86 protein-coding genes, 1 tRNA gene and 2 pseudogenes are annotated in these 105646 nt (G+C 34.5%); 42 read left to right on the top strand and 47 right to left on the bottom strand.

Features of this window, described 5'->3' with window-relative positions; all coding sequences use genetic code 11:
• Window positions 1-94: 94 nt before the first annotated feature.
• The 5 genes from lgt (at window position 95) to PL77_RS02635 (ending at window position 7165) form a co-directional block, all read left to right on the top strand.
• On the top strand, window positions 95-964 hold the full coding sequence (gene lgt, locus PL77_RS02615; protein ID WP_044201357.1) for a prolipoprotein diacylglyceryl transferase: 870 nt from the start codon (window positions 95-97) through the stop codon (window positions 962-964).
• Window positions 965-1226: 262 nt separating this feature from the next.
• Entirely contained in the window at window positions 1227-2564 is a 1338-nt protein-coding gene (locus PL77_RS30140; protein WP_156152221.1) for a hypothetical protein, read from the top strand.
• A gap of 198 nt (window positions 2565-2762) precedes the next feature.
• The gene (locus PL77_RS02625) at window positions 2763-3098 is read left to right on the top strand and encodes a hypothetical protein (RefSeq protein WP_044201360.1); all 336 of its coding nucleotides are present in this window, start codon (window positions 2763-2765) and stop codon (window positions 3096-3098) included.
• 347 nt (window positions 3099-3445) lie between these two features.
• A complete protein-coding gene (locus tag PL77_RS02630; protein ID WP_044201362.1) occupies window positions 3446-5737 on the top strand; it encodes a TonB-dependent receptor in 2292 nt (763 codons plus the stop codon).
• A complete protein-coding gene (locus tag PL77_RS02635; RefSeq protein ID WP_044201365.1) occupies window positions 5738-7165 on the top strand; it encodes a PepSY domain-containing protein in 1428 nt (475 codons plus the stop codon). It begins immediately after the preceding gene.
• 225 nt (window positions 7166-7390) lie between these two features.
• On the opposite strand, the gene PL77_RS30145 is transcribed toward PL77_RS02635, so the two are convergent.
• The 3 genes from PL77_RS30145 to PL77_RS30150 all read right to left on the bottom strand — a co-directional run bounded on the left by PL77_RS30145 (window position 7391) and on the right by PL77_RS30150 (window position 9861).
• Complete coding sequence (locus tag PL77_RS30145; protein WP_052444117.1) at window positions 7391-7972, bottom strand: outer membrane beta-barrel protein; 582 nt, start codon at window positions 7970-7972, stop codon at window positions 7391-7393.
• A 91-nt stretch (window positions 7973-8063) separates the two neighbouring features.
• Window positions 8064-8819: a LytTR family DNA-binding domain-containing protein gene (locus tag PL77_RS02645; protein WP_044201367.1), complete on the bottom strand. Its 756-nt coding sequence runs from the start codon at window positions 8817-8819 to the stop codon at window positions 8064-8066.
• Window positions 8800-9861 carry a sensor histidine kinase gene (locus PL77_RS30150; RefSeq protein WP_052444118.1) on the bottom strand — a complete coding sequence of 354 codons (1062 nt, stop codon included), beginning with the start codon at window positions 9859-9861 and terminating at the stop codon, window positions 8800-8802. Before PL77_RS30150 ends, PL77_RS02645 begins: the two co-directional genes overlap by 20 nt.
• A gap of 203 nt (window positions 9862-10064) precedes the next feature.
• Between PL77_RS30150 and PL77_RS02655 the strand changes: the two genes are divergently transcribed.
• The 3 genes from PL77_RS02655 (at window position 10065) to PL77_RS02665 (ending at window position 11739) form a co-directional block, all read left to right on the top strand.
• Window positions 10065-10553 carry a hypothetical protein gene (locus tag PL77_RS02655; RefSeq protein ID WP_044201371.1) on the top strand — a complete coding sequence of 163 codons (489 nt, stop codon included), beginning with the start codon at window positions 10065-10067 and terminating at the stop codon, window positions 10551-10553.
• A gap of 4 nt (window positions 10554-10557) precedes the next feature.
• Window positions 10558-11319 (top strand): hypothetical protein, encoded by a 762-nt coding sequence (locus tag PL77_RS02660; protein ID WP_044201373.1) that lies wholly within the window; start codon window positions 10558-10560, stop codon window positions 11317-11319.
• Window positions 11320-11511: 192 nt separating this feature from the next.
• Window positions 11512-11739 (top strand): hypothetical protein, encoded by a 228-nt coding sequence (locus tag PL77_RS02665; RefSeq protein WP_044201375.1) that lies wholly within the window; start codon window positions 11512-11514, stop codon window positions 11737-11739.
• A 4-nt stretch (window positions 11740-11743) separates the two neighbouring features.
• Here PL77_RS02665 and PL77_RS02670 read toward each other — a convergent pair whose 3' ends face one another.
• The 9 genes from PL77_RS02670 to PL77_RS02710 form a co-directional block, all read right to left on the bottom strand.
• Window positions 11744-12913: a hypothetical protein gene (locus PL77_RS02670; protein ID WP_052444119.1), complete on the bottom strand. Its 1170-nt coding sequence runs from the start codon at window positions 12911-12913 to the stop codon at window positions 11744-11746.
• 116 nt (window positions 12914-13029) lie between these two features.
• On the bottom strand, window positions 13030-13704 hold the full coding sequence (locus PL77_RS02675) for an ABC transporter ATP-binding protein (RefSeq protein WP_044201612.1): 675 nt from the start codon (window positions 13702-13704) through the stop codon (window positions 13030-13032).
• A gap of 33 nt (window positions 13705-13737) precedes the next feature.
• Entirely contained in the window at window positions 13738-14949 is a 1212-nt protein-coding gene (locus tag PL77_RS02680) for an FtsX-like permease family protein (protein WP_044201377.1), read from the bottom strand.
• A 12-nt stretch (window positions 14950-14961) separates the two neighbouring features.
• Window positions 14962-16179 (bottom strand): ABC transporter permease, encoded by a 1218-nt coding sequence (locus PL77_RS02685; RefSeq protein WP_082026365.1) that lies wholly within the window; start codon window positions 16177-16179, stop codon window positions 14962-14964.
• 12 nt (window positions 16180-16191) lie between these two features.
• Window positions 16192-16953 carry an outer membrane lipoprotein-sorting protein gene (locus PL77_RS02690; protein WP_044201381.1) on the bottom strand — a complete coding sequence of 254 codons (762 nt, stop codon included), beginning with the start codon at window positions 16951-16953 and terminating at the stop codon, window positions 16192-16194.
• Between the two features lie 2 nt (window positions 16954-16955).
• Entirely contained in the window at window positions 16956-17546 is a 591-nt protein-coding gene (locus tag PL77_RS02695; RefSeq protein ID WP_044201383.1) for a TetR/AcrR family transcriptional regulator, read from the bottom strand.
• A 211-nt stretch (window positions 17547-17757) separates the two neighbouring features.
• The gene (locus PL77_RS02700) at window positions 17758-18891 is read right to left on the bottom strand and encodes a hypothetical protein (protein ID WP_044201384.1); all 1134 of its coding nucleotides are present in this window, start codon (window positions 18889-18891) and stop codon (window positions 17758-17760) included.
• A 60-nt stretch (window positions 18892-18951) separates the two neighbouring features.
• Window positions 18952-20163 (bottom strand): hypothetical protein, encoded by a 1212-nt coding sequence (locus PL77_RS02705; protein WP_044201386.1) that lies wholly within the window; start codon window positions 20161-20163, stop codon window positions 18952-18954.
• Window positions 20164-20480: 317 nt separating this feature from the next.
• The gene (locus tag PL77_RS02710; RefSeq protein WP_253273955.1) at window positions 20481-21344 is read right to left on the bottom strand and encodes a 1-acyl-sn-glycerol-3-phosphate acyltransferase; all 864 of its coding nucleotides are present in this window, start codon (window positions 21342-21344) and stop codon (window positions 20481-20483) included.
• 398 nt (window positions 21345-21742) lie between these two features.
• Between PL77_RS02710 and rplU the strand changes: the two genes are divergently transcribed.
• The 10 genes and pseudogenes from rplU (at window position 21743) to PL77_RS02755 (ending at window position 32766) form a co-directional block, all read left to right on the top strand.
• Window positions 21743-22054, top strand: coding sequence for a 50S ribosomal protein L21 (gene rplU, locus PL77_RS02715; RefSeq protein WP_044201388.1), 312 nt, complete (start codon window positions 21743-21745; stop codon window positions 22052-22054).
• Between the two features lie 37 nt (window positions 22055-22091).
• Complete coding sequence (rpmA, locus tag PL77_RS02720) at window positions 22092-22352, top strand: 50S ribosomal protein L27 (RefSeq protein WP_044201390.1); 261 nt, start codon at window positions 22092-22094, stop codon at window positions 22350-22352.
• Between the two features lie 378 nt (window positions 22353-22730).
• Window positions 22731-22919: pseudogene (locus PL77_RS31690) on the top strand (DnaA N-terminal domain-containing protein); the annotation flags it as partial.
• Between the two features lie 717 nt (window positions 22920-23636).
• Window positions 23637-24767 (top strand): annotated as a pseudogene (gene dnaA, locus PL77_RS31445) (chromosomal replication initiator protein DnaA); the annotation flags it as partial.
• 47 nt (window positions 24768-24814) lie between these two features.
• The gene (locus PL77_RS02730; protein WP_044201392.1) at window positions 24815-27610 is read left to right on the top strand and encodes a hypothetical protein; all 2796 of its coding nucleotides are present in this window, start codon (window positions 24815-24817) and stop codon (window positions 27608-27610) included.
• Between the two features lie 96 nt (window positions 27611-27706).
• Window positions 27707-28255: an LPS export ABC transporter periplasmic protein LptC gene (gene lptC / locus PL77_RS02735; RefSeq protein ID WP_044201394.1), complete on the top strand. Its 549-nt coding sequence runs from the start codon at window positions 27707-27709 to the stop codon at window positions 28253-28255.
• A 14-nt stretch (window positions 28256-28269) separates the two neighbouring features.
• On the top strand, window positions 28270-28497 hold the full coding sequence (locus PL77_RS02740; RefSeq protein WP_044201396.1) for a hypothetical protein: 228 nt from the start codon (window positions 28270-28272) through the stop codon (window positions 28495-28497).
• Window positions 28498-28531: 34 nt separating this feature from the next.
• Window positions 28532-28723: a hypothetical protein gene (locus PL77_RS02745; protein ID WP_044201398.1), complete on the top strand. Its 192-nt coding sequence runs from the start codon at window positions 28532-28534 to the stop codon at window positions 28721-28723.
• A 144-nt stretch (window positions 28724-28867) separates the two neighbouring features.
• Window positions 28868-30967: a vWA domain-containing protein gene (locus tag PL77_RS02750; protein WP_044201400.1), complete on the top strand. Its 2100-nt coding sequence runs from the start codon at window positions 28868-28870 to the stop codon at window positions 30965-30967.
• 290 nt (window positions 30968-31257) lie between these two features.
• Entirely contained in the window at window positions 31258-32766 is a 1509-nt protein-coding gene (locus PL77_RS02755; RefSeq protein ID WP_044201403.1) for a hypothetical protein, read from the top strand.
• Between the two features lie 46 nt (window positions 32767-32812).
• On the opposite strand, the gene PL77_RS02760 is transcribed toward PL77_RS02755, so the two are convergent.
• The 3 genes from PL77_RS02760 to PL77_RS02770 form a co-directional block, all read right to left on the bottom strand.
• A complete protein-coding gene (locus tag PL77_RS02760) occupies window positions 32813-33874 on the bottom strand; it encodes a hypothetical protein (RefSeq protein WP_044201405.1) in 1062 nt (353 codons plus the stop codon).
• A gap of 25 nt (window positions 33875-33899) precedes the next feature.
• Window positions 33900-36323 carry a DUF3696 domain-containing protein gene (locus PL77_RS02765; RefSeq protein ID WP_044201406.1) on the bottom strand — a complete coding sequence of 808 codons (2424 nt, stop codon included), beginning with the start codon at window positions 36321-36323 and terminating at the stop codon, window positions 33900-33902.
• 211 nt (window positions 36324-36534) lie between these two features.
• Entirely contained in the window at window positions 36535-36939 is a 405-nt protein-coding gene (locus tag PL77_RS02770; protein ID WP_044201408.1) for a (4Fe-4S)-binding protein, read from the bottom strand.
• A 308-nt stretch (window positions 36940-37247) separates the two neighbouring features.
• On the opposite strand from PL77_RS02770, the gene PL77_RS02775 reads away from it, so the two are divergent.
• Window positions 37248-38699 (top strand): DUF389 domain-containing protein, encoded by a 1452-nt coding sequence (locus PL77_RS02775; protein WP_052444120.1) that lies wholly within the window; start codon window positions 37248-37250, stop codon window positions 38697-38699.
• Here the strand turns inward: PL77_RS02775 and PL77_RS02780 are convergent.
• The 4 genes from PL77_RS02780 to PL77_RS02795 all read right to left on the bottom strand — a co-directional run bounded on the left by PL77_RS02780 (window position 38688) and on the right by PL77_RS02795 (window position 43334).
• Window positions 38688-39224, bottom strand: a complete 537-nt coding sequence (locus PL77_RS02780; RefSeq protein ID WP_044201410.1) for a hypothetical protein — start codon at window positions 39222-39224, stop codon at window positions 38688-38690. The genes PL77_RS02775 and PL77_RS02780 overlap by 12 nt on opposite strands.
• A gap of 232 nt (window positions 39225-39456) precedes the next feature.
• On the bottom strand, window positions 39457-40680 hold the full coding sequence (locus tag PL77_RS02785; protein WP_044201412.1) for a uracil-xanthine permease family protein: 1224 nt from the start codon (window positions 40678-40680) through the stop codon (window positions 39457-39459).
• Between the two features lie 227 nt (window positions 40681-40907).
• Window positions 40908-42185: a metallophosphoesterase gene (locus PL77_RS02790; RefSeq protein WP_044201414.1), complete on the bottom strand. Its 1278-nt coding sequence runs from the start codon at window positions 42183-42185 to the stop codon at window positions 40908-40910.
• A gap of 129 nt (window positions 42186-42314) precedes the next feature.
• Window positions 42315-43334, bottom strand: a complete 1020-nt coding sequence (locus PL77_RS02795; RefSeq protein WP_044201416.1) for a metal-dependent hydrolase — start codon at window positions 43332-43334, stop codon at window positions 42315-42317.
• Window positions 43335-43507: 173 nt separating this feature from the next.
• Here PL77_RS02795 and PL77_RS02800 point away from each other — a divergent pair, with 173 nt between their 5' ends.
• Window positions 43508-43753 carry a hypothetical protein gene (locus PL77_RS02800; RefSeq protein ID WP_044201418.1) on the top strand — a complete coding sequence of 82 codons (246 nt, stop codon included), beginning with the start codon at window positions 43508-43510 and terminating at the stop codon, window positions 43751-43753.
• An 84-nt stretch (window positions 43754-43837) separates the two neighbouring features.
• On the opposite strand, the gene hemN is transcribed toward PL77_RS02800, so the two are convergent.
• Window positions 43838-45202 (bottom strand): oxygen-independent coproporphyrinogen III oxidase, encoded by a 1365-nt coding sequence (gene hemN / locus PL77_RS02805; RefSeq protein WP_044201419.1) that lies wholly within the window; start codon window positions 45200-45202, stop codon window positions 43838-43840.
• A 388-nt stretch (window positions 45203-45590) separates the two neighbouring features.
• On the opposite strand from hemN, the gene PL77_RS02810 reads away from it, so the two are divergent.
• The 4 genes from PL77_RS02810 (at window position 45591) to PL77_RS02825 (ending at window position 47578) form a co-directional block, all read left to right on the top strand.
• Complete coding sequence (locus tag PL77_RS02810) at window positions 45591-45965, top strand: nuclear transport factor 2 family protein (RefSeq protein ID WP_044201421.1); 375 nt, start codon at window positions 45591-45593, stop codon at window positions 45963-45965.
• A gap of 26 nt (window positions 45966-45991) precedes the next feature.
• Window positions 45992-46354 carry a DUF2200 domain-containing protein gene (locus tag PL77_RS02815; RefSeq protein ID WP_044201423.1) on the top strand — a complete coding sequence of 121 codons (363 nt, stop codon included), beginning with the start codon at window positions 45992-45994 and terminating at the stop codon, window positions 46352-46354.
• A gap of 6 nt (window positions 46355-46360) precedes the next feature.
• A complete protein-coding gene (locus PL77_RS02820) occupies window positions 46361-46933 on the top strand; it encodes a Crp/Fnr family transcriptional regulator (RefSeq protein WP_044201426.1) in 573 nt (190 codons plus the stop codon).
• A 72-nt stretch (window positions 46934-47005) separates the two neighbouring features.
• Window positions 47006-47578 (top strand): NAD(P)H-dependent oxidoreductase, encoded by a 573-nt coding sequence (locus tag PL77_RS02825; RefSeq protein WP_044201428.1) that lies wholly within the window; start codon window positions 47006-47008, stop codon window positions 47576-47578.
• 81 nt (window positions 47579-47659) lie between these two features.
• Here PL77_RS02825 and PL77_RS02830 read toward each other — a convergent pair whose 3' ends face one another.
• The 4 genes from PL77_RS02830 to PL77_RS02850 form a co-directional block, all read right to left on the bottom strand.
• The gene (locus PL77_RS02830) at window positions 47660-48757 is read right to left on the bottom strand and encodes a helix-turn-helix domain-containing protein (protein ID WP_044201430.1); all 1098 of its coding nucleotides are present in this window, start codon (window positions 48755-48757) and stop codon (window positions 47660-47662) included.
• A 238-nt stretch (window positions 48758-48995) separates the two neighbouring features.
• Window positions 48996-50612: a RagB/SusD family nutrient uptake outer membrane protein gene (locus PL77_RS02835; RefSeq protein WP_044201433.1), complete on the bottom strand. Its 1617-nt coding sequence runs from the start codon at window positions 50610-50612 to the stop codon at window positions 48996-48998.
• A gap of 30 nt (window positions 50613-50642) precedes the next feature.
• Complete coding sequence (locus tag PL77_RS02840) at window positions 50643-53684, bottom strand: TonB-dependent receptor (protein ID WP_044201436.1); 3042 nt, start codon at window positions 53682-53684, stop codon at window positions 50643-50645.
• Between the two features lie 331 nt (window positions 53685-54015).
• Window positions 54016-54804 carry a PhzF family phenazine biosynthesis protein gene (locus PL77_RS02850; protein ID WP_044201440.1) on the bottom strand — a complete coding sequence of 263 codons (789 nt, stop codon included), beginning with the start codon at window positions 54802-54804 and terminating at the stop codon, window positions 54016-54018.
• Window positions 54805-54927: 123 nt separating this feature from the next.
• Here PL77_RS02850 and PL77_RS02855 point away from each other — a divergent pair, with 123 nt between their 5' ends.
• Complete coding sequence (locus PL77_RS02855; RefSeq protein WP_052444121.1) at window positions 54928-55362, top strand: DM13 domain-containing protein; 435 nt, start codon at window positions 54928-54930, stop codon at window positions 55360-55362.
• Window positions 55363-55441: 79 nt separating this feature from the next.
• Here the strand turns inward: PL77_RS02855 and feoB are convergent, their stop codons facing one another.
• Both feoB and PL77_RS02865 read right to left on the bottom strand, forming a co-directional pair.
• Complete coding sequence (gene feoB / locus PL77_RS02860; RefSeq protein ID WP_044201442.1) at window positions 55442-57565, bottom strand: ferrous iron transport protein B; 2124 nt, start codon at window positions 57563-57565, stop codon at window positions 55442-55444.
• Between the two features lie 3 nt (window positions 57566-57568).
• Complete coding sequence (locus tag PL77_RS02865) at window positions 57569-57799, bottom strand: FeoA family protein (RefSeq protein ID WP_172665791.1); 231 nt, start codon at window positions 57797-57799, stop codon at window positions 57569-57571.
• A gap of 189 nt (window positions 57800-57988) precedes the next feature.
• Here PL77_RS02865 and PL77_RS02870 point away from each other — a divergent pair, with 189 nt between their 5' ends.
• The gene (locus PL77_RS02870) at window positions 57989-58924 is read left to right on the top strand and encodes an alpha/beta fold hydrolase (RefSeq protein WP_044201447.1); all 936 of its coding nucleotides are present in this window, start codon (window positions 57989-57991) and stop codon (window positions 58922-58924) included.
• Window positions 58925-58964: 40 nt separating this feature from the next.
• On the opposite strand, the gene PL77_RS02875 is transcribed toward PL77_RS02870, so the two are convergent.
• From PL77_RS02875 to PL77_RS02895, 5 genes are all read right to left on the bottom strand, one after another.
• A tRNA-His gene (locus PL77_RS02875) sits at window positions 58965-59038 on the bottom strand.
• A gap of 172 nt (window positions 59039-59210) precedes the next feature.
• The gene (locus PL77_RS02880; RefSeq protein ID WP_044201449.1) at window positions 59211-61361 is read right to left on the bottom strand and encodes a glutamine synthetase III; all 2151 of its coding nucleotides are present in this window, start codon (window positions 61359-61361) and stop codon (window positions 59211-59213) included.
• A gap of 434 nt (window positions 61362-61795) precedes the next feature.
• The gene (locus tag PL77_RS02885) at window positions 61796-62875 is read right to left on the bottom strand and encodes an outer membrane beta-barrel protein (protein WP_044201451.1); all 1080 of its coding nucleotides are present in this window, start codon (window positions 62873-62875) and stop codon (window positions 61796-61798) included.
• Between the two features lie 216 nt (window positions 62876-63091).
• Window positions 63092-64381, bottom strand: a complete 1290-nt coding sequence (locus PL77_RS02890; protein ID WP_044201454.1) for an ammonium transporter — start codon at window positions 64379-64381, stop codon at window positions 63092-63094.
• Between the two features lie 330 nt (window positions 64382-64711).
• A complete protein-coding gene (locus PL77_RS02895; protein WP_044201455.1) occupies window positions 64712-67099 on the bottom strand; it encodes a type IA DNA topoisomerase in 2388 nt (795 codons plus the stop codon).
• Window positions 67100-67367: 268 nt separating this feature from the next.
• Here PL77_RS02895 and PL77_RS02900 point away from each other — a divergent pair, with 268 nt between their 5' ends.
• Together PL77_RS02900 and PL77_RS02905 are read left to right on the top strand one after the other, a co-directional pair.
• Window positions 67368-68174, top strand: coding sequence for a hypothetical protein (locus PL77_RS02900; protein ID WP_044201457.1), 807 nt, complete (start codon window positions 67368-67370; stop codon window positions 68172-68174).
• A 118-nt stretch (window positions 68175-68292) separates the two neighbouring features.
• Entirely contained in the window at window positions 68293-69096 is an 804-nt protein-coding gene (locus tag PL77_RS02905) for a hypothetical protein (RefSeq protein WP_156152222.1), read from the top strand.
• 79 nt (window positions 69097-69175) lie between these two features.
• Here PL77_RS02905 and PL77_RS02910 read toward each other — a convergent pair whose 3' ends face one another.
• Window positions 69176-69412, bottom strand: a complete 237-nt coding sequence (locus PL77_RS02910; RefSeq protein WP_044201461.1) for a hypothetical protein — start codon at window positions 69410-69412, stop codon at window positions 69176-69178.
• A 257-nt stretch (window positions 69413-69669) separates the two neighbouring features.
• Here PL77_RS02910 and PL77_RS02915 point away from each other — a divergent pair, with 257 nt between their 5' ends.
• The 3 genes from PL77_RS02915 to PL77_RS02925 all read left to right on the top strand — a co-directional run bounded on the left by PL77_RS02915 (window position 69670) and on the right by PL77_RS02925 (window position 74412).
• Complete coding sequence (locus PL77_RS02915; RefSeq protein ID WP_044201463.1) at window positions 69670-70362, top strand: ABC transporter ATP-binding protein; 693 nt, start codon at window positions 69670-69672, stop codon at window positions 70360-70362.
• A gap of 2 nt (window positions 70363-70364) precedes the next feature.
• Window positions 70365-72797, top strand: coding sequence for an ABC transporter permease (locus PL77_RS02920; protein ID WP_156152223.1), 2433 nt, complete (start codon window positions 70365-70367; stop codon window positions 72795-72797).
• 139 nt (window positions 72798-72936) lie between these two features.
• The gene (locus PL77_RS02925; RefSeq protein WP_044201468.1) at window positions 72937-74412 is read left to right on the top strand and encodes a hypothetical protein; all 1476 of its coding nucleotides are present in this window, start codon (window positions 72937-72939) and stop codon (window positions 74410-74412) included.
• A 55-nt stretch (window positions 74413-74467) separates the two neighbouring features.
• Here PL77_RS02925 and PL77_RS02930 read toward each other — a convergent pair whose 3' ends face one another.
• Window positions 74468-75796 (bottom strand): lipopolysaccharide assembly protein LapB, encoded by a 1329-nt coding sequence (locus PL77_RS02930; RefSeq protein ID WP_044201471.1) that lies wholly within the window; start codon window positions 75794-75796, stop codon window positions 74468-74470.
• 187 nt (window positions 75797-75983) lie between these two features.
• Here PL77_RS02930 and PL77_RS02935 point away from each other — a divergent pair, with 187 nt between their 5' ends.
• The 4 genes from PL77_RS02935 to PL77_RS02950 all read left to right on the top strand — a co-directional run bounded on the left by PL77_RS02935 (window position 75984) and on the right by PL77_RS02950 (window position 79425).
• A complete protein-coding gene (locus tag PL77_RS02935) occupies window positions 75984-76418 on the top strand; it encodes a hypothetical protein (RefSeq protein WP_044201475.1) in 435 nt (144 codons plus the stop codon).
• Window positions 76419-76523: 105 nt separating this feature from the next.
• On the top strand, window positions 76524-78017 hold the full coding sequence (gene accC / locus PL77_RS02940; RefSeq protein ID WP_044201477.1) for an acetyl-CoA carboxylase biotin carboxylase subunit: 1494 nt from the start codon (window positions 76524-76526) through the stop codon (window positions 78015-78017).
• Window positions 78018-78024: 7 nt separating this feature from the next.
• Window positions 78025-78402 (top strand): hypothetical protein, encoded by a 378-nt coding sequence (locus PL77_RS02945; protein WP_052444122.1) that lies wholly within the window; start codon window positions 78025-78027, stop codon window positions 78400-78402.
• A gap of 354 nt (window positions 78403-78756) precedes the next feature.
• Window positions 78757-79425 (top strand): helix-turn-helix domain-containing protein, encoded by a 669-nt coding sequence (locus tag PL77_RS02950; protein WP_044201479.1) that lies wholly within the window; start codon window positions 78757-78759, stop codon window positions 79423-79425.
• 82 nt (window positions 79426-79507) lie between these two features.
• Here the strand turns inward: PL77_RS02950 and PL77_RS02955 are convergent, their stop codons facing one another.
• From PL77_RS02955 to cysS, 5 genes are all read right to left on the bottom strand, one after another.
• A complete protein-coding gene (locus PL77_RS02955; protein ID WP_044201481.1) occupies window positions 79508-80635 on the bottom strand; it encodes a T9SS type A sorting domain-containing protein in 1128 nt (375 codons plus the stop codon).
• Window positions 80636-80897: 262 nt separating this feature from the next.
• Window positions 80898-82025 carry a T9SS type A sorting domain-containing protein gene (locus PL77_RS02960; RefSeq protein ID WP_044201483.1) on the bottom strand — a complete coding sequence of 376 codons (1128 nt, stop codon included), beginning with the start codon at window positions 82023-82025 and terminating at the stop codon, window positions 80898-80900.
• Window positions 82026-82370: 345 nt separating this feature from the next.
• On the bottom strand, window positions 82371-83594 hold the full coding sequence (locus PL77_RS30155; RefSeq protein ID WP_082026370.1) for a T9SS type A sorting domain-containing protein: 1224 nt from the start codon (window positions 83592-83594) through the stop codon (window positions 82371-82373).
• 373 nt (window positions 83595-83967) lie between these two features.
• Entirely contained in the window at window positions 83968-85068 is a 1101-nt protein-coding gene (locus PL77_RS30160; protein ID WP_172665792.1) for a T9SS type A sorting domain-containing protein, read from the bottom strand.
• 356 nt (window positions 85069-85424) lie between these two features.
• Window positions 85425-86930 (bottom strand): cysteine--tRNA ligase, encoded by a 1506-nt coding sequence (gene cysS / locus PL77_RS02975; RefSeq protein WP_044201486.1) that lies wholly within the window; start codon window positions 86928-86930, stop codon window positions 85425-85427.
• Window positions 86931-87209: 279 nt separating this feature from the next.
• Here cysS and PL77_RS02980 point away from each other — a divergent pair, with 279 nt between their 5' ends.
• The 3 genes from PL77_RS02980 (at window position 87210) to PL77_RS02990 (ending at window position 91264) form a co-directional block, all read left to right on the top strand.
• On the top strand, window positions 87210-87905 hold the full coding sequence (locus PL77_RS02980) for a diphthine--ammonia ligase (RefSeq protein ID WP_044201489.1): 696 nt from the start codon (window positions 87210-87212) through the stop codon (window positions 87903-87905).
• A 107-nt stretch (window positions 87906-88012) separates the two neighbouring features.
• On the top strand, window positions 88013-88591 hold the full coding sequence (locus tag PL77_RS02985) for a hypothetical protein (RefSeq protein ID WP_156152224.1): 579 nt from the start codon (window positions 88013-88015) through the stop codon (window positions 88589-88591).
• Between the two features lie 3 nt (window positions 88592-88594).
• A complete protein-coding gene (locus PL77_RS02990) occupies window positions 88595-91264 on the top strand; it encodes a DEAD/DEAH box helicase family protein (RefSeq protein WP_044201494.1) in 2670 nt (889 codons plus the stop codon).
• Between the two features lies 1 nt (window position 91265).
• Here the strand turns inward: PL77_RS02990 and PL77_RS02995 are convergent, their stop codons facing one another.
• Window positions 91266-92132: an NmrA family NAD(P)-binding protein gene (locus PL77_RS02995; RefSeq protein WP_044201496.1), complete on the bottom strand. Its 867-nt coding sequence runs from the start codon at window positions 92130-92132 to the stop codon at window positions 91266-91268.
• 202 nt (window positions 92133-92334) lie between these two features.
• A complete protein-coding gene (locus PL77_RS03000) occupies window positions 92335-95268 on the bottom strand; it encodes an FAD-binding and (Fe-S)-binding domain-containing protein (protein ID WP_044201498.1) in 2934 nt (977 codons plus the stop codon).
• A 366-nt stretch (window positions 95269-95634) separates the two neighbouring features.
• Here PL77_RS03000 and PL77_RS03005 point away from each other — a divergent pair, with 366 nt between their 5' ends.
• On the top strand, window positions 95635-96189 hold the full coding sequence (locus tag PL77_RS03005; RefSeq protein WP_044201500.1) for a hypothetical protein: 555 nt from the start codon (window positions 95635-95637) through the stop codon (window positions 96187-96189).
• 46 nt (window positions 96190-96235) lie between these two features.
• Here PL77_RS03005 and PL77_RS03010 read toward each other — a convergent pair whose 3' ends face one another.
• Window positions 96236-97180, bottom strand: a complete 945-nt coding sequence (locus PL77_RS03010) for a hydrogen peroxide-inducible genes activator (protein ID WP_044201502.1) — start codon at window positions 97178-97180, stop codon at window positions 96236-96238.
• A 298-nt stretch (window positions 97181-97478) separates the two neighbouring features.
• On the opposite strand from PL77_RS03010, the gene PL77_RS03015 reads away from it, so the two are divergent.
• From PL77_RS03015 to PL77_RS03025, 3 genes are all read left to right on the top strand, one after another.
• The gene (locus PL77_RS03015; RefSeq protein WP_044201505.1) at window positions 97479-97889 is read left to right on the top strand and encodes a 6-carboxytetrahydropterin synthase; all 411 of its coding nucleotides are present in this window, start codon (window positions 97479-97481) and stop codon (window positions 97887-97889) included.
• Window positions 97849-98565 carry a GTP cyclohydrolase I FolE gene (folE, locus tag PL77_RS03020; protein WP_044201507.1) on the top strand — a complete coding sequence of 239 codons (717 nt, stop codon included), beginning with the start codon at window positions 97849-97851 and terminating at the stop codon, window positions 98563-98565. The genes PL77_RS03015 and folE overlap by 41 nt, the downstream gene beginning before the upstream one ends.
• 218 nt (window positions 98566-98783) lie before the next feature.
• Window positions 98784-99326, top strand: coding sequence for a hypothetical protein (locus tag PL77_RS03025; RefSeq protein ID WP_044201510.1), 543 nt, complete (start codon window positions 98784-98786; stop codon window positions 99324-99326).
• Between the two features lie 84 nt (window positions 99327-99410).
• Here PL77_RS03025 and PL77_RS03030 read toward each other — a convergent pair whose 3' ends face one another.
• From PL77_RS03030 to PL77_RS03055, 6 genes are all read right to left on the bottom strand, one after another.
• Window positions 99411-99773, bottom strand: coding sequence for a T9SS type A sorting domain-containing protein (locus tag PL77_RS03030; RefSeq protein ID WP_044201512.1), 363 nt, complete (start codon window positions 99771-99773; stop codon window positions 99411-99413).
• Between the two features lie 102 nt (window positions 99774-99875).
• On the bottom strand, window positions 99876-101189 hold the full coding sequence (locus PL77_RS03035) for a T9SS type A sorting domain-containing protein (RefSeq protein ID WP_044201514.1): 1314 nt from the start codon (window positions 101187-101189) through the stop codon (window positions 99876-99878).
• 335 nt (window positions 101190-101524) lie between these two features.
• Window positions 101525-102220 carry a DNA repair protein RadC gene (gene radC, locus PL77_RS03040; protein WP_044201517.1) on the bottom strand — a complete coding sequence of 232 codons (696 nt, stop codon included), beginning with the start codon at window positions 102218-102220 and terminating at the stop codon, window positions 101525-101527.
• A gap of 147 nt (window positions 102221-102367) precedes the next feature.
• Window positions 102368-102982 (bottom strand): hypothetical protein, encoded by a 615-nt coding sequence (locus PL77_RS03045; protein ID WP_044201519.1) that lies wholly within the window; start codon window positions 102980-102982, stop codon window positions 102368-102370.
• A 579-nt stretch (window positions 102983-103561) separates the two neighbouring features.
• A complete protein-coding gene (locus PL77_RS03050; protein WP_052444125.1) occupies window positions 103562-104119 on the bottom strand; it encodes a YdcF family protein in 558 nt (185 codons plus the stop codon).
• 281 nt (window positions 104120-104400) lie between these two features.
• On the bottom strand, window positions 104401-105015 hold the full coding sequence (locus PL77_RS03055; protein WP_044201521.1) for a hypothetical protein: 615 nt from the start codon (window positions 105013-105015) through the stop codon (window positions 104401-104403).
• Between the last annotated feature and the right edge of the window lie 631 nt (window positions 105016-105646).

Genomic DNA, 105646 nt, shown 5'->3' on the forward strand with positions numbered 1-105646 from the left:
CATCAAAAACTTGAATTTAACGTAGCAAAGCAGCGGTCTAGTTTTTATATTCGCAACAACTTAAACTCAATTATCATCAGACTACAAACAACTTATGCTAAACTATATATACTGGAACCCTGATCCAGAAATCATTAATATTAATGGATTTCCATTGAGGTATTATGGACTTTTGTTCGTTACAGGAGTATTGGTGAGTTCTTATTTCTTAGGTAAGATTTTTAAAAAGGAGGGATTACCGCAGTCGAACCATGATAGATTATTGATCTATGCTGTTTTAGGAATCTTTATTGGTGCTCGTTTAGGACATTGTTTGCTTTATGAACCAGTTTATTTTCTTTCCAATCCATTAGAAATGATTTTCCCCATTCGTTTCTTAAATGATGGTTCTATTGAGTTTATTGGTTATAGCGGACTTGCAAGTCATGGAGGAGGTATTGGTTTGACCATTGCATTAATTTTATACTCCAAAAAGACTAAACATCACTTTGTTGATGTGGTAGATCTATTGGCAGTTGTTGTGGGAATAGGCTGTGCATTTATTCGTATAGGTAATCTGATGAATTCAGAAATTATAGGTACGCCAACTGACCTTCCTTGGGCTTTTGTGTTTGAAAGGATTGATTTTATACCAAGACATCCATCTCAACTTTATGAAGCCATTTGTTATTTGATCATTTTTGGAACTATGATGTTCCTCTACTATAAACATAGAACTTCATTAAAAAATGGATTCTTCTCAGGAACTGTTATCCTATTGATTTTTACTTCAAGGTTTTTTATTGAATTTCTTAAAGAGAATCAGGTTTCATTTGAAGAAGGGCTATCCTTTAATATGGGACAAATGCTGAGTGTGCCTTACGTTTTAATTGGCTTTTGTTTAATTATTTATTCTAAAAGAAAAGCTTTGCCTGAGGCTGAAGAAAAAGTGAGACAGAAGGAAAAGCAATCAGAGATTTTTTAGTTTGTTATAAAAAATATTTCAGAAATCAGAGAGTTGTTTTCTTGAATTTACATTTTATAGGAGTGGTTTTATTATATTTTAACCAATCAATTCTTAATGCAGTAAACTTACTCCTTAATTGATGACGTTTATATTAATGTGATGTTGTATTAAAAGCAACCTTCAAAAAATAATCTGACATTATTTTACTATCTAATTTATCAATGCACATCACTTAATCAGCTAAAAACAAATATCATTCAACGAATTAAACTACTGCATCATGAATTTAACCAAATTAAAAATATTGATACTTTCACTGTTCTTGAGTATTCCTTTTATGGTAAAAGCTCAAGACGTGACTACAGTTACTGCTACTGATGATGAGATAAGTCAAAACTTAGATTTAGAAGTAGTTGCTGCCATTTTTGGTGAATCTAAAGATTTAGAAGATTTCGAGAAAAAACTCAATGATCCAGAACAACAAATTTCCAATTTAGATTTGAATGGAGACGGTGAAGTGGATTACCTTAGAGTGGTTGACACTTCAAAGAAAAATACTCACGTTGTTACTATTCAAGCGGTAATTGGAAAAGATCAGTACCAAGATGTTGCTGTGATTGATGTTGTAAAAGACGAGAAAGGAGAAACTCAGGTACAAGTGGTGGGAGATGTATATATGTATGGTTCAAACTATATTGTTGAACCTGTATACGTACACCGCCCAACAATATATGTGTGGTTTTGGGGACCTTATTACCATCCATGGAGATCTCCGTATTATTGGGGTTATTACCCTCCTTATTATAGACCTTGGAGACCATACCCGGTACCTTATTACAGAAGTAATGTAAGGGTAAATGTCAATATTCATCATAAACATACTTACCGTCATACAACCGTAAGAAGAAGTAAGCATGGTGCAAAGATGCAGAAGCAGGCAAGAAGAAGAGATTATGCCAAACAGTATCCTAACAAGTCTTTTGATAAAAGACATAAGGGTATCTCAAATGCGAGTCAATTGAAACAAAGACCTGCTACTTCTGATGTGAAATCTAAACCTCAGACTAAGCCTGCAACAAAACCAGAGGCAAAGCCAGCTGTAAAGCCTGAGCAAGGAGTTTCTAAAGATAAAAGACCTTCTAACTCAAAGGAAAATGCGTCAAAACCATCAAATGATAAATCTTTAAAACCTGCTCAACCGAGTTTAAAGGATAAACAAACAGGTCAGGTTTCTACAGGTCAGAAGGTGAATAAGAATTGGAAAACATCATCGGATCGTTCAGGGAATAAATCGAAGGTGAAAAATAATAAGGTGTCGGTTCCAACTCAGCGTCCTTCAAATAATAAGAGTAATACAAAGCAGAATACTTCTAATAAATCGAATTATAATAAACAAAATAAGACAAGAGAGAATAAGTCTTACAATAAGTCTAATTCGAATACAAAACAGAATAAAATGAGACCAACGACTTCTCCTAATAATAATATGAACAAGTCGTATAACAGGCCTCAGACAAGACCGGCAACAACCAGACCTGCGACAAGGCCAAGTAATTACAACAATTCTATGCGACCTTCGCCATCAAGGTCTGCTGCACCCAGTAGATCAAGAAGGTAAGTTGATCAAAGGAGATTCGAAAAGGATCTCCTTTTTTATTTGATAAGCCCGATAACAAACAGCATCATAAAATAGTTTCAAAAATTCTATTGAATTTCGATTCGGTTTGTATATTTGCACTGCTCTTTAAAATAGCACACCCTAATGATGAACAAACTGAACATATCAGTTACATTTTTTCTCGCAACACTCGTATTTATGCAGACGATCTATGGGCCATTGGTCATGATGGACTATCAACTTCGTCAGGATTTTTATGCGAATGTTTTGTGCGTGAACAAAAACCGAACAGACCTTCCACAGGTTTGTGGGGGGCGCTGTCAGCTAAAATCCAAATTAGCGAATCAGGCTACTTCAGAGTCAAGTAGCAATGAAAACAATCTCAAAGAAGTGGTAGCAGAGCCACTTTCAATCTCTATCTTTTTGTTTTCATTAAAGGGTAATAAGAGAATCATTAATCAGTTACCTGATTTAGTGGACGAAAAGGTAGACGGAGACTACATTTCTTCGATATTCCATCCTCCTATCGCATAATTGCACTTCATTTAACGACTCTTTGGACATCAACTTTTTGATGGTAGTATTGTAGTGTCTCAACTTTTGAGGACATCTTCAATACTATCAGAATGTGATTTTATTGGTAAGTATAGCAGTATTTATGGTAGTTCAGTGGACGTTTTATTTAAACGTTCCTACAGTTCTACAATTAGTCTAGGTTTAGATCAATTGCTATTCAATTTTGAGCCTTATAAAATCTCTTCAAGTCGTTACACCCAATTTTTTTTACAGATTTCATAACAACCTAATTCTAGGCTATTGATCGTTATTTTTTAATAGCGTTCAAAAGTGATAGTGGTTCGTTATGTCCAAATTAAAATATAATGAAAAAGCAATTACTAGGTGCTCTACTTTTGATTTTGAGCATCACTTCTCTTCACGCCCAAAATTTAGAGATTTCGGGTACTATTACAGATCAATTATCGAAAAATCCTTTGGTAGGAGCGGTTATCGTTAATCTTAATACCAACAATTATACAGTCTCAGACGCTAGTGGTAACTATGAGTTTACAGCGGATGCCTCTGATCAAATTGAATTCAGAATGTTGGGGTATACGACTTATTCTAGCATTGCAAGTGCGTTGAAATCACAAATTGCTTTAGCTCAAGATGACTATGTATTGAATCAAGTAGTGGTTTCGGCAAGTAGAGATGCTCAGCAAAGAGAAGAGGCTCCAATGGCCATTACTTCTATTGGTACCACAATGTTGGAAGAAACAAAACCTCAGTCTTTGGAACAAGTCATCAATAAGGTTCCTGGTGTTATGATGGCAGACCTTGGAAGTGAACAGCACATGATGGCTATTCGTCAGCCGATCTCTACCAAAAGTTTGTTTTTATATATGGAAGATGGTTTACCAATTCGCCCTACAGGTGTTTTTAATCACAATGCCTTAAATGAAATCAATATGACGATGGCTCAAAACATTGAGGTCATCAGAGGTCCTGCTTCTGCATTGTATGGTTCTGAAGCCATTGGTGGAGCGATCAATTTTATCACAAAAACACCTTCATTGGTTCCTACGGCTAAAGTACAACTGAGGGGAGATTCTTATGGTTATAAAAGAGTAGACGCCGTAGTGGAAGGAACAACAGAAAACGGAAAGTTAGGCGTAAGTGTAGGAGGTTACTCCGCAATGAGAGAAAACGGTTATTTAGATCATAGTGATTTTAACAAATCAATTATTACAGCAGTACTTACTTATCAAGTGAATGAAAGTTTGAAATTGACTTCTAATACAACCTATATGAAGTATCAATCAGATATGGGTTCATCTTTAGATAGTACTTCTTTTTACGATAAAGACTTTACTTCATTGCATAACTTCACAAAGAGAGAAATTGAATTATGGCGATCAACTTTTACGGTGGATAAAAAGTGGAGTGAAAACAGTAAAACAGTAGCTAAAGCATTTTTCCGTACAAACACATTAGGCCAAATTCCAAGTTATAGAATCAGAAATGATTGGACGAACCCAAGTGTAGCGAAAGGCGAAGTCAATGAAAGCTCGCTTCAGAGTTATGGTGCAGTGATTCAACACAATCAAAATATTCCTTCATTAAGAACAACTTTGAGAGTGGGAGCAAGTGTGGATTATAGCCCGACTGCTTTTTGGGCTAATTACATTGATGTGGAAAGAGATGAGAATGGCCGATATGTAGGGTATACATCTACAGATTCTGTATTGACAGATTATGAAACCAACTTATTGAATACTGGTCTTTATGCACAAGTAGAAGTAAACCCTATAGATAGGTTATTCATCACAGCGGGTATTCGTTCAGATCACTTTAAATATGATTATAAAAACAATTTGGGTGAGGATGCTTTCTCAGGAGCACCAAATTCAGTAGACTATTTTAGCGCCATCACTCCACGAGTAGGGGCCACTTATACAATGTTGAACGGTTTAGGTTTTTATGCAAACTACAGTGTAGGTTTTATGCCTCCTCAAGTATCAGAGTTATATAGAGGAACAAAAGTACCAAGTTTAGAGCCATCAAGATACAATAACTTTGAGGTAGGTTCATGGTACTCTTTACCAAAAGGTTTAGGTTATTTAGAATTGGCTTATTACAACATGAAAGGTGAAAATGAAATCGTTTCAGTTTTACAAGACGATGGCTCTTATAACAATGAAAATGCAGGTTCAACCAATCATGAGGGAGTAGAAATGGCATTGCATTTTAAGCCTATTTCTCAAGTATTTGTAAGAATTGGAGGTACTTATGCAAGCCATACTTTTGATCAATTCAATACAGGAAGTGAGGATTTCTCAGGAAATACAATGGCCAATGCTCCCAATTGGGTTTCAAATATGGAATTGACTTATAAGCCTAAATTCTTGAAAGGTTTTAGAACATCATTGGAATTCCAAAAAGTTGGAGATTACTACATGGATAATCAAAATACAAAGAAGTATGAAGGCTACCATGTGTTTAACCTTCGTTTTGGTTATCAGTTTAAAGGATTTGATACTTGGTTAAACATCATGAACTTAACAGATGAGCTTTATGCTACTAGAGTATCTAGGTCTTCATGGGGAGAAAACTATAATCTAGGTGCCCCTCGCACCATTCAATTAGGTATCGGATATACAATCAGTAAAAAATAAATGAATATCTATAAAATTCATAGGCAGCTTAGTCTAATAGCTTTATTGCCTGTATTGGCTTGGACACTGAGTGGTGTGATGCACCCTTTGATGTCAAACTTTAAACCAAAAGTTAATCAAAGACTTTCAGTCAATAAAGAAGTAAAGTCAACAAGCCAATTTGATTTATCGGTCGATTCAATTTTGAAAATGAACCACTGGGAAGACATAAAGTCTTTCCGGTTGGTGACCATTGATTCTTCCATTTATTACCAATTCAAAAGAGAAGAAGGCAATATTTATATTAATGCCAAAACGGGCGATAAACTTAAGGGCGGAGATATTGAATATGCAACTTACTTGGCAGGGTTGTATTCGGGAGAGCAAAGTCAGAAAATAAGTGATATTTCAGTTCAAAATGAATTCTCTAATGAGTATGTGAAGATTGCAAGAATACTTCCTGTTTATAAGGTGCAGTACGAAAGAATGGATGGTTTAAGGGTATTTATAGATGTGAATACGGACAGGATGACCTATGCAACAAATACCATTAGAAGTACTTTTCAACGTGTTTTCCTTTGGGCACACAGTTGGACATTCTTAGATTTCAATACTACCTTCCGTTTACTTGTACTTGGATTCTTTATTACTATTTCGTTTTTAGCAGGAGTGACGGGTATTTTGGTTTATACGAAGTACAGAAAAACCTATCAACGTCAGCAGCAATCAAAAGTGCCATGGCAAAGAAGGTTGCATAGAACCTTAGGAATTGGACTTTCATTTACATTATTACTTTTCGCTTTGAGTGCTTTTATGCATATGTTGCCAAAGTATACAGCTTTGGATAAAACGAGTTATGCATCTTCTTATTCCTTCTCTCAAGAAGATATGATTTTTGATTTAGATACCATGAGGGGTGATTGGATAAATTACCAACCTGTAATAATTGATGGTATAAACTATTATCAATTTCACTTTAAAGAGGGTAGAAGTGTCACAAAACGATATTTTCATACAGTTTCCGGAGAAGAATTGATCAAAGGAGATAGTATTTATGCTGTTCAATTAGCCAAGCAATACAGTGGTTTATCTTCCGTTAAAAACATTACAGAAGTGAATAAATTTGCCAATGAATATGGTTTTATCAATAAATTACTGCCTGTTCAGAAAGTACAGTTTGAAGGTGAGGGGAACCCTAGGTGGTACATTGATACAGCCACAACCTATGTAGGAGCGATCATTGAAGATAAAGCAGCTTTTTCAGGTTTTATCTTTGCTTATTTCCATAAGTATCATATGTTTGATTTCTTAGGTAAAGAAGCACGAGATACCATCATGTCTTTATTTGCTTTAGGCAATTTCTTAGTGAGTTTTTTAGGTCTGTTGATGTACATCAATCAGAAAAAAGCAGTGAAGAAGAGAAAGAAAACGAAGGAATTAGTGTATTAAGTAAATTGAATATTTACGGTCTTTAGAAATCAGGAGATTTCTGATGATTTATAGGACACGAATGACGCTTTCGCTTAACATTCGCGCCAATGGGTTATAATCAGAAACTGAAAAATGAGATGTCTTCCCAAAAGCCCATAATTTCAATTATGGGTCTACGAATAAAAAAGCCACATTAAACAATCGTTTAGTGTGGCTAATATATTTAGACTATATGTGGATTTTTTACCAAATGAAATACCCAAGACTAACCATAAACTGTTGTGATTTTAAAGACACATCATTGTTGGAAACGAGGTTAGCACTTTGTTGGTATTTGGCATCAATCGTAAATTTTTTGATGTCAACACCCACACCGATTTGCCATCCTAAACCGAATTTCTCAGGGTCCAAGTTCGGGTCTAAATCACTGAAGTTGTCAATCACTACTTGTTGAGCAACTACACCACCAAAGGCTCTAGCATTGATACCGCCGATTCCTAATTTACCTCCAAGCAAAACAGGAAGTTCTACACGATTAAGCACAAGATCTTGTGATTGCTCACCCCTCTCAAAAGTACCTCCTGTATTGGTGTAATTTAGTTCAGTTTGAAGGTAAAGTGGAACTACAGGAAGATTGGCTCTCAACATCATACCACCTTCCCAAGATTGTCTAGTATCATCAGAGTATCCCGAAAGATTGTGTGAGAAGCCTGACATACCTGCAGTGGCTTTTACGCCGAAGTTGAATGTTTTGTCTTGAGCGAATACTGTTGCGGATGTCATTACAAATAAATTGATAATGATAAATAAAATTGATTTTTTCATGATTATATGAAAGTATGATAATAATTAAATATGTATAAAAATATATAATACCCCTCTGTTTTTGAAGGTGAAATGTATTACAATTAATAGTTTATTGATCCAGCCAATCTTTAAAGTCTTTTACTCGGTCCCTACTCACAATGAGGTCCTCTAAAGGAGCAGGTACGGTTTCTATTTGAAGTCTAGAATTAAACCAAGTATTAATTTTAGAAATGGCCTCTACATTGATAATGTATTTTCTATTGACTCTAAAAAACTGACTAGGATCTAGTTGAGATTCTAGTAGTGAAATGCTTTTATCGGTAGGGTACTTTTTCTCATCATATAGATGTAGAAAAGTTAGTCCTTCATCAAAACGAATAAATGCGATTTCGTGGGCTTGAATCGTTTTGAATTGTTCACCAATAGAAACTAAAAAGCGTTTTTTGATTCTTTTTTCACTACTATCCTTCACTTCTTTCATGGATGATTCGGATGATGTGATAAAGAGATCTCCATAAAGTGCAAACTTGTCCAGTACTCTTTTGATATCATCAAAATCATAAGGTTTGACGATGTAGTCGATACTGTTGAGCTGGAATGAATCCAAAGCATATTCACTAAAAGCGGTGGTAAAAATCAATGGAGATTTTACTTTTACACTTTTATAAATATCAAAGCAATTTCCATCACTCAGGGCTATATCTTGAAAGATTAAATCTGGTGGATTATTCTCTGCAAACCATTCAATACTGTCTTCCACCGATGATAAAATATCAACGATTTCAAATGCGGGGTTGTACTTCTGAATGAGTTTCGCTAAATAATTAGCAGTAGGAAGTTCGTCTTCAATGATTAAAATTCTCATGATCAATAGTAGATAAAGCAGGTAAACTTACTTTGAAAGTGTCTTGATTTTTTTCGATGATTATATTTTTACCAGCAATGAGTTGATATCTTTTATTGATATTAGAAAGTCCCATCCCGGTAGAAATTTCTTCCGCTTCTTTTTTATCATAATTGTTGGTGACAATGATAAGGTTTTCTTTTAAGGCAATGGTAATACAGAGTGGCTTTTTCTGAGAAAGTTTATTGTGCTTTACAGCGTTCTCCACTAATACTTGAATACTTGCCGGAGGAATCATAATTGTTTCAATAACGTTTGGATCTATATCATTTTGAAGTTGAATTGCTTCCCCAAAACGTGTTTTCAACAGAAAGAAATAGTCTTCCACTACTTTTAGCTCTTCTTCCAAAGAAACCAAGACTCTTTTATTTTGCTCTATAATATAGCGTAATGTTTTTGATAGTTTGATAATAAATTCAGAGGCTAAATTCTGATCAGTATGTACAATACTAGAAAGCACACTAAGGCTATTAAATAAGAAGTGAGGCTCAATTTGTGCTTTTAGTGCTATATACTGAGACTTGAACATTTCCTTTTCTAGTTGCTCTACATTCACCTCTTTTTCTTTTAATTGAAAGATCTTCTGAACGTAGGCATAAACTGTAAAAATTAATAAATAGATGATACAAAGTGCTACGGAAAGCTCGGGATTGTAAAATGGAATCTCTTCCCATAAATCCCCATTTTGAAAGAGGTAAGTATCTCCAAGCATATAAATTACTGTAGAGGAAAGGCCACAGTAAATACCGATCAGAACGTTGATTGTTACAATTGAGATGGTATTGAGATGACTAATTTTCTTTTGAATATATTCAGAGGCATACCAAATCGTAAGCCAGTAGGTGACAAAGGTAAATGTGAAAATCATTCCTCTAAATGTCAGTGGAAATACTCCACCAAAGCTATAATCAAAAGCTTTGATAAATAATTGCAATAAATAAACGACAATGAGTCGCAGTGCAAAACTGAATTTGGTGGATGAATTTGTATACGTTTTTGACATAAGAATTTCAATTTTTATACTACAAATATACGTCAATGTAAAACTTAACTGTCCATTACTTCTTGTGAGTTGTCATATTATTGATTGAACCGTAGAGGAGGAGAGTTAAGTTGTATTAGCTTCTTTTTCAGACGTTTCAAGCATGCTTGAACTATATCAAGTAACTATTCTCTTTTTTAATCACGCTCTTAGCAAACTAAATTATGTATCGTTATTTATTAATGGTCGTGTTAGCCATTACATTAAAATCATGTATCCGGTTTGTCAATGAACCGACCGAAGATGACTATGAACCAGTTGTGATGTCCCGAACAGATTTTGAGCAAGAGGTGGGAATATCCGACCCTCAACCACTTGAAAACCCTGGGAAAATCTATGTTTATGGGAAGTTTCTTTTTGTCAATGAAAAGAATAAAGGCTTTCATATTTATGATAATCGCTATCCTAATTCTCCTCAAAAAGTAAAGTTTTTAAAAGCCGTTGGAGCAACAGACATAGCCATCAAAGGAGAGTACTTTTATGTCAATCAGGCAACTGATTTAATTACTTTTCATTACATCGAAAGTCTGAATTCCTACACGTTGACCAAAAGGGTCAGAAATGTATTTCCTCAAAAACAATCTCCAGGAGGATTTAGTAAAAGTGTAGAGGAGAATCAAATTATTGTGAATTGGTTAAAAGTAACAGATTAAGAAAATGAAACGAATTAATATAATCGTACAAATTATTGTATTATCCCTTCTCATGATATCGTGTGGAGAAAATATGGATGGTAGCAGCGATGCGAATTCTACCGTAGGAGTAGGGCAAGGAGGTTCATTGGCTACATTCGCTATCAAAGGCGATTATCTATATACGGTAGACTATGAACAATTGAAAGTTTTTTCGCTTCAGAACCCTGATAAACCAGTATTGATCAATAATAAATGGGTTGGTTTTGAAATCGAGACGCTTTTCAGCTATAAAGAGTTCTTATATATTGGATCAAGAAGTGGCATGTTTATTTTCAGTGTTGAAGACCCAGAAAATCCTAGAAACAGATCTTCTGTACAGCATTTTACAGCTTGTGACCCTGTAGTTGCCAATGATACTTTGGCATTTGTTACTTTACATTCCAACTCATGGTGCGGTAACAATATTAATCAGCTAGAAGTTTATGATATTAAAGATGCTGACAATCCAGTGTTGCTGAATACAAGAGGTTTATCTCAACCCAAAGGATTGGGTTTATATGACAACTACCTGATTGTTTGTGATGATGAAATTAAAATCTTTGATATTAATTCTTCAGAAAATGGAGGAGTAACTTTTGTAACGTCACTTGATAAAGAAGCTTTTGATGTCATTATCCAAAATGATCTATTAATAGCAGTAGGAGAAGATGGCGTGTATCAGTATTCTCTTTCTGCTTCTGATGATACTTTTACAGTAGGATACTTAAGCACCATTGATTTTTAAAGTATAATAAGAGACATCTAAAACTTATAACAAAGGTCATTAGTATGTAAATGCATATTAATGACCTTTGTGTTTTGAAGAATTACCCGCACACACATCATTCATGTCCATTTTATTATTAGACTAATTTTACAGCAAACCAATTATTGCTGATTAATTAGACCATTGGTATCTTAAATAATCAGTTTAGCGATGAAAAAATTTAAATTCTTCTTTATTAAAGGTGTTGTTTCAAGAAAGGGTGAATTATTTAATGTTGTTTTTGGTACTGACCATGAATTACAAATAAAGGACTTATATAATTCTTTATATGATTTACATATTAACATTGATACCGTAAAAGGTATTGATTTTGATGATCTTATTCATTTCAATGATCACGTAATTACCACTGACTTGGAGTCCTTAAAATATTTTTAACTGTTTAGAAACTCCATTTTAATCGCCAATTAAGTTGAGATCCTCCTTGTCCGTATTGTGAGTTTTCTTCACCAAAAAAGAACAAACCAAATACAAGAATTTCAAAATTATCACTCAATGATGTGGTAGCGTTTCCTCCTATATAGTAGGAGCCATCGTTTGTGTTGATGATATTATTGATTCCTAGTCTTGTCAATGGAGTAAGTTGGTATTGTAATTCATTAAACAAGGCAAATCGACCTAATGAAAGTGTTTTGGGAGTTAATTGAAAGTTGGGGTCTATGGGTCCAATTGGGCTTGTAGCTCCTGCACTGTTGAAAATAGTTTCAATGTGTAGATACAGCGAATTTTTGAAAGTATAATCCAATGAAATATCCATCACCAAAGAAGGGTCTTCTCCTTTATAATCAGGATAGAAATAGGTGCCTTCTCCTTTAAAACCTGCTCCACCAATTTGTCCTTCCCAACCTAATCCAAGATTATAATTCTCTCTGACATAACCGGCCAATACTTGAAAATCATATTGCCATAAGTTGGTTTTATATAAGGCTGCAAAATTATAATAATCAAATTGATTGGAGGGCGAAAAGACAACTTCTATAGAGCTTACAGGACCTAAGTAATTACGAATCAATACAGCATCAGCACCGGGACGTTCTTCATAATCAAAATCAAAAAACGAATAGGTATTAAAAAGGTCCATTGGATTCCAAACCATAGCCACACCCCAGTTAATTCTTTGTCGACCAATTCTAACTTGCCAATCACCTGAAGAATAATCAAAGTAAGCCCTGTCAATCTCAGAGTTTAAAACATAAGAGGTTCCTGTTGCCCAATCATAGGACATGTTGAATGCATATTGGTTTTGATTTCCAAACTCATTGGCATAACCCGGAATATTTTTAGGGCTATCACCATAAATAAGTCTGTTTCTTCCCTCCAATGCAAAAGTGATTTTATCAGAAGCGTAGTATTTAAAATTTAAGCGGTTGTGAAACAAATTGTCAATATACCATTCATCATCAAGGTCTTTGGGAAGGTTTACCGTTTGCATAAATTTGAGGTAACCGCTTGCCACAAAGTTTTCTTTGAACTTGCTGCTTTTTTGCTCTTCCTCTTGAGCGAATACAATAATTGGAATTAAAAATAGGAAGGTGAGTAAGCTTTTTTTCATTGCACTTTAAAAAGGAGTAGAAGAAAAAATAGGAGTAAGCAAGATGAGGAGCGAAGGAAGAAGGGAGATTTAATGTGAAAGATCTCTTCCTTTTTCCCTCATACCTGTTCCCTCACTTATATTTTAGTATCAATTATTTTCCCGTCATCAAATTGAATCACACGTTTTGCTCGGTCCATTACACGTTGATCATGTGTGGCAATGACAAAAGTGATATTTTCCTTTTCATTTAATTGACGCATGATGTCGAGTAAATCTGAAGTAGATTTAGAATCTAAATTGGCGGTAGGCTCATCGGCAAGAATTAGTTTTGGTTTTGACGCTAAAGCTCTTGCTACGGCTACTCTTTGCTGTTGACCACCCGAAAGTTTGGTTGGAAACTGCTTTCCTTTATCACCTATTCCTACGGCAGCTAAAAGTTCTTTAGAGCGAGCAGCTCTTTCTGCTTTTGGTCTACCTTGTAGTTCCATGATAAACTCCACATTTTCTTCTGCTGTCAAGACGGGCATAAGAGAGTAATCTTGAAAAACAAAACCAATATGATCCCTTCTGTAGGTAATCATATCTGCTGAAGAACGGTTGTGTAAATCGGTGCCGTCAATCAGTATTGTTCCATCAGTGGGCGTATCTAAACCTCCTAGAATATTGAGAAAAGTGGTTTTACCACAACCTGAAGGACCAACTACGGCTGTAAATTCTCCTTCTTCAATTTTTAAATCAACATGATCCAAAGCCTTTACCGGAATTGTATCAGCATTATATGTTTTGACTAAGTTTTTTATTTCAATCATCTTAGTATTCATTTTTAGTTTGAAAAATAGTACTTACCCTTTGTATCGAACTGCTTCAGCCGGCTTTAATCTAATTGCTCTTAAAGCAGGTGGAAGTGCAGAAATAATAGCGGTAAGAAGTATCATTAAGAATAATGGAATAAAGGATTCAGGCATGATGGGATAGACCACATTATTGAAGCCTGCTAAGCTCATTTCAGCATATTGAATTCCGTGTTCACCATAATAGGTAATTAATACAATAGAGAGAATTGCTCCTACTATACCCCCAATCATGGAAATGTAAATTGTTTCCAAAACAATCATCAGAAACACTTTAGAGCGTTCAAGCCCTACAGCCATTAATACACCCAATTCTCTAGATCTTTCCCAAATTGCCATGGTCATAGAGTTTAAAATCCCAAAACCAAGAGCAAATAGAATAATCCCTAAAATGATATAACTATTGGTGTTACCAGTTTCAGCCAAAGCACTCAATTCCGGTACAATTTCTCTCCACGTTTGAATATTCAAAGAGCCATTCGTAATACTTTCTTTTAAGTGATCCCTTAACCCTTCCGGTTTAGAACCACCTTCAATAGAGGTAATGGCTATCTCATGAATAAATATTTGTCCTGTATTTCTCCAAATGTCTTTGGATTGTGTAAATGCGACAGATTTATCAAAATCAGGTGAGCTTGTAGCAAAAATACCTGCCACTCTATAGGCTGTATTAATCATTTCATTATTGGGGCCCATATAGGCAATGACCACCTTTGATCTAATTTTCACCTTTAATTTTTTAGCAAGACTGGAACCAATTACAATTTGATTTTTTCGTTTTCCATTAAAGAAATCACCTTCAATTAAAAACGATTCTATTTCAGTTACCCCTCTTTCTTTTTGAGCATCAATTCCAAGTATTTTTATTCCTTGACTGTCATTTGCAGAAGAAGCCATTCCATTAATTACTATTCTCGGTGAACAACCTTTCGTTAATGAATCCGTTTCAACGGTTTTGACAACTTTTTCATAATTGGGAATAGAGTCTCTAAAATTATTATTGATTTCAAACCCTTTTTTATGGATCTGTACGTGTGCCATTTCTGTAATGAGTGATTCCTGAACTTTGGACTCCATCATTCCATTGAGTAAAGCCATAGTGAATATTCCTCCCAATAATCCAATGGCAATTGAGGCCATGAGAATACCACTTCTCACTTTGTTTCTCCAAACATTCCTCCAAGATATTTTTGTGATCATCATTGTGTAAAGGATTTAAGAGTGAATAGCTTCAACAGTTTTGATACGAGCAACATGTATGATCGGGTAAATAGTACAAACAATCATAATCAAAGCCATCAGCAGTGCTTGTGGCCAAATGATATCGATACTTGCCGTGAATCTAAGAATAGGCTCCATACCCATTTTTGCCATTGCTTCTCCTTTTGCTCCTTCAATTAGAATAGGGTGATTTTCCATATAGAGTAGGACCGGGAAACCAACTAAGATGGAGGTGACAACGCCAATCAAACCAATAAACAATGCTTCTTGTAAAAGCATGCTGTATATCTTTCTTCTCACCATTCCCACCGCTGTCAAGATTCCGAACTCTCTTTCTCGTTCAATAGTCATCATCAAAATGGTACTGAAAATGCCAAAAGCAATCACAACGTAAAGGATATAAATCATGATTTTACCACCCTCACGGTCTGTATTAATCAGTGTGACCATTTCAGGAGATAATTCTGACCAACTCATCACTTCATAATTATCAAGATCCAATTTTCCTTTGAGTTCAGAGACAGTTTGATCCACCTTTCTGTTATCATGTACATCTAATATGTAGGCATTGATCATATTGGGAGCTGTAACAAAATATTGTACAGTGGGCAATGCCATGTAGATCACCTGATTGTTCATTTGAGGGTTAGGGTGCTTTAAGACTCCTTGAATTCGATAAAGTTCTGCGGCACTAGCACCATGATAACCTTGTCCCAACAATGCCAATGTATCATTGACTGTTATTCCTAAATAATTGGCTAACCCTTCACCGATAATAATATCTTTACTATCAGAAGTGAGGTATTGTCCTTTTGTAACCTTTTGAGAAAGGTGACTTAATTGATCTTCCCCTTCGGGTTCAGTGCCCACTATCATGACACCTTTAGTCAGAGTATCAGTAGCAGCCATAGCGTAAGTTTCTAACCTGCCAAATGCTCCTTTAATATTTTTATCGGAGAGAATTTTATTTCTGGTTTCTTGTGAATCGGTCATCAAGTTATTGATCGATTTGTCTTCCCAAAAACCTTTTTGATGTACTTGTGCATATCCCATATAGAATCGAGCAGCAGTATCAATCATCTGTCCATATGATCCTTCTTGGAGAGAACGCATTAATATGGCTAAGATAACGGCGAAGAATATAGAAGAAATACTTGTGATAGTTCTCCGTTTATTTCTCCATAAATTTCGCCAAGCTATTTTTGTAATCATGATTTAAGGGGGTTATCGAACTCTTTTCATGTTCTGTTGCGTAAAGAAACTGTCAGCAATTTTCTGATTGAATTTTGCTTCATTGTAAATCATCACCGTTTTCTTCCCTTCTTCATCCGCTGGAACCATTTCCATTCTTGAGGGTAGTTTTCGTCCTCCAAGATCTTTCACGTCATAACAGTTCAAGGTATTGACCAAATACATATCTTCATCATAGTTTTCCACTTTGATTTGATTGTAAACTCTATCAGTTGTCACCCAAACGATCACTTTTCCCCAAACAACGGCAGCGTCTTCATGGGGTATCATTTCTATTTTGTAGCATTCATACCCGTTGACTTCTTCTTTACCCAATAATTGATGACTGTAATCTTTCACCACGGAAGCCCCTTTCATTAAATCATCATTGGTAAAGTCAGAGCCCATCCAAGATTGAGACATCATAGAAGGTGAAATCTTAATGGTTCTTTCAATGCTTGGCGTCCAAGACCACATCTCTTTATACCTTTTCAAAGAGGCAGAACCTTTGTCCTTGGCAGGTGCAGTTAATAAAACTAGAAAGAAATCATCCGTTCCTTTTGACCAGGATTTCATCTGCATTGTTCTGGTCCAGTCTGGTCGAATGACTTTCATAGTCATGTTGATATAGCTACTTTTTCCTCTTTGTTGTTCTTGCATTTTGGCAATAATATCTGAAGCAGATTCTTGTGCCATAAGTGAAGTGGAGAGAAGGATACTCCCCAGGAGAAATAATAATGTGTTAATCTTTTTCATTTTTAGATTGCAATTGAATTATATATTTGATTTAAAAGGTCTTCAAGTTCTTGTTTTGGGTTGTTCAATACACAAGAAATAGTATAAAGGCCATGTCCCTCGGCAGCTGTTAATATTAAAAGGGCTGACGTTTCTGCCGGAATGTCTTTTTTGAGTACACCTCTTTCTTGGTCATTTTTGATGCATCCTATCAGTTTATCTTTAAAAGCATTGAAATACTTTTTAGGAATGGGTATCAATTCAGGTTCTTTTCTCACATAAAAAAGCATGGCAATATAAAGTTCAAAGATGTTGTCATTCTTCTGTTTTCCCTCTTCAATGATCTCAGCGGATTTTAATTGAAGAAAAGCTAAAACATCTTTCAGTGGCATATTTTCAATAGGAGCATTAATTACTTCAGTAGTCATCTTCTCCCAGAATGAGATGACGCATTCTTTTATCAATTCTTTTTTACTTGGGAAATAATGATATACCGCTCCTTTTGATAACCCTGAGGCTTTGATGACTTGGTTTAAGGAAACATCATTCATACTGTGTTCTCCAAAAAGTTCTAATGCAACTTCTATTATTTGTGCTTTACTATCTTTCTCCATTTGATTATTTTTCTTTACAAACCAACCGGTCGGTTTAAAGGTAGTGAAAAAAATTGAAAACCAATAATCAACAATAAAAAAGAGTTAAAAATAAAAAAACAGACCTAGCTCAAAAGCTAGGTCTGTTTGTATATTAATAGTTACCATTATCGGTATTTGTTTGTGTCTTTATTGCAATAAATTAGTCACATAACAATAGTATGAGAAGTAATTACTTGTGGATAAAAGCAGGAGATTCTTTAAATGTATCTATGTGGAATTTTTTCACCACCTTTTTGTCTTTTGTAATAGTAATGTACTTGTTTTCTGAATTTACATTGTATTTGTGATGCTCCATTATTACTAAGGAATCATTTTCATCGACCTCTTCTACTTTGTAGCCAGTTTTCGTTTTGAACTCTGTTAAAAGTATGTTTTGGTAATAAATTCCCATCCATTTTTTATTGTGGGGTTTTAAAAGGATGTCATGATGAACGTGGTAAGTCTTCAATTTAAGTTTATCACTATTCAACATTTGGAAATATTCTTTGTCGATATCAATCATGTACTCACCATCGAAAGCGATATCTTTTCCAGATTTTTTATCTTTCAAGTGTAGCCATGAATAATAGTTGTTTTCAATCGTGTAACCTTCTTCGATTGATTTAGCTTCTTTTGCAATAGAACTAGGAAGGTCTGCTTTTAGGCGAATTTCTTCATGATCTTCCACTTTATGGATGTAGTGGTTGCCTAAAAGGAATTGTTCCATTTCAGAAAGATCAGAAGGAACTTCCTCAACGACAACAACAACCTCTTCTTTTTCTTCCTCTTTTTCAGCAATTTTTTTCTTGCCTTCAACGTCAATTACCTCAAACTCTTGTTTTTCATCACCAATAACAACGATGTCTTGAGGACTATAAGCAATAGAATCAACTTTTTTCTCTACAGCGGGGTACTCTGTAGGGGATCCTTTTTCTAGGCTTCCCATTTTAGCTGTAACATTTTCAACTCTATTATTAAAATAGCGATAATCAATGAATTGAATGTGTCTTAGTCTTACCGAAGAAACTACTTGTTTGTTTTTTCTTACGGCAACATATCCATAGTCAGAAGGGTTACTTTTAAATGTGACTACCTTATTCTTTCTAGTTATTGGATATTCTTTTTCAACATCATTGATCATTGTAAGTAGTGAAAGATGGTTGGCATCGTTGATATTGTCAACAAACGCATGATATTCACCATCTTTTTCTGAAATGAGCAAAACTCCATTCCAAGTATTATTATTAGCGAAAGCACTGAGTAAAAATATTCCTGTCGTGAGTAATAATAATCGAAAAGAGTTTAGCAAGGGCGAAATTCTCATAATTTTAGATTAAAGAAATACATTTATATTTATTAAAGTAATAGTTGCAAAAATAAGGGATTATTCTCGGTAGTAAAAATGTTCTTCTTGATGAAATATAGCTTTGTTGATTTTAAGTATAACTTTTTTCTTATTTTTTATCTCTAAAAGCTCTTTCTCGTTGCGAATTGAATAGTTTTGGGAACCGGTCGTTATCACTAACGTATTGTCATCTAACATTTTGAGTCGATACTCTTTGTCCGATTTTATGGCGGAAAGCTCATTTTTTTCATAGAAAATTCCAAGTAGTTTCTTATTGTAGGGCTTAATGAAAAGGTGATGTTGAAGAAGAAAGTTTTTGATTTTTTCTTTATTTTCATATTGTATATTGAAGTATTTATCATCGACTTCAAATATAGCTTCTCCGTCGAAAGCAAACCTTTCGTCTGTGGTTTTGTGGCTTAAGTAAAGCCAAGAGTGATAATCAGTAATGATTTCATATTCATCATCGAATTTTCTAGCATCATTTTTCACTTCAGTACTTACCTTAGCTGTTTTGGGAGCATAGGTAGGGTATCTTGATTCATGGATGTATTTTTCAAATAACATATAGTTGGTAAAGAATATTTCTTCTTTTTTAACCTTTTTTTCTGTTACTTGATCTTGTCCTGAATATTGGATGTCCTCATCAAGGATAATTGTACTGGAAGCATAAACATACTTCTGTGATGTGTCAATGACGGCATTTATTTTGTCAGGGTCACGTTCTTCTACCAAAGTAAAACCTGTATTTAACTTTTCAGCTGGTAAAATATCACGAGGCTGTTCATTTCCATCATCATCAGAATCGTCAATAGTAGCATATCTTCTAGGAGTAAACTCATAACCAAGCCTTTTGTCAGTATTTTTCATAACAGACATTCTGGCATTGAGGTAATACTCTTTCGAAGGCATTGCTTCTGAAAGCCTAACCGATGACACGACAAAACCTAATTTTTTGACTAAGATAAAGCCTTCGGGTTCGTTTTTGGGCGATATAGCTATTCTCACGAGACGGCCATATTTCTTTACCTTGTGCGTAACTTTCTTTCCATCAATATTTGCAATAATTACTAAATCGTCAATGCTTTCGGTTTTGTCAATGAAAGCAGTGATTTCTTTATCCGTTTTGTGTGTTAATAACACCCCATCCCAGAATGGAGCGAGACTATCAGCATTTAAAGGTAAAGTGACAGCAAGTAGTAATAGTATTGATAGTAATGTAATATAACTTTTAGCGTATAAGATCATCATTTTTTTCCAATAATTAGGAGAGTTACCTATTTAACGGACAATCCATAACTATTATTTTAATGAAAACTTTTAAAATCAAATATAATTATATTTATGTGATATTGTTCATTTTGAAATAATACTTTTGGGGTAAGACTGTCAATAATTCTGTTAAATTATTGTAAGTAAAACCTAATGAAATTGTACACTATATTATATATAATAACCTAAAATACACATTTATAACCGAGATTAGAAGCTTACGTAAGAAATTAGGGCGATACTCTTTTTCAAGAGTATCGCCCTAATTTCTTTTTCTAACCTATTGAAAGTGAGAGTTATGCTTCTTTTTCTTCGTTTTTAAAGACTGGCTTGTCATCTGGATTCTGTCCAATAGCATTTGTAATTGTTTTTACAATTTCATCTACTGAAGCATCATTTGAGAACTGAATAGGATCTTTAATTTCTACTTTCAGTTTAGTACCTCTTTTTTTGAAGAAAAGTCCTTTTTTGTCAAAAGCTCTTCTAAAACCGTCAATAACAATAGGAACTACAACAGGATTGTAGCTTTTAATGATGTTACCTGTTCCTTTTCTTACCGGAGCGTACGGGCTAGTTGTGCCTTGTGGAAAAGTAACTAACCAACCTTGATCTAATGCTTTCTTGATTTTCAATGGAGCATTAATGTCTGCACCTCTTTTTACATCCTTTCCTTGTGCTCTCCAAGATCTCTTTACAGTCACAGCGCCAGCCAATGAGAAAATCTTTGGTATGATACCACTTTGTTTCATTGTTTCTTCCGCTGCTACATAATAAGTGTTTACTCGCGGATTTAACATATAAATAGGCAAGGCTGCAACTCCTTTTTTAAAACCCCATTTTGCACTGGCAAAAATGTGATAGAAAGAAATTACGTCAGTGTAATAAGTTTGATGATTCGATACAAACAATACATTGTTTTTTGGGAGATCGTTCAACTTTTCCATACCCTTTACCTGCAAATTATTATGCAGTTTGAGGCGTGGGTAAGTAAAAGCTGCCAATGTACCTATGATCATCCTTTTTAAGAAAAGAATATTACCAAAGTTATCTCTTCTTATAAGTTGAAACTTCTTTTTATTAGGATTTATATCTTTTGCTTCATTAAAAACATCTGTAATTTTTGTTCCCATCTCGTTACTCCCTTTATTCTTATCTTTCATGTTATATAAAATAATGACGTTTTACAGCTCAATTATGTAAATTAGTGCTAGTGATAATGTATGCAAGCATACTAAAATGTATCCTTCGAAAACTAGGTTTTATACAATTATACGAAATTATTAATGTTAAAACCGATGTTTTTTCATGACATTTACCAACCTTCATGATGAATGTTGATTCTGACTTAAATTAAAGAACAAATCATTCATTTATTTCTTAAAAAAAAACTTAAGGAATGTTTATAGAAGACAAAAATAAGAAAAAAATAGCTGCAAGAAGCTTGTTTAAACTCTTTAAGGATTCTTATTCAATGTTTTAGTAGGTAAAAGCTTGTCTGTTATAAAAAATAGAGTTACATTTGCAGGCATTTCGAGGAAAAAACAATATCGAAGAGACAATGTACGCAATTGTAGAAATAGCAGGACAGCAATTCAAAGTAGAAGAAAATAAATATATCTATACTCATAAGTTAGACTCTGAAGAGGGTGCAGCTGTTGAGTTTGATAAAGTTCTTCTTGTTGATAACGCTGACAACGTATCAGTAGGTGCACCAACTGTAGAAGGTGCTAAAGTGACAGGTAAAGTACTTGGTCACGTGAAAGGCGAAAAAGTTATCGTCTTCAAAAAGAAGAGAAGAAAAGGATACAGAGTGAAGAACGGTCATAGACAACACTTCACAAAGGTTCTTATCGAAGGTATCTCTAACTAATTGATTTTAGAAATCGAATCCATAACGATAAAAAAACATGGCACACAAAAAAGGAGCGGGTAGCTCAAGAAACGGTAGAGAGTCGGAAAGTAAACGACTTGGTGTGAAAATTTTCGGTGGATCAGCAGCTAAAGCTGGTAATATCCTTGTTAGACAACGTGGAACTACACACCACCCAGGTCAAAACGTAGGAATGGGAAAAGATCACACTTTATTTGCACTAGTTGACGGAACTGTAGAGTTCAAAAAGAAGAGACTAGGAAGATCTTTCATCTCAGTAATCCCAACTGCTGAATAGTAAGTAGGTTTATTGCAGATTTAGAGGTTCAAACCTAATAGCATTAGGTTTGGACCTTTTTTTGTCAAAGTTCTTGAGGTAAAAGCAGTGAAATGAATTATTTTTCAATCATTTCAGTTTTTTTGCTACTCAAAAACTCTTTGATAAAAACGATTAGTACATTTTAAATAAAAAGTACCTTAAAGAAAGAGTAAGCAGGACTCTTCTCTAGGGTATCAATTGATTTTGCGTTATTAAAGTGAGCTTCTCAAGCATTTTTTTCTAATTAATGTTACTGTACTATTTTAATAAGTAACATTTGATTTATTTTAGCGCAAATATTTCAGTATCTTTATAAGACCTATTAATATCTCAATCAGATAAAAGGGGAAAGTTTGAATGATTAATGATTGTGTAACAGTTTGGCGTGAATGCTTAAACATCATCAAAAATGAAATCTCTACGCAGAGTTTTCACACGTGGTTTATGCCTATTAAACCCGTTAAACTGGAAAATAATGTTCTTACGATCGCTGTTCCAAGCCCTTTTTTCTATGAGTGGTTAGAAGAATACTATGTGCATGTATTGAAGAAAGCGATTGATGCTGTATTAGGACCCAATGGTAAATTAGAGTATTCAATTATGGTCTCAAGAAGACCTAAAAATGCACCTTTCACTGTTCAAAGAAGACAACAACCTGCCCCAAACAACGGAGGAGGATATGACCCATATGGTAATAATTACAACCCATCGTATGGTCAACAAAATCCGCCGTCTTCTACTCCTTCTCAAGGACAGCAACAGTATAACAATACAGGAGGATACCCTCCTCAACAACCTTCTACTCCTTCATCAACGCCTCAGTACCCTAATTCACCTGTGAATCAAGAGTCACCAAGTACTCCTCCCTCACAGCAAGGAAATAATAATTCTATACCTCCATATACCAATCCACCTTCGGAACAGCAAGACGCTCCTTATGGTAGAAATAATGAAGGTAGAGGTGGAAGAGAAAACCCTGAGAATCAAAATCCGTTTGGGAATGATGCTTTCGGAGCAAATTCTCCAATAGATACACAACAACAGAACTCTATGAGAGGGAATGATTCGGAGCCATCAATGCCTTCTCAAAGTTGGAGAGAAACATCAAATCAGAATACAGCCTTTCCTAGTGAAAGTCAAAGTGAGAATTTAGGTGGTACGCAAAGTAATCGCTACCAAAATCCTCCACAATACAGAAAGAGTCAATCACAGCAATTGCCTCAATACAGATCTTCATCCACTCCAAAAAGCAATCCTGAGGAACAAGCTCGCCCATATATGAATAATATGGGAGCAGAAAACCCTTCTGGATTTGTTGATCATTTTAGAGTACCAAATGCTCAAGAGAGTTCGTATAGAGATTCTTATTTGAATCCAACTTATACTTTTGAGACATTTATAGAAGGAGATTGTAACCGTTTAGCTAGATCTGCAAGTATTGCAATTGCACGTAGACCTGGCGAAACAGCATTCAACCCACTAGTAGTTTATGGTGGTGTTGGGTTGGGTAAAACCCATCTTGCTCAAGCTGTTGGTAATGAAGTAAAGAGAAACGATCCTAGTAAATTCGTGCTTTATGTAACTTCAGAACAATTTACCACACAGTTTATCGAAGCACTAAGAAATAATAATGTTCAGCAGTTTACCAACTACTATTTACAAGTAGATGTGTTGATTGTGGATGATATTCAGTTCTTAGCGAAAAAAGAAAAAACACAGGAAAATTTCTTCCATATATTCAACCGTCTTCACCAAAACGGTAAGCAGATTATTATGACTACTGACCGTCCGCCAAGAAGTTTGGAAGGGTTGACAGACCGTCTATTATCTCGTTTTAAGTGGGGATTAACTGCAGACATACAAAAGCCTGATTTCGAAACAAGAATTGCTATCGTAAAGCAAAAACTGATGGCAGAAGGGGTGAATGTACCTGATGACGTAGTTGAATATTTATCTTACAATATCGATTCAAACATTAGAGAATTGGAAGGTACGTTAGTCTCTCTATTAGCGAATGCTTCTTTAATGCAAAAAGAAATTGATTTAGACATGGCCAAAAATGCCTTGTTGAATATTGTGAGAAATACAGAAAAGGAAATTACGATTGATTTTATTCAGCAAATCGTATCTGAATATTTTGGTATTTCAGTGGAAGAACTAAAATCAAAAACAAGAAAGAAAGATATCGCTCAAGCCAGACAAATTGCGATGTATTTTTCAAAGGAATATACGAAAGAACCTTTGAAAACGATTGGTAATCAGTTTGGAGGGCGTGATCATAGTACTGTAGTACATGCAAGTAAAGCAGTGACAAAACGAACAGCTTCTGATTCTCTTTACAATAGAATTTTAGAGGAGTTGTTAGATCAAATGAACATCAAAAGTAAAGGGTAACCCTTCTATCTAACCCTATTTTTTAGCATTGATAATCCTATTATTGAGTGAAAGACTTTAGATTATCAGACAATTTCAAGCTAGTTTTAACTCAACTACTAGCGTTAACATTTCTATTAGTAGGATTTTATTTTATTGATCTTACAAGAAAAAAATCATACGAAACCGATATTTGGCATGTCGTAGCAAGTGAGAGTGTCGCACTTGTAGAAATGCAACAACCTGAAGATTTACGGTCTTATTTAGATTCTTCAGCCTTTATTAATGCCTTAAAGGATATTGAAGGTGGACAAAAAGCCTTTAAAACCACCAACAAACTACTGACTCTCTTAGATTCAGCAATTCAAAACCCTTTTCTAGGGGTCAAAAAACAAGTTTACCTTTCTATAAATGCAACCGGGAGTCAATCTTTCTCTCTGTCTGTATACATCCCAATGGATGAAAGAATCTATTTAGATCCTTTTACTCAATTGACATCTTTACAAAACGAGACTTATGTTCGAAAGTATAGAGGTGAGGATGTACATGAATACAAATTGGATGACGAATTATTATCTGTTGCCAAAATCCGTAATTTTCTTGTAGCCTCAACAGATGCTGTATGGATTGAGGAAGCAATCAGGAATAATGGAGAAAGGTTTAATGAAACATACTATTTTGGCTTACTCAATCAAGAATTATCCACTCAAAGTCATGAGGTAAAACTTCCTGATGGATTAAGAATGTGGATCAGACCTTCATCCGTTGAACATTGGTTTGCAAGAATGACGGATTTAGGGACTAAAAATCCATTTAAATCTATTGCTGATTTTTCTAATGGCATGTTAGTGGAAACTATTCAGGAAAAAGATAATGAACTGTCTATTTTAAGTGCTAATCGAACGCATACATCAAGTTATTATCATGAAGTAGGACCTTCATTAACCGACGGTAAAACAGCGGCTTATCAATTTATGGTTGATGATGTTTCGTTTTATGAACAGTGTCATGTAGGAGATTTTACCAACTTTGTGGAATTAGCTTTTCGTCACGATAAAGAACGAAATATTTCTCAATCGAAGACACTTTTAAAGCAATTTGAGAAAGAAGGTTTTGAAGTCTCTGATTTAGCGAAACAAATTAAATCGGATGTTTTTAAAGCTACAATCTTAAGTGTTGACGGGAGTCGATGGCAACATATTCTAGGTTTTGAATTAAAAGATCCCGTTGAATTTGATGTTGTTTTAGATAACCTTAGAAAAGACTATGAAGAGGAAAGTGATAAAAAAGTAAAGCTTATTGGTTTAAAAGGATTTACGATTTATGGTTTTCCTAAAGGAAATTTATCAGGAGCATTAGCAGGTTCAAACTATTTTGATAGTCACTCTAATTCTTATGTATTGAGAGTCAATAATTATATGATTATGGGAGGTGATCTACCTACATTATCAAAGTGGCTTACAGATTGGTTATTAAAAAGAAGATGGACGACCCAAAAGCGTTATAATGCGTTGATTCATAAGCTTCAAAATAATGAGGCGAAATTATCTTATGTCTTAAATACCGAAAGCTCTTGGGTTGGAATTATACATGCACTATCAAAGAGCTATTCAACTTTCATTGACCGTTATCGACAGTTGCTGTTAAGAATGAATTTTCAAGTATGGTCATTAAGAGATCAAAAAATCGAGATAAGTGGTTTATTTAGTGGTCCGATAGGAGATGATCAACCTAAAGCAACAAAGAAAATTCTTTCAAAAGAAATGGGGGTGTCTTTAAGTAAACCTCCCATCGTGGTCAATAATATTTTAGGTGACGAAGAAGGATTTTTACTTATTGATCAAGAAAATATTGTTGAGGGATATAATTTCAAAGGAGATACGATTTTCTATCATGAATTTGACTCTGTTATTAAAGCGACGCCTGAATTAGTGTGGTCCATTAACTCGGATTTACCTTCTTTATTTTTAACTCAAAATAATCAAATTCTACAGATAGACAGATCTGGGAAATACTTAGAAGGATATCCAGTTAATTTACCAATTTATTCTCAAATAGAATTTACGAAATGGTTACCATGGCACCTGAGAGGAAGTACTGAACTGATTCAAGATATTGAAGGTCTAATTTTATCTGTAGATACATTAGGTAACATTTATGGAGTTGATCCAAAAGGTAATTATCAAGGAAATTGGACACCTCAGAAGACATTGGAGCGTTTGGCGTTAACACCACAAGTCTTTCAAGCCAATGGTAAAAATTATGTGGTGACACTCTCCCAAAAAGGAAAGCTGATAATTTTTACTGAAAAAGGAGAGTATGCCAGAGGTTTTCCTATGCTGTTTAAAGAATCAGTTTCGCCTCAATTGTTTGTTACTGAAGATGCAAGTTTAGGACAATCAAAAATTACATTTATCACAAGCATTGGCGATATCATTGAAGTAAATGGTAAGGGTGATGTGTTAAGGCGTGATAAGCTAGGGGACAGAGCACACGGCCGTTCTTTTGACTTATTGAAAGATGAGGCTAGAGGAAGAACATTTATGGTGATGGAGCAAATTTCAGGAACTATTAAATTGAGAGATAGTTCTGGTAAAGTGGTTTTTCACCAACGTTTTGATGAAAGAGGAAAAGCGATAGGTCAGTATTTTGATTTTGGTATTGACGCCGAGCTTATTTCAATTACTTTCCCTCAATCTGGAAAAACCTATCTCTATTATCTAAATGGGAAACGCTTTGTAGAAAAAGCATTTAGTAATGATAGAGCAGTAAGGATGTTTTATGATTCCGATATACAGCAATTTATTTTTATCACTTCACTAAAAAATAGGGTGAATTTATACACAATTGATCGAAGAAATTGATTGAAAAACTAAAATACTGTTAATCTATCCCTAAAGATCAATCATTTGTATATTTTTGTATCGTCGAGTAGTATTGACTCAAAAAAAAGACAAACAATGATTAAGAAGATATTAATTTTAGCTCTTGCTTCTGTGGCGGTTTTTTCTTGCAGCACAAAGAAGACTCGTACAAAAAAGGAAGCAAAGCAAATTGCTATGGGTACAGATGTACCTGATTTTACAGCTTATAATATTGAAACACTTCATTCAGAGGATGCGATACCTAAAAACCGTATGAAGGCTAAAGTCCAAATGCGATATAAAAATGGTAATGAACGCTACCCAGATGGAATTGATATCATTACTTTCTCAAAAGAAGATGGTACTGAGGAATCTCACTTAGTGGCAGACAGTGCAATCTATACCGCTGATAGTACATTATATACAGTATATGGAAATGTAGTATTAGATGATTACAAGAAAGGACAGAAATTAGAAACAGATACTCTTCATTTTAATAAGGAATCTGGAGATATCTTTACAGAAGCAAAAGTGAAGATGACGACAGAATCTGAAATTATTTATGGTAGAGGATTAAAAGCGAATCAGAATAATCCTGAAGAATATGAAATCAGTGATATCGACGGTTATGCTGATGTCGACTAATAATCGATAAAAATATGATAAAAACAATAATGGTAGCACTTGGTGCTGCCTTTTTCATTATAGGGGTACACCAATCCTTTTATTATGGTATCGTTGCAAGTTATTGGCTATTCGCCCTTGCAGGAATTTGCGTTTTGACACTTCAATTTCTTCAGAAGAAAGAAGAAGAAAAACAGAAACAATCTGCTCCCACAAAGAAATCTAAACCTAACAACAAAAAGAAAAGTAGAAAAAGGAAATAGTTGTTCCTCTACTGCTTATTAAATCACAACACTAATGAAGATACTTATCAGAGAACTTAAGTTTTTTGCCTTTTTTGTGATAGGCTACATCCCATTTTTCTATGCTGTAATGTTTGTCATCAAAGAAGAACCTCAATCTTCTTATTTTCTTCAAGGAATGATTGTGGCATTCATCGTAACCTATATTGTGAGATTTATCTTCATGATTATGAAAAATATTAAATAGGCCACTCTGAGTATCAGTTTTGTCTTTTTGAATAAAAGAATACAAAAAATAATCTGACTTTATTTGCTTTCCTACCTCTAAGCTTTTAACTTCTAATAGTGAAATCAGAGAGCTCTGATACCGAATTATGATAGACTGTAATCCATGAATGGACTTTATATAGAATACTCTTGGTGGTGGATGTTTTTTAGTATTCTGCTTTGTGCAGGAGCAACCTATCTCCTTTATACCAAAAAACAAGTATGGACGGTAAACATCAACAGAATATTGATAGTATTACGTTTTTCAGCGTTAATGATTATCATGTTTTTGTTGCTTGACCCTATGTTTAAAAGTATTGAAAGGTACTTTGAGAAACCGATTGTCTCTTTTATCATTGATAATTCAGAATCAATGACTGCCACTATCACTCAAGAAAAGCTCAATGAATCGATTCAATCTATCAAAAATGAAGCAGAGAAGCTTGAGGAAGAAGGGTACAAAACAAAATTCTATACTATTGATGGAAACCAATTGGAGGATGGTGAATCACTCAATGATCTGTCATTTGATCATAAGGTAACCAATATCAGTAAGTCTATTCAACGACTTGAGGAACTCAATGAACATGAAAATTTAGCGGCAATAACTTTAGTATCTGATGGTATATTCAATCAGGGCTTTTCTCCCTTGTATTTACCTTCCGTTGTGCCAATTTATACAGTAGGTATTGGGGATACAATTCCTCAGATTGATCTTCAAGTCAAGGAGGTTTATACCAATAGAGTGGCGTATATGGGGAATAAGTTTCCAATTTTGGCAGAAATTGTCAATGAGGGTTTTGTAGGGAAAGAAGTAGAAGTTGAATTGACAAACAGAGGAAAAATACTTTCTAGAAAAAGATATAGAATTAATAATGAGAAAGGATTTGAACAAGTAGAGTTTATTGTTGATGCTAAGAAAAAAGGTTATCAAAAATTTACCGTGAATGTGAGAACATTGGATGGTGAATTTTCTAAAGAAAATAACTCTAAATCGGTTTATGTTGAAGTGATTGAAGGCAAAGAGAAGATATTATTGATAGCCAATGCTCCTCACCCTGATATTAAAGCAATCCGCTCTGCAGTCGAAAAGAATAAAAATTATGAGTTGCATATTTATATACCTGGCTTAAAAATGAAGGATGGAAAAGGATATGACAACAAAGCAAAATATGATTTAGTCATCTTGCATCAGTTCCCAAATATTAAAAGGAATGCTGCTTTATTACTTGAAAAACTAAAGAAACAAGATATGCCGTTTTGGTATATCATCGGTGATAATACCAATATCAATACCTTTAACCAAATGAACCCTCTCTTAACGATTGAGGGCTACAGAGGACAAAAAGATAAAGTCACTCCATCTTTTACCGATAACTTCACTTATTTCACTTTTCCTAAAGAAAAGAAGGATCTGATTCAGAAAATGTCACCTATTGAAGTACCGTATGGTGAGTATAAGATAAATGCGGGTAAAGTATTAGTTAATCAGCAAATTGGAAGCGTGAAGTCTACAAAACCATTGTTATTGATGGGGGAAGTAGGTGATGTAAAATCTGCAGTTTTTGTAGGAACAGGTTTGTGGAAATGGCGATTGCAGGAAGGCTTATTACAGTCTGATGAAATGGCGGTGGATGACCTGATTGGTAAAGTAATTCAATACCTTTCTACTAAAACGGATAAGAGGCGTTTCAGAGTCAATACAACGACTGCAGAATATTCTGACATTGAGGATGTGATCATTGAAACAGAAGTATACAACGATATTTATGAATCCATTTATGGACAAACTATTGATCTAACAATAACAGATGAAAAGGACGAGAAAATGTCCTATACTTATTTAAACTCTTCACCGTATTTTAAGTACCATATTACTGATTTGGAAGAAGGGTCTTATAAATATGTAGCTTCAACAATATTAGACGGTAAAAAAGAATACTCATCAGGGAGTTTTGTGGTAAGAGCTATGGAACTTGAAGCATTAAACCCAACCGCAAACTTTGCACTTTTACGGGGTGTTTCAGAAAAGACGGGAGGAAGTTTTTATGATAATGTTACTTTGGACCAATTATCGCAGCCCCTACTCAATAATAAAGCACCTCAAAGAATTCATTCTGAAGAGAAATATAAAGAATTGGGTTCTAACTATTGGATAATGAGTTTGTTATTCCTTCTACTAATTTCAGAGTGGGTATTAAGAAAGATGTATGGCGGTTTTTAGAATCTATTTTTAGAATTCTCCAAATCTTATTTTTTGTATTGATATTCATTCAAAAGAAAATTATTTAAAAACATTTGGTGTAAAAAATACATTAATTCAATAAGAAGGGTAGCTTTTCAAAAGTATTCGTTTACTTTTGTATCGTTATAGACATCTTTCATCGAGAAAAGATAAAACGCACTTTAGACATAAATACTAAGAGTAATAAGGCAATTAGAATCAGAACACACTACCTAAAGTTTTGATTGGAATTGTTGGTTTACTTGAGCACTAGAATTCTTTAATTCATTATGCACTTCAACACATTAACAACAAGAGAAAAAGCACTCAAAATAAACCTTGATTCATCGGTTTATGGTTCATTAGCAGAAATTGGAGCAGGACAAGATGTCGCTGCAAACTTCTTCAAAGCCGGTGCTGCATCAGGTACTATTGCCAAAACCATATCGGCCTATGATATGTCGTTCTCTGACGCAATTTACGGACCTGAGCCAGGCGGACGTTACGTTTGCCAAAGTAGAGTTGAAAGAATGTTGAAAAAGGAGTTTCGTTTATTAGGAGAGAGACTTCCAAAACGAAAAGATGAAACAAGGTTCTTCGCTTTTGCTGATACAGTAGAACAACTAAACTTCAACAGAACAAATCAAGGGCACGGCTGGCTAGGAATTCGATTCCAAAACCGTCCTAATACAATTCCAAATGAAGTAGTATTACATGTGGAATTAAAGGATAACGATCCATTACTACAGCAAGAAACAATCGGTATTTTAGGCGTAAACCTGATTTATGCATGTTTTTATAAGACAGATGATGTAGATGAATTCTTAAGTTCATTGATGGATGGTTTGAATATCCATAAGATCATTGTTAATTACGTGAGAGTAAGTGGTCCTGACTTTTTGGATGTTGATAATAGATTATTGAGTTTATTGTTGGTGAAAAACGGACTGGCAAAGACTACAATGTTCGGCCCTGATGGTCAAGTAGCACTTCCTCAGGATTTCCTTTATAAGAAAAACATCTTGGTACTCAGAGGTCGTTTCAGGCCAATTACCAAAGTCAATATTGATATGATGGAACGTTCTTTTGAACATTTTAAGAATGATCCTGAAGTAGATGAAAAAAATATCGTAACGGTTGCCGAGCTGACATTAGAAAACCTCAGAATATCGGAAGATCGTCAGAAGGACGAAAATGATTTCTTGGATAGAGTTGATATGCTTTGTTCATTGGGTTATACCGTAATGATTTCGAAATATCAAGAATATTACCGCTTGACAAACTATCTATCTCGATTCACTAGAGGTAAGAAGATTGGTGTAGCTGTAGGTATGTATAACTTAGAATATATCTTCACTCCAGAATATTATAATCATCTTAAAGGAGGTATTTTGGAAGCATTTGGTTTCTTATTCGGTAGAAATATCAAGCTTTATGTTTATCCTTCTCTTCAACGAGATTCTCTTGAATCAGATAAGTTGATGACAAGTAAATCGATTCATCTGGCCGACGAGCAAAAAGCATTATTCCAAGCCATGGTGGATAATGGTAAGATTGAAGATTTACAGAATTGTAACGTCAAAAACTTAAATATCATTTCGGATAAAGTTTTGGAACTAATTAAATCTGGAAGTGATGAATGGGAAGATATGGTCCCTCAAGTAGTGGTAGAGCATATCAAAGAAGATTGCCTTTTTGACTACCCTTGTAGTGTAGAACAAAAAGAAAAAATCGAGAAAGCAAGACAAGAATCGACTCGATCACGTCAAAGAAAGATTTTTGAAGATTCAGAATCTTAGTTATAAATAAAAATGTCACTTTTCCATTTCGAAAAGTGACATTTTTTTATGCCGTCTTATTTCCCATAATAATAGGGTTTTTTAAATCACCCCCAACACCATGAGCACTTTGACTGGCCGTTTTAATAATATATCTAGCTTCTCTAATACGCTGATGAACGGCTTCCCAAACTGAACTTTTACTTTCTGTAGAAGTTGGTTCATCCTCGTAATAGGATTGAAAATCCTTTTGCTGATAGAAAATAGGGAAAAGCATCAGGTTGGTATTTTTACTTACTTGTTGCCTTCTTAGGTAAGTAAACGAGTGACCTGAGTGCATCCATAAGTAATTAGTGAAAATATTTCTATCATGGTTTTTATTGCTCTCTGTCTTGATGACACAAACTTCAATCTGATAAGGTCTTTTTAATTTTTTATTCAATTCCCACTCTATGTATTTTTTCATAGAAGCAGGTTTATCTCTTAAATCAACTGAGATTAATGTCAATTGGAAAGTCACTTCTAATTCCTCTGGAAGCAAAGCGTCTAGCATTGGAATTAAGTTTTCTTCCATTTCTCCGAGGTCTTTCAAAAGGTAATTGTCAATAATCACCATTGAATTATGAGGGTGGCGGAAACGCTCCAATTGACTCCATTTTTCAAACCTTTTCACTGCTCCTCTGTCCTTTGTGACATTATAAAGAGACCAATTGAACATGAACCCGGCCTTAGATTTAATACGACTTGGATTGAGCGTTATCAAGCCATATTTCTTCTCAAGGTCTTCACATTCTGTATTACTCTTATCTAAAAAGAACATGGTTTGAGGCATTGTTTTTTGACTTATTTCATCTAGTTGGTCAAATGCTTCTTTTTCACAACGAAGTGAAGAACCTCCCGAAGAAGCATTTTTAAGCATTTTCTTAATATATGGATTAGTCTTACTCATCATAGAAAGCTGCGTAGGATCTACGTCTAGCCTTAAGTCAGCTTGTTTGTTGAGGAAAGAGTAAAAATCCATCCACGATTTACTCCAATCCATATCATCCAATTGATCTTCTAATGAAGGTCTTTTTCGGAAGAAATCTGTCAGAGAATTTATATTTGCGTAAGTTGTTATACGTTCCATAGTTTTTTGATTCAGTAGCAGGTTATTAGATTTGTTTTAAGTGGAAAAGCTCAATAGCAATATTATCCGCTTCATCAAAGAATCCTTCCCCAAACTCGTTGTCGAGTTCTCCATCTTTTAAGATGTTGAGTAAAGCCACTTGAGATTTTCCTTCAGGTACCCTTTCAGGGTTATATAGGTAGTATATTTTAGACTGGTAAGGTGTGATTTTTCGCTTGGCGGTCCAGTATTGTAATTTTCTGATTAAATATTCTGAGTGTGTTTCAATTAAGAAATCCGTCTCATAACGTAAAGAAGCATCAATGATCAGGTCAGCTAATTTTGATTGTAATCGAGGGTGAAGGTTGGTTTCAGGTTCCTCAATTAATAGTGAACGGTGGTCATTTAATGCTATTTTAAGAAGAATAGGAAGGAGTTGTGAGATGCCATAACCAAGGTCTGCAAGGTCTAAAGCATGTCCTTTTCTGTTGGTAATAATCACATCAGAAGCAATTCCTTTAACGGAGTTAATCTGAATATCGTGACCAATTTCAAATTCTTGAATCCATTTCTTGACAAACTCCTTTGCTTTTTCGTCTGCATTCTTGCCAAATTCAAAAAGGAGGTCACTCAAGACATTGCCTTCTGTATGCAATAAAATCCTTTTTGTACTACCTCTTTGAGCTTCTAATAGTCCAAAATTGAATAACTTACCACAAGATTTGAAGATGTGTTTAATACCACTGACACCTTCTTCTATCATTTTTAAGAAACCACTCTGAAGTATCTTATCAATATTTACTTCAAACAGTTTAGCATATTGTTCACTTGTTAAAGGTAATTCAGGTAAATAATCCAATTCTTCCAAAGAGTTATAGGCCTCTTTTCGATCAAGAATTTTACGATCATTATGATCTAATAATGGTAAATCTCTTAATAAGAATCCTAATGATGCAACTTTGTACCCTTTACCGTCTTCCTTTCTTTCCGCTAAAAGACGTACAAGATCGTCTTTTTTGAAACTATTTATTTTTTTGACTTTAGGCTGGAATTCAGTCATAAATGAATTCAATCGAGAGCCAAGAAGTACCATTAGTTTTTTATGAGCTACTTCTGCTACAGCATCTAATAAGTTCTCATCAATTTCACCTAAGGCCTTTTTTAATTTATCTTTATTGATCGAAAAGTGCTTTTGAGCCGGAGCTTCTAAGTCCATTCCTGCACCGTATTGATACAAGTTTTGAAGATCAAAAAAGCTGGTAAATACAGGAATTTCTCCATCCGTTTTGAAATAATCACCTCTATGTCCTGCAGCTAATAAGTAGCTGTTCCCATTTTCAGAGCCCACATAATGTAGACTTCCGTTGCTCAATGGAGAGTAGATTAGTTTTTTCTTTCTTGTAAAACGCTCTCTATAGGCTAATTCAATGTGGCAAAGCTTTCCTTCTTTGCTATCATAATGTAATTCTAAAAATAAGCTCTCTGTTGTATTAACGCCTACAGGTTTAAAAGTGTAGATGATTTCTTTGGAGTTGATATTTAAAATATCTCTCACCAACGAAGACATTGGAATGTCCATTTCTAACCAAGAAATCAAAGCTGATCTTAATTCCTCAACATCAGTAATATCATTTTTTTCAATTACTTTTTTCCACCTTTCATTATGTGCTTTTGTTTCCTCAGCATCTCTGAGTGGAGTAACTGTAGCCTCAGTAAGGTGTTTTATTTTTTTGATCCCTCTGAGTTCATGCTCTCTATGTTCCTCATACCAAGCTTTCTTGATTAAGTCTGCAAAGAAGGCCCCAGAAAGGTTTTTCGGAATCTTAAAACTATCCTCAAGAGGAATTTCAAGTTCCTTTAGCATATCATATATCTTAGCCGCTTTTTCAAACAGCTTTTCGATGTTGTCAACCGTAATTCTTTCTTCAAATGCAATATGAAGCAATTGATGAAGTAGATTTTTGATGGTATTTGTACTCTCGATTTCCTTTGATCGTGTCAATTTCTGAATATGACGGATCATGAATTGTGCTCTATTGATTAAAATACCTCTCAAGAAATACATCCAATTTTTCCAGTTGGGAGTTTGGAGTAAATCCTGTAAACTTTCTACGTTTTCAAGGTCAGTATAGGCGATTGAAATGCTTCGTTGTCCTAATTCAAACTTTTTGAAAGGGGCAATTCCAGGTTGTGGAGCAAATTCTAATATAAATTTTATAGGTTTTCCCTCATCTGTATCATGGTTTCTCGCCTTAGAAATATTGCCAAGGTTGTGGTAAGATCCTCGAAAGTCAAGTTCTTCTAATCTATTTTTTATGCCATTATCTTGTAATAATAGTAATGCTTTAAATAGTGAACTTTTACCGCTACTATTTGTTCCAGTAAGAACATTTAGAGGAGAAAAATTGAAGGTTGTACTTTCTTTGAAAACTCTAAAGTTTTCCAATGTTAGGCTTTTGATATTGGCCATGATGAGGTTTATAAATTAGTCTACAAAAAGATTGATTATAATATTTATTCTTTTCTGTCTAAAAACAACAAAATTAAAAGAAATAATGAGGTTTATAGCTGTTAATCAATCTAACAAAAGTAACATATTAAGCTGATTCAAACAAGTGTTAACGAGTTAATATGTTACTTATAACGAATCAACGAGTGTGTAATGTTGTGAGCGGGTTATTTTATGGAGCTTCAAAGTTAATTTTACTATGAGTACCATCACAATACGGCTTATTATTCGATGCACCACATCGGCAAAGTGCAATTTGTTTTTGATCCAATACTTCTTTTTTACCGTCAATTTCAATGCTTATTTTACCTTTGACAAGTACAGGCCCATTTTTTAATACTTGAACCTCAGTCAGTGGAGTATCCTCAACAGTTTCTTCTTTTAATGATAAGGCTTGAGAGGGGCAATTCCGAACAGTTTCAATAATTTTTTCATCCGTTGATTGTTCCAAGTCGATCCAAGGTTTACGTTTTGGATTAAATACCCTTGGTAAGCTTTTGAAACATTTTTCGGAGTGAATACATTTTTCAGGTTCCCATAGTACAGAAATAACTCCTTTGGTATACGTCTTTTTCATAATAGTGAGCTAATGGTGATAGAACATATTTTTTATTAAAATTCACAATTTCAACGTTAAAAAGTAAATCCTTAATTCTCCCTTGTGTTGGTTACAAATACGCTTTTAATGTTCATTTAGAATCTAATAAATTATCAAGGTATTTCGAAATTATAAGACTCAAATTTTAGTGTAAATAAAAAAATACTTAAATTCTTGATTTGTAATTGAATTGTACGCTTTATTTACAGTCAATTAGGGCATGCTATTTTCTAAACCATCAGACTTTATCATGCACTGAGATTATTGCCAAATTAAACTAATGCAGTATGAGTGAGACGAGTACTAGAAACTTTATGTATGCTTTTAGAAAGCTAGCCGTTGAAACTTTAAGTATTCGAGAAGGATCTGACCCTGAAGCAACCATTGAAGGAATCAAAAAGGATATCAGCTTTAAAGGTCATGCGGCCTGGATTTTAATTTTCTCTATACTTATCGCCTCCATTGGTCTAAACGCTAATTCAACAGCCACAGTCATAGGAGCCATGCTTATTTCTCCACTAATGGGACCAATTTTAGGGATTGGCACCGCCATTGGTATCCATGATGTTGATATGATGAAAAGGGCATTAAAAAACATAGGTATTGCTGTTTTTATCAGTTTGGCCACTTCCACATTGTACTTTGCTTTAACGCCATTAAACTTGGAACAGTCAGAACTTTTAGCAAGAACTAAACCCACTATTCTTGATGTGTTTATTGCCTTTTTTGGTGGTTTTTCAGGTATTATTGCTGGTTCAAGAAAAGAGAAAAGTAATGTGATTCCAGGGGTTGCGATCGCTACAGCATTAATGCCTCCATTGTGTACTGCCGGGTATGGATTGGCAACGGGCATGTATAGCTACTTCTTAGGTGCCTTTTATTTATTTTTCATTAATTCCGTTTTCATCAGTCTATCTACTTACATTGTAGTGAAGTTTTTAGGTTTTCCTGTAAAGACTTTTATTGATCGAGCGAGATATAGAAGATATAGATCCATTCTTTTTGCCTTTCTAATTATTGTGGTCAGTCCAAGTGCTGTCATCTTTTTTAATGTAATACAAGAGACACGTTTCAAGATTGCTGTTGATGCTTTTATCAAGGAGAATACGGCTTTCAAAGGAAGCGAACTTTTGACGAACAAAGTCACTTATTCTGATTCTCTCTCCGTAATTGACTTGTACTATATGGGAAAAAAAATTGATGAAGGACAAATTGTCTTTTTAAATGAAATGATTCCAAGGTATGGCCTTTCTGCAAAAGAAGACGAGCTATTCCCGTTTACGAAAAAGACTGAAGTGAGAATACATCAAGAAGATGGACAGGACGTTGATATTGATAAAAAGTTTGCACAATATAGTAATGCACTTCATGTGAATCTGCTGAAAGACATTTATACTAAAAATGATCAGTTGATTAAGGATAAAGATTTAAAAATAAAATTACTGGAAAAGCGGATTTTCAATCTCACCAAAGAACAAGAAGATACTTTACACCTCGATCAACTTTCTAAAGAAATTCATTTCCAATTTCCTCAGGTGAAACGTTTTGCGATTAGCGATATCAAAATACAATCTTGGGAGGGAGACAGCCTTATAAGCGTTAAAAGCCCTGTTTTACTTCTAGAATTGGATGAAGAATTCAAAAAGGAAATAAAACAGAGCGAAGAGTTAACGCAACGTACACAAGAATGGATTCGAATCCGCCTTCAAAATGAAAAGATTAAAGCGTTAGTGCTTTAAAGAAACCTCTTGAAACTTTTCTTTTTTTAATTTCAATTGATCCTCCATGTATTCAATATCATCTTCTGATTTGATGATATGATAAGAGATAGATAACCTGTTTTCATGAGTAGCCAAGGCTTCATGAGGTTTGATTTTAATCGAAGACGGAAAATGCCAAACAGAGTAGTTGAAGGATAAATACTTTATCATTTGTACGTTATCTTTCATCTTATAGAAATGCTCGAAAATCTCAGGTTTATTGAATAAATACGTATACTTTTTCGATAACCAATAATAATAGTCGGCCCAGCTTTCTATGGCATAATACTGATCTTCGGCTTCATAGTATTCATAAACTAAGTTTGAATAAGACAACGAATCACTCTTAATTCCTTTCCCCGTAATATGCGGAGGAGGGGAATTGACAAAGGCTTCATAATCGTCAAATTGATCTACTGTGATCTCTTTGTATGAAGTTCGTTGTGCATGAGCAACTAGGTTTGTAAAATACAATAAAGCGATAATAAGAGTTAGTGATTTCATAGTTAATTGATTAAGCACGAGAAACTAGAGATAATATTGTTATTGAAAATATAGGTAATTATTTACATTTATTTAAATATAACAAAACGTAAACCTCTTAAAATCTGTTATTTAACATTAAAGCCTTCACTATACTGTAGAATATAATGAAGGCTTTGTACTTTATTGATAACTATATGAAATACAGCTCTTGTTGAAACAACTAAAATATCACTTTGTTTTCTTTACTTGCTTAAATGTCTTTAGGGAGGAGTTTGTTGAGCAACACACCCATTAGTGCTGCAATTGTTAACCCTGAAACTGAAATGGTATTGTAAATAGCAACTTCTTTAATTCCAATTCCTAAAACAAAAATCAATGCTGCTATAATAAGGTTTCTAGAATGTCCAAAATCCAATTTTGCAGAAATCAAAGTTCGTACTCCAACTGCGGCAATCATTCCAAATAATATGATAGAAATACCTCCCATTACAGGAACAGGAATTGTCTGTAATACCGCACCTACTTTTCCAATCAAACTTAGTAGTATTGCAAAGACAGCAGCTATTCTAATCACTGCGGGATCATAAACTTTTGTGACTGCCAATACTCCAGTATTTTCACCGTAAGTGGTATTGGCTGGACCTCCAAAGAAACCTGCAATAATTGTTGCTAAGCCATCACCAAGCATTGTTTTGTGGATACCAGGCTTCTTGAAGAAATTTTTACCCACTACAGCACCATTGGTGGTGATGTCTCCAATGTGTTCAATGAATACAACCAAAGCAATTGGAGCGATGGCGAAGAAACCAGAAAGTGAGAAAGTAGGTATTGTAAGAATTTGATCAATGGTTTCGCTCGAAAACCCAATCCAATTGGCCTTTTCAATAGCTGTATAATCTACTACTCCCATTATAGCGGCGAGAGTATAGCCTACTGTTACTGAAATAAGAATTGGCATTAATCTGAAGAAAGAATTTTTCAACATGGAAGAAATGACCATGGTAACAATGACTGACAGTGAAATGAGAAGACTTTGATTGTCAAATTTGCCATCATTATAGCCCGCCATGCTTAACGCTACTGGACTTAATCGTAATCCAATGACCATTATTGTAGGTCCAATAACAATAGGGGGGAAGAAAGATTGTACCCTTTTTACACCAAATTTCTTAATCACAAAAGACATAAGGACATAAATGAGTCCAGCTCCGATGATTCCGGCTTTCACTGAGGCTAGTCCTTCATTTTTTAAGACTAAACTAATGGCGCCAATAAAGGCAAAAGATGAACCTAGAAAAACAGGTACTATTTTATTGGTTACTTGATGGAATATCAATGTCCCAATACCTGCCGTGAATAGTGCTAAAACTGGATTTAAACCAGTCAGAAAAGGGACAAGAACAGTGGCTCCAAACATTGCCAATACATGCTGTATACCTAATAAGTATTTCGTTTTCCCCGAAATTGAATCCATGATTGAATATTTTTGTTGAGTAGCTATTATAACAAACCGCACAAAGGTAAGTTGTATTATTTCTATTTAGGGTGACAATGATTATTACCTTGTTATGGAAAAGATGTCATACGGTTTTATTGACAAATATTAAGCCCTTGTCCAATTTAATATGAACAAGGGCTCAATTGATTATAAATGTTGGCGTGATAATGAATCATCGCCATTTCAATCATGGATTCCTATGATTAGGCTGTCGCTTCTTTTCTAAGTGTAATCTCAGTGATTTCTGGATCCATACCGATTCTTCCAGCATAAGCGTGATAGCCAAAACCACGGTTAACATAAAGCTTTTGCTTGCCTTTTTCGTAAAGACCCGCCCAACGAGGGTATTTATACTGAACAGGACTCCACTTAATCCCTGGAATCTCAATTCCGAACTGCATACCATGAGTGTGACCTGCTAAAGTAAGGTCCATGTCTTTATGATCGAGCACTTGAGCATCCCAGTGTGATGGATCATGAGAAAGTAATATTTTGAAAGGAATATTTTCTAAGCCCTCATTCGCTTTATTGATATCACCAAATTGAGGGAATGGGCGTAACCCCCAGTTTTCAACCCCTAAAATGCCTATTTTTTCGCCGTCGATCTCTAATGTTCTGTTTTCATTTAGTAAAAGATCAAACCCCATGTCTCTGTTTCTTTGTTTCACAAGGTCAAGATTGGCTTTCTTGTCCGCTGGAGAATTCCATTGTACATAATCACCATAGTCATGGTTACCCAAAATAGAGTACATTCCTTTTTTTGCTCTGAGCTGTTTGAAAACTTCTACCCAGCCATCTGTTTCTGAAGCATAGTTATTGACAAGATCCCCTGTAAAGAAAATAACGTCAGGATTACGATCATTGATCATTTTAACTGCTTTGGACACAGAATCATGACCTTTTGGAAAACTACCAATATGAATGTCTGAAATATGAATGACCTTCAACCCATCAAATGCATCAGGGAGGTTGGGGTAGGATAACGACTTTCTAATTACTCTAAAATTGAAACGTCCTTTTGTTAGACCATACGCAAATGCTCCAAGTGGAACTGTCGCCAAGCCAGCACCCAATAAAGTTAAGAATTTAGTTCTTGAAATAGGAGTACCGTTGGAGTTGACACTATCTGAAGAGCCATTACTAAAGAAATGAACCAATCTATTCCCTAAAAAGGCTAGATCATCAGCTCCATGGAAAATATTAAATACTAACTTGGTGGCCAATGACATTAAAATAAAGGCATTAATTGTAAAAATAGTATTGGTAAACGCAGGATCTCTAAACTTATCCATATTGAGTACCATCCAGCCAATAGCCATATAAATACCAAGACTTTCTAACCAAAACAATAGGGTAGATAGTTGTTTGTAGATCGTTTTACTATTTTCTGTTATAAGACGAATTCCTTTGAAGGCGTATAAATCAATCGCTAGTAAGAAGGCGAAAGCTATCCCTAGGAATATTAAAGCTCTACTATTCATTTTGTATAATTTAATTTGACACTTTTACCTGTTTAAACAACTATTATACTAAAAGGTATAAACTGACAAATTGTCCTAATGTTTAGTAAACCTTCTAAACAAATAGTAAGAGTTTTCAAAAATGTAATTTTACTTCTGCCCAAACATTCTACCTATATATGCTTTAATGTATTCATTGGAAGGCTTAAATCTGTAGTTTGTTTCAGTGTACTTTAAGCTTCCGTCCTCTTGAGGTATAATGTGGTATGTAAATACAAATTTACCTTGTTCTTTGCCTCTCCAACCGTCAAAAGTACCGAAACGAAGGTCTTTAATAAGATATTCATTTTCTAGCTTTTCAACGATATAAAAGTCTTTTGTAATGTAGATTAATTTATTTGTTTTATCATTTTCAGGTAACTCTTCTAAAAGTTCATGATGATGAGGGTAGTAGTTGAAATGTACCTTTTTATCTTCATCAAAAACAGAGTAAAAACCAGTGTAATAACCATTTTCTGTTTTGAAGGTAGTGGCCCAAAGCCAGGTATTTAGCGGGGTAGTTTTAGTAATGTAATCTTGATATTCAATCCCTAATTCCTCAATATTCTTTTTGAAAACTTCATTGGCTTGATGTTGAAGAATAAAACCTAAAAGCAAGTAAGAAGTACTGATTCCTAACCCCCAGTAATTCAACTTTCTTCTGATTGAGGAAGTTTTGGGTTTGAAAAGAGCAATAATCAGTAGAATGAGGAATGGTACAGTATAATGCGGATCTACTACAAAAACAGAATAAGTGGCAAATCCATAAGACGTAAATGGATAGAGCAGTTGTGTTCCCCAGGTAGTACAGGTGTCTAAAAGTGCATGGGTCAGGAAACCTAAAAAGTACAGTAGTGTCCAATCTTTTAAGGTATCTTTTTCTTTACCAAAGAACTTGTGGGTGAGATAACCAAAAACCGGAGAGGCAAGAATGAAAAATAGAAATGAATGTGTAATACTTCTATGGTACATCAGCTTTTCAACAGCATCAAACCATGGTGAAGCCAAAACATCTAAATCGGGAATTGTACCTGCAATAGCCCCGAAAATAGCCGCCTTGATTCCTATTTTCTTTCCTAATACCGCTTCACCTACCGATGCGCCAAGTACCACTTGAGTGAGTGAGTCCATGTTTGTTAAATAAATTTAAAAAAAATAGTGAATAAAAAATGCACTTTATGTAACATAGTGTAATCGTTATAGTTGTAAAAATCGGAGAAATAATTGTTATATACCAATATGGATAGGTGATTTTTTGAATTACTTTTTATCCAACTTTTCAATCTAACTTAACTATTATTACTATGAAGATCAAACATCTATTGATTGCAAACATCGTTGCATTTTCGGTGATTGCGTGTGGTCAAGCTGAACAAAACAAAGAAGAAGCGAAAGCAACTGAAGAAGTTGTTGAAGTTGCAAAAGAAGAGGTAAAAGCTGTTGAAGCAGAAGTTGCTGAAGCAGATTCTACTGTCGCTGTTGCGGATTCAACTGTTGCCGAGGAAGTAGTGAAAGCTACTGAAGGCGAGGCTGAAGCAGCTGCTGAGTAAATCAAAGAAAATAATCTTTGAAAAAAAGAGGTAAAAGGATCACTTTTTCCTTTTACCTCTATTTTTCAAACTAGTGTCATCTACTTATATCGTTGATGAGAAAATTCTCGATTGTGGTTTAGCCACAAGCATTCTAGCATCAAGCGTCATACAAATATTTCTAACAAAAGGTCGTCCCTTTTCTGTTACTTCTAATTTATTATCACTCAAAACAACCAATTGATCATTGATCATTTCTTCCAGTTTCTCACCTAATGTTTTGAATAATGGAAGCTGACCTGTTTCTTCATCCCAAGTAGTTTCAAAGTGGCACATTACGTTCAAAATGTGTTTTCTCACCAATAAGTCTTCTTCAGAAAGAATATGCCCTCTGTAAATAGGTAATTTTCCTTCCTCAATCGTAGCTTTGTAGTCTTCTACTTTTTTGATATTCTGAGCAAATGAAGTCCATGAATCAGAAATAGAAGAACATCCTAAACCTACCATCAATTGCGTATAAGTAGGAGCATAGCCCATAAAGTTTCTATGCAATGCCTTTTTATCAGCCGCAATAGCCAATGCATCCGTTGGTAAAGCAAAGTGGTCCATTCCGATTTCTACATACCCCGCTTCTTCAAACATCTCTTTACCTACTTCATACAATGCTCTTTTCTCTTCATTAGAAGGAAGGTCTTCTTCTGAGAAACCTCTTTGTCCTGGAGCGGTCCAAGGTACATGAGCATAGGAATAATAGGCAATACGGTCAGGTCGAAGTGCATTGGATTTTGCAATCGTATCTTTCACGCATTCCAACTTTTGGAAAGGAAGACCGAATACAAGATCAAAATTGACAGAAGTGTAGCCAATTTCTCTTGCTTTATTTGTGACGTGTTCTACTTGTTCATAAGATTGAACACGGTTGATTGCTTTTTGAACCGTAGGATCAAAATCTTGGATTCCTAAGCTCAAACGAGTATACCCAACTTCATAAAGTGCCTCTAAATGAGCATCTGTTGTATTGACAGGATTTGCCTCAAAGCCCAATTCAGCATCTTCACATTTATCAGCGAACTCAAAAATACCGTTCGTTAATTTTTGAAGGTTTTCAGGGCTGAAAAATGTAGGTGTTCCACCACCAAGGTGAATCTCTTTGATCCTTGGACGCTCTTCACCAAAAATTGAAATATACATTTGCCATTCTTTTAGAAGGGCGTCAATATAAGAATCCTCCACAGAGTGATTAATGGTAATTCTTTTGTTGCATCCACAGAAAGTACAAAGTTTCTCACAATATGGAAGGTGTATGTACAGGCTGATACCGTCTTTTGCATTGCTTGCTGAAAAGGCATCTGCGACATGTTGACTCCATTCTTCAATTGTAGGATCTTTATCCCAATAGGGTACCGTAGGATAACTTGTATATCGAGGTCCTGGTACATTGTATTTTCTGACGAGTGTCTTATTTTCCATAATCTTGTTCCTAGAGAAATTGAGCTACAAAGGTAAGCATTACAACGGAGTTTCTTTTTATAGAAAGGTCCATGAGATTTTGTTTTTTATTAACAATATTCAATATGAAATAGCCTTTATTTACTCTTTTTTTAATAGTATGAGGTTGATATTGAGGGGTCTACATTTTGTGTGCTAAGGTGAGGCAACAAAATCCTAGTTTCTATTTTAGAATAGATCTTATTAAGCTAATCAGATTTTGAAGGACGCATCATCAATTATTATTTACTCCAATTTTAAATTAACCTTAACGTACCTTAATTACAGGGGTGTTCAACAAGTAAGAAGTTTAATTTTCATTATCTTTCAGTAACTATACTTAATTATTTGATAAAAGGAGTTTTTAAAAATGAAAAAGGAACATTTAGCTAAAAAATTGTTGAAGTGGAATCAAAGACACTTACTCTCTTCAACACACATCACTAAGTCAGACATTGCTCAATGTTTTGCTCCTGATTTTGTAGTGAAAGTAAATGGCAGAGAATATCAGGTGAACTATGAAAGCTACCTTGAATTCTTAACGCATTTCAAGTCCAACATCCAATCTATCAATTATGAAGTACAAGAGTATGTTTGTGCAGAGGATAGAGTAGTAGCCGTCATGAATGCAATTATTGTCAGAAAAGATCACTCCATCGATAAGTTTGAAACCATGTTGTTGTTGAAATTTGATGACAGCGATTTGATCACTTTATGGCAGGAAGTGTACACCAAGAAAAATTAATATTTTAATCAGTTAGTTCAGAAAATATGGCAGATCAAGCGGTTCAAGATCAAAGAATTGCAGCAATGACTTTTGCTTCAATCTATCCTCATTATGTGACTAAGGTAGAAAAGAAAGGGAGGACTGTAGAAGAATTACATCAAGTAATAGAATGGTTGACAGGCTATGATTCTGCTGCTTTGCAAAGTCATATTGATGAAAAATCTACTTTTGCTACTTTCTTTCAAGACGCCAATCTTCACCCGAATGCAGCTCTGATTAAAGGAGTCATTTGCGGGGTTCGAGTAGAAGAAATTGAAACACCTCTGACAAGGCAAGTAAGATACCTTGATAAATTGGTGGATGAATTGTCCAAGGGAAAGAAAATGGAGAAGATATTAAGATCTTAATAGTAAATGTCTGAAATTCTAAAAAGCTTTGTCTCGTCAATCACTTCTTTTTCAGAGAAAGAAATAGAAGAATTTACCCAAAAGTTAAAACCTATCTCTCTTAAGAAAAACGAACATTTTATAGAACAGGGAGAAGTATGTCAAAAAGTGGGTTTTGTCACAAAAGGAATAGTCCGAAATTATTATTTATCCAGTAAAGAAGAAGAGGTGACGTATTGTTTGACTTTCCCGAATCACTTTGTCAATGCTTTTTCTAGCTATGTCTCTGGACAACCAACAAGAGAGAGTATTCATGCTATCACTGATGTGGAGTTATTGATTCTCTACAAGAGAGACTTTGAGGTATTTATCAAAAAAGATAAGAGATGGCAAGACTTTTATACCCGATTGACTGAAGGGGCGTATATTAAGTTAGAGGAATATATTTTTATGATGAATATGGAATCTGCCGAAAAAAGATATGAAGATTTGGTTAAAAACTATCCAGATTATATCAAACACATTCCATTAAAGTACTTATCCTCTTATCTTGGGATAACCCAACGGCATTTAAGTAGAATTCGGAAAAATATTTTTTAGACATATGTCCTATAAAACAATTGTTGGGTGAAATACTTTTGTATTTGTAGATCAATCAAAAAAATACAAATTATGAAAACAACATTCGTTTTTGCACATCCATGGCACGGGAGTTTCAATAAAGCCATATTAGATACAGCTGTCAAGAAGTTAGAGGAACAAGGTAAAGAATATCAAATTATTGATTTGCATAAAGATAATTTTGATCCTGTGCTTAGAGAAGAAGATTTAGCGTTGTATTCTAAAGGAGAAACAACCGATCCACAAGTGAAGGAATACCAAGAAATATTAAAAAATACAGATGAATTAGTTTTCATTTTTCCAATTTGGTGGTACGATTTACCGGCAATGCTAAAAGGATTTATTGATAAGGTGTTTTTGAAGGATTTCTCTTATATAGAGACCAAAACTGGTTTGAAAGGACTTTTGACTCATATTAAGAAAGCCAGAGTAATTACAACTTCAGAATCACCATCATGGTATTTGGTTTTATTTGGAGGAAACGTCATTAAAAAAGCATTTATCAAGGCGACACTCAAAGGAGTTGGGATTAATGATATACAATGGATCAACTCTTCTTATACAACATCTGGAAGCAATGATAAAAGAACCGCATTCCTGAAGAAAATTCATAGGATATTTTAATGAATCATATTGTTTTTAGAATGAATGGAAGGTCACTTTTTATACTTTTTAGGGGAGTATAAAAAGTGACTTTTTTCAGCATTATGCAAACTGACTTGGTAACTCTCCATATTGTTTCTTAAAACATTTAGTAAAATATTTTGGATCGTTAAACCCTGTCATGTAAGCCACCTCTGAGACCCTATATTTTTTAGTTTTTAATAACCTGCTTGCTTCCTTCATTCTGAAATCTTGCATTACATTTTTAGCTGTTTTACCCGTTAAGAGTTTTACTTTTCGATAAAAGTTAGCATGACTCATTCCCATCTTTTTTTCTAATTGTTCCACTGAGAAGTTGGGGTTGTCAATTTCTGTAAGGATGATTTGATACATTTTATCCAAAAATTCCCGATCACAATTAGAAGTAAGGGAAGGTTCTTTTTGAGGCGTTGGAAAATATGTGCTGGTTTGAATCTTATGGGTACTCCTTTGAGCTCCTTTTTGATTTTTATTGAATACAATAATGCCTATCAATAGCACGGTAAAAAGAACAGGAACTAATGGAGTAAATTGAAATAAATTATTATTTTTTCGTTCTGTTTTTTTGATTGTACCATTAAATAGTAAAGAGCATAAACCTTCGCTGCTTGCCACCCATACTTTTTGACGATCATCTTTATGCAATGAAATTTCATGCACATCTTTTAGAGGGTAATAATGGAAGTGTTGTGTCTGCTTTTTCTTTATTTCGATTAGGTAAATACCGTCAGGAGTTCCAACCCATAAAATTCCATTAGATAATTGGAGTGTATTAATTTTCTTGCAGGACTTCTTTTCACTCAATAGAAAAGGGGTGAAATTATTTTTTCTGGGATGAAATAGGAATAAGCCTCTGTCCGTTCCTAACCATAACCGTTGGAAGTCATCTTCCACCATATTTCTTATTGTTTTGTCTGGTAGATGGTTTTGGGAGTTGATGATTGATAGATTGGTACCATCATATTGATTAAGACCTTCAATATTACCCACCCACATATTGCCTTTGTGGTCTTCTAAAATTGAATACACTACACTATTGGAAAGCTTACTTTTTGGTAAATCATAATCAATGCAGTAAACATTATAGGTTATAAAATTTAAAAAAACGGAAAAGTATATTTTGAGTTTTTGATGAACAGTAGGATAGTTGTTGGTTTTCATAGACAATTCATTTCCTTCAAAAAATAGATTAGAACAAGTAATAATCACATATTAAAGTGATAGTATCTCAAAGAAATTGAGTGTGCCTATTAATTCAAAAACAATAAAACTGAATTTTAAGGAAGTGACTTCAGAGGTTCAAAAAATAAATTTATAGCTACAAAATAGAGCCAATAAAAAAGCACCGCTTATCAGTGGATAAACGATGCTATATAAGGTTTTTGATACCTGAGTATGCTTAATAACCTGGATTTTGTTCCAGTTTGTAAGAAATAACTTCACCTGCTGGGATCGGTAAAACTGGAATATTACCATTAATGCTATGCGATAGCATTCTAGAAGAAACTGTTTGTGGATCGATTGTAGGGCGGTAACCTATATTGGGTTTGCTTAAAGCATCAGCATACTTATTGGTACGTACTAAATCCCACATTCTAGTACATTCACCTGCCAATTCAACTCTTCTTTCGTGTAATATCGCTTGTAACAATTCATCTCCCGTTGCGGTAATATCAGGAAGAACATTGGTGTTGTCTCTAGGTTCATAACCATTCGGATTTTCTTTAGTCCACCCCATAGGGTAAGTCATTTTTCTAGCCCTCTGTCTTACCTCATTCAATTTGGATTGTGCCGTTGTCATGTCACCAGTATGATAGGCCGCCTCAGCATGCATTAATAAAATATCAGCATAACGCATCTTTCTTTGGTTCTGAGGATGATCTGTATTATTATTTCCTCTGATGGCAGGGTCCATGATCAGTTTTCTGATGTAATAACCCGATTGAGCTTCAAAATTAGGTAGTCCTTGTGGTTTACCATAAGCATGATCATTTTCTTTACCAACAGTCCATTCTAGACGGGGATCGCCTGCTTCAAAGGCATCGACTAAATCTTGTGAAGGACAAAGTTGTCCCCATCCCCATCCTTTGTTGGTGCTATTTCCTCTTGGGTTTACGGCTCTTGGACTATTAGTACCCGTGTTGTTTCTCGTAGGGCCCGTGTTTGAAGTTTCGTGTTGTAGTTCAAAAATAGAACCTGGGCCATTTTCTCCTTCTGCTTCCCAAATGGTAGCCAAGTTATCTGCTAGCCAATACTCTCCAGAGTTGATCACTTTATTTGTATAAGTTTGCACATCAGACCACTGACCAATACCTGTTTTGTAGATGCCAATATCGTACATAATCAATCTAGCCAAGTAAGCATTCGCTGCGCCAGATGTTGCCAACCCCATTTGCATTTCAGATTTAGCTCCTAAAAGTGAAGCAGCTTTTTCAAAATCAGATTTAATTTGTGCTGTCATTTCTTCCAATGTCGCTCTCTGAACATTTCCGATTTGATCTACCTTTACAGGTTCAGTAAATAAAGGAACGCCTCCAAATAATCTTAATAAATAGAAGTAAGCATAGCCACGAATAAAATACCCTTCTCCTAATAATCTATCTTTTTCAACACCATCATAAGCATCTGATTGAGCAATACCATTTAATGCAGTATTAGTACGATGGATAGTTTGGAACATTGCATCATAAGGATTAAAGGAAACCTTACTAGTATTAATTGCATTCCATTCTTTTAGGTCTTGCATGTCTAACCCGTCAGAGAAAAACTTATCACCTTTCCAAGCATTATCGGTCATAACTTCACCGTAGTTCCATTCCTGAAAGACTCCTGTTTTACCAGGTTTTTCAACTACTAAAGCATTGTAACAAGCGTTGATGGCCATTCTCGCATTTTCATAATCATTGTAATAAGAAGGAGAGTCTACAGCTTTGCCAAGGGGTTCTCTATTTAAAAATGAGCAACTTGCTACTAAAATGGAGCTCACTAGGAGAACGATATATTTTATTGATTTCATTTTTCTGTTCAATCTTAATTTTTCAAAGTTTTAGAAAGTCATATTAACTCCAGAAGAGAAAATTCTTGAAGTAGGGTAAGTACCCATGTCAACACCTTGCCCCAGTGGGTCCCCTTTTAAGTCGCCAATATTGGCAGGGTCATATCCTTTATACCCTGTAATAGTAAATGCATTGTCTACTGAGGCATAAATTCGGAACTTTTTAATCCCCAATTTATTATTAAGATTATCATTGAAAGTATATCCTAACTGAATATTTTGAAGACGGATATAGCTCCCATCTTCGATGTATTGATCAGAAAAACGCATGTTGTTGTTAGGATCATCTGGTGTCAGTCTATGCATTGTACCATTGGGATTATTTTCAGGATGGAATCTATTGTCGTAATAGTCTTTTGTTTGATTCATGATGATTTTCGAAGAAGCGATATAAAACTTCTGAGCATTGACAATACTAGCCCCATAAGCACCAGTGAAGAAGATATTTAAATCAAAACCTTTGTATTCAGCTCCTAAATTGATAGATCCCGTGAAAGTTGGAATATAATTTCCAAGGTTTGTTCTGTCGTCGTCATTGAGTTCCCCGTCATTATTCAAATCAAGGAACTTAATATCTCCAAGGTTTGCATTAGGTTGAAGTAAATCGCCGTTTGGCCCTACGTGATTGTCAATTTCATCTTGCGTTCTAAAAATCCCTGCAGTTTGGTAGCCATAATAATAGGCCATTGCATGCCCCACCTCTGTTCTTGTGATTCTTCCCAATCCACCAATATTACCTGCATCAATGAAACCTAAACCGCCTAATTCAACCACTGTGTTATTAATTGTAGTCATGTTTAGGCCAATATTCCATTTGAAGTCATGATTAATATTTCTATAACTGGCCGTAAATTCAAAACCTTTATTTTGCATCGAACCAACATTTGCAGCAGGAGGAGAGGCTCCCACATAAACAGGTACAGGCATTGGGACAATCATATCCACAGTATTTTTGATGAAATATTCAGCAGAAACAGTCACTGCATCGTCAAATAAGCCAACATCAAGACCAATGTTTGTCATTTCTGATGTTTCCCATTTTAGGTCCTTATTACTCATTCCTGTTGGGATTCTACCTTCCATAACTTCCCCGTCAATGACGTAGCGTTGATTGTTAGTCATTGCGGCTAAATAATCATTTTCCCCGGCTGAAGATTGATTCCCTACTTGCCCCCAACCTGCTCTTAATTTCAAGGTAGTTATTTTGTCTACAGCTTTTAAGAAGCTTTCTTCTTTGATATTCCAGCCTGCTGAGAAGGACGGAAAGATACCCCATCGGTTGCCTTCAGCAAATCTAGAAGAACCATCCGCTCTTAATGTGGCAGTCAGCATATATTTTGAATCAAAATTGTAATTGATTCTTGTAAAACCAGATGCAATGGTACTGATATTTTGATTGGAAGAAGAGTTGTAGTAAGATCCTTTAGCCGCAGAAAGATACCTTAGGTTTTCATTGTGAGGGATATCAAATCCAGTAGCGGTGACGTTATTGTATTCCCAGTATTGCATTTCACCACCGACCATGGCACCAAATTGATGTTTATTGATTTTCTTGGTGTAATTAAAGTAATTAGACCATACCCAGTTCGTTCTTTGGTTTCTATCTTCATCGAGCTCTGAAACAGGTCTGTTTTCATCTGGATCAATATAGAATTCAGGAGCATATTTTTTCTGTGATGCAATTTGGTAATCTACACCAAAGTTGGAAGTGAAGACAAGGTCTTTCGTGATATTAGCATCTAGTTTTAATGATCCGACAAATCGATTGAGTATTGCTCTTTTGTATTCTTCTTCATCAACAATACGTCTGGGGTTGTTTTTATTGGACCATTCTGTTCTTGCATAATTACCTTCATCATCATAAACTGGAGAGATAGGATCAGCCCATAAAGCAACGACGAAAGGAGATCCGTTATCAAAACTTTTATTGAGTAAAGAACGGTTCGTTCTAGTGTAAGCAATGTTCTGACTTAAATTAATTCGTTTAGAAAGCTTGCTTGTATTATTCAATTTCACAAAAAATCGTTCAAGGTCATTGTGGTCAATAATACCATCATTTTTCACATAGGAAGTGGAGAAATTATACTGATTACTTTCAGATCCACCCGTAAAACCAAAATTGTAGTTTTGGAAAGAACCATTTTTGAGAATTTCGTTTTGCCAATCGGTTCCCTCAACACCTCTATCATAGATATCTTTTAAATACAGATATTCCTCAGATCCTTCAACAAAACCACCACCTTCTAACCTTAATTGAGCGTATTGAGAGGCATTGGTCATTTCAATCGTATTGATTGGGCTTGTCACACCTGCTTGAGCATTGAATGTAAAAATAGGTTTACTTTGAACAGATCCTTTTTTACTTGTGATTAAAATAACACCATTTGCGCCTCTAGATCCATAGATTGCCGTTGCTGAGGCATCTTTTAAGACCTCCATGGAAGCAATATCCGCAGGAGCAAGGTGCGAAATGTCATTCATAGGAAAACCATCAACTACATAAAGTGGGTCTGAGTTATTGATGGTGCCAATTCCTCTAATTCTCACTTTTGTTTGAGCTCCCGGATCAGATGGAGAAGTAATTTGTACACCAGCCACTCTTCCTTGGAGTGCCTTTTCAACATTTTCAGTTGCAACAACTGTCAGTTCATCCGTGTCGACAGAAGCAACAGCACCAGTAATGTCACTTTTTTTCGCTACACCATAACCTACCACTACTACTTCGTCAAGTTGTTCAATGTCTTCTTCTAATTCGATATTGAAGTAGGTTTGCGTACCAATTTCAAGGTTAGTAGTGTTGTAACCTATGAACGAGATGACCAAAGTTGTAGACTGAGAAGGAATAGTAAGTTTGAATTGTCCGTCAAAATCGGTCATTGTTCCCAAGGTTGTTCCTTTTATAGAGACATTCACCCCAGGGAGTTTTTCCTTTGTATTTTTATCTACAATACTCCCAGAAATAATCTTCTCTTGGGCAATCGCTTGCAGAAAGCTAAATAATAAGAAAAAGAGGATAAGTAATTTATTCTTCATACTTGCACTATTAAAAAATTAAATGATGAGTAAATAATTCATTGAGTAGTGCAAATGTAGATTGTACACCAATTGTGTAGGTGTTAGACTTTGTTCATAAAGGAGGTAGTTTTGTCCATTTGAAATTTCAAGATTCTTATGAAAAATGGAGTAATAACCTTTTTAAGTATTTAGTTTTTAGCATTTTGACAGAAATTCCTCCTTTAATTTCTCCCTCATCAGCTCTATTTTATATACTGACGGACTTTGAAGTTGGAATTGTAATGAAATAAAAAACTACAGACTCAATACGATGAACCTGTAGTTAAATTTTCTATTCTTTTTTGAAAGATTAAAGGTATATTTCTCCTTTTAAGTAGGTGACCGCAGTACCTGAAATCAATACCCTATCCTCATTTAATATACAATGAAGTACGCCGCCTCTTTTAGAAACTTGATGAGCAATCATCTCTTTTTTCTGTAGTTTTTCTGCCCAATAAGGAATTAAAACGGTATGTGCAGACCCGGTTACTGGATCTTCATTTATACCAATTCCAGGATGGAAGAAGCGAGAAACAAAATCAACCTCTTGACCTTTAGCAGTGACTATAATTCCTAAATCAGGGCTCTCTTTATTAATGAGATTGAAATCAGGTGTGAGTTTTTTTAATAGTTCTTCAGATTCAATTTCAGCCACTAAAAACATACCTTCAGTTGCACAGTGATTAACCTTACACCCAAGTGCTTTTTCTAAAAAGTCAGGTTTTTGACTTAATGAAGGTTTCTGTGATGGGAAATTTAATTCTAATCCTTTATTATTTTTCTTTACGGCCAATGGACCACTTAAGTGAGAGTGGAAATGTATAAGGTCTCCTTCGTAATTATCGTGCTCGAAAAGGTAATGCGCTGAAGCTAGAGTAGCGTGTCCACAAAGTCTAATTTCAGCTTCAGGAGTAAACCATCGGATGGCATACCTATCATTTTCCTTTACAAAAAATACCGTCTCTGCTAAATTATTCTCCATTGCAATGTTTTGCATTAGTTCATCATCAATCCATTTTTCTAATGGAACAACAGCTGCTGGGTTGCCTTTGAAAATTTTTTCACAAAAAGCATCAATTTGATAGATTGTTAGTGTCATGTTTTAGGAGTGATTACGACCAATTAAAGATTGAGTACAATGTACATTGATCAAAAGTGAAAACAATTTATTCAAGTTTGAATTTTATTTATAGCAAATTAACAACTTAAATTATTACACACTATGAAAAAAGTAACTCTTATTTCTATTATTCTAGGATGTTTAATGATTTTTTCTTGCTCAAAGGATGAGCCAACACCATTGGATCTTACGACTTTGGACGCCAATGTAGATACGACATCTTCAACTCCTATGGATGTAGGGACTCTAATGGGTACCTTTAAAGGAAGTGCTCATCCAACTTCTGGAGGTGTGACAATTGAAGATAATGTTCTCAAAATGCACAGTGATTTTAAATCCGATTCAGGCCCTGATTTATACATTTACTTGGCACAAGAGCTTAATGGAAATGGTTTTATAGACTTAGGTTTAATGCAAAGTACTACAGGAGAGCAATCTTATAATATCCCATCCGGGGTTGATTACACTAAAAACAAATACGTTTTAGTGTGGTGTAAGCAGTATAGCGTATTATTTGGTTATGCCGAGGTGAAATAAAAAAATGAAGCGTGATGAAAAAATAATTTCATCACGCTTCATTTATATTTTAGATAACTGTCTTATAACGTTATTTGAATTAGAATATGTTGTAAGCAATTAATGCCCCGAAATAGGCTAATGCACTCATATAGATAAATTGAATAACAGGCCATTTCCAACCTTTTGTTTCTCTTTTTACTACTGCTAATGTCGCCATACATTGCATTGCAAAAACATAAAATATCATTAGTGAGTAAGCCGTTGCAGTGGTAAACTCCTTTTCACCCGTAACAGGGTTGACCGCATTGGTTAATCGTTGTCTCAATGGAGCAATATCATCTTCGGCAGATCCTACGCTGTAAATTGTAGCCATGGTGCCGACAAATACTTCTCTTGCTGCAAAAGAAGTGACCAAGGCAATACTGATTTTCCAGTCAAATCCTAAAGGTCTAAAAACAGGCTCAATTGCTTTACCTAATATACCAACATAAGAAGCTTCTAATTGTTTGGCCGCAACATAATCAGCAGAAGCCACTTCGTCTAAGTTCATATCTTGTAATTCAACTGTAGCTTTAGCAGCTGCATCTTCAATTGAATTGCCAGGACCGTAAGTTGCTAAAGCCCATAAAATAATCGAAATAACAATAATGACTTTACCGGCTTCAGTGACAAAAGTATTCACTTTTTCACTTACTGTTAATGCTACGTTTTTCCAGTGAGGAACTTTGTAACTTGGTAATTCCATTGCTAAAAATGAAGGTGCATCAGACTTTAAGATAAGCTTAAATACAATTCCAGCCACTAATGTTGCGACAATTCCTAATAAGTATAATCCCATAAAGGCAAGTCCCTGAAGACTGAAGATCCCCAAAACGGTTTCATTCGGTACAGCAAACGCCACTAGAATAGCATAGACAGGAATTCTGGCAGAACAAGAAATCAGAGGAGTCACCATAATCGTGATCATTCTTTCTTTCCAGTTACTAATAGCTCTTGTTGCCATGACGGCAGGGATCGCACATGCTCCTCCTGAAATCAATGATATGATAGATCTACCACTCATCCCAAATTTCATCATTAAGCGATCAAAAAGGTAGACGGCTCTTGACATGTATCCTGATTCTTCCATCAATGAAATCAAAAAGAATAGAATTGTAATTTGTGGTACAAAGACTAAAACACCTCCTAAGCCAGCTAAAACACCGTCTAGGAGTAAGTCAGTAGCCCATCCTTCAGGTAAAATGTCTTTAAAGTATTCTCCCAAATTGGCAATACCGCCATCAATCCAATCCATAGGAGCAGAAGCCCAAGAGAAAATAGATTGAAAGACTAGTAGGAGTAGTGCAAAGAAAATAACAGGACCAAAGAATTTATGTGTTACAATTTTATCGATCTTATCTGTTGCTGATGAAGATTCAAGTTGATGATTTTCTTTGACAATATCTTGTACTAACGGGCTAATAAAATTATAGCGAAGCAAAGTTTCATCAATTTGGAATCGCATATCATTATAATCATGATTTGCTCTGATTTTGTTGATATTTTCCTTCGTACCTGTTTTTAAAAAGGAAAGATCATCTACATGATGTGCCCAAAGTGAAGCTTGATAAGGATTATCAATGTTTTCACTATTTAAAATTTCTTGAATGACATGCTTTTCTGAATCATTTTTTTGAAAAGAATAAGCATCAATTGTAGCGAGAGGGGTTTTCGTTACTTCAAGAACAGCTTTCTTTAATAAATCAATACCTTCACCAGTTCTACCATTGATTGAAATAACAGGAAGGTTTAATTTTTTAGAGAGTTTCTGTATGTCTGTGATTTGCCCTTTTCGTTCTGCGATGTCACTCATGTTTAGACCAAGAACGATAGGAATATTTAATTCTTGTACCTGCGTTAGTAATAGAAGATGTCTTTCTAGGTTTGTTACATCTGCAATATAAATGATGACATCGGGATAATCTTTAGAGTCTGGATTTGCAAAAGTATTCAATACTACCTTCTCATCTGATGACGTAGGATAGAGACTATAAGTACCGGGGAAATCAATAACAGTGGCATTTTGACCTTTCTGTAAAGTTGTAGCACCAATTTTTTTATCTACTGTGACTCCTGGAAAGTTACCTACTTTTTGTCGAAGACCGGTTAGTTGATTGAAAACGGATGACTTGCCCACATTAGGATTTCCTAATAGCGCAATTTGAAGTTTATCTGTGTTCATATATTATTTCTCCGAGGTAGTCGTTAAAAAAACAGTTTTAGCTTCTTGATGCCCAATGGCGAAAGATTGATGGTCAGATTTTAAATACAACGCTCCCTTAAATGGGGCTTTTCTAATTACTGAAACAGGTTTACCAGGGTAAAGCCCTAATTCAATAAGCCTGCTGCCAATGACTTTATCTTTAAATTCTGAAATGATGCCAATCTTACCTAATGGAAGGCGATCTATACTCACTAAATTGTTTATAATACCCATGTACCTTATACGGAGTTTTATTTAGACTCATTATTGATAGGCAAAGGTACGATTACAAAGCAATATTTAAAACAGAAGTGATATAAACATTACAATTAAAGATTTCAAATTTAATTTTTTATCAATTTTTGTATAAATTGAAGAACAACATATACACAAATAAACAACATGCACTCCACCGCAGACTATCAATTCATCTCAGAAAATCTATTTGTCCCTGTAAAGGACGATCAACTCTTTGTTAAAAGATATACTCAAACCACTGCAAAAGAAGCCATATTAATGATCCATGGAAGTATGGAAAGTGGACGTATTTTTTATTCTTTGAAGGATAAAGGACTGGCCCCTTTTCTTGCTGAAAAAGGATTTGATGTTTTTGTGCCGGATTTTAGAGGGAGAGGTAAAAGTACACCTGCTGTATCAAAACACAGTAAAAACAAACAAATACATGCCATTGAGGAAGAGATTCCCGCCTTGTTACATGAAATAAGAAGTCATCATCGTTGGGATGTGCCCATTCACGTGGTAGCTCACTCTTGGGGTGGAGTTTGGATGTTGGCACATATAGCAAGACATCAACAATTAAATATTGCGTCAATGTGTTTACTAGCCTCAAAAAGGAGTATTGTAGTGGATTCTTTTAAGAAAAGGTTTGAGGTGGATTTTGTGTGGAGTGTTGTAGCACAAATGATGACAAAGTTCTATGGCTATTTTCCAGTAAAGAAAATGAGGATTGGTCAGGAGAATGAATCCAAAGGGGTGTATGAAGACTGCAAGAAGTGGGTTTATGCGACTGACGAATGGATTGACCCTAGTGATCAGTTTGATTATTTGACAGCTTTCAAGAAAGCGAAAAACATTCCCCCTACATTATATATGACTGGTAAAAAAGAGTATTACCTGGGGCATGAAAAAGACGTGAGACGATTAATGAAGGAAGTTAACAACCCAGAAGATAAGTTTATTTTATTGTCGAAAGAGAAGGGGTATGCCCTAGACTATGATCATATTAATATTTGTACCGCTAAAGAGGCGGTGACAGATCATTTTCCAATTATTTTAGAATGGTTGAAAAATAGAGGAAAAGCTAAACCTAAGACATAAAAAAAGCACTTCCAATTGCTTGAAAGTGCTAAAACTGTTGGGCGAACGATGGGATTCGAACCCACGGCCCCCGGAACCACAAACCGGTGCTCTAACCAACTGAGCTACGATCGCCGTTTTAATGCGATGCAAATATAGCAGGTTTATTTTTAAATACACAAGCCTTTTTGCATATAAAAAGCGATTTATTTTATAAATCGCTTAATTTCAGTGGGAAAAAGTGGGCTCATGAGCCTAAAAAGGCTCATGAGCTGTATAAACATCCCACATTATATTAAATCCCTAATTACTTAAGGAATAACATTTCAGAGTATTTCGGTAATGGCCACTGAGCGTCATCAACGAATAACTCAAGACGATCTACTGCTTCACGGATTGTGTCGAAGTATTTGTGCTTGATGCTATCGCAGAACTCAACAGCTTGAGCATTAGTATCCTCGATTTCAAGAATTCTATCACGCTCGATTACCATTGCAGCAACACCTTCTTTAGCAGTCTTCATGAAACCAGTTACTTCAGAAATTGTAGTAGTGATTGCAGAAGCGTCTAAACCAAGGTCTTTTAATTTTGAAGCCGAGTCAGCTAATGTAGAAACATAGTTAGCAGCAGCAGGAAGTACTTTGTTTAGTACGATTTCCTCCATTGCTTTAGACTCGATGTCGATCTTAGTAGAGTAGATCTCTGACCATACATCATGACGAGCTTCGATTTCTCTTTCGCTAAATACGTTGTGCTTAGCGAAGATTTCTTTAGCTTCTTCAGCAATGAAGAAATCAAGAGCACGAGGAGTATCTTTTACGTTAGAAAGACCTCTTGACTCTGCTTCGTCAACCCACTCTTGTGAGTAACCGTCACCTTCGAAACGGATAGCTTCAGATTCTTTGATGTATTGAACTAAGATCTCACGGATCGCAGCTTCTTTGTCTTTACCGCCAGCGATAGCAGCGTCAACTGAAGCTTTGAATTGAGTTAATTGCTCAGCTACGATTAAGTTCAACACTGTCATTGGAGTTGCAGTGTTTTGAGTAGAACCTACTGCACGGAATTCGAACTTGTTACCAGTAAATGCAAATGGTGAAGTTCTGTTACGGTCAGTGTTGTCTAACTTAAGACCAGGGATCTTATCGATACCTAATTCGATGAACTCATCGCCACCTTCAGCATAAACAAGTTTACCTGACTCAGCAACTTCGTTTAAGAAGTTAGTCAAAGTAGAACCTAAGAATACTGACATGATTGCAGGAGGAGCTTCGTTTGCACCTAAACGGTGATCGTTACCCGCTGAAGCAATTGACGCTCTCATTAAGTCACCATAAACGTGAACCGCTTTGATAGTGTTAACTAAGAACGTTAAGAAATATAATGAACCTTCAGGTTGGAATAAGTTACGTCCTTTGTTAGTGATCAATGACCAGTTGTTGTGCTTACCAGAACCGTTCAAGTTAGCGAATGGCTTCTCGTGAAGTAAAACAGCTAAGTTATGCTCACTAGCAACTTGTTCCATAACGTCCATCATCAACAAGTTGTGATCTACAGCTGTGTTGATTTCTTCGTATAATGGAGCTGCTTCGAATTGACCTGGAGCTACCTCATTGTGACGTGTAGTTACAGGAATACCTAATTTGTGGCATTGTAATTCGAAATCTTTCATGAATGCTGCAACACGTGGAGCGATAGAACCGAAGTAGTGATCGTCTAATTGCTGACCATGTGGAGGCTTAGCACCAAATAAAGTACGACCTGCGATGTATAAATCAGGACGTGCAGCGTAGAAAGCTTTGTCTACTAAGAAGTACTCTTGCTCACAACCTAATGAAGCAGAAATACTAGTAACACCTTCTTCGAAGAATTGACAAACGTCGATAGTCGCTTTGTTAATAGCTTCTTGTGCTTTTAACAAAGGAGTTTTGTAATCTAATGTATCTCCAGTGTAAGAAACGAAGATAGTAGGGATACAAAGCGTTTTGTTTGTAATGAAGATAGGTGATGAAGGATCCCAACCAGTATAACCACGTGCTTGGTTTGTTGCACGGATACCGCCGTTAGGGAATGAAGAGGCATCTGGCTCTTGTTGAGTAAGTGTTGAACCTTTGAAAGTTTCAATACCTTTTGTGTAATCAAAGAAAGAGTCGTGCTTCTCTGCAGAAGATCCAGTTAGTGGTTGGAACCAGTGAGTGTGGTGTGTAACACCTTTAGAAACGGCCCATGTCATTACTGCAGATGCAACAGCGTCAGCAGTAGCTTCGTCGATTTTAGTACCATACTTTACTGCAGATTCTACTTTCTTGTAGATAGCTGGAGCAAGTGCAGCTTTCATTTGAGGAAGACCGAAACAGTCCTCGCCAAAATAATCTGAGATTTTGTTAGACGGTGCTTCAACTTCTTTTGCTGTTCTAGCTGAAGCTGTCTCAAGGGCGTTAAAACGAAGATTTGTCATTGTAATGTGAGATTAAAAAACTATTGCTCGAACGTTCTAAATAACGCTAATAATAGGTTAGGAAGTTTGTTCATTAGCAGAAGTCGTTATAATTTGTTTACGGTGTAAATATCACTCTGATTTTTAAAAAAATCAAGAAAAAATTGACTTTATGGGTAATTTCTAATCTAACTAGGTGTTAATTAATGATTTTTTTAAAAAACACTGTAAATTTTTGAAGATTTTGATTGAAGGTGAAATTTCTTTAAAAATTATCTTTTTACAGTTTAAAAAGTAAGTTTTTGAGGCAATATGGTTATAAAATTACCCTGATTGATGAAAATGTAGCTGTATATTCTGAAGAAGAGGATGTTTTTTATACAAGAGGGTAAAAAAGAAAGCCGATGCGATAAATCGCACCGGCTTTTCCGTTGTTGTATCTATAATATTAATTATTAGAATGCATATACAACTGCTACTAATGCTTGAGTGAATGAATCTGAAGCACCGTCTTTGTCTGAGAACGCGTCGATATCAGAAGTATCTACTCTAACTTCAGGTATAACCATTAGTGGACCTAAAGCTACGTTACCAGATAAAGTGAATGCGTTTACTGTACCAAAATCACCAGCAACAGTGTCTTTGCTTCCATCAGCTCCTACTGTTTTGTTTTCGTCGATGAAGTGCTCGTATCTTAAACCTAAACCAACTGTTTCGCTAACTTGGTATTGTAAGTAAGTTGCAACACCTGTGTAAACTTGTCCCATATCATCTACTGATTTGTCAGCATAAGCAGCGTTCAAACCTACATAGAAAGCGTCAGTTGCTTGGTAACCTGCAGTTAAATCAAATACCATTCTTGTGTTTGAGTTAAAAGCATTTAAGTAAAGATCTAATCCGTCTACTGGAGCTACATATAATTGAGCACCAATACCTGACATACCAGATGAAGAAGACTCAGCAGTTACATCCCAGCTGTCAGTGAATAAACCTACCATTAATGATACTTTGTCAGAGAATGCATAGTCTAATTTTACACCTGCATTTTGGAAAGGACCATTAGAGAATAAATAAGAAGTTGTATAGTTGAAGTTCGCTGTTGGAGAGATTACTTCGTATCCAACGAATGTACCCATAAAACCACCAGTAGCTGTTAACTTGTCAGTTAACTGGTATGAAGCATATAAATTTTGGATGAAGTTACCTTCTCCGAGAGATCCGTCACTTCTTGGTCCAAAAGATAAATCAGCTACGAATGATGCTTTACCTAATGATTGTGAGAAGATCACGTTCGCCATACCTAAAGCAATAGTATTGTTTGAACCAGCGAAAGATGTAGGAGCGTTATTTACCTCTCCAGCGTATCTGTAGTATAAATCTACTGAACCAGAGATTGATAATTTGTTAGCTTCTTCTTCTGTTGTTTCTTCAGTTGCTTCTGGCTGAACTTCAGCGTTGTCATAGTTATCTTGTGCAAAAGCCATTGAACCCGCTACCATAAGTGGAGCGATCAAAGAGAATAATTTAGTCTTCATTGTAGAAAAATTATAGAGGTGAATAATAAATTTTTAAGTAAGAACAATGCACACAAACTGTAATTACTCGGATGTAAATGCCATTACCTTGAACAGTAATGAGATTGAATTATGTGAGATGAATAATAATTGTAACGGAACTAACGGGTTACGTATACAATATTTTTTTTAGGGGGAGGAGAGATGTAAATCTCTCTCTCCTCTTATGTTTATATCTTAGTTGTCGAAAGTGATAGTATAACCACGGATACCGTGCTCATGGCTATCAAGACCTTCAGATTCGTGCTCTTCAGATACTCTTACACCAACTGTGAATTTCAATCCGTAGAAGATTGCTAATGAAGCTGTGAATGCTACTGCACCGTAAGCAGCTACACCGATTAATTGTGTAACAAACTGATCCATACCAGCTTTAGCACCTAGTACACCAATTGCTAAAGTACCGATGATACCACAAGTTAAGTGAACTGAAACTGCACCAACACAATCATCAAGTTTGAATTTGTCCATAGTTACCGCAGAGAATACTACTACGATACCACATACAATACCGATTAGGATTGCTTCGTTTGGAGACATTTGGTCAGCACCAGCAGTAATACCTACTAGACCAGCTAAGATACCGTTTAACACCATACCCAAGTCATAACGCTTGAACATAATGTAACCACCGATCCAGCCACCAACACCACCTGCAGCTGCAGCTAAAGTTGTAGTAACTAATACTAATGAGATTGATTGAGGATCTGCTGAAAGAACTGATCCACCGTTGAATCCGAACCATCCAAACCATAATAAGAATACACCAATTACTGCTAACGGAACTGATGAACCTGGCTTGTCAACAACTTTACCGTTTACATACTTACCTTTACGAGCACCAATTGCGATGATACCTGCCAATGCAGCCCATCCACCAACTGAGTGTACTACTGTAGAACCTGCGAAGTCATAGAAGCCCATTTCAGACAACCATCCGCCACCCCAGTGCCATGAACCTAGTACAGGGTAGATGAATCCTACTAAGAAGAAAGTGAAGATGAAGTAAGAAGTGATTTTGATTCTTTCTGCTACTGCACCTGAAACGATTGTTGCACAAGTTGCAGCGAACATCGCTTGGAATAAGAAGTCAGTCCAGTACGTGTAAGCACCTCCTGCATAGTCAGGAGATAAATCTGGAGTTAATCCCCATCCTGCGAAACCGAAAATTCCATTGAATTCTCCTGGATACATAAGGTTGAATCCGAACCATGCGTAAGAGATAAGTCCTACTGATAAATCCACTGTATTTTTGAAGAGGATGTTTACTGTGTTTTTAGCTTGAGTGAAACCAGCTTCAACACATGCGAAGCCTAAGGCCATGATAAATACTAGCATAGTAGATACTAGCATCCATACGTTGCTTGTTGTTAAACTTACTGTTTGTAGTTGCTCTGCAGTAACTGCTTGCGTTACTGCCTCAGTTGCCAATGTTGCGTCGGCAAGTAGGTGAATTGTTGAGAACATTGCAGTCAAAAATTAAAAATTATAGATAGTATTTAAAATTCGATCATTGAAGTGAAACACCCGCTTATTGAGGGGTACTCAATAAACGGATCACTCACATCTATAAAAGGGAATGGCTATTCAGATAGAAATCTTTTCGCTTTATTCCCCTCGATTTCTAATACAATTGTAGAGGTAAAGATTATCCTTTGCAAATCTTAACATGAAAAATTGACCTATTTCTATAAAAAAATAGATAATTTTTAAAAAATAGGGTGTTTTTTTAACGATGTTTCAACAGAATGTTGTCAAATGTTATCTATAAAGGTTTTAAAATGAACCTTGTAATTATTAATTTATAATCGTAATTGTGAAATCAGGGTTCAATTTTAACCTTCCTTCTGAAATTTTGTGCGGATTTTCTGAAAATCCCTTAATTTTTGAGGTTGTTCCCTTCTGAATTAGTGATTTCAACTGTGATTTTGTGATCTTTTTACCATAAATCTCATAGTTTACCCTAAAATCACACCCACTTTTCCAATTTCCGCAGCCAAAAGCTGTTTTTCCCTCTAAAATTTGACCTTTCTGACATTTTGGACAGATTAATGGCTTTTCTTCTATTTTTTGGAAAGTGATTTTACAATTGTCATCTAGTTTAAGAATACCATTCACTGTTGTTCCCTCTATTTTTAGACCTTTTATTTCAGGAGTACTTCCTTTTAGAATGAGAGATTGGATTTGTCTATCCGTTAATTTTTTATTTTCATATTTAAAAGGAACAAGAAAATCACAAGACTTATCTTTCCACCCTAAACAGCCATAGGCGGAATTACCTTTTAATACTTCTCTTGTTTTACATTTAGGGCAAGTAAGTTTTATGTCTTTTTGAGGTGTTTTCTTTTTAGTAGTCGAAGTTTTGGGTAATGAAGTGGTAGGTGTCTCAATTTTGAAGTTAGAACGACGCATTTTTACATTTTGTACAACTTCAGTCACCATCTCTTTAATTTCATTCATAAAAAGATTAATGTCATAATCACCGTCTTCAATTTGACGAAGCTTTTTCTCCCAAATACCCGTGAGCTCGGCTGATTTCAATAATTCGTTTTGTATTGTTTGTATCAGACTGAGTCCCGCTTGTGTAGGAACAAGAGATTTCCTTTGTTTTTCGATGTATTTCCTTTTAAACAATGTTTCAATAATATTGGCCCTTGTTGAAGGTCGTCCAATACCATTTTCTTTCATTGCTTTTCTTAATTCCTCATCATCAATATTTTTACCGGCAGTTTCCATTGCTCTTAGCAAAGTCGCTTCGGTATATAATTTAGGAGGTTTGGTTTCTTTACTTTTAATAAATGGAGCATGAGGCCCTTTCTCTCCTTGTTGGAATGTTGGTAAAGTTTGCTCTTCCTCTTCGTCTCCCTTTTTCTTTTTTCTTTTCTTTTCCTCTTCTTCCTCCTTTTTAAACAAGATTCTCCACCCTGGCTCTAAAACCTCTCTACCTGTCGTTTTAAATTCTACCTGATCTACCTTACCTAAAACTTCTGTTTTTGCCACTTTACAATCAGGATAGAAAGCAGCGATAAAACGAATAGCCACCAAATCATACACAGCAGCTTCTTGACTTGTAAGTCCTCGAACTGAAATTTTTGTAGGAATGATAGCATGGTGATCCGTTACCTTTTGGTCGTTAAATACCTTTTTAGTTTTACGGAAGGGTTTTCCAAAAAGAGGAGCCGTTTCTTGTGCGAACTTTGTAAGCGCTTTTAGAGTAGGTCCAATTTCGGGGTATAAGTTATTAGGAAGGAAAGTAGTATCTACACGAGGATAGGTTAAGAATTTTTTTTCGTATAAACTTTGAGCAATTTTTAAAGTTTGTTCAGCAGAGAAACTAAACTTTTTATTACACTCTACTTGTAAAGAAGTTAAGTCAAATAAATAAGGATGCGTTTCATTACCTTCTTTTCTTTTAAAAGAAACGATTTCAAACTCTTTTCCTTTAATACTTTCAAGTGTTGCCTTTACTTCTTCTTCCTTTTCAAATCGTCCTTTTGTGGCATTAAAAGTTACCTCTCTGTATTTAGTCTTGAGTTCCCAATACTTTTCACTTTTAAAGTTTTGAATTTCTAAATATCGATTCGTAATCAAAGCCAAAGTAGGCGTTTGAACTCTACCTATAGAAAGTAATTGTTTGTAGCCACCATACTTTATAGTATATAACCTTGTAGCATTAATACCAAGTAGCCAATCTCCAATAGCTCTTGCACTACCTGCTGCATACAATAAGTCAAACTCTTTTTCAGATTGCAGATTTTGAAAACCTTTTCGGATGGCTTCTTCTGTTAAAGAGGAAATCCAGAGGCGTTTTACTGGAACGTTACATTTGGCTTGGTGGAGCACCCAACGTTGTATCAATTCTCCTTCTTGGCCGGCATCACCACAGTTGATTACTTCTGCTGCATTCTGAACCAAGTTTTCTATAATTCTAAACTGTTGTTTGGTGCCATCATTATCAATGAGCTTAATCGCAAATTTGATAGGTATAATAGGAAGCGTAACCATATCCCACCTTTTTAAAGTAGAATCATAATCATGTGGCTCCTTTAAAGTACATAAATGTCCAAAAGTCCAAGTGATCTGATAACCGTTCCCTTCAAAGTATCCATTCTTTTTTTGAGAAGCCCCCACTATTTTGGCAATTTCTCTTGCTACACTTGGTTTCTCGGCAATACAAACTTTCATTTCCTTAATTCGCTTCGTTTAGAATCTGTTTCTTATCTGAAATCGTGAAAAAATGGAAAATATACCCTGTTTTTTAAAAAAACAAGCAGTAAATAAATATTCACTATAAATAAGGTGTTTTACCAAAATCACTTTCTTGTCAAAGAATAAATGACCTTTCAAAAAGAGTTCAAGAAAACATGTGAATAATTGAAAATAGTTTAAACATGGAAGATGGACTGTCGTATAAAATGTTATTCAAACGTTCAGTTAGTAAAATTTATTCATTATGAGGTCATTATCTAATATTCTAATTACAGTTGTACTGTTTTTCTTCGTAGCACAAAGTTCATTTGCTCAATCGAAAAAAGAGATAGAAAAAATAATTGAAGATGCAGTTGAAAACCGAAGATCTAAAGATCCGATGGCAGATCTTCAAAATGTGATGGACAATTTCAGTCCTTCTGCTTTAATCAATATTACTTATGTATCATTGGATGAAAAAAAGCACAAGAAAGTAATGAGTAAAACAGAGTATCAGTCGCTTTATGAAAATATGTACAAAGAGAATGTAAGACGAGACTACAACTTGGAGATACATGACATTCAAGTACAGAAAAATACGGCTGTTGCAGTTTTTACCTTAAATTATACATTAGTCAATAATTCTAATGGCAAAGTAATGTCGAAAGGAACCGAATTTATTGTTTCCACATTAATTACTAAAGCATCTACTTGGAAAATATTAGAATTGAATATCACGGATGTTGAAAGTGAAAAATATCAGGGTAGATGTTCATGTGAAGTTCTGTCAAATGAAAACACCGGTAATGTAGTGGCAAAGGTTGTGTCACCAAAAGGAGATCATTTTGAAAAAAATATTCATAGTGTTCACCGCAAAAAGATAAAAGGAAGAGATTTATTTATGGTGCAAGGTGTAAAATTTGAATGGACAGATAACTTAGAAGTATTTGTCTTAGATCAGGAATTAAATACTATACATTTATTAGCTACTGCCAAAAACCATGAGGAGGTAGTTCAAAAGATCATAGCGTATCTTTATAAAGATGAATGTTTTGGTGTAAAAGTTCAATAAAAAATTGTTGAAAAGGAATTATATAAATAATATGATTCCTTTTCTTTCGATAAAAAAAAATATCTCCTAAATTAAGTGAGTATTCAAACCGAATAAATTTACCGATAAGCTAATTATTATGAGAAAACTATTTCTATTCACGTTGCTTTCCGTGATCCTCTCTAGTTCTTCATTATTTGCCCAATCCGAAAAGGAATTGGAAAAGATGATAACAACAATCATTGAGAAAAATAAAAAAGGCCACAGTAAAGACAATGTAGATCAGATGATGGAATATTTCCGTCCTGATGCGATTGTCAATGTCACAAGTATCTCAGTTGATAATAAAAGGTATCATCATGTGATGAGAAAAGGAGATTATAGAGCAATTTTTGTCAATCAGTACAATCAGAACGTCCATAGAGAATCTGTGATTGATATTTATTCTACAAAAATTCAAGGAAGTGTAGGAATTTGTTCTTTTGCATTAAAATATACTCTAATCAATGATGGTAATGGGAAAGTTTTATCAAAAGGAACCGAATTTATTACAGCTACATTTACCTTTAAAGAAGGTAAGTGGTACGTACTTGAATTAAATATTACAGATGTAGAGGAAGAACAGTTTCAAGGGAGGTGTACTTGTGAGCTCTATACCAACCCTAATACAGGTACGGTCATTACAAAAGTAGCGGCACCAAAAGGAGATCGTTTTCAGAGTGAAAACAACAATGTTTATTCTAAAGTAATTAAAGGAGAAACATTCTATATGGTAAAAGGAGTCATCTTTCAATGGTACGATAAAAAAGAAATTTGGTCAGTTGATTCTTCTTATAAAAAGGTTGAGAAGTTGAGTAAGGCAAAGAATAAAGAAGAAGCTGTAAAAGCAGTTATGATGTACATGTATAAAGATGAATGTTCAGATATGAAAATGATATTATAACTTAAGTAGTATTATGGTCAATAAAAATCCCACAACATCAATAATGTTGTGGGATTTTTATTGGTGGCGAATTTTTATTTTAAGCTCCTTTTTTATTGGGGTTAGGAACATATAAATGGTCAGAGAGGATATAATTGATATCCATATTTTGTAGCTTATTTGTAATGTCAAAATAGGTCTTGTTGAAGTCTTGATAACTTTTAGCAAAAAATTCAATTTCGTAGTGTGGTCTGTAGTCGATTACTCTAAAATTGTATTTTTCAATGATGTGGTAGACCTGTTTTCGATTTTCTATAAGCAGTTTAAAGGTTAACATAAAATTAAAGGTTAGTGATTTGGGTTAATTCAAATTTCTTATATATAAGAATAAGAAACAATTTTCAATATATGTTCATTTATCTAAAAAGAATAAAATAGATTAATAGATTTGTACAGTATAATGTAATCGAACAGATAGTTCAGATGCGAACAATAGATAAAGATCTCAAAACTCTTTAACTGACTGATAATGAAAAGTACTCCGAATTATGAATGGTTGTTGCAGTTGTATATTTTTATTACACTTTTTAAGCTATGAAATCGGTAATTCAGTTAAAGGACATATCAAAAGCATACACCACAGACGAAAACGAAACACAAGTTTTAAGCCATGTCACACTAAATATTCATGAAGGTGAATTTGTGTGTATTATGGGACCTTCGGGATGTGGGAAAACTACTTTGCTCAATATTGCAGGTTTATTGGATGTGCCTTCCGACGGTAATGTACTATTTCAAGGGGAAGAAGTGAGTAAGGCGTCTTCTAAGCGAAGAGCCGAATTAAGGAGGTCTAATATTGGTTTTGTATTCCAAAGCTTTAATTTAATTGATGACCTTACAGTGTTTGAAAATATTGAACTTCCATTGGTCTATCAACACATTTCTCCGAATGAAAGAAAGTTTAGAGTGGATAAAATTATGGACCGATTGCAGTTGTCACATAAGAAAAATGCTTTTCCAACGCATATTTCAGGTGGATTGCAACAAAGAGTAGCCGTGGCCCGTGCGGTTGTTTCTCAACCCAAGCTTATTTTAGCAGACGAACCAACTGGTAACTTAGATTCTGAAAGAGGTAGAGAGGTCATGGACATGCTCACTAATTTAAACGAACTAGGAACCACTATTTTGATGGTGACCCACTCTACTGCGGCATCAGATTATGCTTCCAGAGTCATCCATTTATTTGATGGACAAATTGTAACCGAAAACTTAAACAAAGGGAAGTAATAGTGCTACGTAATTATATTATCATAGGAATCAGAAACTTGGCTAAACATGGCTTGTACTCATTAGTAAACATAGTGGGTATGTCAATGGGAATAGCCTTTTTTGCTCTACTTTTTTTAATTGTAAAGTATGAATTGTCCTTTGATAATAATCATGTAGATTCCAATAGAACATACAGAATCGTTGAGGTGATTGACTCTCAAGATATCGGAGAGCGTTCGGCAAGTGTCCCTATTGCATTGGGACCAACTATTAATGATTTATACCCCACTTATGTAGAGAGTACTGTTCGCTTTTTCAATCATCAAGTGTATTCTCATGTGATTTTTGCGAACGGACAACAATACAATGAACCAAGCTTATACTTTACCGATAAAGACTTTTTCAAAATATTTGATTTTCCACTTGTAAGAGGTAAAAAATCAAATGCTCTTTCGGATCCTCAGAGTGTAGTTATCACAACAGAAATTGCCCAGAAATACTTTGGTGAGGAAGATCCTTTGGGTAAAAAAATTCTCTATGATAATCAATTTTATTTGACCGTAACAGGAGTTGTGGATAAGTCTAAAATTCCTACTCATCTCGATTTTGAGCTGTTAGTGTCGTTTTCTACATTGTTGATTACCAATAAGAATATTATGAAAGGAGACCTCTGGCAATGGAATCCTTGTTGGACTTATGTGCTTTTAAAAGAAGGGGTAAGACCCGAAGAATTAGAAGCAGATTTTGATATACTTTTACAAGATGAAACTAAGTTTCCAGAGTATTTAAGAGATTATGTACAATTGTACCTTCAGCCAATTGAAGAGATACATTTATATTCTGATTTAGATTATGAAATGTCTCACAATGGAGATTACATGTACATTTATATTTTTAGTGCTATCGCTTTACTGGTATTGATTATTGCTTCTATCAATTTTATGAACCTATCAGCTGTAAGGTATTCTACTCGAGTGAGAGAGGTTGGTATCAGAAAAGCAATAGGTGCAGATCAATTTGAAATCATCATCCAATTTTTAGTAGAGGCTTCCATACTTAGTGTGCTTTCAATGTTTGGTGCTTTGGTCTTTATGGAACTGTTATTCCCATATCTGTATCAAATATTAGGAGATAACACCATTGAGATCCGTCAAGTTGATTCAAGAACCATCACACTATTGATCGGAGGAAGTGGTATTTTTGTGGGTGCTTTATCTAGCTTTTATCCCATGTACTACCTTTCAGGTTTTAGACCCATTGATGGATTGCAGGTGACAAGGGTAATAGGCGTGAAGCAAAAAAAATTCAGAACTTGGAGTGTGATCATTCAATTTGTGATTGCCATGTTTTTACTTTTTAGTACCTATGTTGCCAGAAAACAACTGAATTTATTAAAAGAGGCTGACCTTGGTTTTAATACTAAAAACATAGTTGTAGTTCCATTAGGTGAAGTAAGGTACTCCATGAATCAGTATAGTGAGATTAAAAAATCATTTTTATCGATCGACGGTGTAGAAGCGGTGAGTGGTATGGATGAGATCTTAGGTGTCCTAGTACAAACTTTTCCTTTTGAATTTGTCAGGGACAGTATAAGTATGCCTTCCTCATTTTATTCGGGCTTGAAAATAAGAAACGACTTTTTTGATGTCTTTAATTTTAATATTGTAGCTGGAGAATATATCCATAACAATAAACAGTGTGATCATGGTGATGTTTTGATTAATGAAGCCATGGTTCGTTATTTGGGGTATGATGATGCAAACGAAGTCATTGGTCAAAAGTTTTACAATCGGGCAGGAGAACATATTGTAACAGGTGTCTTAAAAGATTTTCATTTTGAATCTTTCCATAAAGAAATTGAGCCGTTTATCCTTTTCAAAAACGATAACCGATTATTCAAGTCATTCAATATAAAATATATGGTCTTGAGACTTGATACGATTGATGACTGGGGAAGAATAGAGAAGGAAATGTCACTAAAGTGGACTAAACATGTCCCTTACACCTTAATGGATTCATTCTTATTAAAAGACAAAGTACAATCTTCATATCAAAAAGAAGAACGCTTGGCAAAAGTATCTTTGATCTTTTCGATTATAGGCGTAATCATCGCCAACTTAGGATTATTTGGCCTTGCTTCATTTATAACGGTTCAAAAAAATAAAGAAATAGCTATTAGAAAAGCACTTGGTATGGAAAACTTTGAGGCGATGTTATTTATCTCAAAAGAATTTTTCTTCCTAGTAGGAAGTGCTTGTTTCATTGCTTGGCCACTTTCTTATCTTGCCATGAAATTATGGTTAGAAAATTTCCCTCAACAAATCACTATTGATCCTTATGCTTACCTTTTTTCAGGAGGTGTAACCTTATTTTTGACATTTATTACGGTAAGTTACCATGTGATTAAAGCAGGAATTAAAAACCCTGTAGCAGATTTAAAATCAAGTAATTAAGGGGAGTTGTTGTTATTGTGCCTAAATAATTAGTTTAAATTTCTTAAATTTGACAAAACACCACACAAAATTAACTGTACGCTAGCTCTTATTATCACTTTGTAATTATCGATTCAAAAAGATGAAATAGAGAGTCATTATGCCTTTTAACTTGTACTTAAATAGGGATAATGAAAAATTGGCTACACTTAATTTTGCTTTGGCACTTATTAGAATTGATTACTATACCTTAAATATCCTTCAGCTTGTGAGTCACGATAAATTTACACCACTAGCCATAAGAAATCTTACTTCTGAACAATACCAGCAATCATTTGATGAGATTTTTAATATTGCTTTAAACATAGAAGATTCTCAAAACCTAGCTAACTATCTATCCAATTTAATGGCCGTTTCAACTCAATATATTGATATCCATCAGTGGTATCAACTTTTGGATGAAGTACTGCAGTTTGTTGAATACCCACTCCCTCAAGATATTGGCGATTTACACCGAGATTTGTCTTTACAGCAATTGAGATTGTTAGAAAATATTGGAGAAAAGACGATCTCTGAAACTTTTCAGAATCTAGAATACTATCACTTGAAAGAAAGTGATTTAGGTTTAAAAATAATGGCTTCTATTGCACTTTATGCCCGAATTGAAAATTGGGAAAAGTTTAAATGGATTGCATTAGAAATTGTCAATCACGCCATAGAAAATGGAAAATCAGAGGTGACCGCTTTGGGGTGCTTGGCTTTATCGAAATATATGATAGCTAGGTACGAGAGTGTACCTGAAGCAGTCGAGTATGCGAAAGTGGGTATACAATTATTATCCGAAACAAATGATAATTGGTTACTCTCTCGTTTTAAATGTGATTTTGCCTCTTATATAATACCTTGGTCTACTTCTCTTAAAACATCCTTTGATCTCTTGGAAGAAGCTTTTGATCTAGTGAAAGATTCAGAAGATGAATACCAGAAAAGAATTATAAAACTAAGGTATTTACAATATCAAGTATTCTGTGGTTATAGCCTTGAAAGCTCAAGAGAGTTAGTAAAAGAGAAGTTTGGTGATGATGATATGAAGGTGATGCCTGATACAGTATCATCGCTGTTGGACTTAATTCAGCTTCGTAATATTACCATTGAAGAGAACAAAGAAAAGGTTATTATGATTTTGGATAATGAACCCTCTTTGTACGAAGGTAACTTGCTTCACCCAATGTTATTGCTGTTAAAAGCAATTCATTTGACATCAACAAGTGAAGATCACCAAAACAATTTGGATGCCTTGAGACGCATATTGGACCGATTCAAATATTGGTCTGGTTACTCCAAAGAAGTATTTCAGGGTTGGGTTTTCTTTATGGAAGCTGAATGGAGATGGGAAAATGAAGAATATGAAAAATCAGATCAGCTTTACTCTTTGGCCTTTGAAGAAATAGCAATTCAACAAAGTGCGATGAAATGCCTGGTCAAGCTGAGACGTTTGTCACAATGGGCTAAAAAAGAGGGAAAGACAAAGAGAACTCTTGCTTTATTTGATGATACGCTTCGACAGTATGAAATTTTTGGAGATACAGTAGCGATTAACTCTTTAAAAGAACGTTTTAAAGCGATAATTGCCTAAAAAAATAGCCTTCTCAATTCAAAATTGAGAAGGCTATTTTCGTGAAAAAGGAACTTTATTTATTCTGAACTATTTCATCTTTTTCCTTTTGCTTGATTAACTTCATTTGCTCTTTTGCCGCAATGCTAAATTCCGCAGGGAAAGGCTGACTAAAAGCTAACTTTGCTTCTTTATATTTCTTTTCTTTTACTAGGATAGTCCCTAATAAAAATGAACTTCTATATTTTACTTTTGGACCATTGTAGTTGATCAAATCTTCTAAAAGTATAATTGCTTTTTCATTCTCATTGTTAGAATGGTAAGCCACGGCTTGCATAAACTTCACATCAGGAAGGGGAATGCCATTTTGATTAAATTCTTCAAGATGTCTGAAAGCATTATCATAATCACCAAATTTTAATTCGAAGTCAATCAAGTCAGCCAGAATTTTCACTTTTTCAGTATTATCTTTTTGAATACTAACCTTGTGCTCTAATAGTTTTATGACTTCAGATCTATCGAGTTTATTTTCTTCCAATTCAATGAGTAAATCATAAGCAGGTTCAAAAGTGTTATTCATTTTAATAATGGAGTGAAGAATACTACTGGCCTCTTCTAAATTATAAACTTGGTAATAAGCCGATGCTACTTGATACAAGTACTCTGGCGTCATCGAAGAGAGTTTACTTCTTAGTTTATCATCTCTCACTTCTTTGAAGGCAATATTCGCATTCTGGTAATCTTCCAAAGAATGGTGGGCAACACCTAATTCATAATAATAATGTTCATGTGCTTTCCCTTTTTCTGCTTCCATTTGTGCAATGGCGAGCTGAAGACTATTTTTTGCTAACTCATAATTTTTTGTAATGTAATTGTGGTATTTGGCGTCCATAAACAAAATATAATTGTTATTAGGAGCAATACTTTTTGCATCTTCAATGTGTGGTCCAGCTTCATCAAAACGTTTTCTCATATCAAGAATATTGATAATTCTGGTCTTATAAGCTAACTGTTTATCTACTTCAGTAGTTCCTCTGAAGGCCGCATCTAAATGTTTAATACATTTATCGAAATCTTTCTTTTCTTTGTAAATCAAAGCAAGTTTAAGATGTGCATCTACAAAGTTCTCATCAACTTTAACGGTTTTTTTGTATATTTCTTCTGCTTTGCCTGGCTTACCGGACTTCTGATAAGTGACACCTAATTTGTATAAGTATTTTGGGTTTTGAGCATCCTTTGCTATTGCTACCTCATAAGCCATTATTGCTTGTTCATATTTTCCCGTTTCAGCAAATACTTCACCTTTGACATAGTAATCTTCAGCATCATTTTGAGCATAAGTCAACGTTGTAGCACAGAAAGAAAAAAAGATAAGTGATATTAATTTCAAGTAATTGTTTTTCATTAGGGATTTCTTTTGTGAAAGTAATTGGGGATCATTCGATTACCCTTACATTAATAAACGTTTTTAATAAGAATAACTTTCCAAAAGTTAATAATATTTTTAGTCGGAAGTATGTTTTTATTGAAATTCTTCCTTTTTTAAAGAGGTAAATTGAAGTATTATTAGATTTTATTGAATTATTAAAACAGTGGAAAGTTCTTTACAACATAAATGGAAAACTCACTTCACGGCATTAGAAGTGAAAATAAATAACAATGCAACGTTGGAAAAAGTATTAGATCAGATTATTAATATTCTTATACAGAGATCACTGAATACTGACGATGTAAAAGCAGGAATGTGGGCCTCTTTATTGGAGGATAATCAAAGGGCTTTTGGAGTGTTATTGTTATTTGAAAATAGGTTAGAGTACATTGGGGCAGTTCCAGGAGAAGGGAAATTGAAAAATTGGGAATGGGATTTTAAGCATTCTCATATTGAGAAAATGGAAGATGCCAAGCTTGGGATTGTAAGAGAGATGCAATTGCAACATAACGGTAAGAAATTTTCTTGGAATGGCATGAAGGGTTTTGTTCCCTCTACCTTTATTGCGACACTCGAAAAATATTGGTTTAAACAATAGTACATTATTGAAGTCTTTCTCTTAAATTAGAAATAAGAGTATGTTCAGCACTGAGCATCTACTTATAACAACACCAGACAATAAACAATCACTAACCATTCAAAGATGAAAAAGATCAAAAGACTTCTGATTGCCAACCGAGGAGAAATCGCTGTAAGAATTATCCGTTCAGCTAAAGAACTGGGAATTTTTACGATGGCAATTTACAGTGAGGTAGATCAAGATGCTCCACACGTTTATCTAGCAGATCAAGCTGTTTGTGTAGGAGAGGCAACGGCCTCAAAATCGTATTTGAATATCGATTTGATCATTAAAATTTGTCATGAACATAAAATAGACGCCGTACACCCCGGATATGGTTTTCTTTCTGAGAATGCCATTTTTGCTCAGAGAATTACTGAACAAGGAATCACTTTTATTGGTCCTTCAGCAAAAGCCATAGAAGTAATGGGGAGTAAGCTAGAAGCAAAAACAACTGTAGCAAAGTACAATGTTCCTCTTGTTCCTGGTGGAGATGAAGCAATCACAGATATTGAGGCCGCTAAAAAAATGGCGGATGATATTAAATACCCAATATTGATCAAAGCGAGTGCTGGAGGAGGAGGAAAAGGAATGCGTGTAGTGGATGACCCTGAAGACTTTGAATCACAAATGAAAAGGGCCGTTTCTGAAGCGACTTCTTCTTTTGGTGATGGGGCTGTTTTTGTAGAAAAGTACATTCAAAATCCACGACATATTGAAATCCAGATTCTTGCCGATCAACATGGCAATGTAGTGCACTTGTTTGAAAGAGAATGTTCCATTCAAAGAAGACATCAGAAAGTAATTGAAGAAGCACCATCAGCAGTGCTGACACCAGAATTACGTCAGAAAATGGGTGAAAGTGCTGTAAATGTGGCCAAGGCTTGTGATTACGTTGGGGCAGGTACAGTAGAGTTCATTTTAGATGAGGATCTTTCTTTCTATTTTTTAGAAATGAATACCCGTCTACAGGTGGAACATACAGTCACTGAAGAAATCACTCAAATGGATTTGGTAAAAGAACAAATTAGAGTTGCTGAAGGAGAAGAATTAGGTTATTCACAAGAGGATTTGAAAATAACAGGGCATTCCATTGAGGTGAGAGTATATGCAGAAGATCCATATCAAAACTTTTTACCTGATACAGGAGTTTTACACAGGTACATTGAACCTGCAGGAAGAGGAGTAAGAGTCGATAGCGGATACACTGAAGGAATGGAAGTGAGTACTCACTATGACCCAATGATGAGTAAATTAATTGTTTGGGGTAAAGATAGAGAAGAAGCCATTCAAAAAATGTTGAGGGCAATTGACGATTATAAAATCACAGGGCTTGAAACTACACTTGCATTTTGTAAGTTTGTACTTCACCACGAAGCCTTTACTTCAGGTAACTTTAGTACAAACTTCGTTAGTAAATTTTTTAAACCTGAATATTTAGCCTCGGCACTCACTGAGGAAGAGGAAAAAGTAGGTATTGCGTTAGTTTCTGAACTGATCTTTGAAGAGAAAAAAGCACAGGAAACATCAGAATTACACAACTTACTGACCCCTTGGAAGCTGAGACGATTGACGTAATAAAATAATGATAAAGAGACTTTTTTTTCTTTTTGTTCTGGCCAATGTTTTACTCTCTTGTGCAAAATCTAATGATATTTCACAAGAAGATTTTGATATGAAAACATGGAAAGCAGACCCTATGGCTTGTAATGGAGAACGTGCCAAATTGGAAGACGATTTCCTTGCTGTAAAAGATAAGCTTATCGGAACAAGCATCACTGATATCAGAAAAGTGTTAGGCAAACCTGATCGAGTAGATTTGGACAACAGAAGTACCAAACAGTATGTTTACTTTATTCATTCAGGAGGGCAATGTGAAGGGAAAACAGGAGAAAATGGAAAATCTTATAAAGTGTTTTTTGATGCATTGGAGTTAGTAAAAGAGGTAACACCAATTCTCTAGCATTACTTTAAAAGGGAAAGTTTCTTAGTACTATAAATGAAAAAGAGTGTCAAAATAGAAGTTGACACTCTTTTTCTAATTTTAATAGTAAGTAAATAGATTATAAATGATTAAATTCATTGAATCGTGTTAATTGGCCTTAGTAACGAATTTAGAAAGTTGTTAAAAGGTCAGGCGATGAATGTAATTTGTTAATGGTAAATATTACCCTTTTTTATGTGAACTAAAAATATTTAGTACGAGGAAAAGGAAATGCTGATGTACTGTTTTACATTATTCCTCATTAATAGTAAGCAAAAAAGAAGTATTTTTTTCTAGCCTTACTGTATACAAATAGTGATAAAGAGGGTTAACTTGAAAAATAAGCAGAAGTTGGATTATAAGTTTTTAAAACAGCTAGTAAAGCAAGGGGAGGGACAGACAATCGAGTTTAAGAAGAAGGCTGCCGATCCAATAAAAATTATGAAGGAGGTAGTAGCCTTTGCCAATAGAGAAGGCGGTTACCTAATTGTAGGTGTGACAGATCATGGACGAATTGATGGTTTTATAGATATAGAAGGAGAGAAATTTGTATTAGAAAAAGCAATTCAAGAGCACGTCTCAGTGGATATTGATTATATCATTCATGAAGTGAGTATATCAAGTACACATCAAGTATTGGTTTTTGAAATTCCTCCAAGTGATAAAAAGCCTGTTTTTCTATGGTATAACCTCAAGAAAAAAACAGGAAGGGCTTATATCAGAGTGGTAGATAAAAGTATTCAAATGAGCCGTTTGATTCGAAGACTTTTGAAAGAAAAGTCTAAAAATCAGGTTAACACATTGGAATATGGAGCCAACGAAAGGTTGGTTCTTCAAATGCTTGATAAGTCAAAACAGATTACTTTGAATGAATTTATAAAGGCTTCACAATTGGAAGAAAACCAAGCTATGGATGTTTTGATCAATATGTGTCTTACCAATGTGATTGTCCCTATGCCTATGGACCCTGAAGATCGTTTTGTAATGAATGTTGTGAATTAGTGGTCTCACTCTAATCGCAAAAACTCCTAAAGCGTATGAGATTACCCTTTAGGAGTTTTTTTGTCTTAGTAATTACAGTCAGTTATCTAATAATTAATTTCTCAATACTTTGTTGTCTTCCAGAGTTTACTCTAATAATATACAACCCAGGAATTAAAGAGGATTCAAGATGGAGAGGATATGTAATAGAGCGTTGACCATCATCATTCATAGATTTTGTAAATACTAATCTACCTTCTTTATTAAATATGTTAATTTCGGTTCTATTTCCCAAGTTAATACCACTGATAAGTAGTGTAACATTACCGCTCTCAGCGGGATTTGGAAAGACTGACGTTTTTAAAGTGTTTTGTTCAGTGATGGGGTAAACCACTAAAGGACCAAAAGTTTCGCTTCTTGTATCGAAATCATACTGGACAAGCTTATAATATACCTCAGTGTTATATGTTTTAGTATCGATAAAAGAATAATGGATAAGCGTATTTGAGTTACCATTGGCTTCAACAGTTCCCAAGATCTCCCAACTTCTTTTATCAATGGAAGAGTAAACTTCAAAATGCGATGCATTGATTTCAGAGGCAGTGGCCCATTTTATGGCTATTCCTTCTTCTATGATAGATGCAGAAAAAGAAACCAATTCAACAGGTAAATCAAAGCCATCATCTTTGAGTTTTTCAGAGATATAGGGTGGAAGCGAATCAATATTTTCTCCTTCACCACCTTTATGCCCTCCTTCAATTTCAATTTTCCCTGAAGCATAAGGTGGTTGATCATGATCATCCTCTCCACCTTTGATTTCTCCACCACCCGTAATGTTACCTAGTACAATTAAGTATACGTGTTTTGAATTTCCATTACTATTGTTGTATTGTAATGTACCTTCAATTTCGAGATTACCATCTATAACCAAAACAGAAGACTCTTCAATCGTTACAGTTTGATCTTTTGCTATTGTGAGATTCCCTTTTATGGAGCTATAATGTGTTAATTCATTATTATTGATCGTTCCTTTACGACCAAATTGATGATTGAAAGTGACTGTTGTATTAACGCCGTCTGAAAATGGGATCACTTGAACATCTCCTAAGCTGTAAGAGATTTCAGTCCAGTCTGCCCCGCCAATGATGATGTCATTTCTTTGTGTTGCATCAATGATCTCAAGTTGGGCAAATGAAATATTAAAAAAGAGACACACGAATAGTGATGTCATTAAAAGTTGGTTTATCATTGTTTAGTTTAAAATAGAGATTGATTGAAAATGGTGTATCAGAAGTTTAAATCTCTTTTATTGATTAATGTAAATTAGGATAACGTATAAAAATATTCGTTTAATGCAAAACTAGTCATGAGAAGATTGAAGTACAAATTGTTGTTGAAGTTTAACAGCGTAAAAAATGATTATTTTTATTAGATCTAACGAATAACACCTGAAGAGAATAATCTCCTCAGGTGTTCTAAGTTTATTTTGATAGCTATTGTATAATGATCTTCTTCATGTCTTTTGATGTACCTGAAATTATTTTTAAAATGTATAGCCCTGGCTTTAATTCAATTTTATTTTTTAATGAATAGATTGTTGATGTGGTATTGTCAATCGTATCATATAATACCAAATTACCCTTTCCATCCATAATTTGAAGAGTAGTGGTAGTTTCTAAATTCATACCACTCATTTGAATAGAAACTTGTCCGTCAGTACTTGGATTTGGGAATACACTAGCTTGAAAGTTATTTCCCAAAGAGTTTGACTGTACTACAATTGGTCCAAAGGTCTCATTTTGACCATCAAAATCATATTGTACTAATCTGTAATAGACTGTGGTTTGATACACTCGATAATCGTCAATGCTGTAGTCAATTAAGTTTGAAGTATTCCCGTTAGCCTCTACTCTTTCTACCAATGTCCAATTCTTTTTGTCAGTCGATACTTCAACATCAAAATGAGATGCATTTACTTCTGAAGCAGTTGTCCAGTTTACTTGGATAATATTTTCTTTCTTCGCAGCAGAAAAAGAAACAAGTTCTACTGGAAGGTCATATCCATTAAGGTTTAAAATGTCAGTGATATAAGAATCCAATTCGTCTATATTATAACCAGAACCACCTTTATGTTCTCCCATTACAACAATTTCCCCTCTTGCATAAGGAGGTTTGTCATGTGTTCCATCTCCACCAGTAATAGTCCCACTTCCAAGGATATCCCCTAAAACAATCAGATAAACATGTTTTGTATTGCCATTACTGTTGTTCAGCTGTACTGTACCATTGATTGTTAGATTACCATTGACTACCAAATAAGAAGATTCCTCAATAACTACAGTTTGGTTTGCATCGATAATTAGATCACCCTCAATTACGCTATAGTATTTCATATCATTATTATGACCTCCTCTTCCATCTAAGTGATCAAATGTTACAGTAATATCATCAGGCACACCTTGTTTTATCTGAACGCTTTCAGTGCTTGAAGAGACTTCAGGCCACTCATTTCCACCGATAGTGATGTCTCTGTCAATAATTGAATTGATGGTTTGGGCAAAAGAAAAGTTAGAACTTAAAAATACTAGGGTAATTAATTGCGTGAGTAAGAATTTTTGCATTTTGAAATAATAATATCAGGTTCTTTTATAAAAATTGGTTTCGTGATACTAAGGATGTATTGGTTTTTCAGAATGAATCATTGATAGTTAATATTATATCCTTAGTAAAATACAACTACATTACGAACATTACCTTTGTAATAAAAGTTCATTAGTTGTTTGTTTTTGATGTTCATTTTAATGAAAAACCTCTATTATTCTCTGTAATTATTGTTTTCTGGAGGATTTACCTCTTAAACTTTGATGTATTAAAAAAGCTCCTCATAAGCGATTTTACTTATGAAGAGCTTATTGGGTTGCTCAAACTTTTATTGTAATAGTATTAGTTGAAAGCTTGTCTATCAGTTATTGTATCATAACTTTTTCAATATTTTGAGTTGTACCAGAATTGATCTTCAAGATGTAAAGTCCTGGTTGAAGAGCAATTTTTTCTCCTAATTGATAAATGGTTGATGTAATATTGTTTGTATCAATGATATCATATAATACTACTTTGCCTTCCTTATTGATGACTTGAAGAATAGTATTCGTGCTAGAATTCATACCACTGATTTGTAAAGAAGTTCTTCCAGTGCTACTAGGGTTGGGGTAAATAGATGTCTGAAAGTTATTTTGATCGTCAGAGAAGTGAACTGTCAAAGGTCCGAAAGTCTCATTTTGTCCATCAAAATCATATTGTACAAGTTTGTAATAGATAGTAGTATTATGTTCTTGAGAATCTGAAAACGAGTAGTCAATACGAGTTGAAGTATTTCCATTGGCTTCGACCTCACCAATAAAATTCCAATTCCTTCTATCAGTAGAAGAATAGATTTCGAAGTGTGAGGCATTTACTTCAGAAGCAGTAGCCCAATTTAGTTCAACAACATTATCTGTTTTAGAAGCAGTAAAGGAAATAAGTTCAACAGGAAGGTTTGTCGCCCAATCAGCAGGTAATGCAAAATCCAATATACCCGTGACAGTTTGTCCGTTACCAAAAGCAGCATCAATATTAACAGGGCTATCGACGTTACCGCTAGAAATAATACTTTCTGAGTCTACAGTTCCTCCAATGTAAGCAGGTAAGGCATTTCCGCCATTTCCTGGTGTAATTGTTCCACTACCTATAACATCACCAAGAATAACGATATAGCCACTGTTGTGAAAATCAATATCACCGTCAATGATCACATTTCCAGTAACAATCACCAATGAATTATTATTGATTGAGACAGTGGAACCTCCTTCCACAGTTAGATTTCCATCAATAATTACATAGTTGTTGAACGAATCATCACTACCGGGGTTTAATACTGTTTCGGCTTGTAATTTATTAGAAAAATTAACCCCACTTTTGAATGTGATATCTCCAATGTGTTCGTAAATACCACTATCAGGATTGCCACTTAGATTTTCATGAGGATCTCCACTATTCAATTCACCATCGCCATCATCGTCAAGACTAATGTTTTGACCAAAGACAAAAATAGGAGACAAAAGAAATAGTATAACAAAAGTGATATTAGCGAAAACACGAGTGTAAGGTGTTTGGTGCTGGTGTTTTATTACATGAGTAATTGAGCGAATCATATTGTTTGGGTTAATAAAGGTTAATGAGTTGAACTATTTTGAGGTACGGGTTCATAACCGTTATGTTGTGATTAATTAACTTAATCTGAGAATTGTGCTATGAATTTCTTAATTAAGTACAACTGATTTGAAAACAATATTTTTTTACAGATAGTTCACTGTATCTGTTTTTTAACATTAATTTTTATGTTAATCCGTGGTTTGAACTGATTTTTAAATGTATGAAGTGGTTTATTATATGTCTTCAGTAAGTTCTATTTTAAATAAGTCAATTTGTAAATAATGAATATGGAAGTTTTGCTCGATGCCAGATATAAAAAAACTCCTGAGGAATGACTTCCTTAGGAGTTTTTGATGAGTTGGTTATAATAACTTATTGAATAATAATTTTTTGCGTGTCTTGAGTAGTACCAGAACTAATTTTTAAAATATATAATCCGGGTTTTAAATCTATTTTATCTTCTAATTGATAAACAGCAGAAGTGATTGTACTACTATCAATGGTGTCTAATAGAACAACTTTTCCTTCTTTACTCATAAGTTGAAGGGTTGTTGTTGATCCTGAACTCATTCCATTGATCTGAATTGATGTCTTTCCTGAACTACTTGGGTTAGGGTAAACAGATGTATTGAAGTTACTTTCATTATCAGAAAAATGAACGGCTAATGGACCGAATGTTTCGTTCTGACTATCAAAATCAAATTGTACTAGCTTGTAATAAACAGTAGTAGCATATTCTTGATCATCAATAAAAGTGTAATCAATTCTTGTAGCTGAGTTACCGCTTGCTTGCACTTGACCAACGTAATCCCAATTTCTATTGTCAACGGAAGAATAGACTTCAAAATGAGAAGCATTTACTTCAGAAGCTGTTGACCAATTCAATTGTACAGTATTTCCTAATTTTGAGGCTGTAAATGAAATAAGTTCGACTGGTAGATCTGCTGTCCAATTTGGTTTTTCAAAATCTAATATCCCTTCAACGTCAGCATCTGGAATATCTAACGGGCTTTCAACTTCAGTATCTGTATCAATAATTTGAACATCATCACTGATTTCACCGCCTATGTATGCTGGTAATGCACCAACTCCATTTGCAGGATCAATAGTACCACTTCCTGTTACGTCACCTAAAACTATAAAATATCCATCATTATGAAATTGAGCAGTACCTTCAATAGTTAAATTACCTGTAATGATAAAAACTGCATCATTTTTAATGTCAATCACTGCTCCACTTTCTATAATAACATTCCCATCAATAATGATATAGTTATAATAAGTATCATCTCCTCCTGGGTCTAGGATTACACCATGATTGAGCTGTAGAGTCAAGTCAGTTGTAGATTTAAAAGTTAAATCTCCAGTATGTTCATGAACTTCTTTAGTATTAGCGTTTCCATTAATATTTGTATTGTCACTGTATTCACCATCACCATCATCGTCTAAGTCAATGTATGTAACTTGTCCCATGGTTAGTAAAGGAAAAAATAGAAATAAAGCAATGAAAGGTTTAAGTAAGTTTTTAGACATAGTAATATCTTTTTAAGAGTAAAGTCTATTTAGAATTTAAATCAAATACGTGAATTCATGAACATTAGTTTTTGCAATTTCTTAAAGTTGTTAGAAATGTAATATATGATTCTTTATATAGTACAAAATTGAGAATAACAATAATTGTGAGTAAATAGTTCATTTACTTTGTTGTTAATCAGTGTGTTCTTGTAATACTTTGTCACTATTTTGATTATAGGCAAGATTTAATTCATAAAAAAAGGCCTTCATTGCTGAAGACCTTTCCCAATTGTTTTTATATGTATTTTAAAATACTAAGCTTCATCATAAGCCCATTCTACACCGGCTTTGGTATCTTTTACCACCACACCCATGTCTTTTAATTGAGCTCTGATAGCATCTACTTTATCATAATCTCTAACTTCTTTTGCAGAAGAGTAATCTTTGATGATATAATCTAAAGCTTGGAAGAAGTGATCAGGTGTTTCTTCTTTCAGACCTAAAACGTCCTCAATGAAAGTGATATAGTTTGAAATCATATCATTGAAAGCTTTTTCACCTAATTGAGCAGCAGGAATATTGCCACCATGAACGGCATTGATCTTTTTCAATAAGTTGAAAATACCCGCCATTGCTACCGCCGTATTGAAGTCGTCGTTCATACCTCTGTAGATAGAGTTGACAATACTTTCAATATTTTTAGCTTGTTTTTCATTGACTTCAATGCTGTCGTCAGTTTTGTATTCCATACTTTTCGCTAAACGAAGACCGTTCATCACTTTTCTATACCCTTTTCTTGCCGCTTTTAAAGCTTCATTAGAGAAGTCTAATGTACTTCTGTATTGTGCTTGAAGAATAAAGAAACGGATAGTCATCGGTGAGTAAGCCTCTTCTAACAATTCATGTTTGCCTTCAAATAACTCTTCTAAAGTGATAAAGTTACCTAAAGATTTACCCATCTTCTGACCATTGATCGTAATCAAGTTGTTGTGTAACCAGTATTTAGCCGGTTCTACATGATTACAAGCATTTGACTGTGCAATTTCTGCTTCATGATGAGGGAATTTCAAGTCCATACCACCACCGTGAATATCAAAATGATCACCTAAGTATTTTCTTGACATTGCAGAACATTCAAGGTGCCACCCTGGGAAACCATCAGACCATGGAGAGTTCCAACGCATGATATGTTCAGGCTCCGCTTTTTTCCAAAGTGCAAAATCTACTTGGTTTTTCTTATCGCTAACACCATCCAAGTTACGAGTACCCTCTAGCATTTCATCGATATTTCTACCCGATAAAGCACCATATTCTTTGTCCTCATTGTATTTTACAACGTCAAAATATACCGAACCATTGGACTCATAAGCATATCCTGATTCTATGATTTTTTGGATCATTTCAATTTGCTCAATGATATGACCCGTAGCACGAGGCTCGATACTCGGAGGTAATACATTCAATGAATTCATGTCATTGTGGTAACGGTCAGTATAATACTGTACCACTTCCATGGGTTCAATTTGCTCTAACTTTGCTTTTTTGGCAATTTTATCTTCTCCTTCATCAGCATCACCTACAAGGTGTCCAACGTCAGTGATATTACGCACATAACGTACTTTATAATCTTGATGCTTTAAGTATCTAAAAATAACATCAAAAGTAATTGCGGGTCTAGCATGCCCCAAATGAGCATCACCATATACTGTAGGACCACATACGTACATTCCAACAAAAGGAGGATTAATTGCTTGGAACAATTCTTTTTTACGTGATAACGTATTGTATACTTTCAGTTGTTTTCTTAAATCTGGTTGCATGAGCGCAATTTTTATTTTAAACCTTAAGGGACATCAAAATGTAAACTTCTCCTGCCTTTAAAAGAGAAAAATACACACCAATCCTTTATTAGGAAATTTGTTTTGAAATGTAATTAATTGGATAGGGGTAATTGAATTTATACGGGGATGCATAAATTTAAACATTGACAATCAACAACATCGTAGGATGGTGATCTTTATCGGGGCGATATTTAAAATACTTTTCATAAATTACCTTCAATTGATAGTCAAAAGTAATAAAATAAAGTTTAGAAATAAATGAAAAAAGCATTATTTCAATGGAGCGGGGGGAAAGATTCTTCATTTGCACTATTTATGGCTTTAAAAGAATGGGAAATCAAAGGATTATTGACTTCACTTTCTGCCGAGTACAAGAGAATCAGTATGCACGGTGTACGTGAAGAACTGTTAGACCTACAAGCAGCATCAATTGGCATTCCATTATACAAAATGTTTCTAGAAGAAGATACAACTTATGATACTTATGACCGAGAACTAGCAAAAAGTCTATCACCATTTGTAGAAGAGGGTATTAAGGACTTGGTTTTAGGAGATATTTTCTTGGAAGACCTTAGACAATATCGTGAAGAAAAAATGGCAAAAGTAGGGTTGAAATGTCATTTCCCACTTTGGGGTGGAGATACACATCAGCTCTTCAAGGAGTTTGTACAGGCAGGATTCAAAGCTATTGTTGTAGCAGTGAATGACAGCGTCGGTGAGCGATTCAATGGTAGAGTATTGGATATGGATTTTTACAATGACCTTCCAGAAGGTGTGGATCCATGTGGTGAAAATGGAGAGTTCCATACTTTTGTGTATGATGGGCCTATTTTCTCTGAGCCTGTTGACTTCAAAATTGGAGAAAAGACCATTAGAGAATATAATTATAAAGATGCAGATGGAAACGATATCAATTCAAAGGTGCACTTCTGCGATTTAGAACTTGCTAAATAAGAGCAGGTACTTTTATAAAAAAGGTTATTTAAAGAAAGAATGCTTTGCAAAACACTTAAATTAGGTGTTTGTAGAGCATTTTTTTATTAAAGTACATTATAGTTTTCATGTTGAAAATTCGCCATATTTTATTGTTTCTCAGTTTATGGATGGGAGCCTGCCAATCGTCTTCTATTGATTCAAGAGCCATAGAGCAGGAGATTTTATCTTTAGAGACTATTGAAAAAAGAGAACGTTACCTACTCAAAGTATTGGAAGATGATCAAAAAGTACGTGATGCTGCTACTTTTCATAAAGTTGTGTCAACTTATGGGACTGATTCTCCTGAATATCGAGAGCTAGGTGATAAAATTCTGAAGGTGGACCAGGTAAATCGTTATAAAATAGATTTCTTTATTCGCCAGTATGGTTTTCCTGCACCCGATTCCTTTAGTTTAATGGCAAGAAAGAGCCCTTTTTTTGTGTACCAACATATCACTGATATTGAAGAAAGAAATGAGAAGTTACCGACTTTACTTGTAGCTTATCAAAAGGGGAATTTAGATATTGATTTACTTAATGTCTTCTTGGGAAGAACCTATTACCTTAAATTCAATAAAAACCTTGTGATGGAAAATCCATATACACCTGAGCAAGAATTAAAGCAACTCGTCAATGCATTAGGCTTGACCAATAAACTACTGTAACAAATGAATGAGGTTGTCAATTATCACCTTAATACTTTTCCAGAAAAAATTACTTTTAAATACTCTTGGAGAAATTATCAGAAAAGAGTTTTAGACGAATTATCAACACATCTTACAGATGAACATTTACACGTTATAGCACCTCCCGGATCAGGAAAAACAGTTTTGGGGCTACAGGTAATGCTGGAGATTAATCAACCTACTTTAATATTAACCCCTACAATAGCGATACGAAACCAATGGATTCAACGCTTTTGTGATCTTTTTCTACAAACATCTACAACTCCCAATTGGATTTCGAACAATATTAAAGAACCTCAATTTCTTACCGTATCAACCTATCATGCTTTACATGCTTTATGTGTTAAGGATGATGAGGTAGATGAAGCAATAGTAGATGAAGATTACTTTAAAGATTTAAATTTTGGTACTGTTATTTTAGATGAGGCACATCACCTGAAAAATGCTTGGTGGCAAACCTTAATGGCCTTAAAAACAAAGCTTCAGCCTAAAGTGGTAGGGTTAACGGCTACACCACCTTATGATGTTTCTTTTACAGAGTGGGAGAGGTATGTTCAATTAAATGGCCCCATTGATACAGAAATTAGTGTGCCTGAGTTGGTCAAAGAACAAAACTTATGTCCTCATCAAGATTATATTCATTTTTCCTATCCCATTCAAAGCGAACTTTCCTTCATTTATAATCAAAGGGAAAGTATAAAAATGATCACTGATAAAATTGCAGCAGATGCGTTTTTAGTGGATTATTTATTGAGTTACCCAGCGATCGAAAATCCAGAACAGCATTTGGATTGGATTTACGATCATATAGAAATTTATTCTTCCATTTTAATTTATCTGTCAGGGAATCAACAAGAATTGACAGACTTTCATTTTAAGATAACTGGAAATAAACAGAGAAAGATACCTCCTTTGGATAAGCAGTGGTTAGAGGTGCTCTTTAACTATTTAATTTTTGAGGAAAAGAAAAGTAATAAAGAGTTCTCTAAGCACATTCAAACCGTAGAGAAGTTCATTCGAATGCATGGAGGTATTGTCGGGAGAAAAGTGGTGCTGGAAAATGATCAAGAAATTGCTCAATATCTGAAAAACAGTACTGGAAAAATCGAGAGTATTTTATCTATCGCTCAGTTTGAACATAATAGCTTAGGTGAGCGTCTTAGGATGGTGGTTTTGAGTGATTACATCCGAAAAGAATATTTAAATGAAGAAATTGAAATCAATAAATTAGGTGTTGTTCCCATTTTTGAGCACTTAAGAAGAAACTTAAACTCAGCTGCTAAATTATGTGTACTGACTGGTTCTTTGATTATACTTCCAACATCGGTAATGCCTGTATTGACAGAAGTGCTTCATCATCGTGGTCTTCAACTTTCAACAACATCACTCCCTTATGATGCAGCTTATGTTGTGATTCATTTGTCGGAAAAATTAAAGCATGAGATTGTAGAAGTAGTAACACAATTATTTGAAGAAGGACATTTTAATATTGTAGTAGGGACAAAAGCTTTATTAGGGGAAGGTTGGGATGCACCTTGTATTAATTCTTTGATTTTGGCAAGTGTAGTAGGTTCTTATGTGTTGTCGAATCAGATGAGAGGAAGGGCCATCAGAACATCACAAACAGATCGTGAGAAAACGAGCAATATTTGGCATTTGGTGTCTGTTGATCCTACTAGAGGTGACGGTGGAGAGGATTTGAAGGTTTTAAAAAGGAGGTTTAGAGCTTTTGTAGGTATTTCTGAAAGAGAGCAAAAAACGATTGAAAATGGAATTTTGAGAATGGAAATTCCTCATCAGTTTACAGAGGAAACAGCACAACTACTCAATAAGAGAATGTTCCAATCAGCAGGAGAAAGAGATCTGCTGTCATTACAATGGAACGAGGCTATTCAAAATGGTGTTGAAATCACTGAAGAAATTAAAATTCCATTTGATAGAGAGGAAAAGAATTTTCATAGGCAGAAAAAGTGGTATTACAGAGCTTCTATGGGGTATCTTCTGTTAGAAGTAGGTCAGCTATTTATGCTTCACCTAATGGATTTTTATGAAATAGCAGAAGGTTTTCTTTATGCGGAGGATAGAAATGAACTTTTGATGATTCTCTGTCTAGTAGATATTGGAGGACTATTTTATTTCGGAAAAAAACTATTGAAAACCATAAAGATTTACTTAAAATACCGAGATGTGACGAAAGATCTACAGCAAATTGGAAATGCTCTTTTACGCTCTTTGATTCAAACGAAAATCTTTTACTCTAAATCTGAGGAACTATCTGTAAAAACGTTTGTCAATGATTATGGGGAGGCATTTTGCTATTTAGAAGGAGGAAGTAGTTTTGAGAAAAACACTTTCGTAAATGCATTGGAAGAAATAATTAATCCCATTCAAAACCCTAGGTATATTGTGGAGCGAGCACACCAACTTTGGGCATTCTTTACTCAAAAAGATTACCATGCAGTACCCGAACAATTAGGAAAGAAAAAGAAAACGGCAACAATTTTCCATAAGTATTGGAATAAATATGTTAATGAGTCAGAGTTGTATTTTACAAGAAATATTGAGGGACGAAAACGATTACTGAAGTTTAGATTCAATTCTTTGTCTTCGGAATTGTCTGAAAAGGCAGAAAGAGTGAGCAGATGGAAATAAATTAGGCTTTATTGGCGGGTAATAAATCAGGAATATGTCTCATAATGAATTCGATGAGCCTTGTTGGCTTTTTACCCGTAATTTTTTCATAATTAGGATAAATCTCTTGTTTGTTATCTAGATTTTCAAGAAACATAAAAACAAGTAAAATACTGATTTCTCTGTATTGAAGACCTTTTCTTTTCAAAGAGAGGATAAACTCTATTAGAGTGGAATTATAAACGACATCTTTTGGAAGAGATGCCGTAAGTTTAGCTGTCACCTCCATAAAGTTTTTATTCTCATTGCCCATCAAAGGGATCGTTTGATTTTTATATTCATCAAACTTATAGATTAAATTAACGATAGCATCGCCTGCATTTCGTGCATCTATCCAATTGAACTTTTTACTCAAATGTGGAATGGCGATTTTTTGATCCTCTTGTATTTCCTTTTTGAAAAAAGTAGTCAAATTTTGCATGAAATAAGTAGCCTGCACAATGATGTAATCCATACCACTCTTACGTACAATTTTCTCTACTTTATGATGGGGAAGGATAAAACTGTATCGACCTCTATAAACAGAGGAGAAAATAACTTCGGATATACCAGAGGATTTACAAGTCTCCAGAAAGGTGCGGTAGGAGTGCTCAAAATGTGGTACATTTCGAGGTATTATCAAAAAGACAGTATCTATATCGACTAAAGCTTCTTGAAATGTCGAGCTATCATTAAAATCAAGATAACGGTACTCTGCGTCCTGTTGAGGTAAATTGGGATCATGTCTTTGTCCAACTACAATTTTTGTTTGCGTATGACGAGAAAGATAACGAAAAACTTCTTTTCCGATAATACTGTTTAAACCAGTTATTAATACCTTTTTCTTCATTTTAGTTGAATAAATACATCAATCAATGACAAAAATAGAGAGTCTTGTATAAAAATCGTAATTCATTAACCGATATAAACACCTTCTTTAAAAACATTCGGAAAATAGTGTTTGTCATTGAGAGGTAGAAAGTTGTTTATTGATTTTCAGTTTTCTATATAAAAAGGAGAGCAAATATTTATCTACCCTCCCTTTTGTAATACTATTTTAAAGCATTCAATAAAATCTCAACAGGGTGCAAGGCATCTCTTTCTGTACCATCTTTAATTTGATGTCTACAACTTGTACCTGCTGCTGCAATAATTACATCGTCATCCAGCTTTCGGATAGTAGGGAATAATACTAATTCTCCAACATCCATAGAAACTTTATAGTGCTCTTTTTCATAACCAAATGAACCGGCCATACCACAACATCCTGATGGGATGATCTGTACTTTGTAGTTTTTAGGTAAGCCCAACATCTGCTTTCCTGTCACTTGAGTACCTGTTGCTTTTTGCTGACAGTGCGTATGAAGTTTTACTAACTTCTCTTCCTCTGTAAACTGATCTGAAGTGATTTTACCTGCTTTGATTTCTCTAGCAATAAACTCATCAATCATCAATGCATTTTTTGCCAAGTTGGCAGCATCTTCTTTTTGATGTGCGTGCACCAAGTCTGGGTATTCATCACGGAAAGCCATAATAGTAGAAGGTTCAATACCTATAAGCGGAGTTTCCTCAGAAATATAAGTTTTCAACATGTCCACGTTTTGACATGCTAAATCTTTTGCTTCTTCCACAAAACCTTTTGATAAGAAAGTTCTCCCACTCTCTACGTGAGGTTGCCACTCAACTTCATAACCCAACTTCTCCAATAAAGTAATGGTTTTTAAACCAATAGGAGTGTCGTTGTAGTTGGTGAACTCATCACAGAAAATATATACTTTACCTTTTGTCGCTTTCTTAGGTGTATATTTTTTCAACCAACTCTTGAAAGTATGTTTGTGCACTTTCGGAATTGATCTTTCAGGAGCAAAACCAGTGATTGATTTGAAAATACCTCCTGTCAATGGGTTGCTTGTCATCCAGTTAAACAAGCCGGGTGTAAGCATTGCCATTTGAGTTAAACGAGGGAAGTAGGCAATCATTTTAGCACGCAATGGAGCTCCATTCGCTTTGTAGTATTGCTGTAAGAATTCTGCCTTTAGCTTTGCAATATCTACGTTAGAAGGACACTCTGATTTACAACCTTTACATGATAGACAAAGGTCCATCACTTCATAAATCTCATCGTGATTGAAACGGTTGATTGTATAAGGAGCTCTTAAATATTCTCTTAGAATGTTGGCTCTGGCACGAGTGGTATTTTTCTCGTTTCTAGTTGCCATATAAGAAGGGCACATTGTTCCACCTGTAACTTCCGTTTTTCTACAAGCACCAGCACCGTTACAGAATTCAGCCGCTCTGATGATACCTTGAGAAGCACTGAAGTCTAATGTTGTCTTAATTTCTGGTGTTTCAATGCCTGGCATAAAACGAAGACTCTCATCCATTGGAGGAGTATCAACAATTTTATTAGGATTGAAAACGTTATGAGGGTCCCAAGATCTTTTGGTAGCTTCAATCAGCTTAAAGTTCTTTGAACCGACCATATATTCAATAAATTCACCTCTTAGACGACCATCTCCATGCTCTCCACTTAGTGAACCTCTGTATTTCTTCACAAGTTTGGCAATTTCATCGGCAATGACCTTAAACATTTTATTACCGTCTTGGGTCTTTAAGTCCAACACCGGTCTAAGGTGTAACTCTCCTGATCCTGCATGTGCATAATGCACGCAGAAAAGGTCATACTTTTTCAAGATTTCATTGAAATCTGCAATGTATGCCGGAAGATCTTCTACGTCTACCGCTGTATCTTCGATAACAGGAGCAGCTTTAGGGTCACCTGGTACATTAGACAGCAGTCCAAGTCCAGCTTTACGCAAGTTCCAAACTCTTTTTACATCTTCTCCTTCTACCAGTTTGAAGAAATGTCCCATACCTGCCTCCTTGTAAGCAGCCTCTAATGCTGCAGCATCTGCACGCATTTCTTCCACAGTATCTCTTGCTATTTCTGTCACTAACACTGCTGCAGGATCTCCCTCTAAGAAGAACCTATTCTGACGGTGTTCGATACTGTTTTTAGTACAATCCAATATATATTTATCCATTAATTCAACCGCAGTAGGGTTGAATTTTAATGAAATAAGGTTGGCTTTTAAAGATTCATCAATTGAATCAAATTGTGCACATAACACTCCTTTGTATTTTGGAGGGGTAGGATTACAATGCATTTTGATTTCAGTAATGAAAATTAATGTTCCTTCAGATCCAGCAATTAACTCACAAAAGTTAAAAGGTTTTCCTTCTGGATTGAAAGGTTGCATCAAGGCTAGTAAATCAATAGCATAGCCTGTATTTCTTCTAGGAATAGAAGGTTTAGGGAACTCTTTGGCAATTTCAGCTCTCACTTCTTCAGGGAGAAGCATTTCTTTAACCTCTTTGTACAATCTACCTTCTAGATTGTCTTGTTGAGTTTTTGCTTCGAATTCTTCTGGAGTAACAGCTTTAAAAACAGCTTCAGATCCATCACTCAAGAAGCCTCTTACTTCGATAAGGTGATCTCTAGCAGATCCATACTGTACTGAGTTAGAGCCACATGAGTTGTTTCCTACCATACCTCCAACCATTGCTCTATTGGCTGTAGAGGTTTCTGGACCGTAAAACAAGTCAAAGTCTTTAAGGTGTTTGTTCAGTTCATCACGTATTACACCAGGTTGTAGCCTTACCCAGCCTTCCTCTTTGTTGACTTCAAGAATTTGAGTGAAAGTTCTTGAAACATCCACAACAATACCATGACCAACAACTTGTCCAGCTAATGATGTACCTGCAGTTCTTGGAATTAGAGATGTGTTATGTTGGTTAGCAAATGTGATAAGCGTTTTGATGTCTTCCTCATCTTTTGGAAAAGCGACAGCCAAAGGAAGTTCACGGTATGCGGAGGCGTCTGTGGCATACAGTGTTTTCATTACATCATCATAATGTAATTCTCCTTTAAGTTCTTGACTTAAACGCTGAAGTAGTGCCTTTCCTATGTTCACTTTTGCTGTCATAATCTAATATTTTGAAAGTTTGAAACACAAAACAGATTCTTTGAACCTATTTTACTTAAAAGTTGTTAGTTCCCTTTGTTTAATTTTTTAAACCAAAATTGTTCAATTGAGCTAATTAAGAGAGTTCTTTAAAATAAATGTTACTTTTGAACTCATGCTTGATTGCAAATATAATATTCATAGATGAATTATGTTCAATAAAATAGATTTAGTATTTTGTAAAAAGGAATAGGATATTTCCTATATTTGGCATTATTTTTTCATTTTTTGCTTTGTAAGTAAAATTTATGAAGAAACTCTAGCGTTGTTAAAACAGTATATTATATAATAAAGGACTTTTTTTAATCTTAAGTTTTAAATTTTTAGATGAACTTGATACAAAACATATTTGCTAGCTTATTGATGTTTTCCATTTTATGGTTAATCACCCCTGCTATGTCTTATGCACAGTATTATGATGATTCTGAAATGCTAGAAGACCCATTGGTAAAGCCTCAAATTTGGAAACAGCTAAAAGAGCGTCCTCAAGATGAATATTTGTGGGCCAAATACTTTGGTAAAGACCTTTTTGATATTACACCTGAAGAATATCAGATGTATGAAGTATTGAAATCAGATTTGATGAATTCTGATAAAAGCTACTTAGAGGAGGTAGAAAAAGCAAAGTTGGAGCGAAAAATGGCACAACAAACTTTTTCTCAAAGTGATTATGATCAATGGACCAAGAACATCAGTTTAAATTTTGGCCAAATTGAAGTTTACTTTACAGAACGCTTCTCCGCAATGGGAAGTGAGTATGTATCTTATTACGAATTATATCCCAACGAAGATTATAACCTTACCAAATGGGTAGACGAACATGAAGCCCGATTGAAAGAGTTAGAAGAGTTAAAAGCAATCAACGAAGGGAATTACAAATAAAAAAATGCTGATTATTTCAAAGTGTAAATAATCAGCATTTTTATTTTTATCTCCATTCTACAACATGACCTCTATCTCTGGTCAGTAGTTGTTCCGGTATATTTTCTTTAATGCTTTCAGAGAGCACTTTGATAAGGCCTGCTTTTGCATAATTCCTTGCATAAATTAGACTTACTTCTCGCATTGGTCTTTCATCAACAAAAGTTCTAATTCGATCTTTAGCATCCTCAGGCAATTCATCTACCGCCAACTCTGGAAGTAATGTAAAACCTCCTTCTTTATCCACCAAACGAATCAATGTCTCTAATGATCCACTTTCATAAGAAATAGGAAGAGTACTATTCATCTTATTCGTGCTTTGATACGAACATAGGTTGATTACTTGATCTCTAAAACAATGTCCTGCACTCAAAAGCCATATATCAGGAGAAGTCAGATCAGCAATATTAACTTCTAATTGTTGTTCAAACTTGTAGTCAGGGTTCGTATAAACTACAATATCTTCATAGAAAAGAGGCTCTTCAGTGATGCCAGGCTCATGAATTGGGGTTACTAACAAACCAACATCAATCACATCATCATTGATCGCCTTAATGATTTGTTCTGATTGAAGTTCCTTGATGTTTAATTGTAAGTGAGGAAATTTTCTTGAAATAGAGCCAACAAAAAGTGGAATTAAGTAAGGAGCTAATGTTGGAATAATACCAATTTTAAGGTCACCGCTGACCTCACCTTTATAATCCAGAATTAGGTCATTTACTTTTTGTGCTTCCTTTAATACAATCTTACCTTGATCAATTATTTTTCGACCAACATCAGTAGGGATAATAGGTTGTTTTCCTCTGTCAAAAATAATGACATCGAGCTGTTCTTCTAGCTTTTTGATTTGCATACTCAAAGTCGGTTGAGTTACAAAACAAGCGTCTGCTGCAGCTGAAAAACTTTGATGCTGTTCAACTGCAATTATATATTCAAGTTGTGTAATTGTCATCTGTTTATTGTTTAGTCAAAAATACCAACTTCCTTTCAAATTGAGATAAAGATTTTGAACTTTGATAAAACAAATAATTATTTTTTTAGTTAATAAATGCAGAACAAGAAAGAATAAAGATGCATTTTTAGTTCGTTAAAGTTTGTTTGAAATTGTTTAAACATAATATGTGATAATGAGTTTAAACTATTTTAGAATGTTTTTAGATAATAGCTTCATCTCTCGTAACTTTGTGAATTGAAATTTGGTACGTATTTTTCATTTAGCAAACTTCTATTATGAAGCACTACAGTAAAAGATGAAAGTAACAGTATCACGAAAAGCACATTTTAATGCGGCTCACAGGTTGCACAACGAACAACTCTCCGACGAAGAAAACCGAAGAATGTTTGGCAAATGCAATAATGCGTATTATCATGGCCACAATTATAATCTCACCGTAAAAGTCACGGGTGAGATTGATCCAATCTCTGGATATGTAATTGATATGAAAATATTGAAAGACATTATTCAGGAACATGTGTTGGATTACTTAGATCATAAAAATTTAAATGAAGAGGTAAAAGAGTTTTCTTCTTTAAATCCAACTGCAGAAAATATTTGTGTAGTAATCTGGAATATTCTTAGAGATCAGTTAGATGACAAATTTGCCTTAAAAATTATTTTGTATGAAACAGAACGGAATTTCGTGGAATACCCTTCAGCCTAAAGAAGTGGAGATTTACAACGAAAATATAATAGATGAAATAGGTGATAATCATATTGGTACATCTCATGATACACCTATGAAAGAAGGGGCATTTGACCTTTCTGATGAGGAAAAAGTGAAAAAGATTTCTTCTCGTTTTAGAGAAATTATGGATATTTTAGGTTTAGACTTAACAGATGACAGCCTTAGCGGTACACCTGACAGAGTCGCTAAAATGTATGTGAAAGAAATTTTTAGTGGCTTAAACCCCAAAAACCGTCCAGATATTAAGCTGTTCGACAACAAGTACAAGTACGATGAAATGTTGATTGAGAAAAACATTCATTTTTACTCGAATTGCGAACATCACTTTGTGCCAATCATTGGTTTTGCACACGTAGCTTATATTTCAAATGGAAAAGTAATTGGTTTATCTAAAATCAATAGAATAGTCCAACACTATGCTAAAAGACCTCAAGTACAAGAACGTTTAACAGTTCAAATTGCAGAGGATTTAAAGAAAACTTTAGGAACCGAAGATGTTGCCGTTTTAATTGACGCAAAACATTTGTGTGTTTCAATGAGAGGTATTGAAGATACATACAGTGCTACTATTACATCTCACTTTGGTGGGAAATTCAAAGAAGAGGCTACTAGAAAAGAATTCTTGGATTTAATTCCTAAGTCTTCAGAGTAGCTTTATCATTGTAGCTATTACTTATAAAAATTACGCAGGAGGTTACTTTATATTTTAAGGTAACCTCTTTTGATTTACGGCTTTTCCTTTTATTTTTAATAAGAGCAAAAGTATTTTTTGTTCCAGAACCCAAATTAAGTACTAAGTCAAAAATAAATCATAGTTTATTTAGAATTTGTACTTATATACTTCTCTCACCAAAGCAAAAATCAAATATAATGAGACATAAACTACTCTTCATTTTTACCTTTTTACTTCTATCAAATTTATCAAATGCCCAAATTCATTTTGGAATTGGTGGTGGAGGATCTTCGGGAGTAGGGGACTTGTCACCTTTTTCTAGTGCCGGTTTTTCCGCCTATATTGAGTTAAGTTATAATGTAAATGATAGGTTTGACGCAGTGCTTGTAGGACATGTCAATGGTTTGGCTGCAGTGCCTTTTGATATTTCATTGTCTCAAGCATGGTATCAAATTCCTATACTCATAGAAGGAAGGTATTATTTTAATTCAAAAGAGGGAGAAACAACTTTTCATCCTTATGTACAAGGAGGTATTGGTGCCGTGAGGTCTTATTATTTAAGATCAAAAAGTCACAATTTAGACCCGGAAGTGCTAGACAAGTTTTGGAATTTTGGAGCGAGAGTAGGTGTAGGTACTTTAATTTCAATCTTTAATGTACAATTGAACTATAATTATGGTGGAAGTTATAATGGTAATACATTGACTGTGATGGATTTATCACTAGGGCTGCGTTTTTAATATAGAGCTATAAGTTTAGTATATAAAAAAGAAGCACGCATCTTCACATGAAAATGCGTGCTTCTTTTTTATTGTATGTAAAATCTAAACTCCGAAATGGTTGATGACCATTTTTTTTGTATAGATACTTTTTCCATTTTCCTCAATGACAAGCATATAAGTACCAGTTGGCATTAAGCTTACGTCAAAGCTAGAAACTTGATGGCTAATGGCGTTCTTGTTATCGATCACTGTCGAAAGGCCGCTTTCAAGATTTACTAACTTATAAGTAACATCAGTATACTCATTGTTTTTAAAATCAATATGAAATTGAGTATTGGCAGGGATTGGATATACATTAATAGGTTCTTTTTCAGATTTGCTATCTTCATTGATTGAATTAGCATTAGATGCAAAACCCATTAATAATAATACAAATACAAATAAAATGTTTTTTAAATTCTTCATAAGTAAATCCCTTATTAATCAGAAAACTAGAGTATTACTTTAGTTTACGGGAATACAGGAAAAAGTTAATCATCATTTTATTTTATTCACAAAAAGTATCTATTACTTATTTTCCTCTTCTTCTACCAATATAGCCTGACTGTTTCTGATATTACCCTTACTGTTGGTAGAATGAATAATGACGTTTCCAGTGTAAATGAGCATATCATTGAGTGTTACTTTTAGGATGTAAGCACCGGCAGGGTAGTGGTGTACATCAAAAATAGCCTTATTTCCTTCAATTTTTGGTTTGATATCCCATATCGACTCATTTTCAGTATGATGAAGTTTAATATCGATACGGTCATCTTCTTGCGCTTGGAAATCAATCTTTAAATAATAATTCGTAGGGTTAGGATATACTTTTTCAATGCCAAATTCCTCCTTGTCAGAATGATTGGCTAATAGTTGTCTACACCAGATAAATTCTTCACCATTTTGCTGCACTGTTCTTAATCGATAAAACGTGTTTTTATCTTTGTCAAATGTAGCATCTTGTAGTTCATATGGGTTTTCAGAGACTGATTTACCATTAGCATTGACTCTACCCAATTCAGTGAAATTTTCTCCATCATTTGACTTCTCAATGATAAAGTGACTTGAATTCCGTTCAGATGATGTCTCCCAGTAAACAAAAGTAATGTCGTTCTCCACCTCTATATCAAAGTACTCCAATATGGTAGGTAGTTTTAAATGGTAAGCTGTAATTTGACTACAAAACTCCCCATTTCCCTGACATTCAGATGTTGTGATTTTTGTTAAATCACCCAATATATTTTCTCTGTATTTATTTTTTACAACTAAATCACTTTGAATATGAATCTTGGCGTTGTCGCCTATTTGTAGCTGTGCTTTTTTATCTAAAAAGTGAATATTGAGATAAGTAGAAGAAATATGTCCTTTCAATTCAGCGATATAATTGTCAATCTTTAAGAATATCTCATGTGCATCAATACTACCTATTTCTCTGACGGAAAATTCACCGTCAGACGCACTTATTATGGCTTTTTGAACCTTAAGCTTTCCTTCTATTACCAAAGAACACTTGGGGTTGATGGTGAGTGTGTTGGTAATGAAAATACTGCCATGATTCGTAATGACGAATTCGGCACCATTTGAAACATCAATTGCCCCCACCACTAACTTTTCAACATCTAAGTTGAAGTCAATGATAAAGGATTTATTTTTTACGAGTATGATACTTTCTTCAGAAGGGACAACTTTTGGTGACCAGTTATTGGGATTTTCCCATTGTTCAATACTCGTATACCTTTCCAATTCGGGTTTGATACTCGTATAAGAATGAATTAATGGCGTAGCAAAAGTAGTAGTTGTTATACTAAAAATTAAAATAAAAAGAGTAGAGACTGATTTCATGATTCTGGCTTAGTTTAAAAAAAAACTAATAGTTACTTTTTGTTGATTCAATATCGATTTGGATACATAAGTACGACATCAAAAATAGTTCATTATTGATTCTTAATTATTTTTTTATGAAAATAAATACGACATAGGGTTTAACGGTGATATTATTTAGATCTTTTCGAAGTTAATAATCAAAAAAATAGTAAGAAACAGTGTAATGTGATTTTGATTTTGTGCTTACCTATATTAAAATACTCAATATTTTTATTAAAAAGTTAATAGATTATCAGAACCTTATTAAAATGATATTGAAAATTAAATATGTGCAATGCTCATCCTCTCAAAGGTTAAAGGATACCTTCATCCGCAAAGCTGAAATAGTTATCATTGGCAAAAATGATATGATCTAACAACGGAATTTCTAAAAACTGCCCTCCTTCTTTAATCTTCTTGGTCATCGAAATATCTGCTTGACTTGGTTTAATTTGACCTGAAGGGTGATTATGAACTATTATTATTGAACAACCTTGATGGGATAAAGCTTTCTGGAAAATAATTTTTGGATCGGCTACTGTTCCGGTCATTCCTCCCATGCTCACCTTCTCAATATTTTTAATGTGATTGGATCTTGTAAGAATAATAACCCATAACTCTTCATGATTGAGGTCTAATAAATAAGGAGTAATAAAACTGTAAATATCCTTGGAGCATGTAATCCGAGTTCTTTCCTTCTTTTTAGTTTCTTTTCTTCGTCTCCCCAATTCCAAAGCAGCGATAATGCTTATCGCTTTTGCATCTCCTATGCCATTGATACTCTTTAAGTCTTCAATACTAAATTGAGCCAAAGCATTTAAGTCGTTATTTCCTTTATTAAGAAGTAGTTGAGCAACTTCTATGGCTGAAAGTTTTTTTGATCCTGAACCTAATAAGATCGCGATGAGTTCTGCATCTGAAAGGGTATGCCTTCCTTTAAGTTGTAATTTTTCTCTAGGTCTATCTTCTTCAGCGAGGTGCTTGATCGTTAGCTTTTCTTCTTGTATCATAATTAGTAATAGTTAGTGTGATGAATCAATTAAGAGTTGCTAATATAAAACAAAAGAGGTTATCATTTATATGATAACCTCTCCCAGTATGAAATGAAATGAAATAAATTATTACTTATATTTTTAATCTAATTTTGATATCTCTAATTATAGGATTGAGAATGAATCTGAGTAAGATACTCCGTCAATGATTAATTCTGCAGTGTATGTTCCTGTAGGTAATGTTGAAAGGTCAAAACGTTTTACGTTTTTCGCTCCAGCTACAAATCTTGAATTGTAAACTATATCTCCGTCAGTAGTGTATAATTTCACTTTAACGAAACCTTCAACGTCTTTACCTAAAATGATATTTAGGTTTTCTTTCGCTACAGAAATTTTGAATTTTTGGTTTGAAGAAGCCAATTGGTAATTCATCATAACAGCTGTATTTGAAGGTGTTACAAAAAATTCTCTAACTAACATTTTATCTTCAAAATTCATTTTGAATGTATATTTTCCTTCAGGTAAACTTTTGAAATTAATATCTTCTTTCACTTTTCCTGAAGCTATAACTCTTTTTGATGTATATACTTTACCAGAAGCATCTTCAATTGTAAAGTTAATTTCTTCGCCTTCTAAATTTTGGAAAATAATTGAAGCTGATGTTCCATCTTCTGAAGCTTTGAAGAAATATGAAATTCCATTAAATGGTAAGTAGTAATCTTTAGCTGATAAACTAAGGGTAACTAATAATGCAGCAAATAAGGTAGTGATCTTTTTCATAGTATGTATTATTTAATTTATGTTTTTTCTGTTTTGATTACATTACAAAGGTGATTGATTATTTTCTTTTGTCAAAATCAAAATCGTCAAAATTAATTAAGTGTATTTGTGTATTTTAATATTTAAAAGTTTTGTATTAGATACGCTTAATACATTTTTTGTCATTAAGTGTAAGTTGATCCTTGTACAACGTTGGGAGGATATGGATTAATGGGGAAGTATGTTTGTAAAGTGTATCACGGTACACTTCTAAATATTTCTTCAAATAAAAAAATGTTAAAAATTATTGTTAATATTTAGTTCATATATAATGCTGTTTACCTGTATGTAAATAATTGAAAACTAAATATTTACGCAGTATTAAAGCTGCTTTTTAGCAGGTTTTAATTTTTCACTTTCATCATATTATAAACCAATAGAGAGAATGACCGAAACTTATTGAAATAAGTATTGTAAAGCAGGTTTTTGATCAGATTTTACGAATCTGATATGAATCGATAGAATGCAAGAAATACTGATGTTAGTGTGTCGAAATTCTAAAATGAAGATAGAATAGGTAACAAAAAAAATAGTCTAAACTCAATACCCAATAAGGTATTTATAGAAACCGAAGAATTCCCTAAATAATGAATAAAAATCCCTCCATTCAAAATAGTTTGGACTGGCTGCTGAAATATTCTCAATCCCCACTTTTTTAAATGCTAATTTACATCTTGTGATGTGGCTAAACTGAGAAACAACAACTACAGATTTACTGTTTGGAACTAATTTCTTAAAATTAACAGCAGTGAGCCAAGTCGTATTTCCAAAATCATCAATGATGATATCTTGTTGAGGTACTCCTTTTTGAATAAGATATTCAGCCATTTTCTGGGCTTCATAATGTCCTTCTTTACCTAATCCACCACTTACTACTATTTTTTGCACAAGCCTTTTGGTATAAATTTCGAATCCTTTGTCTACTCTAGCTTGTAACCTCTGAGAGAGTGTACCATTTTCATTTACCTTGTTTCCTAATATCACCGCAAACTCTGATGTGCGGGGTTGTGCACTGATTCCATCCACTATGATGAATACCTCGTGAATAATAAACCAGAAAAATGATAACAAAGTGATGATTTTAAAATAGCCTAACATGTATATAGGAAGTCGTATTTTAGTTTGTAAGTACAGTACTTTAGTTTTGAAACTTAGGTCTGTTCGATATTAAATATAAAGGATTAACCTCTTATTCTAAAAGCGATTCCAATAAATGGATAAAGTAAAGAGAATTCTTTTGTATAGTTTTCAGTCAAGTGTTTTACAATCGAATAGTACAAACAAAAAAAGAGGTTGCCACTGAATGACAACCTCTCCCAGAAAGTATGAAATGAAATAAATTATTACTTATATTTTATAAACTAATCTTTATGTCTTGATTATAAGATTGAAAATGAATCAGAGTAAGAAACTCCGTCAATAATCAATTCTGTAATATATGTACCTTGCGGTAATTTAGAAAGGTCGAAACGTTTGATGTTTTGAGCACCAGCCATGAATTTACTATTGTAAACTGTTTCACCTTTGTCTGTGAATAATTTAATTTTCACAAACCCTTCAACACTTTTACCTAAAATGATATTTAAGTGTTCGTCGATTACTGAAGTTCTAAATTTTTGAGTTGAAGATGCTAAATGGTAATTCATCATTACTGCACTTTTAGATTCAGTAACGTAAAAATCTCTTACTAGCAAATTGTCTTCAAAAATCATTTTAAAAGTATATTTTCCTTCAGGTAAACTCTTAAAATTGATATTTTCTTTTACTTTTCCAGAAGCAATAACTGTTTTATCAATATAAACATTACCAGCTTCGTCTGATAAAGTAAAATTAATTTCTTCACCTTCTAAGTTTTCAAAAATTAATGAAGCAGATGTTCCATCTGCAGAAGCTTTAAAGAAATATGAGATGCCGTTAAATGGTAAATAATATTCTTTTGCTGTTAAACTAAATGATACTATTAATGCCGCGAATAAAATTGTAAACTTTTTCATAGTATATGTATTAATGTTTCTTTATTTCTGTTTTGATTACATCACAAAGGTGTGTGATTATTATCTATTGTCAAAATGTGAATAGTCAAAATTTATAAAGTGTAAAAATGCTATTTTATATTATAAAGTTTTGTATGAGATACACTTAATACTTTATTATTCATTAAGTGTAAGTTGATCCTAGAACATCATAAGGAGGATATTTATAATGCAGTAACTTTGTTTGTAAAGTGTATCAGCATACACTTAAAGAGAAAAAAATGAATAAAAAAATGTTAAAATTTTTCATTTACATTTTGTTTACATTTTTACGGTAACTTATTCATTTTGAAGGCTTAGCTGATAATGGGATTCGGCATTTTAAATCACTACTGATTTAAAAAGTATTATACAGTATTTGAAAGTTAAAACAGTGGGTTTGAATAAATAGCAAAATCATTACTAATTACACTGTAAACTTAATTTCCGTTAATTAATATTACTCCTTTTATGAAGGATTAATGGTAGTGTATTGTGGTTCGCGAGGACGTTGCAATGCAACGTCCCTACAGAACTGCTGTTTAGAAAATTATCATAAAACCTTTGTCTTTTAACATGTAATTAGACCATCATTTAGTAGTATCTCCCTCGG

Source organism: Flammeovirga sp. OC4, assembly GCF_000812565.1.
In the GTDB taxonomy this organism is placed as follows: Bacteria; Bacteroidota; Bacteroidia; order Cytophagales; family Flammeovirgaceae; genus Flammeovirga.

Bases quoted from the DNA above. Each gene is read 5' to 3' on its own strand.
- feoB (WP_044201442.1), bottom strand. From the start codon at position 57,565: ATGAACACAGATAAACTTCAAATTGCGCTATTAGGAAATCCTAATGTG.
- PL77_RS02980 (WP_044201489.1), top strand. From the start codon at position 87,210: ATGAAAAAAGCATTATTTCAATGGAGCGGGGGGAAAGATTCTTCATTT.
- PL77_RS02910 (WP_044201461.1), bottom strand. From the start codon at position 69,412: ATGTTAACCTTTAAACTGCTTATAGAAAATCGAAAACAGGTCTACCAC.
- PL77_RS02780 (WP_044201410.1), bottom strand. From the start codon at position 39,224: ATGAAATCACTAACTCTTATTATCGCTTTATTGTATTTTACAAACCTA.
- PL77_RS03050 (WP_052444125.1), bottom strand. From the start codon at position 104,119: ATGTTAGGCTATTTTAAAATCATCACTTTGTTATCATTTTTCTGGTTT.
- PL77_RS02700 (WP_044201384.1), bottom strand. From the start codon at position 18,891: ATGAGAATTTCGCCCTTGCTAAACTCTTTTCGATTATTATTACTCACG.
- PL77_RS02625 (WP_044201360.1), top strand. From the start codon at position 2,763: ATGCAGACGATCTATGGGCCATTGGTCATGATGGACTATCAACTTCGT.
- PL77_RS02830 (WP_044201430.1), bottom strand. From the start codon at position 48,757: ATGAAAACCAACAACTATCCTACTGTTCATCAAAAACTCAAAATATAC.
- PL77_RS02785 (WP_044201412.1), bottom strand. From the start codon at position 40,680: ATGGATTCAATTTCGGGGAAAACGAAATACTTATTAGGTATACAGCAT.
- PL77_RS02740 (WP_044201396.1), top strand. From the start codon at position 28,270: ATGATAAAAACAATAATGGTAGCACTTGGTGCTGCCTTTTTCATTATA.
- PL77_RS02695 (WP_044201383.1), bottom strand. From the start codon at position 17,546: ATGGAGAAAGATAGTAAAGCACAAATAATAGAAGTTGCATTAGAACTT.
- PL77_RS02835 (WP_044201433.1), bottom strand. From the start codon at position 50,612: ATGAAATCAATAAAATATATCGTTCTCCTAGTGAGCTCCATTTTAGTA.
- PL77_RS02890 (WP_044201454.1), bottom strand. From the start codon at position 64,381: ATGTTCTCAACAATTCACCTACTTGCCGACGCAACATTGGCAACTGAG.
- PL77_RS03010 (WP_044201502.1), bottom strand. From the start codon at position 97,180: ATGACAATTACACAACTTGAATATATAATTGCAGTTGAACAGCATCAA.
- cysS (WP_044201486.1), bottom strand. From the start codon at position 86,930: ATGCAACCAGATTTAAGAAAACAACTGAAAGTATACAATACGTTATCA.
- PL77_RS02990 (WP_044201494.1), top strand. From the start codon at position 88,595: ATGAATGAGGTTGTCAATTATCACCTTAATACTTTTCCAGAAAAAATT.
- PL77_RS30160 (WP_172665792.1), bottom strand. From the start codon at position 85,068: ATGGGACAAGTTACATACATTGACTTAGACGATGATGGTGATGGTGAA.
- PL77_RS02925 (WP_044201468.1), top strand. From the start codon at position 72,937: ATGCCTTTTAACTTGTACTTAAATAGGGATAATGAAAAATTGGCTACA.
- PL77_RS02710 (WP_253273955.1), bottom strand. From the start codon at position 21,344: ATGAAAGATAAGAATAAAGGGAGTAACGAGATGGGAACAAAAATTACA.
- rpmA (WP_044201390.1), top strand. From the start codon at position 22,092: ATGGCACACAAAAAAGGAGCGGGTAGCTCAAGAAACGGTAGAGAGTCG.
- PL77_RS02945 (WP_052444122.1), top strand. From the start codon at position 78,025: ATGATAAAGAGACTTTTTTTTCTTTTTGTTCTGGCCAATGTTTTACTC.
- PL77_RS02760 (WP_044201405.1), bottom strand. From the start codon at position 33,874: ATGGAACGTATAACAACTTACGCAAATATAAATTCTCTGACAGATTTC.
- PL77_RS02655 (WP_044201371.1), top strand. From the start codon at position 10,065: ATGTATCGTTATTTATTAATGGTCGTGTTAGCCATTACATTAAAATCA.
- PL77_RS02825 (WP_044201428.1), top strand. From the start codon at position 47,006: ATGAAAACAACATTCGTTTTTGCACATCCATGGCACGGGAGTTTCAAT.
- PL77_RS30150 (WP_052444118.1), bottom strand. From the start codon at position 9,861: ATGTCAAAAACGTATACAAATTCATCCACCAAATTCAGTTTTGCACTG.
- PL77_RS03035 (WP_044201514.1), bottom strand. From the start codon at position 101,189: ATGAAATCAGTCTCTACTCTTTTTATTTTAATTTTTAGTATAACAACT.
- PL77_RS03025 (WP_044201510.1), top strand. From the start codon at position 98,784: ATGAGACATAAACTACTCTTCATTTTTACCTTTTTACTTCTATCAAAT.
- PL77_RS02960 (WP_044201483.1), bottom strand. From the start codon at position 82,025: ATGCAAAAATTCTTACTCACGCAATTAATTACCCTAGTATTTTTAAGT.
- PL77_RS02685 (WP_082026365.1), bottom strand. From the start codon at position 16,179: ATGATTACAAAAATAGCTTGGCGAAATTTATGGAGAAATAAACGGAGA.
- PL77_RS02800 (WP_044201418.1), top strand. From the start codon at position 43,508: ATGAAGATCAAACATCTATTGATTGCAAACATCGTTGCATTTTCGGTG.
- PL77_RS02985 (WP_156152224.1), top strand. From the start codon at position 88,013: ATGTTGAAAATTCGCCATATTTTATTGTTTCTCAGTTTATGGATGGGA.
- PL77_RS02995 (WP_044201496.1), bottom strand. From the start codon at position 92,132: ATGAAGAAAAAGGTATTAATAACTGGTTTAAACAGTATTATCGGAAAA.
- PL77_RS02850 (WP_044201440.1), bottom strand. From the start codon at position 54,804: ATGACACTAACAATCTATCAAATTGATGCTTTTTGTGAAAAAATTTTC.
- PL77_RS02820 (WP_044201426.1), top strand. From the start codon at position 46,361: ATGTCTGAAATTCTAAAAAGCTTTGTCTCGTCAATCACTTCTTTTTCA.
- PL77_RS02635 (WP_044201365.1), top strand. From the start codon at position 5,738: ATGAATATCTATAAAATTCATAGGCAGCTTAGTCTAATAGCTTTATTG.
- PL77_RS03015 (WP_044201505.1), top strand. From the start codon at position 97,479: ATGAAAGTAACAGTATCACGAAAAGCACATTTTAATGCGGCTCACAGG.
- PL77_RS02930 (WP_044201471.1), bottom strand. From the start codon at position 75,796: ATGAAAAACAATTACTTGAAATTAATATCACTTATCTTTTTTTCTTTC.
- PL77_RS02690 (WP_044201381.1), bottom strand. From the start codon at position 16,953: ATGAAAAAGATTAACACATTATTATTTCTCCTGGGGAGTATCCTTCTC.
- PL77_RS02895 (WP_044201455.1), bottom strand. From the start codon at position 67,099: ATGAAAGTTTGTATTGCCGAGAAACCAAGTGTAGCAAGAGAAATTGCC.
- radC (WP_044201517.1), bottom strand. From the start codon at position 102,220: ATGATACAAGAAGAAAAGCTAACGATCAAGCACCTCGCTGAAGAAGAT.
- PL77_RS02855 (WP_052444121.1), top strand. From the start codon at position 54,928: ATGAAAAAAGTAACTCTTATTTCTATTATTCTAGGATGTTTAATGATT.
- PL77_RS02750 (WP_044201400.1), top strand. From the start codon at position 28,868: ATGAATGGACTTTATATAGAATACTCTTGGTGGTGGATGTTTTTTAGT.
- PL77_RS03055 (WP_044201521.1), bottom strand. From the start codon at position 105,015: ATGAAAAAGTTTACAATTTTATTCGCGGCATTAATAGTATCATTTAGT.
- PL77_RS30140 (WP_156152221.1), top strand. From the start codon at position 1,227: ATGAATTTAACCAAATTAAAAATATTGATACTTTCACTGTTCTTGAGT.
- PL77_RS03000 (WP_044201498.1), bottom strand. From the start codon at position 95,268: ATGACAGCAAAAGTGAACATAGGAAAGGCACTACTTCAGCGTTTAAGT.
- PL77_RS02880 (WP_044201449.1), bottom strand. From the start codon at position 61,361: ATGACAAATCTTCGTTTTAACGCCCTTGAGACAGCTTCAGCTAGAACA.
- rplU (WP_044201388.1), top strand. From the start codon at position 21,743: ATGTACGCAATTGTAGAAATAGCAGGACAGCAATTCAAAGTAGAAGAA.
- PL77_RS03030 (WP_044201512.1), bottom strand. From the start codon at position 99,773: ATGAAGAATTTAAAAAACATTTTATTTGTATTTGTATTATTATTAATG.
- PL77_RS02905 (WP_156152222.1), top strand. From the start codon at position 68,293: ATGAGAAAACTATTTCTATTCACGTTGCTTTCCGTGATCCTCTCTAGT.
- PL77_RS30155 (WP_082026370.1), bottom strand. From the start codon at position 83,594: ATGATTCGCTCAATTACTCATGTAATAAAACACCAGCACCAAACACCT.
- PL77_RS02675 (WP_044201612.1), bottom strand. From the start codon at position 13,704: ATGATTGAAATAAAAAACTTAGTCAAAACATATAATGCTGATACAATT.
- PL77_RS02955 (WP_044201481.1), bottom strand. From the start codon at position 80,635: ATGACATCACTATTCGTGTGTCTCTTTTTTAATATTTCATTTGCCCAA.
- PL77_RS02915 (WP_044201463.1), top strand. From the start codon at position 69,670: ATGAAATCGGTAATTCAGTTAAAGGACATATCAAAAGCATACACCACA.
- PL77_RS02815 (WP_044201423.1), top strand. From the start codon at position 45,992: ATGGCAGATCAAGCGGTTCAAGATCAAAGAATTGCAGCAATGACTTTT.
- PL77_RS02900 (WP_044201457.1), top strand. From the start codon at position 67,368: ATGAGGTCATTATCTAATATTCTAATTACAGTTGTACTGTTTTTCTTC.
- folE (WP_044201507.1), top strand. From the start codon at position 97,849: ATGAAACAGAACGGAATTTCGTGGAATACCCTTCAGCCTAAAGAAGTG.
- hemN (WP_044201419.1), bottom strand. From the start codon at position 45,202: ATGGAAAATAAGACACTCGTCAGAAAATACAATGTACCAGGACCTCGA.
- accC (WP_044201477.1), top strand. From the start codon at position 76,524: ATGAAAAAGATCAAAAGACTTCTGATTGCCAACCGAGGAGAAATCGCT.
- PL77_RS02745 (WP_044201398.1), top strand. From the start codon at position 28,532: ATGAAGATACTTATCAGAGAACTTAAGTTTTTTGCCTTTTTTGTGATA.
- PL77_RS02755 (WP_044201403.1), top strand. From the start codon at position 31,258: ATGCACTTCAACACATTAACAACAAGAGAAAAAGCACTCAAAATAAAC.
- PL77_RS02885 (WP_044201451.1), bottom strand. From the start codon at position 62,875: ATGAAGACTAAATTATTCTCTTTGATCGCTCCACTTATGGTAGCGGGT.
- lgt (WP_044201357.1), top strand. From the start codon at position 95: ATGCTAAACTATATATACTGGAACCCTGATCCAGAAATCATTAATATT.
- PL77_RS02775 (WP_052444120.1), top strand. From the start codon at position 37,248: ATGAGTGAGACGAGTACTAGAAACTTTATGTATGCTTTTAGAAAGCTA.
- PL77_RS02670 (WP_052444119.1), bottom strand. From the start codon at position 12,913: ATGAAAAAAAGCTTACTCACCTTCCTATTTTTAATTCCAATTATTGTA.
- PL77_RS02680 (WP_044201377.1), bottom strand. From the start codon at position 14,949: ATGATGATCACAAAAATATCTTGGAGGAATGTTTGGAGAAACAAAGTG.
- PL77_RS02770 (WP_044201408.1), bottom strand. From the start codon at position 36,939: ATGAAAAAGACGTATACCAAAGGAGTTATTTCTGTACTATGGGAACCT.
- PL77_RS02665 (WP_044201375.1), top strand. From the start codon at position 11,512: ATGAAAAAATTTAAATTCTTCTTTATTAAAGGTGTTGTTTCAAGAAAG.
- PL77_RS02810 (WP_044201421.1), top strand. From the start codon at position 45,591: ATGAAAAAGGAACATTTAGCTAAAAAATTGTTGAAGTGGAATCAAAGA.
- PL77_RS30145 (WP_052444117.1), bottom strand. From the start codon at position 7,972: ATGAAAAAATCAATTTTATTTATCATTATCAATTTATTTGTAATGACA.
- PL77_RS02630 (WP_044201362.1), top strand. From the start codon at position 3,446: ATGAAAAAGCAATTACTAGGTGCTCTACTTTTGATTTTGAGCATCACT.
- PL77_RS02870 (WP_044201447.1), top strand. From the start codon at position 57,989: ATGCACTCCACCGCAGACTATCAATTCATCTCAGAAAATCTATTTGTC.
- lptC (WP_044201394.1), top strand. From the start codon at position 27,707: ATGATTAAGAAGATATTAATTTTAGCTCTTGCTTCTGTGGCGGTTTTT.
- PL77_RS02795 (WP_044201416.1), bottom strand. From the start codon at position 43,334: ATGGACTCACTCACTCAAGTGGTACTTGGCGCATCGGTAGGTGAAGCG.
- PL77_RS02660 (WP_044201373.1), top strand. From the start codon at position 10,558: ATGAAACGAATTAATATAATCGTACAAATTATTGTATTATCCCTTCTC.
- PL77_RS03045 (WP_044201519.1), bottom strand. From the start codon at position 102,982: ATGAAAAAGATCACTACCTTATTTGCTGCATTATTAGTTACCCTTAGT.
- PL77_RS02705 (WP_044201386.1), bottom strand. From the start codon at position 20,163: ATGATGATCTTATACGCTAAAAGTTATATTACATTACTATCAATACTA.
- PL77_RS03005 (WP_044201500.1), top strand. From the start codon at position 95,635: ATGAACTTGATACAAAACATATTTGCTAGCTTATTGATGTTTTCCATT.
- PL77_RS02645 (WP_044201367.1), bottom strand. From the start codon at position 8,819: ATGAGAATTTTAATCATTGAAGACGAACTTCCTACTGCTAATTATTTA.
- PL77_RS02790 (WP_044201414.1), bottom strand. From the start codon at position 42,185: ATGAATAGTAGAGCTTTAATATTCCTAGGGATAGCTTTCGCCTTCTTA.
- PL77_RS02765 (WP_044201406.1), bottom strand. From the start codon at position 36,323: ATGGCCAATATCAAAAGCCTAACATTGGAAAACTTTAGAGTTTTCAAA.
- PL77_RS02840 (WP_044201436.1), bottom strand. From the start codon at position 53,684: ATGAAGAATAAATTACTTATCCTCTTTTTCTTATTATTTAGCTTTCTG.